The sequence below is a fragment of the Caballeronia sp. LjRoot31 genome (genome assembly GCF_964253885.1).
GTDB lineage: Bacteria > Pseudomonadota > Gammaproteobacteria > Burkholderiales > Burkholderiaceae > Caballeronia.
The window spans coordinates 1378697-1493717 of the sequence record NZ_CAXURX020000003.1 but is presented as its reverse complement, the minus strand read 5'-3'; the positions used below and the strand labels follow the sequence as shown (position 1 = coordinate 1493717).

At 59.9% G+C, this 115021-nt stretch carries 102 protein-coding genes and 2 pseudogenes (2 of these 104 cut by a window edge); 31 read left to right on the top strand and 73 right to left on the bottom strand.

Annotated features, from left to right (window positions below):
* On the top strand, positions 1 to 2176 hold the 3' portion of the coding sequence (locus ACSQ8V_RS35390) for an AAA family ATPase (RefSeq protein ID WP_436208919.1). 1001 nt of this gene lie to the left of the window's left edge; only the last 2176 of its 3177 coding nucleotides appear in the window; its start codon lies beyond the left edge, outside the window; its stop codon occupies positions 2174 to 2176.
* A gap of 712 nt (positions 2177 to 2888) precedes the next feature.
* On the opposite strand, the gene ACSQ8V_RS35385 is transcribed toward ACSQ8V_RS35390, so the two are convergent.
* The 11 genes from ACSQ8V_RS35385 to ACSQ8V_RS35335 all read right to left on the bottom strand — a co-directional run bounded on the left by ACSQ8V_RS35385 (position 2889) and on the right by ACSQ8V_RS35335 (position 11443).
* Entirely contained in the window at positions 2889 to 3404 is a 516-nt protein-coding gene (locus tag ACSQ8V_RS35385) for an SRPBCC family protein (protein WP_436208918.1), read from the bottom strand.
* Positions 3405 to 3632: 228 nt separating this feature from the next.
* On the bottom strand, positions 3633 to 4109 hold the full coding sequence (locus tag ACSQ8V_RS35380; RefSeq protein WP_436208917.1) for a cupin domain-containing protein: 477 nt from the start codon (positions 4107 to 4109) through the stop codon (positions 3633 to 3635).
* A gap of 200 nt (positions 4110 to 4309) precedes the next feature.
* Positions 4310 to 5137, bottom strand: a complete 828-nt coding sequence (locus ACSQ8V_RS35375; RefSeq protein ID WP_436208916.1) for a class I SAM-dependent methyltransferase — start codon at positions 5135 to 5137, stop codon at positions 4310 to 4312.
* A gap of 253 nt (positions 5138 to 5390) precedes the next feature.
* Entirely contained in the window at positions 5391 to 6422 is a 1032-nt protein-coding gene (alc, locus tag ACSQ8V_RS35370; RefSeq protein ID WP_436208915.1) for an allantoicase, read from the bottom strand.
* Between the two features lie 40 nt (positions 6423 to 6462).
* Complete coding sequence (locus ACSQ8V_RS35365) at positions 6463 to 7131, bottom strand: DUF1989 domain-containing protein (RefSeq protein WP_148223132.1); 669 nt, start codon at positions 7129 to 7131, stop codon at positions 6463 to 6465.
* Between the two features lie 2 nt (positions 7132 to 7133).
* Entirely contained in the window at positions 7134 to 7931 is a 798-nt protein-coding gene (locus tag ACSQ8V_RS35360; RefSeq protein WP_213762723.1) for an amino acid ABC transporter ATP-binding protein, read from the bottom strand.
* A gap of 5 nt (positions 7932 to 7936) precedes the next feature.
* Complete coding sequence (locus ACSQ8V_RS35355; RefSeq protein ID WP_213762724.1) at positions 7937 to 8611, bottom strand: amino acid ABC transporter permease; 675 nt, start codon at positions 8609 to 8611, stop codon at positions 7937 to 7939.
* Positions 8608 to 9291: an amino acid ABC transporter permease gene (locus ACSQ8V_RS35350; protein ID WP_436208914.1), complete on the bottom strand. Its 684-nt coding sequence runs from the start codon at positions 9289 to 9291 to the stop codon at positions 8608 to 8610. The genes ACSQ8V_RS35355 and ACSQ8V_RS35350 overlap by 4 nt, the downstream gene beginning before the upstream one ends.
* A gap of 18 nt (positions 9292 to 9309) precedes the next feature.
* The gene (locus tag ACSQ8V_RS35345) at positions 9310 to 9945 is read right to left on the bottom strand and encodes an urea carboxylase-associated family protein (protein ID WP_436208913.1); all 636 of its coding nucleotides are present in this window, start codon (positions 9943 to 9945) and stop codon (positions 9310 to 9312) included.
* 12 nt (positions 9946 to 9957) lie between these two features.
* Complete coding sequence (locus ACSQ8V_RS35340) at positions 9958 to 10575, bottom strand: DUF1989 domain-containing protein (protein ID WP_213762727.1); 618 nt, start codon at positions 10573 to 10575, stop codon at positions 9958 to 9960.
* 19 nt (positions 10576 to 10594) lie between these two features.
* Positions 10595 to 11443: a transporter substrate-binding domain-containing protein gene (locus ACSQ8V_RS35335; RefSeq protein WP_011494413.1), complete on the bottom strand. Its 849-nt coding sequence runs from the start codon at positions 11441 to 11443 to the stop codon at positions 10595 to 10597.
* A 280-nt stretch (positions 11444 to 11723) separates the two neighbouring features.
* On the opposite strand from ACSQ8V_RS35335, the gene ACSQ8V_RS35330 reads away from it, so the two are divergent.
* From ACSQ8V_RS35330 to ACSQ8V_RS35315, 4 genes are all read left to right on the top strand, one after another.
* Positions 11724 to 12608: a MurR/RpiR family transcriptional regulator gene (locus tag ACSQ8V_RS35330; protein WP_213762728.1), complete on the top strand. Its 885-nt coding sequence runs from the start codon at positions 11724 to 11726 to the stop codon at positions 12606 to 12608.
* Positions 12609 to 13023: 415 nt separating this feature from the next.
* On the top strand, positions 13024 to 13398 hold the full coding sequence (locus ACSQ8V_RS35325) for a BlaI/MecI/CopY family transcriptional regulator (protein WP_047895418.1): 375 nt from the start codon (positions 13024 to 13026) through the stop codon (positions 13396 to 13398).
* Positions 13398 to 14963: a M56 family metallopeptidase gene (locus ACSQ8V_RS35320; RefSeq protein WP_213762729.1), complete on the top strand. Its 1566-nt coding sequence runs from the start codon at positions 13398 to 13400 to the stop codon at positions 14961 to 14963. The genes ACSQ8V_RS35325 and ACSQ8V_RS35320 overlap by 1 nt, the downstream gene beginning before the upstream one ends.
* Before the next feature lie 278 nt (positions 14964 to 15241).
* Positions 15242 to 16990 (top strand): serine hydrolase, encoded by a 1749-nt coding sequence (locus tag ACSQ8V_RS35315; protein ID WP_436208912.1) that lies wholly within the window; start codon positions 15242 to 15244, stop codon positions 16988 to 16990.
* 235 nt (positions 16991 to 17225) lie between these two features.
* On the opposite strand, the gene ACSQ8V_RS35310 is transcribed toward ACSQ8V_RS35315, so the two are convergent.
* Positions 17226 to 17963, bottom strand: a complete 738-nt coding sequence (locus ACSQ8V_RS35310) for a peptidase E (RefSeq protein ID WP_213762731.1) — start codon at positions 17961 to 17963, stop codon at positions 17226 to 17228.
* Between the two features lie 97 nt (positions 17964 to 18060).
* Entirely contained in the window at positions 18061 to 18630 is a 570-nt protein-coding gene (locus ACSQ8V_RS35305; protein ID WP_436208911.1) for a GNAT family N-acetyltransferase, read from the bottom strand.
* Positions 18631 to 18896: 266 nt separating this feature from the next.
* Between ACSQ8V_RS35305 and ACSQ8V_RS35300 the strand changes: the two genes are divergently transcribed.
* On the top strand, positions 18897 to 19295 hold the full coding sequence (locus tag ACSQ8V_RS35300; protein ID WP_436209253.1) for a VOC family protein: 399 nt from the start codon (positions 18897 to 18899) through the stop codon (positions 19293 to 19295).
* Between the two features lie 383 nt (positions 19296 to 19678).
* Here ACSQ8V_RS35300 and ACSQ8V_RS35295 read toward each other — a convergent pair whose 3' ends face one another.
* The 13 genes from ACSQ8V_RS35295 to flgB form a co-directional block, all read right to left on the bottom strand.
* A complete protein-coding gene (locus ACSQ8V_RS35295) occupies positions 19679 to 20833 on the bottom strand; it encodes an FAD-dependent oxidoreductase (protein WP_436208910.1) in 1155 nt (384 codons plus the stop codon).
* 488 nt (positions 20834 to 21321) lie between these two features.
* Positions 21322 to 22368 (bottom strand): hypothetical protein, encoded by a 1047-nt coding sequence (locus ACSQ8V_RS35290; RefSeq protein WP_436208909.1) that lies wholly within the window; start codon positions 22366 to 22368, stop codon positions 21322 to 21324.
* A 13-nt stretch (positions 22369 to 22381) separates the two neighbouring features.
* Complete coding sequence (flgL, locus tag ACSQ8V_RS35285) at positions 22382 to 23293, bottom strand: flagellar hook-associated protein FlgL (protein ID WP_436186316.1); 912 nt, start codon at positions 23291 to 23293, stop codon at positions 22382 to 22384.
* 11 nt (positions 23294 to 23304) lie between these two features.
* Positions 23305 to 24648 (bottom strand): flagellar hook-associated protein FlgK, encoded by a 1344-nt coding sequence (gene flgK, locus ACSQ8V_RS35280; RefSeq protein ID WP_436208908.1) that lies wholly within the window; start codon positions 24646 to 24648, stop codon positions 23305 to 23307.
* 90 nt (positions 24649 to 24738) lie between these two features.
* Complete coding sequence (locus ACSQ8V_RS35275; RefSeq protein WP_213762737.1) at positions 24739 to 25089, bottom strand: hypothetical protein; 351 nt, start codon at positions 25087 to 25089, stop codon at positions 24739 to 24741.
* 10 nt (positions 25090 to 25099) lie between these two features.
* A complete protein-coding gene (locus ACSQ8V_RS35270) occupies positions 25100 to 26185 on the bottom strand; it encodes a flagellar basal body P-ring protein FlgI (RefSeq protein WP_276572807.1) in 1086 nt (361 codons plus the stop codon).
* A gap of 36 nt (positions 26186 to 26221) precedes the next feature.
* Complete coding sequence (flgH, locus tag ACSQ8V_RS35265; protein WP_436208907.1) at positions 26222 to 26893, bottom strand: flagellar basal body L-ring protein FlgH; 672 nt, start codon at positions 26891 to 26893, stop codon at positions 26222 to 26224.
* Positions 26893 to 27678 (bottom strand): flagellar basal-body rod protein FlgG, encoded by a 786-nt coding sequence (gene flgG / locus ACSQ8V_RS35260; RefSeq protein WP_436208906.1) that lies wholly within the window; start codon positions 27676 to 27678, stop codon positions 26893 to 26895. The genes flgH and flgG overlap by 1 nt, the downstream gene beginning before the upstream one ends.
* A 35-nt stretch (positions 27679 to 27713) precedes the next feature.
* Positions 27714 to 28439 (bottom strand): flagellar basal body rod protein FlgF, encoded by a 726-nt coding sequence (locus tag ACSQ8V_RS35255; RefSeq protein ID WP_436208905.1) that lies wholly within the window; start codon positions 28437 to 28439, stop codon positions 27714 to 27716.
* Positions 28440 to 28444: 5 nt separating this feature from the next.
* Positions 28445 to 29620 (bottom strand): flagellar hook protein FlgE, encoded by a 1176-nt coding sequence (locus ACSQ8V_RS35250; RefSeq protein ID WP_436208904.1) that lies wholly within the window; start codon positions 29618 to 29620, stop codon positions 28445 to 28447.
* The gene (locus ACSQ8V_RS35245) at positions 29617 to 30345 is read right to left on the bottom strand and encodes a flagellar hook capping FlgD N-terminal domain-containing protein (RefSeq protein ID WP_436208903.1); all 729 of its coding nucleotides are present in this window, start codon (positions 30343 to 30345) and stop codon (positions 29617 to 29619) included. Before ACSQ8V_RS35245 ends, ACSQ8V_RS35250 begins: the two co-directional genes overlap by 4 nt.
* Before the next feature lie 14 nt (positions 30346 to 30359).
* Positions 30360 to 30758, bottom strand: coding sequence for a flagellar basal body rod protein FlgC (gene flgC / locus ACSQ8V_RS35240; RefSeq protein WP_213762744.1), 399 nt, complete (start codon positions 30756 to 30758; stop codon positions 30360 to 30362).
* A 5-nt stretch (positions 30759 to 30763) separates the two neighbouring features.
* Positions 30764 to 31132: a flagellar basal body rod protein FlgB gene (flgB, locus tag ACSQ8V_RS35235; protein WP_436208902.1), complete on the bottom strand. Its 369-nt coding sequence runs from the start codon at positions 31130 to 31132 to the stop codon at positions 30764 to 30766.
* 226 nt (positions 31133 to 31358) lie between these two features.
* Between flgB and flgA the strand changes: the two genes are divergently transcribed.
* Entirely contained in the window at positions 31359 to 32081 is a 723-nt protein-coding gene (gene flgA, locus ACSQ8V_RS35230) for a flagellar basal body P-ring formation chaperone FlgA (RefSeq protein ID WP_436208901.1), read from the top strand.
* Positions 32082 to 32234: 153 nt separating this feature from the next.
* On the opposite strand, the gene ACSQ8V_RS35225 is transcribed toward flgA, so the two are convergent.
* From ACSQ8V_RS35225 to ACSQ8V_RS35145, 17 genes are all read right to left on the bottom strand, one after another.
* A complete protein-coding gene (locus ACSQ8V_RS35225; protein WP_436208900.1) occupies positions 32235 to 33044 on the bottom strand; it encodes a glucosaminidase domain-containing protein in 810 nt (269 codons plus the stop codon).
* Positions 33031 to 33456: a hypothetical protein gene (locus tag ACSQ8V_RS35220; protein ID WP_436208899.1), complete on the bottom strand. Its 426-nt coding sequence runs from the start codon at positions 33454 to 33456 to the stop codon at positions 33031 to 33033. The genes ACSQ8V_RS35225 and ACSQ8V_RS35220 overlap by 14 nt, the downstream gene beginning before the upstream one ends.
* Positions 33453 to 33731, bottom strand: a complete 279-nt coding sequence (gene flgM, locus ACSQ8V_RS35215) for a flagellar biosynthesis anti-sigma factor FlgM (protein ID WP_436208898.1) — start codon at positions 33729 to 33731, stop codon at positions 33453 to 33455. The genes ACSQ8V_RS35220 and flgM overlap by 4 nt, the downstream gene beginning before the upstream one ends.
* 80 nt (positions 33732 to 33811) lie before the next feature.
* Positions 33812 to 34864, bottom strand: a complete 1053-nt coding sequence (locus tag ACSQ8V_RS35210; protein WP_436208897.1) for a flagellar motor protein MotB — start codon at positions 34862 to 34864, stop codon at positions 33812 to 33814.
* Positions 34861 to 35733 (bottom strand): flagellar motor stator protein MotA, encoded by an 873-nt coding sequence (motA, locus tag ACSQ8V_RS35205; protein WP_436186304.1) that lies wholly within the window; start codon positions 35731 to 35733, stop codon positions 34861 to 34863. Before motA ends, ACSQ8V_RS35210 begins: the two co-directional genes overlap by 4 nt.
* 26 nt (positions 35734 to 35759) lie before the next feature.
* Positions 35760 to 36482 carry a FliA/WhiG family RNA polymerase sigma factor gene (locus ACSQ8V_RS35200; RefSeq protein WP_436208896.1) on the bottom strand — a complete coding sequence of 241 codons (723 nt, stop codon included), beginning with the start codon at positions 36480 to 36482 and terminating at the stop codon, positions 35760 to 35762.
* A 5-nt stretch (positions 36483 to 36487) separates the two neighbouring features.
* On the bottom strand, positions 36488 to 36994 hold the full coding sequence (locus tag ACSQ8V_RS35195; RefSeq protein WP_436208895.1) for a flagellar basal body-associated FliL family protein: 507 nt from the start codon (positions 36992 to 36994) through the stop codon (positions 36488 to 36490).
* Positions 36960 to 38087 carry a flagellar hook-length control protein FliK gene (locus ACSQ8V_RS35190; protein WP_436208894.1) on the bottom strand — a complete coding sequence of 376 codons (1128 nt, stop codon included), beginning with the start codon at positions 38085 to 38087 and terminating at the stop codon, positions 36960 to 36962. Before ACSQ8V_RS35190 ends, ACSQ8V_RS35195 begins: the two co-directional genes overlap by 35 nt.
* Entirely contained in the window at positions 38084 to 38395 is a 312-nt protein-coding gene (locus ACSQ8V_RS35185; RefSeq protein ID WP_436186300.1) for a hypothetical protein, read from the bottom strand. The genes ACSQ8V_RS35190 and ACSQ8V_RS35185 overlap by 4 nt, the downstream gene beginning before the upstream one ends.
* Before the next feature lie 5 nt (positions 38396 to 38400).
* Positions 38401 to 38787 (bottom strand): flagellar export chaperone FliS, encoded by a 387-nt coding sequence (fliS, locus tag ACSQ8V_RS35180; RefSeq protein ID WP_436208893.1) that lies wholly within the window; start codon positions 38785 to 38787, stop codon positions 38401 to 38403.
* Between the two features lie 2 nt (positions 38788 to 38789).
* Complete coding sequence (fliD, locus tag ACSQ8V_RS35175) at positions 38790 to 40151, bottom strand: flagellar filament capping protein FliD (RefSeq protein WP_436186298.1); 1362 nt, start codon at positions 40149 to 40151, stop codon at positions 38790 to 38792.
* The gene (locus tag ACSQ8V_RS35170; protein ID WP_436186297.1) at positions 40148 to 40627 is read right to left on the bottom strand and encodes a flagellar export protein FliJ; all 480 of its coding nucleotides are present in this window, start codon (positions 40625 to 40627) and stop codon (positions 40148 to 40150) included. The genes fliD and ACSQ8V_RS35170 overlap by 4 nt, the downstream gene beginning before the upstream one ends.
* A complete protein-coding gene (gene fliI, locus ACSQ8V_RS35165) occupies positions 40624 to 41931 on the bottom strand; it encodes a flagellar protein export ATPase FliI (protein ID WP_436208892.1) in 1308 nt (435 codons plus the stop codon). Before fliI ends, ACSQ8V_RS35170 begins: the two co-directional genes overlap by 4 nt.
* Positions 41924 to 42616 (bottom strand): FliH/SctL family protein, encoded by a 693-nt coding sequence (locus tag ACSQ8V_RS35160; RefSeq protein WP_436208891.1) that lies wholly within the window; start codon positions 42614 to 42616, stop codon positions 41924 to 41926. The genes fliI and ACSQ8V_RS35160 overlap by 8 nt, the downstream gene beginning before the upstream one ends.
* A complete protein-coding gene (locus ACSQ8V_RS35155; RefSeq protein WP_213762761.1) occupies positions 42616 to 43647 on the bottom strand; it encodes a FliG C-terminal domain-containing protein in 1032 nt (343 codons plus the stop codon). Before ACSQ8V_RS35155 ends, ACSQ8V_RS35160 begins: the two co-directional genes overlap by 1 nt.
* The gene (gene fliF / locus ACSQ8V_RS35150) at positions 43631 to 45271 is read right to left on the bottom strand and encodes a flagellar basal-body MS-ring/collar protein FliF (protein WP_436208890.1); all 1641 of its coding nucleotides are present in this window, start codon (positions 45269 to 45271) and stop codon (positions 43631 to 43633) included. Before fliF ends, ACSQ8V_RS35155 begins: the two co-directional genes overlap by 17 nt.
* 13 nt (positions 45272 to 45284) lie before the next feature.
* On the bottom strand, positions 45285 to 45590 hold the full coding sequence (locus ACSQ8V_RS35145; protein WP_213762762.1) for a flagellar hook-basal body complex protein FliE: 306 nt from the start codon (positions 45588 to 45590) through the stop codon (positions 45285 to 45287).
* 280 nt (positions 45591 to 45870) lie between these two features.
* Between ACSQ8V_RS35145 and ACSQ8V_RS35140 the strand changes: the two genes are divergently transcribed.
* Together ACSQ8V_RS35140 and ACSQ8V_RS35135 are read left to right on the top strand one after the other, a co-directional pair.
* On the top strand, positions 45871 to 47175 hold the full coding sequence (locus ACSQ8V_RS35140; protein WP_213762763.1) for an MFS family transporter: 1305 nt from the start codon (positions 45871 to 45873) through the stop codon (positions 47173 to 47175).
* A gap of 144 nt (positions 47176 to 47319) precedes the next feature.
* On the top strand, positions 47320 to 48873 hold the full coding sequence (locus ACSQ8V_RS35135) for a methyl-accepting chemotaxis protein (RefSeq protein ID WP_436208889.1): 1554 nt from the start codon (positions 47320 to 47322) through the stop codon (positions 48871 to 48873).
* A gap of 742 nt (positions 48874 to 49615) precedes the next feature.
* On the opposite strand, the gene ACSQ8V_RS35130 is transcribed toward ACSQ8V_RS35135, so the two are convergent.
* From ACSQ8V_RS35130 to ACSQ8V_RS35115, 4 genes are all read right to left on the bottom strand, one after another.
* Entirely contained in the window at positions 49616 to 51607 is a 1992-nt protein-coding gene (locus ACSQ8V_RS35130; protein ID WP_436208888.1) for a gamma-glutamyltransferase family protein, read from the bottom strand.
* Positions 51608 to 52006: 399 nt separating this feature from the next.
* On the bottom strand, positions 52007 to 53353 hold the full coding sequence (locus ACSQ8V_RS35125) for an MFS transporter (protein ID WP_213762766.1): 1347 nt from the start codon (positions 53351 to 53353) through the stop codon (positions 52007 to 52009).
* A 60-nt stretch (positions 53354 to 53413) separates the two neighbouring features.
* Positions 53414 to 54496 (bottom strand): Gfo/Idh/MocA family protein, encoded by a 1083-nt coding sequence (locus ACSQ8V_RS35120; RefSeq protein WP_436208887.1) that lies wholly within the window; start codon positions 54494 to 54496, stop codon positions 53414 to 53416.
* A gap of 166 nt (positions 54497 to 54662) precedes the next feature.
* Complete coding sequence (locus ACSQ8V_RS35115) at positions 54663 to 55223, bottom strand: gluconokinase (RefSeq protein ID WP_436208886.1); 561 nt, start codon at positions 55221 to 55223, stop codon at positions 54663 to 54665.
* 159 nt (positions 55224 to 55382) lie between these two features.
* Between ACSQ8V_RS35115 and ACSQ8V_RS35110 the strand changes: the two genes are divergently transcribed.
* Positions 55383 to 56411, top strand: coding sequence for a LacI family DNA-binding transcriptional regulator (locus tag ACSQ8V_RS35110; RefSeq protein ID WP_213762769.1), 1029 nt, complete (start codon positions 55383 to 55385; stop codon positions 56409 to 56411).
* Between the two features lie 318 nt (positions 56412 to 56729).
* On the opposite strand, the gene ACSQ8V_RS35105 is transcribed toward ACSQ8V_RS35110, so the two are convergent.
* Positions 56730 to 57560, bottom strand: a complete 831-nt coding sequence (locus ACSQ8V_RS35105; protein WP_436208885.1) for a hypothetical protein — start codon at positions 57558 to 57560, stop codon at positions 56730 to 56732.
* A 1379-nt stretch (positions 57561 to 58939) separates the two neighbouring features.
* Here ACSQ8V_RS35105 and ACSQ8V_RS35100 point away from each other — a divergent pair.
* Complete coding sequence (locus ACSQ8V_RS35100) at positions 58940 to 59200, top strand: hypothetical protein (protein WP_436186288.1); 261 nt, start codon at positions 58940 to 58942, stop codon at positions 59198 to 59200.
* A gap of 25 nt (positions 59201 to 59225) precedes the next feature.
* Here ACSQ8V_RS35100 and ACSQ8V_RS35095 read toward each other — a convergent pair.
* The 9 genes and pseudogenes from ACSQ8V_RS35095 to ACSQ8V_RS35055 all read right to left on the bottom strand — a co-directional run.
* Positions 59226 to 59427 (bottom strand): annotated as a pseudogene (locus ACSQ8V_RS35095) (hypothetical protein); the annotation flags it as partial.
* A 763-nt stretch (positions 59428 to 60190) separates the two neighbouring features.
* Complete coding sequence (locus tag ACSQ8V_RS35090; RefSeq protein WP_436208884.1) at positions 60191 to 62197, bottom strand: family 2A encapsulin nanocompartment cargo protein cysteine desulfurase; 2007 nt, start codon at positions 62195 to 62197, stop codon at positions 60191 to 60193.
* Complete coding sequence (locus tag ACSQ8V_RS35085) at positions 62172 to 63104, bottom strand: family 2A encapsulin nanocompartment shell protein (RefSeq protein WP_436208883.1); 933 nt, start codon at positions 63102 to 63104, stop codon at positions 62172 to 62174. Before ACSQ8V_RS35085 ends, ACSQ8V_RS35090 begins: the two co-directional genes overlap by 26 nt.
* Positions 63105 to 63218: 114 nt before the next feature.
* Positions 63219 to 63449, bottom strand: a complete 231-nt coding sequence (locus ACSQ8V_RS35080) for a helix-turn-helix domain-containing protein (protein ID WP_213762773.1) — start codon at positions 63447 to 63449, stop codon at positions 63219 to 63221.
* The gene (epsC, locus tag ACSQ8V_RS35075) at positions 63446 to 64375 is read right to left on the bottom strand and encodes a serine O-acetyltransferase EpsC (RefSeq protein ID WP_436186286.1); all 930 of its coding nucleotides are present in this window, start codon (positions 64373 to 64375) and stop codon (positions 63446 to 63448) included. The genes ACSQ8V_RS35080 and epsC overlap by 4 nt, the downstream gene beginning before the upstream one ends.
* 38 nt (positions 64376 to 64413) lie before the next feature.
* A complete protein-coding gene (locus ACSQ8V_RS35070; RefSeq protein ID WP_436208882.1) occupies positions 64414 to 64890 on the bottom strand; it encodes a rhodanese-like domain-containing protein in 477 nt (158 codons plus the stop codon).
* A gap of 251 nt (positions 64891 to 65141) precedes the next feature.
* Complete coding sequence (locus ACSQ8V_RS35065; protein ID WP_436186284.1) at positions 65142 to 65879, bottom strand: amino acid ABC transporter permease; 738 nt, start codon at positions 65877 to 65879, stop codon at positions 65142 to 65144.
* Entirely contained in the window at positions 65876 to 66601 is a 726-nt protein-coding gene (locus ACSQ8V_RS35060; RefSeq protein WP_436208881.1) for an amino acid ABC transporter permease, read from the bottom strand. The genes ACSQ8V_RS35065 and ACSQ8V_RS35060 overlap by 4 nt, the downstream gene beginning before the upstream one ends.
* Before the next feature lie 94 nt (positions 66602 to 66695).
* The gene (locus tag ACSQ8V_RS35055) at positions 66696 to 67514 is read right to left on the bottom strand and encodes an ABC transporter substrate-binding protein (protein ID WP_436208880.1); all 819 of its coding nucleotides are present in this window, start codon (positions 67512 to 67514) and stop codon (positions 66696 to 66698) included.
* Between the two features lie 361 nt (positions 67515 to 67875).
* On the opposite strand from ACSQ8V_RS35055, the gene ACSQ8V_RS35050 reads away from it, so the two are divergent.
* The 6 genes from ACSQ8V_RS35050 to ACSQ8V_RS35025 all read left to right on the top strand — a co-directional run bounded on the left by ACSQ8V_RS35050 (position 67876) and on the right by ACSQ8V_RS35025 (position 73386).
* Positions 67876 to 68169, top strand: coding sequence for a co-chaperone GroES (locus tag ACSQ8V_RS35050; RefSeq protein WP_213762779.1), 294 nt, complete (start codon positions 67876 to 67878; stop codon positions 68167 to 68169).
* 13 nt (positions 68170 to 68182) lie between these two features.
* The gene (groL, locus tag ACSQ8V_RS35045; RefSeq protein ID WP_436208879.1) at positions 68183 to 69823 is read left to right on the top strand and encodes a chaperonin GroEL; all 1641 of its coding nucleotides are present in this window, start codon (positions 68183 to 68185) and stop codon (positions 69821 to 69823) included.
* 203 nt (positions 69824 to 70026) lie between these two features.
* Positions 70027 to 70974: a D-isomer specific 2-hydroxyacid dehydrogenase family protein gene (locus tag ACSQ8V_RS35040; protein WP_213762781.1), complete on the top strand. Its 948-nt coding sequence runs from the start codon at positions 70027 to 70029 to the stop codon at positions 70972 to 70974.
* Between the two features lie 160 nt (positions 70975 to 71134).
* Positions 71135 to 71914 carry an amino acid ABC transporter substrate-binding protein gene (locus ACSQ8V_RS35035; protein ID WP_213762782.1) on the top strand — a complete coding sequence of 260 codons (780 nt, stop codon included), beginning with the start codon at positions 71135 to 71137 and terminating at the stop codon, positions 71912 to 71914.
* Between the two features lie 45 nt (positions 71915 to 71959).
* The gene (locus ACSQ8V_RS35030; protein ID WP_213762783.1) at positions 71960 to 72637 is read left to right on the top strand and encodes an amino acid ABC transporter permease; all 678 of its coding nucleotides are present in this window, start codon (positions 71960 to 71962) and stop codon (positions 72635 to 72637) included.
* Complete coding sequence (locus ACSQ8V_RS35025; RefSeq protein WP_436186484.1) at positions 72637 to 73386, top strand: amino acid ABC transporter ATP-binding protein; 750 nt, start codon at positions 72637 to 72639, stop codon at positions 73384 to 73386. The genes ACSQ8V_RS35030 and ACSQ8V_RS35025 overlap by 1 nt, the downstream gene beginning before the upstream one ends.
* Before the next feature lie 691 nt (positions 73387 to 74077).
* Here the strand turns inward: ACSQ8V_RS35025 and ACSQ8V_RS35020 are convergent.
* From ACSQ8V_RS35020 to ACSQ8V_RS35005, 4 genes are all read right to left on the bottom strand, one after another.
* A complete protein-coding gene (locus tag ACSQ8V_RS35020; RefSeq protein WP_436208878.1) occupies positions 74078 to 74647 on the bottom strand; it encodes a phasin family protein in 570 nt (189 codons plus the stop codon).
* A 251-nt stretch (positions 74648 to 74898) separates the two neighbouring features.
* Positions 74899 to 76692, bottom strand: coding sequence for a SulP family inorganic anion transporter (locus ACSQ8V_RS35015; RefSeq protein ID WP_436208877.1), 1794 nt, complete (start codon positions 76690 to 76692; stop codon positions 74899 to 74901).
* 8 nt (positions 76693 to 76700) lie between these two features.
* Positions 76701 to 77774, bottom strand: coding sequence for a sulfate ABC transporter substrate-binding protein (locus ACSQ8V_RS35010; RefSeq protein WP_436208876.1), 1074 nt, complete (start codon positions 77772 to 77774; stop codon positions 76701 to 76703).
* Between the two features lie 141 nt (positions 77775 to 77915).
* On the bottom strand, positions 77916 to 78296 hold the full coding sequence (locus tag ACSQ8V_RS35005) for a hypothetical protein (protein WP_213762787.1): 381 nt from the start codon (positions 78294 to 78296) through the stop codon (positions 77916 to 77918).
* Between the two features lie 488 nt (positions 78297 to 78784).
* Between ACSQ8V_RS35005 and ACSQ8V_RS35000 the strand changes: the two genes are divergently transcribed.
* Complete coding sequence (locus ACSQ8V_RS35000) at positions 78785 to 79741, top strand: sulfonate ABC transporter substrate-binding protein (protein WP_436208875.1); 957 nt, start codon at positions 78785 to 78787, stop codon at positions 79739 to 79741.
* 178 nt (positions 79742 to 79919) lie between these two features.
* On the opposite strand, the gene ACSQ8V_RS34995 is transcribed toward ACSQ8V_RS35000, so the two are convergent.
* The gene (locus ACSQ8V_RS34995; RefSeq protein ID WP_213762789.1) at positions 79920 to 80345 is read right to left on the bottom strand and encodes a GFA family protein; all 426 of its coding nucleotides are present in this window, start codon (positions 80343 to 80345) and stop codon (positions 79920 to 79922) included.
* Between the two features lie 363 nt (positions 80346 to 80708).
* On the opposite strand from ACSQ8V_RS34995, the gene ACSQ8V_RS34990 reads away from it, so the two are divergent.
* From ACSQ8V_RS34990 to ACSQ8V_RS34980, 3 genes and pseudogenes are all read left to right on the top strand, one after another.
* A complete protein-coding gene (locus tag ACSQ8V_RS34990) occupies positions 80709 to 80933 on the top strand; it encodes a hypothetical protein (protein ID WP_436186275.1) in 225 nt (74 codons plus the stop codon).
* A 58-nt stretch (positions 80934 to 80991) separates the two neighbouring features.
* On the top strand, positions 80992 to 81282 hold the full coding sequence (locus tag ACSQ8V_RS34985; RefSeq protein WP_255631210.1) for a hypothetical protein: 291 nt from the start codon (positions 80992 to 80994) through the stop codon (positions 81280 to 81282).
* Between the two features lie 74 nt (positions 81283 to 81356).
* Positions 81357 to 81511 (top strand): annotated as a pseudogene (locus ACSQ8V_RS34980) (aldo/keto reductase); the annotation flags it as partial.
* Between the two features lie 170 nt (positions 81512 to 81681).
* Here ACSQ8V_RS34980 and ACSQ8V_RS34975 read toward each other — a convergent pair.
* The 5 genes from ACSQ8V_RS34975 to ACSQ8V_RS34955 all read right to left on the bottom strand — a co-directional run bounded on the left by ACSQ8V_RS34975 (position 81682) and on the right by ACSQ8V_RS34955 (position 89260).
* A complete protein-coding gene (locus tag ACSQ8V_RS34975) occupies positions 81682 to 83655 on the bottom strand; it encodes a beta-galactosidase (RefSeq protein ID WP_436208874.1) in 1974 nt (657 codons plus the stop codon).
* Positions 83656 to 84901: 1246 nt separating this feature from the next.
* On the bottom strand, positions 84902 to 85753 hold the full coding sequence (locus ACSQ8V_RS34970) for a carbohydrate ABC transporter permease (RefSeq protein WP_436208873.1): 852 nt from the start codon (positions 85751 to 85753) through the stop codon (positions 84902 to 84904).
* A gap of 18 nt (positions 85754 to 85771) precedes the next feature.
* The gene (locus ACSQ8V_RS34965; RefSeq protein ID WP_436208872.1) at positions 85772 to 86677 is read right to left on the bottom strand and encodes a carbohydrate ABC transporter permease; all 906 of its coding nucleotides are present in this window, start codon (positions 86675 to 86677) and stop codon (positions 85772 to 85774) included.
* Positions 86678 to 86750: 73 nt separating this feature from the next.
* Positions 86751 to 88004 carry an ABC transporter substrate-binding protein gene (locus ACSQ8V_RS34960; RefSeq protein ID WP_213762794.1) on the bottom strand — a complete coding sequence of 418 codons (1254 nt, stop codon included), beginning with the start codon at positions 88002 to 88004 and terminating at the stop codon, positions 86751 to 86753.
* 116 nt (positions 88005 to 88120) lie between these two features.
* On the bottom strand, positions 88121 to 89260 hold the full coding sequence (locus ACSQ8V_RS34955; protein ID WP_436208871.1) for an ABC transporter ATP-binding protein: 1140 nt from the start codon (positions 89258 to 89260) through the stop codon (positions 88121 to 88123).
* A gap of 210 nt (positions 89261 to 89470) precedes the next feature.
* On the opposite strand from ACSQ8V_RS34955, the gene ACSQ8V_RS34950 reads away from it, so the two are divergent.
* From ACSQ8V_RS34950 to ACSQ8V_RS34930, 5 genes are all read left to right on the top strand, one after another.
* Positions 89471 to 90493, top strand: a complete 1023-nt coding sequence (locus tag ACSQ8V_RS34950; protein WP_436208870.1) for a LacI family DNA-binding transcriptional regulator — start codon at positions 89471 to 89473, stop codon at positions 90491 to 90493.
* A gap of 669 nt (positions 90494 to 91162) precedes the next feature.
* Positions 91163 to 92434, top strand: coding sequence for an efflux RND transporter periplasmic adaptor subunit (locus tag ACSQ8V_RS34945; RefSeq protein WP_436209252.1), 1272 nt, complete (start codon positions 91163 to 91165; stop codon positions 92432 to 92434).
* 19 nt (positions 92435 to 92453) lie between these two features.
* Positions 92454 to 95591, top strand: a complete 3138-nt coding sequence (locus ACSQ8V_RS34940) for an efflux RND transporter permease subunit (protein ID WP_213762797.1) — start codon at positions 92454 to 92456, stop codon at positions 95589 to 95591.
* Positions 95588 to 98935: an efflux RND transporter permease subunit gene (locus ACSQ8V_RS34935; RefSeq protein ID WP_436208869.1), complete on the top strand. Its 3348-nt coding sequence runs from the start codon at positions 95588 to 95590 to the stop codon at positions 98933 to 98935. Before ACSQ8V_RS34940 ends, ACSQ8V_RS34935 begins: the two co-directional genes overlap by 4 nt.
* Positions 98932 to 100440 (top strand): efflux transporter outer membrane subunit, encoded by a 1509-nt coding sequence (locus ACSQ8V_RS34930; RefSeq protein WP_436208868.1) that lies wholly within the window; start codon positions 98932 to 98934, stop codon positions 100438 to 100440. Before ACSQ8V_RS34935 ends, ACSQ8V_RS34930 begins: the two co-directional genes overlap by 4 nt.
* Positions 100441 to 100481: 41 nt before the next feature.
* On the opposite strand, the gene ACSQ8V_RS34925 is transcribed toward ACSQ8V_RS34930, so the two are convergent.
* The 3 genes from ACSQ8V_RS34925 to ACSQ8V_RS34915 form a co-directional block, all read right to left on the bottom strand.
* Entirely contained in the window at positions 100482 to 101873 is a 1392-nt protein-coding gene (locus ACSQ8V_RS34925; protein ID WP_436208867.1) for an MFS transporter, read from the bottom strand.
* An 89-nt stretch (positions 101874 to 101962) separates the two neighbouring features.
* Entirely contained in the window at positions 101963 to 104167 is a 2205-nt protein-coding gene (locus tag ACSQ8V_RS34920; RefSeq protein WP_436208866.1) for an acetate--CoA ligase family protein, read from the bottom strand.
* Positions 104164 to 105399, bottom strand: a complete 1236-nt coding sequence (locus tag ACSQ8V_RS34915) for an acyl-CoA dehydrogenase family protein (protein ID WP_436208865.1) — start codon at positions 105397 to 105399, stop codon at positions 104164 to 104166. The genes ACSQ8V_RS34920 and ACSQ8V_RS34915 overlap by 4 nt, the downstream gene beginning before the upstream one ends.
* A 140-nt stretch (positions 105400 to 105539) precedes the next feature.
* Here ACSQ8V_RS34915 and ACSQ8V_RS34910 point away from each other — a divergent pair, with 140 nt between their 5' ends.
* Both ACSQ8V_RS34910 and ACSQ8V_RS34905 read left to right on the top strand, forming a co-directional pair.
* Complete coding sequence (locus ACSQ8V_RS34910; protein WP_436208864.1) at positions 105540 to 106388, top strand: IclR family transcriptional regulator; 849 nt, start codon at positions 105540 to 105542, stop codon at positions 106386 to 106388.
* Between the two features lie 240 nt (positions 106389 to 106628).
* Positions 106629 to 107261: a LysE family translocator gene (locus tag ACSQ8V_RS34905; protein WP_436208863.1), complete on the top strand. Its 633-nt coding sequence runs from the start codon at positions 106629 to 106631 to the stop codon at positions 107259 to 107261.
* 121 nt (positions 107262 to 107382) lie between these two features.
* Here the strand turns inward: ACSQ8V_RS34905 and ACSQ8V_RS34900 are convergent, their stop codons facing one another.
* The 3 genes from ACSQ8V_RS34900 to ACSQ8V_RS34890 all read right to left on the bottom strand — a co-directional run bounded on the left by ACSQ8V_RS34900 (position 107383) and on the right by ACSQ8V_RS34890 (position 112368).
* Positions 107383 to 108477: a PepSY-associated TM helix domain-containing protein gene (locus ACSQ8V_RS34900; RefSeq protein WP_436208862.1), complete on the bottom strand. Its 1095-nt coding sequence runs from the start codon at positions 108475 to 108477 to the stop codon at positions 107383 to 107385.
* Between the two features lie 35 nt (positions 108478 to 108512).
* Positions 108513 to 110660, bottom strand: coding sequence for a TonB-dependent receptor family protein (locus ACSQ8V_RS34895; protein WP_436208861.1), 2148 nt, complete (start codon positions 110658 to 110660; stop codon positions 108513 to 108515).
* A gap of 442 nt (positions 110661 to 111102) precedes the next feature.
* Positions 111103 to 112368, bottom strand: a complete 1266-nt coding sequence (locus tag ACSQ8V_RS34890; RefSeq protein WP_436208860.1) for an MFS transporter — start codon at positions 112366 to 112368, stop codon at positions 111103 to 111105.
* Positions 112369 to 112515: 147 nt separating this feature from the next.
* Between ACSQ8V_RS34890 and ACSQ8V_RS34885 the strand changes: the two genes are divergently transcribed.
* The 3 genes from ACSQ8V_RS34885 to ACSQ8V_RS34875 form a co-directional block, all read left to right on the top strand.
* Positions 112516 to 113424, top strand: coding sequence for a LysR family transcriptional regulator (locus tag ACSQ8V_RS34885; RefSeq protein WP_436208859.1), 909 nt, complete (start codon positions 112516 to 112518; stop codon positions 113422 to 113424).
* The gene (locus tag ACSQ8V_RS34880; protein WP_436208858.1) at positions 113421 to 114617 is read left to right on the top strand and encodes a YbfB/YjiJ family MFS transporter; all 1197 of its coding nucleotides are present in this window, start codon (positions 113421 to 113423) and stop codon (positions 114615 to 114617) included. Before ACSQ8V_RS34885 ends, ACSQ8V_RS34880 begins: the two co-directional genes overlap by 4 nt.
* A 93-nt stretch (positions 114618 to 114710) precedes the next feature.
* Positions 114711 to 115021, top strand: the 5' portion of a protein-coding gene (locus ACSQ8V_RS34875; RefSeq protein ID WP_436208857.1) for a DUF1697 domain-containing protein. The gene runs 199 nt beyond the window's last position; 311 of the gene's 510 nt are visible here — the first part of the coding sequence; it begins with the start codon at positions 114711 to 114713; the stop codon falls past the right edge of the window.

Here is a 115021-nt window from a genome sequence, read left to right as displayed (position 1 = left end):
TCAGATACCCGAATTTCTCGAAATCGAAAGGAAATCGACGACAGCGCACGGCTTGCTTCGCACGCTACAGGACAACCTGATTGCAACACAAGCCGAAATCTCCAGCTTTGAGCAAAGAGCCGTCGAGTGTCGCCGCCTGCTGGCCGAGGTGGATTCCGCTGCGAATACACTGGGCCAGCTGCAACAGGGCGCTGAATCGATTTTTCAGCAGCTAGATGCGGCCACCGAACTAAAGGCATCCAAAGAGGCAAATGCAGCGAGGGCGAATCTTCGCGTGCAACTACTGACAACGAAGATCGAGAACCACAAAGAAGAGTTGAAGAAAGTTGAGGCGATCGAAGTCAGCGAGGTTACGATCGACAGCGCCGACGTATCCGCTCTCGTTCGGGAGAACTTTGCACTGGTCCCGCTCAAAGCAGCATTGCTCGAAAAACAAGCAAAGTTAATTGCTCTACAAGGGGCTACCCGTGCATTGGACCAAGTTCAAAGCCAAGCCAGTCAATTCTCCACGTTGATTGCATTAGGCACAGAACTCGCCACGAAGGCACATTCCGAACAATGCCCGTTGTGCTCTCATCAACACGAATCACATACTGCGTTGATTGATCGCATTCTAAAAAATCCCGCGCTAACCGAGTATGAGGCCGAGGCGGTACGTTCAAAAAATACGGCTCAACGTGAATTCGACTTCAGGTCGGAAAAGCTGATTTCACTCCTCGACGAGTGGAGATCTGTTAGAAACAAGGTAATTCTTGCAGTCCGCGAAACAATCTTAACTGACGAAGCAAGCTTGCGCTCTGCGTTGGCAACTGCACAGCAGCTTGAGCTCCAAATCCCCAACGTTGACGAAAGCATCAAGAAGCTCCGATCGAGCGTTCTTGATCGCTCTAAAGATCAACTTGCTGAACACATCAATACACAGCTCACTCTCCTCACCTCTCGTCGGCAGGCGGAGCTCAAGGATCTGGAGAATTGCGCGACCGAAATCGAGAAGCGACAGCAAAAAACGAAAACCGACTCACAAACCATCGAGCAATTGCGCGCTGAGCTGAGACTTGCTGCGGATACCGAGACGTATCGTAATGTTATGGCCTTCGGATCAGCAAACGCTATTTCCCCCGCAGAACTCCCACCATTTGTTGCATCAGTAAAGAACGAACGCGAGCGAGAACTTCTCGAAGCGCGCACTGCTCTTAACGAGTCGGCTAACGAACTTTTGATGATCGACAGAGACTCACCGACCCTTGCTCAGTTAACACGACAGTCGATCGACGACGCTGAGTTACGAGGACGTGCTTCCATTGCGGGCGCCGATGCGACATTGATGAGCTTCGCATCCAATGTGCGACGGCGGATCTCAGCATATGACGAGAAATGGAGCGTGGCCGATATCACGGCGAATATCGCCGCCTTCATGTCTCAGGCCCAAGATCGTGTATCCGCACTGATACTTCGATCGGGCACATACTCCTTACTCGGAGACCAGCTCAACAATGCTCTGCCGTTTATGCAATCGATCTCTGCGAAGAAAGAGCTCGATCGGATCGTCGCAGAAATTCTTCAACAAGAAGCGCTGCTCTCGGAGCTTGATAGCGAGTATGCAGGGACGATCGAACGACTCCAAGGACGGGTTCGCGGATTCTTTTATACGGATCTGATCAACGCCATCTATCGTAAAATCGATCCACACCCCGACTTCAAACAAGTGCTGTTCGACTGCGAATTTTCGGAATCGGACCGTCCTCGGCTAAACGTTCTGGTTGCCGATGACGAAGGCGAGGCGATTGCTCCTAGCCTTTACTTTAGCGCGGCCCAAGTCAACATTCTAAGTCTGAGCATCTTCTTGGCGCGGGCCTTACATGTAAAGCAAGCCGACGGGAGCGATGTTCAATGCATATTCATTGACGATCCGATTCATTCTATGGATTCGATTAATGTCCTGTCGACGATCGATCTTCTGCGCTCGATTTCGAAAAATTTTGATCGGCAGATAATACTGTCAACGCACGACAGAAATTTTTTCGACTTGCTGAAGAAGAAGATTCCCGAGCAGCAGTACGCTTCGAAGTTCATCGAACTCGAAACTTTTGGGAGAGTTCGGCGCTTACAAGATGCACAGGATATGGTCGACCCAACAACCGACGGTGTTCAGCCAGACGTGCCGACGGATATCTGAGGCGGCAACTCTGATCCGCCTTGCAAGCGGATAGTATCAGCAACATCGTTCCGTGCGAGATCGCGGACTGTAAGTTTATGTCATGTGGATCAGAAAGTTTTCTGCGAAGATGCTTGCGTATTCATCGTGAACATTCGGAATTCAATCGGGACTAGCTCTGCAGTCGTTTTGAATCGGTCTTCTTCGCGCGGTAGGACTCGGGCAGAGTTGGGGGCCGTCCGCTTATCAGAAATTGTCTTGCTGTTGAGGGGGTGAGGGTTGGCAGCACGCGTTCGCTGATCTCGAGCCCCGACATTGGGGCCATCAATGTGAGAACGGCAGGAGACTGACCTACAGCGGCCTCATGGATGTCATCACCTGAACGTCGGCAAGGGCCGGCGACGCGTCGGTGAGGACCGTGAGTCGATGGCCGTTGCACATTGTCAAGAGACGCTCGGTGAATCGAAAGTCGAGCGGCCGTAGAGGGTCGCAAGTACGCATTCGCTTGCGGTGAGACCTGTCATTCACATCCGCCGACATGCGAATGACAGGAAAGTGATCCGTAGCCGCCTGACGAACGCCGATACTCGAATGACGGCAAAGGCCGATGACCGAGCGTTCGTCCTTTACGATTGGATGGCCGGTTACGGGGCGGAGCCGACGCTTGAACGTCCGAGCGACGACGCACGTGAACGGCGGTTTGTGGCCTGTCAGAGACCCCTGCCTTAACCGCTCAGGGTGCTTTCGCTTCCACGCGCTGCTTAACCGCGTTATTCATCGCCTTAAAGTTCCGCTGAGTTTCCTCGATTACGTCTTCCGTCAACCGGCCGACGAGCAATCCTGAGAAAAACTCTGTCTGTTCAAGACGCGTTCCGTCTGCCACTGCTGTGAGGTGGATGCAATGCGTACCGTCGAAGATGCCGGGAATCCATACACTGCCACGCCAGCAGAGGTCTTGTTCCGGATGAACGAGCAAAACAGTCGGCTTGAATACCATCGAATCGGGTCCAGTGCCTAGCGTAATGCGGATTGTTGCTCCTACCCTGAAGTCGCCGTCAACCCGAGTAATGAACGGATTCCAATTACGATATGCGGCGCTGTTCGATACGACTTTCCAGACATCAGAAGGCGGTCGGTTGATAAGAACGTCAGCATCCGCGCTGCTGTCTTTGTGCAGAAAAAAAAGGGCGCCAATTACGACGACGACACTAACAACCATGCCTTTTAGCAGCAATCTCCGTACGCCCATATTCGCCCCGTAGTCGGTTGCAAGTGCATCGCCCTATTCTTGAACACGCAGATCATCGACGATCTACCCAACGATGTCGAACGTCCGAAGGCGGCCGAACGCGGGCCGACGAAAACCGGCTGGAGAGATTTATCTACTAAGGCTCGCGCGCCGCTCCGAACCATCATTCAGTGGCTTTTTTGGCTGCGACCTAAATTGCGAAGTTACGCGACTCCACTTCGCACCGGCCTAAGCTGGACCTTCAAACTTAACATCGCCAAAATCGACGAGCGCTTCCTCCGAGCCGTTCATATATAGACGCTTTTTCTTTCTCGGGTAGTCGCAAACATCCTGCTCCAGATTTGTTCTCGCGGAAAGCATGACCAATGGCTCATCGCCCGTATTTATTATCGTGTGGGCTGCACCACTTTTGGGGAATCCGAGAAAATCCCCGCCACCAACGACGTAACGCACCTCTTCAATAATTGCTTCGCCACGGCCTGAGAGAATATAAAAACATTGCTCCTCGTACAAGTGACGATGGTATTCGGCATACTCGCGGCCCGGCATCACGGTCATCAGATGAAAGCCAAGGTTGCTGAGACCAGTGGCTCCTCCAAGCGATTTCGCGAAACGAATCGCGTCCGGATTCAGCAGGTGCGGTCTGGACTTACCTTCCATTTGGGAAATATCATCAGCCTTCAGAAGGTTTGGTGGCTTACTCATGGATTTCCTTGGCTAAGAAAGGTGTTCGCGCCCACCACGGCTAGCGGCTTAACATATCCCGCGGACCATAACGTTCCATTGATTGGCCGTACGACACGACAAAATAGCTCTGCGGCTTTTCCCTTCGTTGAATGTGCGAATAATTCCCACGGGGATTGTCAGCGATCTAGGCTCTGATGTCGACCGGCTGTAACTGGCCGTTAGGCAGCACTAGCCTGGATAAGACGCAGGCCCCATCCCGTCTTTAACGTTCCGTCTTCGCGTTGCATGGGCGCAAACGCCGACAATAGTTCGCTCTTGAACTGTGCGCGCGCTGTTTCCGACATCCTGTCTGCATCGTAAGTGTCCAGCATGTCCAACCATAACTGCTCGGGCGTAGGCGTCCAGTCAACTTCGATGTCTTCGAAGACGACATTAACGAAACCATGCTGGAGTAGTTCGCTCCAACCGGTTTCGCTGCGTGTGCGCGCGTCACCGAGTGGCAGGTGTGTCAGGTTCGCCTTCGCAATCGGCCTGAATATGTCTAAAAAGACTTCACCAACTTCCCCGGTCAGAAAGGCCCGCCCGACGACAGCGGAAAGACTACCGCCTTCACGCAATACCCGACGAATTTCACGGATGACTTGCTCTATGTCGTCCATCAACATCAAAGCCATGTGCGACAGAACGTAGTCGACCGAGCCAGTATCAAGCGACAACTCTTGTGCGCGCTCATTGATTAAGCGAACATCCTGCGGCAGCACCGCCCGGGCAGCGCTCAACTCGCCGTCGCTCATGTCGAGGCCGATCAACTTCGTTCCTGCGTTGCCCCTGTCGTTCAGAATTTGCAGCAGTGGTCCATCACCGCATGCCAGATCGAGCACGGTGCGCGACATCCCATCATTCGGCACCCGCTCTGCCAGCGCATGATAGGAAGACGGGTATTCTGCATGCGTGGATCGCGCAGGGTGGTTGCCATAGGCCCGGCGCGTTGCTCCTGCCCGGCGTCGATGAAAATCTTTTAAATAGATTTCTGCTTGGGATGTCATTCTTGCGTTACCCGATTGTTCAATTCTTGGTTCTACGCCTGGACTCTGGATCGTCCCTCTCGTGAGGAATTGTCGACGAAGCAGATCACGATGTCGACTGGCCGTTTCTGGCCGGACCCTGGCTGACGGCAATCGGCGCTATTCGACCCATTGCCGTCGCTCAGACTGGGATTTGGGCCAAAGACCGCTTTGGAAGAAAGCGGCCACTCGATCGCTAAGCATGAGTCGTGAGTTGTCTCGAGTAGATTGCGGATTAATGGGGGTGAAGGCTTGCTTTGGATAAGGTCGAGGACCGACCCATCAGCCTCAGCCGCGAAACGCCACCATCCGGCAATATATTGAAGCGCACATGTGTAACAGGCATGCTTTGGGTCGACACAAAGGTATGAACTCTGTCCATCTCCAGCTTTTGCTCGCCGAGCAACACCGGCCAGAACATCGATTGCGTAATCAGGGACTCGTCCGTTCCGGCTCTGACGAACGCGCCTTGTAGCGAGCATCGGTCTGCAAAATTCCCCTTGAAATGCGCCGTGTCGACGCTGATCTGACTAATTTCGCCGGGCGTCGCCAATTCGATGATGCACCAGTCGCAGCCTGGTTCGCGGCGTCGGCGGGTTTCCCAGCCTTCGCCCATGTTGGCGGCACGCGTCGGCAACAGCAGGTTCGATGCCGACCCGTAATGCTGATTGTTCGCGGCGACGATTCGCGCACCGTTCATGGCGGACGCGAGATCGAGTCCGACGCCTGGCGACAAGTCCCGGTGAGGCTGGCCGTACACGCGCAAGCGGGCAACACCGCCATCCGGATAGATGTTCAGGCGCACGTGTGTATAGATGTCGCGAGTGGCTGCATCGATCGCACGATAGTGATGCGCGTTGCCGTTCAGCGCGGTCGCCGCCAGCACCTCAGTCCATGGCGCATGGGCGGGCGGAATATCGTCGTCGCAACGGCAAGCATCGATAGACGCGGCCGGCGGAAAGTTGCCGGTGAAATGACTGGTGTCGATATCGACGCCCATCAGTTCCCCTGCCACGCTTAACTTGACGATACAAAAATCGTAGCCCGCCACGCGCTTGCGGCGCGATTCCCAACCGTCCATCCATTTACCGTTGTCGTCGTATTTGCCGGCGATGAAAACGGCCGGATTGGGATCGAGCATGCGCGCCATCGGCGCAAAGAAGTCGTCGCTGGTGAGCACGGCCTCGGCACCGAGGCGCGGGTCCGCGAGGTTGATGCCGGTGCGCGTAAAGGCAGGGGCGCCGGGATCGAGAGTGAGTAGAGCCATGTATCGTTGAGCCAGATGATCGGTTGATGAACGGGGACGCTCAGGCGAGCGGAACCCACGAGTGCGTGCCCTGCAGATCCGACTCGAAATCGTCGAGCACGACAATGTCCACAGGCTTCGGCGTGTTGTCGCCCTGCCCCTGGATCTTGACAATGTCCTGCGGGCAGGCTGAGAACGCGACGAAACAATCCATTTCCGCACGCAATGTGATGAACTCGCCGGGCTTCGTCACCGTGGGTAACGTATGCAGTGTGATGCCATCGGGCTGCACGCGGATGTTCATGAAGATGTTGAACGACGCAAGATTTTGGCGAGGCGGTGTGACGCCGAGTTCGAACATGCCTTCGAACATGTTGTCGCAACAGTTGCGATGATAGCCACGCACGCCCAGGAGTTCGTAGCGCTTGCGATCGCAGGCCGCCATAAAAGTGTCGTGGACACCCGGCGTTGTATCCTCGACGACAGTCAGCACCGGATGACGCTGATTGGTCACGAAGCTGTCGCCGACCACCGGGTTGAGCCGCTGGTTCCACACTCGCGTGGTTTCCATGCACATGTATTCGTTCAGGTCGTACGCATTCCAGGCCCAGCAATCCACCACCTGGGTACCATGCGTATTGATGACGCGTACGGCTTCGCCTGCTTTCAGCCGGACGGCTTTGCCGTGGCCGGCGGGAACAGTCGACGTGGGTTGATTCGTGTAGCTCATGATCATTTGGTTTCCGGGTTGAAGCGGTAAAGGAATTGCTGGAGACGGGGCGACGATGGCGTATCCAGCACCGTTTTGGGCGGCCCCTGTTCGACGATGCGTCCGCCGTCCATGAAGATCACGTGGTCGGCAACATCGCGGGCGAAGCCGATCTCGTGCGTGACGACAATCATCGTCGTGTCCTTTGCGGCGAGACCTCGCATTACGCCGAGCACTTCCCCGACCAGTTCCGGATCGAGCGCGCTGGTCGGCTCGTCGAAGAGGATCACTTCCGGCGTCATCGCCAGCGTGCGTGCGATGCCCACACGTTGCTGCTGTCCGCCCGACAGGTTCGCGGGCATCGCCGTGTGCTTGCCGCTCAAACCAACCTGGCGCAGCGCCTCTACCGCAAGATCGCTCGCGGCAAGGCGGCTCATCCGCTTGACCGACAAAAGGCCCTCCATCACGTTTTCGAGCACTGTCATGTGCGGCCACAAGTTGAAGCTCTGAAACACCATTCCTATCCGGCTGCGCTGCGTGCGTATTTCGCGGTCGGGCCGCGGGCTGATCGAGCCGTTCGCATTTTCGCGCATGCCAATACGCTCGTCGCCGATCCAGATCGCCCCATCATCGGGCGGAGAAAGCCAGTTGAGGCAGCGCAACAGAGTCGATTTGCCGGACCCGGAAGGGCCGAGTACGCAGACCGTTTCGCCGCGCGCGACGCTCAGGTCGACGCCGTCGAGAATGCGATTCTGACCAAACGACTTGACGATGGCGCTGGCCTTCAGTGCAACGGGCGTCGTGTTGCCGGACGGGTTCATGTAATTCACCGGGGCGAAGCGACCCGTTGGGCGCGGCCAAGACGGCGCTCCCAATGACGGGTCGACAGATGGATAACAGACGTCGCGGCCCAGTAGACCAGTGCGACGACGAAATAGACTTCCAGTGGCGCGTAAGTCTCAGACACGACGGCCTTCGCGGCAAACATGAACTCGTGCACCGAGATCATGGAGAGCAGCGCTGAATCCTTGACCAGACCGATCGACAGGCCGGTCAGCGTGGGTAGCAACAGCGGCATCGCTTGTGGGGCGATGATGCGTCGCGCGATTCGCGCCGGCGACATGCCTATGGCCACACCCGCTTCGATCGTGCCCGCAGGCACGGCAGCGATGGCCGCCTGAATCACCTCGGCGACGTACGGGCCGTAGTAGATCGCGAGCGTCACGGTGCCGATCAGCGGAGCCGGCAGCAGCACGCCGAACTCCGGCAGCACGAAGAACGTCACATATAGCAATACGAGCAAAGGCAAACCGAGCGTCAAGGCGGTGTAGCCGCGAATCAGCGCGACCAGCCACACTGCGCCGCGACGTTGACCGATGGTCAACAACACGCCGAGTACGCCCGACATGACCGCGCCAGCCGCACAGAGCCAGATCGTGCCCCCCAGCCCTTGCACGAGTTCGGGCCAGTAGCCCGACAGAACCCCGAGGTCGAACGTCATCGATTGCCTCCGGTTGCGATGCGTGGAGCATGTGCTTCGCGCGGCTTGCGCTGCACACGTCGTGCGGCGTAGATGACCGGCAGCGCGACTGCCAGGTAGCCGACGCTGACCAACAGCATCACTTGCGTCGATGTATAGGTGCGAGCGATCACGATCTGCCCCGCATACGTCAGTTCGGTGACGGCCACGACCGACGCGAGCGGCGTGGTCTTCAGCAGAATCGTGAATTCGTTGATGAGCGCGGGCAGGCTCGCTTTGAGCATCTGCGGCAACGCAATACGCAGCGCAATACGGATTGGCGACATGCCGAGCGCGATCGCGGCTTCATACTGACCGGTCGTCACGACCCGCAAGTTGCCGCGCAGGATTTCCGCCGTGTAGGCGCCGCTGTTCAGGCCCAGAGTTAGCGCTGCCGCGAGCATCGGCCGACCGCCCAGCCCAATCAACGGTAGTGTGAAGAACAGCATGAACAGTTGCACGAGCGCCGGCGTGCCTCGCATGAAACTGATGTAGAGGCGCGCAAGCCAGCGTAACGGCGCACAACGCGTCAGTTGCAGCGCCAATGCGAGATGGCCGAACACGACGCTGCCGATCGCGCCGAGCAGCGTCAGTTCCACGGTCAGCAACCAGCCGTCGATTAAGGTCGGCAGGCTGTGGATCACTTGTGGGTCGAAGCCCATTGCGGCATTTTCCCGGAATCAGAGTTCGTCGAGTTCTTCTGCGGTCGACAGTTCGAGCGCACCGGGAGTGTCGTTTCCCGCAATGCCTGTGCAACACGCCGACACGATGAATACCATGTCCGTGACGACGCGGCAGGCGATGAAATCGCCAGCCCGTGTGCTGTTCGGCAGCGGTTCGATACAGCCATCGCGATGCAGTGCGACGTGCATGAACAGGTTGATCGGATCGGGGATTTTCGGCGGCTTGAGGCCGAGCGTGGCAATCACCGCGCCAACCGATTCGACGCAACCGGTTTGGCCGGCGTAACCGTGTTCGGCGAGATAGGCGGTCGTGGAGGCAGGCAGCAACAAGTCGTGCTTGCCGCTCGTGTCCTTGCCGAGGACCATCAGCGCGCGGCGACGGTTGCTGACGATTCGCATGCCTGCCTGCAACACATAGGAATTGCTGAAAACGCGTGTGTGATGAACCGACATATAGACGTCGTCGTTAATCCGGCTGAAGGCGAACATCGAGGCAACGGCACCGGGTTGCCTGGCCTCGATGCGAAGAATCTGGCCGGCTTTAACTTCGATGGCGCGGCTTTCGCCGGCTGGCACGGCGATGATTTGCGGCGGCAGCGCAGCGCGCGCGGGCGGTTCTTTGAGAAGCAGCATGATTGAGTCCGTTCAGGCGGCGACGAATGTCGCGGGCAGGATGGAAATGGCGATGTCGGTGACCTTCAGGCCATTGCCGGGAATGATGTCCTGCGGACACGATGACACTGCGCACACCAGGTCTTCGAGCACATCAAAGGTGATGTAGTCGCCCGCCTTGCTGGTGGGGTCGGTGACCTGCATCCGGCAGTCGGCGGTGACCGGACCGTTCTGGAACAGATTGAACGGCTCGGGCACATCGAACGACGACAGTCCGTACAGCGCGAGACCCACGTGCATGTTGTCGAGGCAGTTGCGATGCCCGATCACGTTGAAGTCGACCGTAAAGCGCGTGTCGTCGCACGCGGGCACATTGGCGTCGTGAACGCCGACGGTGTCCTCGACGACCCGCAACAGCGGCCGTCCCAACGACGAATACAGCGCGTCGCCGACATTGAAAAACAACGTGCGAAGCTGTCGGCGCGTATGTGTCGGCGACAGCTTCTCCGTATGGTTCGAGGCGACGAGTGCCACGAAGTCGGCGGCTTGCTGCCCTTCGACATCGATGATCGTCAATCGTTGGCCGGCCTTCACTTCGAAAGTGCGGCCGTGCCCTGCCTTGACGGTGAGAGTCTGAACTGGATCTGTCATTTGATTCGGCATGCTGGCGTTACTGCTGGGGAATGAAGTCGGACGTCGGCGTATCGAAGCTCACGCCGAGGCTGGCTTTTTGCAGGCGGGCGAGTTCGCCGGATTTCTTCATCGCGATGATCTCGTCGCTGATCGCCTTGTTCAGACGCGTGTCGTCCGGCCGAGTCGCCAGCGCGATCCATTGCGACGGGCCGAGTTCACCGGTCGACTTGAGTTTGCTCGGGTTCTGCTTGATCACGCCGGCCAGCACGGTGATATCGTCGAACACGAAATCGGCGCGGCGCGTCAGCAAGGCGGCGACCGTCTGGTCCACGCTATCCACGCTGATCAGCGTGATCGGCGCGAGGCCCTTGGCCTTCAGCGTTTCGTTGAACTGTTTGAGAATCTGCTCGGGCGCGCTGGCGCTCTTGACCGCCGCGGTCAGGCCGGCCAGCGATTCAATCGTGGCTTTCGCCGGGATCTTCTTGAAATCGGCGCGGACGAGTGCGCCGTTGACGGTCTTGCTGGTCGGGACCACGTATGCGAGACGCTTCGCACGTTCAGCAGTCACGTTCAATGCCGACCCTTCGATATCGAACGAATGCGCGAGCAGGCCGGGGATGATGCCGCTGAACGCGAGACGCTGATATTCGATCTTCACGCCCAGGTGCTTCGCAACAGCCGCGAGAATCGCGGGATCGAAGCCGACAATGTTGTTGTTTGCATCGGTGTACTCGTATGGCGCGAATGTTGGATCGATGCCGACTGTCATCGTGCCGCGGCTCTTGATGTCGTCGAGCGTATCGGCGCTGGCGGCGACGGTGTTGATCAACGCGGCGAACGGCAACAACGCGGCAAGGGCAAGGCTGGAGAAGCGGCGCTTCGACATCTTTGAAAACTCCCGTAGACAGGTGGACGATGCAAGACGTAATGCATGATCCGTACCAGTGAAGACAGTGAAACGCGTGTTTCAGGAATTTAAATCGGAAAACACGTGTTTCTAAATGGCCTTGAGAGAAACAATCATTTCACGTTCGTGCCCGCAGACCTATAATGAAGCCCATACCACACGGCGCCGCCCTGCACTCGTGCCGTGCAGGCAAGTCTACGTGCACGCTTGCGGTGCCGAAACCGCACCACGATGCGTAACTCCCTATCCATCAGCCCAAATGCCAACCGCTCAAACAAAAAAAGAGAAGCGACCGCCAGCGTCTATCGAAAGCCGGATTGCGGAGTGTTACGACGAACTGTCTGAAATCGATCAACGGCTTGCGGACGTGATTCTGAGTGCGCCGGGGCAACTGGCGATGCAAACCGCCACTGAACTTGCGTCCAGCGCGCAAGTGTCGAAGGCAACCGCCACGCGGTTTTTTCAGAAGCTGGGGTATGCGTCTTACGACGACGCCCGCGCGATTGCGCGCGCGGCACAGGTCGGCGGTTCGCCGCTGTATCTGCAAAACAGGGGCCGTAAAACGGCGGGGTCGAAACTCGACGATGTGATCCAGGCGCATCTGCAACACGAAGTCGAAAACATGGCGAACACCTATCGTTCGCTCGATACGCAAGTGCTGAGCGAAGTGGTCGACGCCATCGCGCAGGCGCAGCGGGTGGCGATCATTGGCTATCGGCATAGCCATACCGTCGCCACGATGATTCGGCGAGAGCTGATTCAGGTCCGTTCGGACGTGATGTTGCTGCCCGCGCCCGGCGACACGATCGGCGAATATCTAGCCGACCTGAACGCGAAGGATCTCGCGATCGTCATCGGCTTGCGCCGCCGTGTGCCTGCGGTGGGACTGGCGACGGCCGCGCTGGCCGACGCCGGCGTGCCGGTTGTGTATATGTCGGATGTGATTGCAGGCAAACCCGCGCGACTGGCGCGCTGGGTGATCCGCTGTCACACGGACGGCCTGATGCTGTTCGACAGCAAGGCCGGTATGACTGCGGTGGTCAATCTAATCTGCTCGCTGGTCGCGGAGCGGCTGCTCGATCGCAGCAACAGCCATTTGCAGCGCGTCGAAGTACTGCACGACAGCTTGCGTGAACTGGAGTGAACCCGGCTTCAGCAGAAATTGACACCGTGTATTACAAAATTGTCGCGATCGATGTACTTGATTATCTCTTTCCAAGATTGCTTTGTTTCAGAATTGAATTCGCCAATGACCGCTTCTAAGTAAATGAGCAGTCGTCCAAATTCGTTGGAAATTCTTCGTTCGACTGTCTGCTTTGTCTGGCCGGACCCTGGCTGACGGCGATCGGCGCTGTCCGACCCACTCCGATCGTTCGACTTTCTCGATAGCTGACCTCGACATGGTGTACGGACCGGATCCAACGCGTCGCCCAAAATTATCCCGTTGCGCTAGGTCGAATGACTTCGAGGCATTGCTGAAGTATGTCAACTACATTTATAGTTGACATACAAAAATGGCGTGCTAGCATCTACTAAACCTTTAGTAGACGGAGGTACTTTTGGAGATCATCCTTACCGACCGCGAGGCCGACGTCATGCAGATATTGTGGGAGCTGGGACCTTCGATAGTCGCAGACGTCCGTGTTGCTCTCCACGATGAGCTTGCCTACACAACCGTGCTCACGATTCTTCGCACGCTTGAAACCAAAGGTTACGTTTCGCATACCGAGGAAGGCCGTGGTCATCGGTACTTCTCTACAGTGAAGCAGCAGGCTGCTCGGAAAAGCGCGCTGCGCCATTTGACAAGCAAGCTTTTCAAGGGATCGACTGAGCTTTTATTCGCACAACTGGTCTCTGAAAGGAACTTGAAACCGGACCAGATTCGTCGCATGCGAGAGTTGCTGGACAAACACTCCGACGAGGAGAACTCTTGATGCTGACATGGATGGCGTATGCGATCTTGGTGTCATTGGTTCTTTCTATAGCCGCTCTTTGCGCCGAGCACTTAGCCCGCCGACGTAGGGCTGCAAGCCGGTGGTATTGGTTGATTGCAATCATTACTTCGTTGTTGATCCCGACTGCCATGTCGTCGATATCAATCAAAGTACCCCAAGTCTTCAGCCCCACGGTTTCGCAGAAGGTAGTCGCTCTCAGGCAGGTCACGTCCGCACATTTGTCTCCACTCACCTGGATCGACGTTACGATTGCTCCGTCCAGGCTGGAAACAATGGATGCAGTACTTAAGCGCGGATGGTGTGTCGCATCGCTTGCTTTGTCGTTTCTCCTTTTTGTAAGCGCGTTAAACCTGCATTCCAGAAAAAGAAAATGGGAGACAAGTACGGTCGCGGGAACGGCGGTTTATATTTCTGAAAACGTTGGACCGGCAGTCGTCGGCCTTATCCGACCGCGCATCGTTGTTCCCACGTGGCTGACACACTCATCCCTCGCCCAGCAGTCAGCGGTTATCTCACATGAAAAGTCACACATTGCGGCAGGCGACCCGCAACTACTGGCAATGTGCTTGTGCCTGATCGTGCTTATGCCGTGGAATCTCCCGATCTGGTGGCAGTTAAGACGGCTTCGATGTGCCATCGAGATTGACTGCGACGCACGAGTACTGAAGGGAGGGCAAGATTTCACGACCTACGGTGAGACTCTCATCGCCGTCGGCGAGCGCCAGTCGCGTTATATCGGGTCTGTCGCAGGTATGTCGGAATCGCGATCATTCCTGGAAAGACGGCTGCGCATCATGACTCACAAAGCTGTTAAGCCCAGATTTATAACCGCCGCCTTTCTCGTATGCAGTTCAACCGCGCTCGTAGTTTTTGCAGCGCAAGTGAGCCCACCTGACATGACCCAGCCATCGGACGACCACCAATACATCCATCTCGCCCCTGACATCGTTGATCGCTTCGTTGGAACCTATAAGGCAAACGAATTCTCGGTGCTGAGGGTTACGCGGGATGGCGACCGTATCTTGACCACGTTCACCGGTGAAAGAACGATCGAGAATTTTCCGGAAAGTGCGACACAGATCTACGCTCCATCCGTCAAAGGCACGATCAACTTCGACGTGGACCAGCAAGGCCATGTGACGAGGGCGGTTCTACATCAATTTGGAAACACGCTCGACATGCAACCTATCGATCCGGCGAGCGCACAGCAGATCGAAGCCTTTGTCGCTGACAAGATCAAAACCCAGACGGCTACGCCGGGCAGCGAAGCGGCCCTTAGGAGCTTGATCGGAGGGCTTGTCGCCGGGAACCCCAACTATGCGGAACTGAGCCCGGCACTGGCGAATGCGACGCGTGAGCAGCTTCCTCGCTTGAGAGAATCGCTAAATCGACTAGGCACACTGCAAACTCTGACGTTTATAGGTGTCGGCGGAAAAGGCTGGGACGTCTACCAGGCTCGCTTTGAACATGGATTCACGATCTGGCGGTTAGCCTTACTTAGCAACGGGATCATAGACGGAGCATTGGTGACTTCAGGTCCTTAAGGCGATACGAAAGGCCCGCAATTCAGTGCGACCCTTTTCGAAATTTCTGACACTAAAGCTGAACTTCGCCCCATCGTCTTAAATCGGCCAGGCCGGCCGTGGTCATGGGTTGGCGAGCGAAGCATCCATCCCGGGGCGAATCTATCGCTGCCGATCGCACCCGATTGACCCGGTCCAGTTCTGCCGCTGAGAGCGGTCACACTAACATCAGCGATAGTCGCGCGTTTTCACGAGAAGCTCTGGATCTACACGGATTCATTCTATTGAAAGGAAGTTCGATGCTGAACGATCCAAGCAAGATAGGTTTGGGCGATGTCGATGCGTACGCCGAAACACTTGTGCGCGACTGGCACGCACCGGGGGTCGGCGTAAGCATTGTCAGAAACGATGAGGTATTGCTAGCGCGGGGCTACGGCCATCGCGACGCTGCGAATGCGCTGCCGTTTACCGCCTCGACGCTGTTTCCGATTGCGTCGAACACGAAACTGTTCACCGCGATCGCCGCAGGGTTGCTGGTCGAACGTGGAGTGCTTACCTTCGATGAGCCGATTCGCAATGCAGTTCCCAGTCTGCTATTTTACGATCAATCACTCGACGCCGCTGTCACGTTACGCGACATGCTCGGGCACAAAACCGGCGTGCCTCGCTATGACATGATCTGGTACGGATCGGACTATTCGACAAAGGACCTCTTTGAGCGTGTCCGGTTCATGAAGCCGATCGCTCCGCTGCGATCGCGAATCATCTACAACAACATGATGTACGAGGCGGTTGGCCACATCATCGAGTTGATAAGCGGAAAGCCGTGGCATCAGTTCGTCAAGGATGAGATTTTGACGCCGCTTGGGATGCACCGGACCTTGTTCACGTACGGGGAAGCTAAAGCAGATCACCAAGGGGACTACGCGATACCTTTCTCCGAACGACGCGAAAGCGATGAATTTTGGCAAGTACCTGCTCCGAAAGACGATGAATGCAGTCCAGCGGGCAGCATTGTCGCGAGCCTGGGTGACATCGCACGGTGGTCGATCATGCTGATGAACGACGGCCTGATCGACGGCAAGCAACTCATCCCTGCGAGTGTTCTAAACGCGACGCTCGCTCCCGGCTTGCCGTGGCCAAACGAAATGAACGATGTTCTAGGCTTCGAGTGCGATCTCAATGGCATTTATGGCATGGGGAGGATGACAGCGGTGTTTCGCGGGCATCTATTGACAAGCCATGGCGGTGCCTTGCGCGCGTTCCATTCGCAGGTGTCATATTTGCCGAAAGAGAAGATCGGCATCTCCGTATTCGTGATCGGCGACCATTGCGCAGCGCTCAGCAATGCGATCGGTTTTGACCTCTATAATCGCGCGCTTGGTCTCGACGCGACCGACTGGACGGCGCGCCTGTACGAGTTTGGCGTAAAGGAGAAGAACACGATGCGCAAGGCGCGGGAACGCTCGGTGCCGCGAGGAGTTCCAGATACGCGCCCATCACACGACTTGGGAGATTATGTCGGCTCATACGAGCACCCTGCATACGGACAGTTGCATATCACGACTGACGGCACACAACTTCGATTCGGTTTTCGCCATATCAACCAGCCCCTGAATCACTTCCATTACGACCGTTTCGACACCCCAGTTGACGAGGCAGACGGCGCATGGTCGGTTTTATTCCTTACTAGCGCCCTGGGCGACATCGATCGTGCGGCGATGCGTCTTGATGAGGCCGAGGCCGTGTTTGTTCGTCGGCCGATACGTCCTGATGCGGAGTTGCTTGCAAAACTAGTCGGTACCTATGAGACACCTTTCGGCGTAAAGATCGGCATCAAATTAAGTCGTAACGGCGACATCTTGTTATGCAGTCCGGGCGAACCTGCAAACGTACTCGAAACATTTGTAGGCATGCAATTTCGCAGCAGCGCGTTTCCCGACATCACGTTCGAATTTGTCCTTGAGGAGGGTCGCGTGATAGCGCTTCGTCACTGGGATTCGCATGCGGAAATTGAATGGAAGCGTACTAACAATGCTGTACCCTGACGCTTTAAACATGTTGCATGTTCCGCTACACCAAAATTTATTCTGAAGGACTTGTTGCTGAGAGATAGGCGAAGGATTGCAAAGGTCGTTTGCTGACGGTTCGCAACATCGGTCTGACTGTTCGCTCCTGGCCGCTGTCTGCCTGACGCGATCGGAGGCACCCCACCCTGAAAATCGCTTCACGCTATCCAAAGCCAGAAATCTAGTTCGTGGGTTTGGCACACTGGCCGATGCATCATGGGCCCGTGATGTCGCGCAATTGAACAGCGGCTAGCGGCGTCTCAAGAATTTCATCGTCAATCTTCTCGACTCGATAAGCAGTCGAACCGGGTGCCCAAGAAACCACCTTCTCGATCTCGCGATCCGCAAAAAGAACAGCAGCGCGATCGTCGATAGCCACGGTCCGCGGCATCCTTCCAAGGCGCATTTCCGACAGAAAATTAACGCGTCGCTCTGGAATATTGATGTTGCTGTAATGGGCTGCGCAAGCTCCTGGAATCAGGCCCAAACCGCGCTGCAAACCATAATTCCCCTGTTCAAACGGCCCACCTAAGCCCGTCTCAAACCAACACATGGCGCCTGCGCTCATACCGGCGAGGAGAATACCTTGGTCCCACGCTTCGGAAAGAGTGCTATCCAACCTCCACTCGCGCCAAACCGCCAGCGCCGACCGGAGATGTCCACCACCAACGAATATTGCGTCTTGACTCAAAAGCCGATGCTTATAGTCAGTGTAGGGAATTACGTTGGAACCCCATCCGTTGAAGAACGAGAGATTTGACGTTTCGAAGCCTAGCGCTCCATAGGCGGCATGGAACTTGTCGATTTGTGCGGCGTTATCTCCGCTAGGAGTTGGAATAAAACAGATTCGCGGGCGGGACTTTCCCAACAACTCTTGTATATAGGCGTCGATGGGTGACGGCTCCTTTTCAGTCGTAAATCCGCCGCCGCCAATTGCAAGAATCCGTCGCATTTATCCTCACTTCCTATGGAAAGGTGCTCGCATTCTTGACGATCTACGAGCCAAAGTCGATTGGCGGTTTTTGGCCGAACCGAGTCCGACAGGTTCCTCAGTCGTCTAGCTCAATGCGGTAGCGAAGAGACACAGCGAGCCCATAGGCCGCCGTCTTTTTGAAGCGCTCCATCAAGACACCATTGCAGGCTGCGATAACCCTTTGCGAGGCTATGTTTTCGGGATCAACTGTTAACTCGACATAGGGCAAACCCTGTCGCTTCGCTTCGCCCAGCATCAAATTGAGCGCCTGCCGTGCGTAGCCGTGGCCTCTCTTCCACGGCACGACCGAGAAACCGATATGTCCGAGTACATACGGCGGCAGTTCGGCGGTTCCGGCCTGCCAACGAAATCCGATCGCGCCGCAAACTTCGCCGTCCCAAACCCATCGGACAACGCTTGGCAGGCGGGCGACAGTCGAGCCATCAGGCAAAGGAATCGGGCCGCCCGATGCGGTCGGGTCATCCAGACCGTCGACAAACGCCTCCGCGTTCACTTCGATAGCGTGCAATTGTTCGCGTGCAGCGACCTCTTTACGAACGTTGTCAGGTGACCAACCCGCCTCAAGGGCAGAAATGTAGCTCGGCAGCAATGCAGTCGTAGGTCTCAATAGTTCAATTGCGTGCATTTTTTGTTCGGTGCGTGTAGGGAGCAATGATTGTCAACAGTTTAAGCGGCGCCGTTGAATGTCTCAAAATGGCCGGTTAGCGCCTCACGCAACCAGCATATGCGGCCCGAACTTCACAAAGCCGCAACCAGCAGTACACGACCCGAAGCGGTCCCATGAGTAGACAGAAAGCAGTCGTTCAATGCGTGGGGCAAATGATTGAGGTCAGGAGGAACTGATGCAATCATGATGCTCGGGAGCACCGCTCGCCTTCGGGAAAAATGGAAATGATTTCACACGTTTTTGTGGGCGTTACCGACTTTGATCGTGCCTTCAGGTTTTACTCGGCAGTTATGGAAGATCTGCGGCTCGAGTTGAAGTTCTGCGAGAGAGACAGACCATGGGCAGGCTGGACGGCAGCGTCCGCACCCCGTCCGCTGTTCCTGATAGGCCGGCCATACGACGGCAATCCGGCTCATTGTGGAAACGGCCAGATGATCGCGCTGCTAGCCCCTGATCGTGGAGCAGTTGCTAATGCGCACGCCAGCGCTCTGACGACTGGGGGCTCATGTGAAGGGGCACCTGGCCTGAGACCCCAATATCACTCTCACTACTACGGTGCATACTTTCGAGACCCTGACGGAAACAAGATTTGCGTTTGTTGTCACGACCCGGTGTCGGCGTAGCAAGGACACTCGATTCCTAAACACTCATTTCGTCAGCTGGCGTCACGCCGCTGCCCGCAACAATGGCTCACTGTTGCACGTCGACTGATTGTGGGCAATCCCGAAGGGCCGATGTGGCCGGACCCGGAAGTACGCGGTCGACCCGACTAGCACGGGACTTGATCGAATGCCGAACTTCCCTGGCCGACCCACTGCGGCCTTCCGCAGGGGTGGGGTTGACCGCCGGAAACCGGACGTTCAGTCCCATTGCCGACTGGTGTTACTGCCGACTTGTCACGGGTTTCGCTGAAGTGCAGATCTTGGCCCGATCCACCAAAGAAGCGAATTCAACCAAGGATGAGTTGCACAACTCCTTTATGCCGGACCAGCCGCCCGGCATGCGGCTAGCGTGCAGAGAACATCTCCACCACGCTTTGAGGAGCGCCGTTGCCGAAGAAGCACCGATGATTCTGAGCCGTCTGACCAGCGAAGGTGGCGCTGCGAGGAAAGAGCGCCCGTTCATACGTTGCCAGCGCAGACTCTATGTCGCCAGGATGGTCGCGCAGCGCTTGGCCGAGTTCGGCGCCATCAAAAATAGCGAGATTGGCTCCCTCGCCCGCGAACGGCGACATCAGATGAGCAGCATCGCCCACGAGAGTAACGCCGGAAACGCGTTCCCAACGGTGGTCGACCGGCAGGGCATGAATGGGCCTCACGACGGGCGCAGTGTCGCTATCGGTGATCAATGCCCGGAGTTGGGTGGCCCAACCCTCGAACTCATTTGCGAGGTGTTTCAATGCGGTCGCGGGCTGACTGAAGTCGATGGCGCCGATCCACGCTTCAGACCTGTTCAACGCGACGTAGGTGTGCAGCGTGCCGTTCGCGTAACGGTGCGCCAGAATGCCTTTGCCCGGCTCGACCGCCATCAGCGTGCCGCTGCCGATTGCCTTCGCGCTGGCTGCGTGTCGGATATCGCCGTCAAAGAGACTGATCTCCACGAAGGTCGTGCCGATGTACGCTGGCTTTGCAGTAGAAACAAGCGGACGAACTCTTGACCAGGCTCCGTCGGCCCCAACCAGCAGATCTGTTGTCGTCGAGCCGTCGGCAAATACCAGGTGGTGCTGCCCGTCGGCGAGGCGGTTCGCCTGTGCGAGCTTGCAGCCCCACCGGATGGCGTCTGCAGGCAGGGACTCGATCAAGAGACGACGCAGCGCGCCCCGGTCGACCTCAGGCTTGGTTGTACTACCCGAGCCGGGCTTGTCGAGCAGGACGTCGCCGTGCCTGTTGACGACACGCTTGGCATCTTCGCCTGGGAGTGCGAGGCCGAGGAACTCCTCGTGCAGACCAGCGGCCTTCAGCCCAATCTGGCCGTTGTATTCGTGGATGTCCAGCAAGCCGCCCTGCGCTCGCGCATCGGGCGATGCTTCGGCTTCGTAGATTGTCGCGGGGATGCCGTTGACGTGCAGGACACGTGCCAGCGTCAATCCGCCAAGTCCGGCGCCGATGATGGCGATGCGGGGATGAATCGAAGGATACAAGGAGTCGAGGTGGCTTTTCATGGCGCGTTCCGGTAACTACGAACATGCGCACGGGCGCGCGAGAGTTCATAGGAAGTCCGACATATGTCGGGGGAAACGCTGGCCAACCTTGCTCGAAGAAGCTTGGGTGACGTGTACGCGGCTATCCGATAGCGAAGCTCAAAAGCAAAACAATCAGACGGCCGTTTTTCGCGGTATTCGAGCACGAATTGTCGCACGGGCTGTCGCCCCGGGCAATTCATGCGTCGTTAGGAACTGCGTTCCGGCCAACGGAACCACATGGCATTCATGTATGCAGTTCCGACCGACGTGAAGAGGATGCCTGCCGGAAAGCGGCCGCTGGCGAATGGCCGCTCGTGGCCTTCCACAACCAACGCAACCCAAGCCAATCTCGCCTCCGGCGAGTCTAATAAATTCGCGTCACAAATCCGATAAATCCAAGTTATTGATCATTCAAGAAGCGCAGTCTAACGAATTCGGAATCCCCAGCCTATCAAGGCAGGGACCACCTACCCCGCCTTCAACAGCGCCACCACGCCCTGGCGGGTCACGCGCCGTAACGCGGCACCAATCGCCGAGAACATCTGGAAATCGCCGCTACGCGCAAGCATTGAGCTGAACGCCGGCACAGCCTCCCGCGCGGCCATGTCTGCCCGGGCCCCGTCCCGAATCGCATCGCTGGCGTTGTCGAACACCTCCCGTACCGCAGCGTGGGCTGCCGTAACCTGATCGAGTGCCTGCACCACACGGCGCAGCGTCGCGCGCTGCGCCATCGGGTCGGCGACGCTCCACTTCCGCGGCTCGACGGCGCCCGCCAACGCTTCGGCAACGGCTCTGCTGGGCTGCCCCCCCGGAAAGCGGCTACCGCCGCCCCGGATCATCAAATGGTCGCGCAAGCCGGGCCAATTGTCTTCGGCTGTCGAGAACACCAGCGCGCCGCCTTTATCGAGCGATGCGCGAATGCCGGCTGGCGCAAGCGTGCGATCCAGTTGGTAGACCGTGGTGGCCGTGTCGTGACGGCCGGCGCTGATCGCCAGAGACACCGGCGGCTTGCCTGATCCGTTGGGATAAAAGCTCAGCGTTTCCGCGTTTTCGGTCTGCAGCAGCGAGCGCAGCTCGAACCCGCGAATCCGGAAAAACTGGGGCGCCGCGCCGTCCTCGTGAAAGGCGAGGTCGCTTCCCAGCGTGCCGCCCGTCGCGGCATGCCGCCCACTCCAATGCGCGTTAACGCGATTCAAGCCGTGGTCGACTTCCATGCGGCTCGCCGGCCGGCCTGCCAGATTGCTAGCCAAGGCCCCCTTCAGGTCGAGCAACTGCTGCCCGGCTTTATCGAGGAACGCCAGTGAACGTTGGGAGCCGGTGACCTGCTGGTTCAGGCGCGTCTGACTAACCGCGAATGCGATCCGCGAGGCACTTGCAACGTTGGACGAAGGCGCGGGCCCGGACGCGGTCTTTGCGCCCAGGTGCGCGATCGCTGAGGTAGCGCTTACGCCGCCGCTTCCGACGGGCGCGCGTTCGCCCCGCACGATACTTGCCGAAGCGCCTTGCACATTCATATCGCGCCCCGCGTCACAGCAAGTCGAACAGCGACAATTGCGTCACCCGCTCGTACACTTTGTAGGTGCCCTGAATCGATGTCATATAGCCGTTGAGCGCTTCCATCGCCTCGGCGAAATCGACCTGCCCGACGATATACGTCGCCTCATCATTGGAAACAAGCATCGCCGCGTGGTTCTCGTCCAGCAGGGACAACGTGTTCTGCGCGCTCCCGAGGCCCGAGATCTTCGCGCTGATCGACCCAATGCCCTCGTCCAGATCATCGAGACTTGCAACCAGGACGGCGCGCGTCGCAGGGTCGTTTGCATCAACATTCGGATTACTGATTACTGTCACCGCTTCGTCGATCCGGTTCAGCAACCCGGCGAGATTTTCCACGCTGACATTGCCCGCCTGAGTCACGCCGTTGCCGATTACGACTTGCTGCTGAGCGGTGTTGCCGTCAAAGCGGTAGCGCGATCCCACCGGCGCTGCCGGATCGTAGACCATCGCCGGCGTCTCGGTGCGCGTGCCGGCGAACAGATAATGGCCGGCACTATCCCGGGCGTTAGCCGACTGAAAAAGATTGTCCTTCAACGTGCGCAGCGGACCCGCCATCGCGTTGAGATCGCTGGGGCTGTTACTACCGTCAGCGGCCCGGAGCATCAGATCGTGTCCTTCCATGACGTCTTTCAGCATGCCGTCCAGATGAATTTCATTCTGCTGCAGGCGGATCGACAGCGCACCGATGTTGCCGCGGTACTGCGACAGCATCGAACTGTCGCGTTCGAGCAGCGCGAGCCGCACAGTGCCGATAGGGTCGTCCGATGGCCGCAGAATCCGGTTGCCGCTTGAGGTTTGCGCCATCAGGTCCGCGATCTTTGAATTCGACGCGCGTAGCGTCGAGAGCATGTTGATGCCGAAATGATTGCTTGCAATACGCATGGCTGCTCCTCTTAAAACATCGCCAGCGTGGCATCGAACAGTTCGTTCGCCACCGCGATGACCTTCATGTTGGCCTGATACATCTGCAGATACTCGGAGATGTTCACGGCCTCCTCGTCCATGTTCACGCCGCTCACCGATAACCAGGCATCCTCAGCGTAATCGCGAATGCTGGTGGCCGTGCCCAGCAGCGCCTCGTTCTGCTGGCTGGCGGAACCTACTTTGCCGATCAGCACCGTGAGGGCATCGCCTATCGACACCTCGCCAATGCCCGGTAACGTGATGTTGTCGCGGCGCAAGCCGATCAGCTTCAGCAGGTTGTCGCTGTTGCCAGGCTCGTCGGGATTGCCCGAGAAACCAAGGTCTTGCTGAGTGAGGCCCGCGCGCACGTTGAGCAGGCCCGTAGCCGGATCGAAATCGAACAATGCGTGGCCGGGCTGGCCGTTCATGCCGTAGCCGGCCGCCAGCGTGCCGTTAAAGCGCGTGGCGATTTCGCCCGCGAGGGTCTTGATAGACGCCATCTGCGGAAGCAGCGTCGTGTCGACGAAGCTCGCAATTGCGCCCAGCTCGCCCCCAAGCGTGCCGCCGGTCAGCGGATAGGCCGTGCCGGCCAACTTGAGCGAGAACGAAAACGTCCCGTCGGCATGATTTTGCACGCTCATTGTGCCGACCTGCGACCCCGCGACCAGCGGCGGCCCACCGGCGATCGACACGTCGACCGCGCCGCTCGGCTGTTGCAAGGTGCGAATTTCGACGAGCCCGGCGAGCGCGTCGATTGCGCTATCGCGCTGGTCGATCAGCTCGGACGGCACGCTGCCGCTTGCATACCCGTCGCCGATCTTCTGGTTCAGATCGGCGATGGTTCTGGATAGCCCGTTGACCTGGTCCACTGCCGCCACGCCATGCTGCCGCGCGGCGCCAAGCTGGCCGGAAAGCCTCTGCTGCAGGTTGTTAAAGCCCTTGGCCAACGCATCCGCCGACGACAGGAACTGCTGGCGCAGCGGCCCCGAGGTCGGGTCGGTGCTGACCTCCTGGAGTGCATTGAAGAACGCATCGAGCCCGGCCTTGACGCTGCCGTCTCCCATGTCCATCACATTTTCCAGCTGGCTGAAATACGACGACGCGGTCTTATATTGTCCCAACGGCCCGTTCGCGGCCCACATCTGCTGCGTCTTGTAGTTGTCCGAAAAACGGAGCAGCGACTGCACGCCGACACCGCCCGTCGAATGCGCTGCCAGCAGCACGCCCTGGCGGGAATACCCGGGCGTTTTCAGGTTGGCGGTATTGCGGCCTGCCATGTTCAACGCCGCCTGCGCAGCGAGCGTGCCGGACAGGCCAATGTGGATGAGGCTCATGTGCGTCTCGTCAGGTTAGGAAATCCAGGGGGAACGGGTATGCGGGGTATGCCGGATGTGTCTTTGCGCGGGCGCGGCGTGCAACGCCGGTCAGCGCCCGGTCGGCGTTTGACCGCTGGCAGGCAGCATCTGCGCGACGATGCAGTCGGCAATGCCGAACGCTCGCTGGTTGGCAAGCGAGTCGGCCACCAGCAGATTCGCGTGATCAAGCATGCCGGCGCTGGCCTCATCCTTGGGCGAATCGTCGTTCGCGTTGATCTGTGCCGTTGCCTTGCGCATCTCGTTCAACATCTGCGCGATGAACATGCCCTCGAAGCGCACAGCAGCGTCCGTGACCTTTGCACGGTAGGCAGGATCGTCCACCTGCGAAGCAGGTTCGCCGGGCCGGGCGGCCGGTGCTTCACGTGCCGTCAGCGGGTGGTTGAATGGGATATCAAGCATGCGTGCTTCCTCAGATCACTACGAGTTCGCCGGACAACGCGCCGGCTTCAGCCAGGGCCTGCAGGATCGCCATCAGGTCGTCGGGGGTCGCGCCGGTGCTGTTGATCGTGTCGACGATCGCCTGGAGGCTCGCACCGGCCGGCCACTGGAACGCTCGTCCACCGGGCTCCGAAACGCTCAGCTGGCTGACCGGCGCGGCAACCGTCGTGCCGCCCGCCAACGGATTCGGCTGGCTGACCGCCGTGCCTTCCGAAATCGTCACCCTCAACGCGCCATGCGAGACGACCGCCGGCTTCACGGTCACCCCCTGACTGATAACGACCGTGCCGGTCCGCGAGTTAAATACGATGCGCGGGGTATCGCTGCCCTGCTCGACCTTGATGCCGATCAGCCTCGCGACAAAAGCCACGCGGCTCGTCGGCTCGTCTGGCGCGGCCACCTGCACCGAGGTTGCGTCGAGCGTGGTTGCAATGGGCCGATTGAAATTGCGGTTGATGGCGTCTACGATATTGGTCGCCGTCTGGAAATTGGGCCGCTTCAGGTTCAGGTGAACGGACGGTGTCGCGTCGAGACCGGTGCTGATCTCCTGTTCAATGGTCGCGCCGCCCGGAATGCGCCCACTGGTCGGCGTATTGATGGTGATACTCGAGCCACTGCGCCCCTGTGCCGCGAGGCCGGGAATCACCAGGTTGCCTTGCGCCAGCGCGTAGGTTTCGCCATCGGCCGCAAGCAGCGGCGTCATCAGCAGCGTGCCGCCGCGCAGACTCTTTGCATCGCCAAGCGACGAAACTGTCACGTCGATCGTCTGTCCCTTGCGGTAGCCCGATGGGAAAGTCGCGCTGACCATCACCGCTGCGACATTGCGGGCGCGCATAGTGGTGCCATCGGGTAAGCGCACGCCGAACTGCTTGAGCAGGTTCGTGACAGACTGACCCGTATATTTCGCCTGAGTCCCGTCGCCGCTGCCGTTCAGGCCAACGACGATACCGTAGCCAACCAGCGAATTCTCGCGCACGCCGTCGACGTTCACCAGGTTGCCCACGACCTGCGCATGGACGAGCCCGGCAAGACACGCGAGCCACATTCCCAGCAGCATGCCGATCAGTCGGTTCGGTTTCATCGGCAACTCCTGTCAGAAGGGGAACCAGGGACTGTTGAAGAACCGCGTCAGCCAGCCCGGCTCGTTCGCATCCGCGAGCGAACCCTTGCTTGAGTACTGAATGCGCGCATTCGCCACGCGTTGCGACGACACGCGGTTGTCCGTGCCAATATCCGCCGCGCGCACGTAGCCCGACAGTCGCACGGTTTCCTCGCCCTGGTTCAGCATCAGTTTCTTGTCGCCGCGCACCTGCAACAAGCCATTCGGCAGCACGTTCTGCACGATCACCGTGAGCGAGCCGCGCAGCGCGTTCTGCTGCGAACTCGCGCCCGAGCCGCTGAAATCGCGCTTGCCGCCCAGTTCGGCATCGATCGGCACTTCCGCTCCCCATACGCGCGGCTTCGTGACCACGGCGCTGCTGCTCTTGCCAATACTGGTATCGCTCTTCTTGCTGGCCTGCGTCGCTTCCTGCAGTTCCACGGTCAACACATCGCCGACGCGAAAAGCCCGGCTATCGGACGTCAATGACCATTGGGAGCCTCGCACGAACACGCCGCCGCCCTCGCCCTTGCGGACATTGAACGCCATGTCCGGCATGTCTTCCGGCTCGGCGGCGGATGTGCCCACACCAATCGCCGCACAGCCGCCAAGGCCCAGCACGCTTAATACCAGTGCGGCGCAAGCACCCATGCGCGCCACGGTCATCAGCGAGCCGCCTGCGCCAGTTGCTGCATCATGTTGTCCGCGGCACTCAACACTTTGGTATTCATTTCGTAGGTACGCTGTGCCGCGATCATCTCGACCATCTCTTCAACAGCCGTGACGTTCGAGCCTTCCAGCGCGCCCTGCTTGATCTTGCCTAGCGAATCGACGCCCGGATCGCCCTCAGTCGGCGCACCACTGGCGGCTGTCTCCAGGTAGAGGTTGTCTCCCTGGGCGAGCAGGCCCGCAGGGTTGACGAAGCCGGCGAGTTGCAGCCGGCCAACCTCGGTGCCGGCGGCCGACCCGGCGGTCGTCACCGAGACCACGCCGTTGTCGCCTATCGTGATGCCCGTTGCTTCTTTCGGAATCGTGATGGCCGGCAGGATCGGCAGGCCCTGCATGGTCACGAGACGGCCTTCGTCGTTCGGGCGCAACTGGCCGGCCCGCGTGTAGCCGGTCTCGCCGCTGGCCATCTCGACCTGCAGGAAGCCGTTACCAATGATCGCAAGGTCGAGCGGTTGGCCGGTCGTCTGCAACGCGCCGTCGGTAAAGACCTTCTGCGTGCCGACGAGGCGCGTGCCGTTGCCCATCTGGGCGCCGGCGGCGTTGGCGGTGTCGTTCATCTGTCCGCCGGGTTGCTGCTCGGTGCGATAAAAAAGATCCTCGAACACGACACGGTCGCGCTTGTAGCCGACCGTGTTGACGTTCGCGAGATTGTTGGCGATGGCCTGCAATCGGGCATCCTGCGCCTGAATACCGGACTTGCTGATCCACATGGCGTAATTCATGACCGTGTCCTTGCCTTTGCTGTCCTGCGAGAGGGTTATGAGCGAATGAGACGATTGCCGGCGTCCGCCATCTCGTCGGCGACCTTGAAGAGCCGCATCTGAATTTCAAACGACCGGGTCAGCGACATCGTCTGCATCATTTCTTCGACCGCAGACACGTTGCTGCTTTCCAGATGCGCGCCCAGCACCAGCACGCTGTCGTCCTGCTCGAAACTCGTGCCCGAGCGCGACACGATCAGGCCTGCTTCGTTCTTGATGAGATCGGTAGGATCGGGATTGACGAGCATCAGCCGGTCAACCGTCTGCGTCTCGTTACTCCCTTCGGGAACGATCGAGATCGCGCCGTCCTGGCCAACCGTGACGCCATGGTTTGGCGGCAGCATGATCGGACCGCCTTCGCCCAGCACCGCGCGCGCGCCCAGCATCAACGCGCCGTCGCCGGTCACCGTGAAGCTGCCTGCGCGGGTGTACGCCGGCCCGTCGCCGCTCTCGACGGCGAAGTATCCCGCGCCCTGGATGGCGACGTCGAGTGGCCGGCCCGTCTCGGTCAGCTTGCCGGGCGTACTGTCGAGCCCGCCGCTGCCCAGCGTCGCAAGGTGGCGCGAATCGTAGCCGTAACCGTCCACCGCCATGCTCTCCGATGTCGCCACGTCCGCGCGAAAGCCGCCGGTGTTCGTGTTGGCAAGGTTGTTCGCACGCACCTGCAATCCGCGCAGCGCGCGGTCCGCGCCGCTCATTGCCGTATAGATGAAAGCGTCCATGGTGCTTACAACGCCTGCATCAGCGTGCGCATCATTTCGTTTTCGGCGGTGATCACCTTCGAGTTCGCCTGATAGTTCTGCTGCGCAGCCATCAGGTTCACGAGCTCCGACGTCATATCCACATTCGACTGTTCGAGCGCGCCTACTGCGAGCTTGCCGGCCATGCTGCTGCCAGCGGTGAAATAGAGCGGATCGCCCGTTGCAGGAGAGGCTTGCCAGGCTGATCCTGAGACGGCGACCAGGCCGCTCTCATTAGGAAACGTCGCTATCGCGAGCTTGCCTGCGCTCGCCTTCTCACCGTTGCTGTATTGCACGATGATCGAGCCGTTCTCGTCAAGCGACAGACCCGTCACGTTGCCCGCGGCATAGCCAGTGGACGTGTTCCTGGTGGTGGTCATTTCGCCGGCGAACATCGTGGTGTCGGTGTAGTTGAGCGAGAGCTTCATGGGCGAGGCTCCGCCGGGCGTGCCGAGATCGAGGGCAACGTTACCGGCCGGCGCGATCAGCTTGCCGTCGGTATCGAAACTCAGCGTCGTCGCTGCGCCGACCTCGTTGCCGTCCATCGTGTATTGGACGCTCACCTCGTTGCCCGGGCCTTTTATGTAGTACTGCGTCAGAGTGTGCTTGCGTCCAAGCGAATCGTAGGCAGTCGAGACCGACAACCCGTTGTACGACAGGGGCTGGTCCTTGTCGAACTGCGTCACCGAGGGCACGCTCCAGTCGGCCGACAGGTTGCCCGCATACCGCAGCGAATCGCTCGCCTTGGCCCCGATCGCACTGGTCGGCACAATCAGGTCGCCCGCTATTGCGTTCCCATTGGCCGGAAAGCCCTGGACCTTGCGGCCAAGCGTATCGATGACGAAACCCTCCTTATCCGTGTCGAAAATGCCGACCCGGGAAAACAGCGTCGAGCCATCTATGTCGCGACTCACGAAGAAGCCGCGGCCCTGGATCGCGGCATCCATGCCGCGTTCGGTGCGGAGCATGTTGCCCCCGTGATCCATTGACTGCGACACCGAACCGACCTGCACGCCGCCCGCCTGGGTACCTATGTATGCAGCGGTGAAATTGGCCCGGCTCGACTTGTAACCGTATGTGGCTGTATTCGCTAAGTTGTTGCTGATCGAGTTCAACTGCTTGTTGACGGCGTTGATGCCCGAGAGTGCGATATTGAAGCTCATGCCTGTTGCTCCTTTCGAGAAATTGCCGACCCGGCGTTACTTTCCGCGCGCCCGAGAAAGCGCGTGATAGTGCCGGTCCCGGTCTCGCCGATACCAGCCACATTCAACATGACGATGCCGTCCTCGCCAAGGCGAACGCTCTGCAGCGTGCCCATGACTTCAATGCGAGGCTTCTCGTTCGTGTCCGTCACCACGCGCATCGTGTAGTGGCCGGGCGGCAGGCCCAGCTTTTCCGGATCGATCTCGAAGCCGACTTCGCCCGCGGCCTGAGCGCCAAGGGGGATCTGATGTTCTGCACCGTCGGGGCCGGTCAACACGAGTTGCGCATCGGCGGCGGCATGACCGAGCATGAAGCCGCCTTTGACAGGCGTGCCGGCCATCTCGATCGAATCGCTTGCGACCATCACGGTCGAGCCCACCTGCGAGCCCAGCGTTACCACCAGCATGCCTTCCTGCGACGCCGCGTTGGCGGCGGAAAAACTTGCCAGCGTCTGCATCGCTTCAACCTGGCTCATTTGCGCGAACTGGGTGACGAACTGGCTTGCCTCCATGGGTGCGAGCGGGTCCTGGTTCTGGATCTGCGCGACCAGCAGTGTGGTGAACATATTCGACAGTGAACCTGACTCGCCTGAAGCTTGTTTTGCAGCCTGGTCCGCAGGTGCATTGGCAGCCGGCGGCGAACCACCGGCGCCTTGTGCGTTGTTGCGTGCAAGACCTGTGTCCATATAGCTCTGCATAATCAGCCCTCACCCAGTTTCAGCAGATCCTGCTGCATGCCCTTCACACGGGCGAGCACTTCAGCGTTCGTCGAGAACGCCCGCGACGCGGCCATCATGTCGGTCATCTCCTCAACCGGGCTGACATTCGAATAGAACACCATGCCCTGTTCATCGGCCATTGGATTGCCGGGTTCATAACGCTTGTCCAGCGGATCGTTCATGGTCACTACATCGAGCACCTGGACACGCGCGCCGCCCTCTCCCAAAATCGATGCAAAGACCGGTTTGCGCGCGCGGTAGGCGGTCTCTTCACTGCCTGCGCTGCCCGCATTCGCCAGGTTGCTTGCCACTGTGTTCAGCCGCACCGTTTGTGCGGCCATCGCCGAACCGGCGATCTGTGAAATGTCCTTGAAGCTCATGGTGGTTAGCTATTTCCGTTGATCGCGGCGGCGAGGCCCTTGAACTTGATGTTCAGGAAGGTGATGCTCGTCTGGAAGTCGACCGTGTTCTGCGAGAACGCAGCCTGTTCGATGCCCAGTTCAACTGTGTTGCCATCTTGTGACGGACGGCTGGGGACCCTATACAGCGAGTCGCTGTCCGCAAAGCGCGGCGGAGCGGCATCCCCCGGCGTATCGAGCTCTCGCTGCAGCGCCGCGCGAAAATCGATGTCGCGGGCCTGATAGTGCGGAGTGCTTTCGTTGGCGAGATTCGCTGCGAGAATGCCGGTGCGCTCCGCCCGTAGTTTCAGCGCGGCCGGATGAACGCCCAACGCCTGTTCCAGATTCAGTCCCATCGTGCGGTTCCTTTTCCATGAGGCCGTGGTGACGCGGTGCGGCACGGCGGCAGCCTATAGACAAAACAGGTGCGAGCGTAACGGGCCTGTTTGCGGATCGCCACAAATCTTAAAGGATCCTAAATGGGCAAAAAATACATCCAGCATTGCGCAACGCGCCTCTATCGTTTGTCGCTGCGCATTCCTATAATGCGATCCACTCCAACTCGCTGCGATGCCGACATCAATGTCTCTCTACCGTGTTCCTGGCGGCTTCAAATTGCTGCTTGCCATCATCGCTTGCGGGTCGGCTCATGCCGCTCCGTCCCTGGAGCAACAGGTGACACAGGCGTCACGCGCATGGCTTGATGGTTTCGTGCAAAAGCAGCAACTGCGGGACGCTCGCATCGACGTCACGGTCCTGCCGGCCCGAGGGCCCGCGCTCGTTTGTACGGAACCATTCGACATCACGCCCGCAGACACCGCGCAGTTAAAACGAATGCGCTTTGCAGCCCGTTGTCCCGGCAGTGCGCGTACCGCGCTGTTCGTCGTACGCGCCGATGTGCAAGCCAGGGTGTTGGTCGCAAGCGCTGCGATACCGGCGGGCAAAGTGATCGACAGAGCGGACGTGCTGCTGGCGGAGCGCGACATTGCCGCGACCCCGGACGCTATCCACAATGCCGATGACATCGCGGGCCGCGCAAGCCGTCGCCCGCTGCGCGCCGGGCAGGTCGTACAGTCACGCTTCCTGCGCGGTGCGCAAACGCTCAAGCGAGGTCAACCGGTACGAATCGTCGCTCGCAACCAGCAGATCGAAGTCACCGCTGCCGGCGTAGCCATGCAGAACGGCGGAGAAAACGACGTGATCCAGGTGCGCAACGTCGCGACGGGCAAGATCATTTCCGCACGCGTGACCGACGCGAGCACGGTGACGCCGGTTGCTTCTGCTTCAAGCGTGGCCGAAGAGTAAATAGCGCCGGCACGGCTCGCCCGCTGCCTGGGACAACGCTGCTTGAGTCCCCCGCTCGACGCCAGATATTGTCGCTACGGACCGCCCAAAAGCGTCAGGCGCTTTTTCGGCGTAGCCTCAGGTCCCGGCCGCTTGCTGTCAATCGACGCACACTCAACGGAGCGCGCCACTACCCGAGATGACACCCGTCGTGTCGAGCGCCGTTCGTTGCGGCCGTGTACGGTTCATCGACTGAATCTGGTTCGCCACACCCGCCAGCTTTTCGGCGTAGGCGGCATCCGTCGCATAACCGCCGCGAGACAACGCGCGGCCGAACGCGCCTGCGTCGTCCCCGGCATTCAGTGCGGCCTCGTAGCGCGGGTTGTCCTGCAATAGCCGCGTGTAGTCGCGAAACGCGCTGCCGTAATCCTGATACGAACGGAAGCGGTCGGTGATTTTCATATCGGCTCCGTTCAGATATTCCGTCGTCGATGCATCGACGGTCGCGCCTTTCCAGCCCGCGCCCGCCTTGATGCCGAACAGATTGTGCGTCGTAGTCCCCTCTGGCGTCTTGAGCGGCCGTTGGCCCCAGCCGGATTCGAGCGCGGCGTGTGCGGCGATCACGTTCGGTGAAGTGCCGAGCGCTTTGGCGGCCTGCTCCAACCAAGGCGCGATCTCATCGACAAAGGCCTGGCGGGTTGTATCGAGCGTTGCCGTCGAGGAGGCGGCCACGGGGCTCGTGCGCGCCATCACTTGCGCGTCGCTGAACGCCGCAAGATGCTGCGTCAGTTGCGCTGCTGCCCAGCCCGATTGCGCCGCTGATCTCGTCGAGCCGAATCCCTGTTCGATGGTATTGACGATGTCCGCCCGCGCCGCGCCGATGGCCGACGCGAAACCACCGCCGGCCGCTGGTTTTGGAAGCAGCAGCGCTACGTCGTCAAAGCCTGCGCCAAGCCGGCTTCCCGTGAATTCAGCCGGGAACATAGGTATGTTTCTCGCCGTGCAGCAGTCTTTGCATCATTTCGAATTGGGACGCCAGCAGATTGCCGTTGCGAACCGCCTGTGCCTTGCAGTGCTTGACCGCTGCCTTCCATTCCTCCCGGCACACATCGAGCGTTGCACGCTGCGCGGTAGCGGCCGTCGTGACCGGAGTCCGTCCAGTCTGTTGGTAAGCAATACTCAGCGGTTTCTGGCCGGCGCCGCTGCGAGCACGCCGGCGCGCGTCCAGCAATCCAACCTCATACGCGATCTGTTCGGCCGTCCGCTTCAATGCATCGGCGTCGAGACGCAAGGCCGCTGCGAACTGGACGTCGAACATCTGCGCGAGCCGCCGGTAGGTATGCAGGTCCGCGTTGAAGTCGTCAAGAAGCTGCGTGAGCGCCGCCGAAATGCTCATTGCGGACCTCCGTGATACCGCGCGATTCGTGCTGCGAGACTGCTGGCATCGAAGACGATCGTTCCATCGAGCAACGCCGCTTTGATGTCGGCCACCCGCTCGCTGTCCACGTCGGGCAGCTTCTGCATCTCGGCATGACTCAGCCTGAGCGTCGTGGCGTCGCCGGCGGGTCGAACGGCGGATGCGGAGCGCGGCACTATGGCCGGCCCTTCGGCGATCTGCGCGCCGGGTGCTTCGTTGATGGCGGGTAAGCCCGCGCCGTTTGTAATTCGCATAGTCAGATGTTCCGCTTGCAGACGGCATAAAAATGGACAAATACTCTTGGGCAATTCCACAAGACGGCCGTCGAGGCCATTCAGTTAAACGTCCCTGATGAAATTTCATGCGTCATCCGATCGCGCAGCGCGTCGTTTTCCGGCAGCGCGTCGTTTTCCGGTGTCTGCTCGGACCAGACCGCATCCACACCGTCAATCAGCGGCACGACCGTTTGCGGCATGCCGAACATCTGCTCAATCATGCGCGCGCGCCGCGCCGTCAAAACCAGCAGTTCGATCCGGCGATTGACGGCCCCGCGCGGATCGTCCGGGTTCAATGGTGCGCGCTCGGCCATGCCGACCACCTGCAGCACGTTGCCGGCGGCCAGACCGCCTTGCAGCAGGCTGCCGCGCGCGGCCATGGCACGCTCACTCGACAGATGCCAGTTCGAGCGCGCCCCGTAACCCTGTTCGCGATACGGCACGGCGTCCGTGTGACCCACGATGAGAACCGGGTTGCCGACCCTCGCCAGCAGCGCGCCGATCCGCTGCAGCAATGCATCGAATTTCCTGTCGGGTACGGCGCTGCCCAGTACGAAGAGTCCCTGGCTATCGGTGTCGTGCAGCATCACGCGCAAGCCTGCCGGCGTCATCACCATCCGCAGGTTACCCAGCAGATTCGCCTCGATACCCAGCCTCTCCAGCCGCTCAGCGACCGCGCGCAGTTCGGCCTCGCTCTCACCACGCGGCGTTGGTTCAGCCTCTTGCGTGCCGCTCTCGCTCGCCACGGCATCTGGTTCATCGTCGGCGATCACTTCCTCCTGCGCGGCGAGCTGATGCGGCTCGAGCACGCTCATCGGCGCCTGCGGACTGCCGTTACCGTCAGCCACGCTGCCTGAACCCGAATCCAGGACGCTGCCGCGCGAGCTGGCGCTTTTTCCTTTAGCGGTCTCGTGCTCCTTCGTGGAGAGTACCCATAGCACGAGAAAAAGGCACATCAACGCCAGACAGAAGTCGGCAAACGCAACCTTCCATGTGCCGCCATGGTCATCGTCATGCTGGCGCTGCGAGACCCGCTTGACGATCGTTTCTTCCTTGTGCCGCGCCGGCCTCGCCAGCACCGGCCGATCCGGCCGATCCGGGACGCTGCTCACGTGCGCGCTCCGTCGAGCTCGTTGATCCAGGATTCGAGCTGGGCGAAGCTCGGCTTGCTGACCAACTGCACGAGCCGGCGGCCGCTGTCGATTGCCAGCAGCGGCGGCTTGCCGCCCGCAAATGAAACCAGCACGACCTTCACGCACTCCAGTTCGGAGATCTCGGTCTTGACGACCTGCTTGATCACGTTACTCAGCGGATCGAGCACGCCGTAACAAAAGAATATGCCGAGGAAGGTGCCCACCATTGCCGCCGCGACCCGCTCGGCGATCTCGCCGGCCGTCGCGCCGTCGGACACGATGCTCATCGCGATCACGACACCAAGCACAGCCACCACGATGCCGAACCCGGGCATTGCGTCGGAAATCTTGCGCAGCGACTTCGAGGGCTGTTCGAGATCGTCGTGAATGGATTCAAGTTCCTGCTCCAGCACGCCTTCGAGTTCGTGCGCGCTGATCCTGCCCATCGCCATCAGCCGAAAGTTGTCCACGATGAACGCCAGCAGCCTCGGAGACGCGACGACCAGCGGGTAGCGCTGAAACAGCTCGCTTTCGTGCGGTGCTTCGACGTGCACGTCGAGCGCCTTCAGATCGCGGCCGACCTGCAGCAATTCATACATCAGCAGCAGCAGTTGCCGCTGGAATTCCTTGTGGGTTTTCGCCTTCCCGGACGTCATCACCTTCCGGATCTGGCTGCCCAGTTCCACCAGCACGTGGCGGGGGTTGCCGACCACCATTGCACCGACTGCCGCACCGACGATGATCACCAGCTCGGTCGGTTGCCACAACATGGAGAAATCCCCGCCCATGAACATGAAGCCGCCTAGCACGCAAGCCAGCACCACGAAAATGCCAAATATCTGTTGCACAGTCGTTTTCCTTTGCGCGAGACGCGTCAGTCCTGATTCATATGCGCTTTCATCTTGTTGAGCGCACTCTTGTTTATCTGACACACCCTTGCGGCCGTCAGACCCAGCGTTGCCGCGATCTCGGCGTGACCCAGATCGAATTCGTAGTACAGCTGAATCACTTGTTGCTCACGCGCGTCCAGTGCGAGCAGCGCCTGCGTGAGGCTCCAGCGGTTGAGAGCCTGCACCTCCGGGCCCGGCTGTTCGTCGAGCCGTTCGCCCATCTCCGCGAACATCGCATCGAAGCTCGCGAAGGCTTCTGCGCCATCATCCTGCACATGTTGTTCGTATTCCTGCTCTCCGATGTCCAGCGCGGCGCAGACTTCCGCCCGGGTCGGTTCACGCCCCAGCTCGCGGCGCAACGCCCGTTCCGCGGCACGCAACCTATGCGCCCCTTGACGCGCGCCGCGTGGCCGCCAATCCTGGCGCCGCAGTTCGTCGAGAATCGCGCCACGCACCCTTACCTGAGCGAAATGGCGGAACTCGTCATCGGGCTCGCCGTATCGGCGCAGCGCCTCGAGCAACCCAATCAGGCCAATCTGCTCGAGATCTTCGCGATCGATCGCGCCGCCCGCGTGCGAACTGAGGTTGCGCACCACGCGTTTGACGAGCGGCACGTACTGGAACATCCAGCGCTGTTCGGCTGCGCCGTCGGAGGCATGAGCTGTCCGCTGCACACTGGCGTATTCGGTGCGGTTCTGAACGTTCATGACAGTCACTCGAGCATCAACTTGCCGATCAGCACGTCGGAGAACGGTATGTTCGCGGGCGAGCCATAAGCCGTCGCGTAGGCGCTCATCAGCACGGCGGCGTAATCATCGACCGTCAGGCGGCGGGCATCCTCCAGCGTGTATTTGGACAACGCCCGATAGGCCACACTGCGCAGCATCGGCAATTGCTCGTGGATCTCCTTCTGGCTCCCGGAGCTCGTCACGCTGAACACCAGATCCATCGACAGATAGCGCGAACGCGTTGCCCCCACCGGGTTGCGCAACATGACGATGAGCTTGTCGAGCGTCACGTAGCGATAATCAGCCGCGTTCGGCCGCTTCTCTTTTTCGCTCTCGCGCGTTTCGCCGGCGAACGGCCAGACGCCATGGGAGCGGGCCAGCATCAGGCCACCGGCGGCAGACAGGGTCAGCACTGACGCCGCCACTAACAGGAGGTATCGTTTCTTCATGGAGAGATCAATGGCCCAGTTGCGTCGCATGATGAGCGGCAAGTTCGAATGCCGTGTCGGTGAGGTCCCCCTGGGCCAGGCCGCGTCCGGGTCTGTGTTCTCGCTGCGCGTGCGGGTCCTGGCCGTCACGCTGTTGACGCCCTTCGCCGCCGTGTTCGCCCGCGCGCGTGGCCGAGACATGCACCACCACGTCGGTGAACTGGCGATTGGCCAGATCCTGGCGCAGACCGTCGGTGATGGCCTGTAACTGCCGCACGACATCGCTGTTCGTGGCCGACAGGTAAATCTGGATGACTCCCGCCTCATGACGCAGTTCAATCCGCACGTTGCCGGACATCAATGGATCGAGCCGGATCACCGCGCGCTGCACGCCTTGCTCCGCATGCAGGCTGATGCGCTCGCCCAGCAGCGCCACGAGCTTCTGCTGCGGATCGACAGACGCGGGTTGCAACGGCTTCAGCGGCGCGTCGCTTTCGAACGGCGTCGGTGATGACGACATCGCCGCTAGCGCAAGCTCACCCGCTGCCGGTTGCTGCAGTGCCCGAGTGGCTGACATTGGGCGCGGCTCCTGCAACGCCGTGGCACCCGATGCCGCGCGTGCCGCTTGCTGGACCACTGCGGCGCTGACGGCCGCACCCTGACCCGCCATCTCAGGCGCCTCGATTGCCTTGTCGGCAGGTGCCATACGCAGCGTCAGGGCCGTCGCGAACGGCGTACGCAGGGGTTCGGCCTGCGGCTGCGGGGCTACTGTCCGAGACATGGCCGGCGTGTCCAGGACGAGGGATGCGGGCATCACTTGGTCCGCCCCATTCACAAGCGGCATGCCGATATCAGGCTCGGTCGCAGAGGCCTCAGCGGGCGCCACTGGTAGCAGCAACAACGGTTGCGCAATCAGGTGCAGCGACGCATGCGACGCATCCGAAACGATCGCGCCGATGTCAGCAAACAGCGCGCCGGTTCCGTCCGGCGCATCGCCAAGGTCGTTACCGTCCATCGTGAACAGGACGTCCTGCGGGTCTGTGCCGCTGCCCAGCCCGGATGCGCCGCGTGCCGGGTAGCCAGTGACCGGACGCGCACTGCCGGGATGGGACCCCGTCCGCGCGATCAGTGCGCTCATTACGTCAGGCATGCTCATAAAGGCGTGCTCCCGTCGTCGCTGTCGCGCAAGTAGGCGTCCCATCCGGTGCGGTGTTCGCTGAGACCGGTCATCTGCCTTGCGAGGCGCTCCAGCTCGGCGTTCAGAACCGCCATCGCCGCGCGGTGGGTAGGCTTCACGAGCGCGAGTGCATCGCGCTCCGTTTCGCTCAAGGTCCGCTTTGCGGACAAGTCGCTCACCACCTCACGGAGTTCACTATTGAGCGTCGTCAGCACAGTCCAGTCGCGCTCCAGCGAGGCCTCTCTCAAACGTACGGCGAGTTCCAGCAGATGTTCGGTTCGGTCCATGTGTTTTATCCGTGGCGCTGTTCGACGCCTTGCCAGGCATCGTGCAGGGTGGTCACCAGACCCACGACCTCATCGATCATCGCCGGCTCCAGTGTGCAGCCGGCCTCATTCAGACGCCACGCGCAGTAGTCGTAGAGCTGCGCGAGATTCGTCACGACGTCGCCGCCGGATTCGGAATCGAGCGCGCTTTTAAGACCGGTCAGGATACCTATGCATTTGTTTATGCTCTTGCCTTTTGCTTCGTATCGCCTGTTCTCCATGTGCGAACGCGCGCGGGCCATTTCGTCCAGCAATCCGTCCATCAATACGATGACCAGTTGCACCGGCGACGCACTCGCGGTGCGCGCGTCGAGACTGGCCGAGTGGTAGCTGGCGTAGCCGGTCAGATCCATGATTACTTCCTCCCACTGAACACGGGCAAGTCATCGAGCATCGCGAGCGTCTGCTCCATCTGGGTGTTCAGGCTCTGAACCCTCGTGAACTGCGCAAGATATTGTTCGTAGATCCGGCCGTACTTGATATCAAGCGAAGAACTCCTGCTATCAATTGATTTCTGAACGGACTGAACAGAGTCCTGACGTTTTTTGATCTGGCCATCGGTGCTGGACAGCCAGCTTTTCAGGTACTTGTCCATGCGCCCGCTCAAGGCCATGTCGGAGCCGCTGAACATCGCTTCCAGGCCTGCTGGATTCTTGGCGAGCATCGCTTCGAGCTTGGTTTTGTCAACCGACAGCCTGCCGTTTCGATCGGCACTTACACCGTAGGTGAGCAAGCTCGCGCCGTCGACACTCTGTCGCATCATCGTGTCCAACTGCTGCTTCAGCGCGCGAATACCGGCATCGCCTGAAAACGGCCCGGCCGTCGCGCCGTTGCCACCGCTAGCGGTCAGATCGCCCAGCACTTTGGTCAGCGTGTTGTATGCATCGACGAATTGCTGCACGTTGTCCGCGGTCGCGGCGTTGTCCATCACCACGGTCAGCACGATGGGGTTATCACCGTCGCGCATTGCCTGTTTAAACGTAACGCTCACACCGTCAACGCCTGTAAACGTATTGTTTGCCTGCACGACGCGCGTACCCTGATCCCGGCCGCCCAGATAGAAAATCGCATCGCGCGCAGCACTCAGCTCCCTCGTCTGATCGAGGGCGCCTTTCAGATCCGCATCGCCTATCTGGGTGGTATCGAGCGTGATTCGCCCTGCCTCACCCGTTTGCCCCGATGTCATCACCAGTTGCTGTTCGCCGTTGACGCTCACGACCGACGCGCTCACCTTGCCATCGTTGCCGACAGCCTGGTTGATCGCACGCGCCAGTGCGGCGGGCGTCACGTTGCCGTCGGTGTCGACGTTGGCGGCGGACAGGTCGACGTCGAACGCAGCTCCATCGCCAAGCTGTACCGTCAGCGTGCCGGCACCGGCCGCGGCCACCGGCCGCAGGCCGCTGAACGACACCTGGTGCGCCGATGCGATCTGTTCGACGAAGAACGTATAACTGCCCGGCTGCGCCTTCGCGCCGACTGTCGCGCCACCAACCGCCGGATCGGATAAAGAGGCGGAGTATTTGACGACGCCCGCGCCGGAAGAAGGCAGCTTGCCCAGCGCGGTCTGAAAGCTCTGGAGTGCTGATTGCAACTTGGTCAATGCATCTCTCGCGCTGGTCGCGTCAGCCCTCTGCATCTTGATGAGGCTGCGCGCCGAAGCGAGACGCATGTCGGCGAGCGCCTGGGCGTTTTCAACAGGAGTGTTCGGATTGATCATGGTGACCCTTCGTTTGAACGAATCGAATAAATGCTGTCGGCTTCGCGGCGTGCCCGGTACCAGGCCTGCGTCGCCAGTTGATCCTGCCGCTTCTGGCCGCGCTTCTCATCAGCGAGCCGGATTGCATGACGCTTGCTGCACAGGGTGCGCTCGAGTGCCTCGTGTTTCAGCGAAGCCCTCATCAATGCGCGTTGACTCACTTCCATGTCAGCTTCATGCCGGGTCAGATCGCTGAGGTGCGTGTGAATCATCTCGACCAGCGACGATTTGAAATCGGCGCAATTGATGGACAGCGCAAGGTTCGCCATTCCGCTCTGGCCGAGGCCAGTCACCATGTCCTGCACGCGCTCCAGGCTCCTGCGATAGCGCTCGCGCAGCGCCTCCTTGCTCGCCTGCTCGACCTTCAGGCGATCGCGTTCCCGCGCGCGCAGTTCGACGAGGCGAGCCAGGCTCACAACGGTACGTTCGCCGTTCATGCGAGCAGCGCCTCGAGTTGTGAAATCGCGTCGGCAAACGATGCTTCCTCGCCGACGCCCTGCTGCAGATACTGTTCGATCCGGGGATAGAGATGCACGGCCCGATCCGTCAGCGGATCGGCGCCCGCGACATAGCCGCCGAGCGGAATCAGGTCGCGGACCTGCGCGTGCCGGTTGATCATCTCCTTGAGCGTGCGCGCTGCGGCGAGCTGCCCTTCGGAGGCCACCAGCGCCATGCAGCGGCTCACGGAGCGCGCGACATCGATCGCCGGGTAATGACCCTGCTCAGCAAGCGCGCGAGAGAGCATGATGTGGCCGTCGAGAATCGCCCGCGCCGTATCGACGACCGGGTCCTGCTCGTCGTCACCCTCCGCGAGTACCGTGTAAATCGCGCTCATGCTGCCGCCGCCCTCACCGTTGCCGGCGCCTTCGACAAGTTGTGGCAACAAGCCAAATACGGATGGCGGATAGCCCCGTGTCGCGGGCGGCTCGCCGAGCGCCAGCGCTACCTCGCGCTGTGCCATGGCGTAGCGCGTCAGCGAATCGACCAGCAGCAATACGTTCTCGCCAGCGTCACGAAAATGCGCCGCGATCGAGTGACAAAGTTCAGTGGCCATCAGCCGCATCAGCGGGGACTCGTCGGCGGGCGCGACGACGACAATTGCTTTCTTCAGCCCATCCGGACCAAGCGCATGATCGATAAATTCGCGCACCTCACGGCCGCGCTCGCCGATCAATCCCACGACCACCACGCTGGCCTCGGTCTGCCGGGTGATCATGCCGAGCAGCACGCTCTTTCCGACGCCGCTGCCGGCGAACAAGCCGACGCGCTGGCCCCGGCCCAGGGTGAGCGCACCGTTGATGGCGCGCACCCCCACGTCGAGAATGCCGCGCACGGGCTGGCGTTTCATCGGATTGACGCGCGGAGGGCGCAGTTCAAGCGGCACTTCGCCGGCAAGCGGCCCGCGTCCATCGATCGGTTCGCCGAGGCCATCGATAATGCGGCCGCGCCAGGCCGGGCCGATCAGGATGGGCTTTTCGTCGGCTTCGGCTATCACGCGCGCACCCGAGGTCAGCCCGGTCTGCTTGCGCAGCGGCATCAGGTACGACACGTCCCCGCGAAAGCCCACGACGCGTGCATTGAGCCAGTCCCCCGAGGTGGTTTCGATACGCGTGCGCTGGCCGGTTTCGAATGCATAGCCGGTGGCTTCCAGCAACATCCCCGACACACCGCTCAGGCGGCCGATAGGTCTCGCGACCGGAACATCGAGATCGAGATCGAGGTCGATGGCGGCGTTACGCATTGTCGACAGCCTCGCCGTTCGGATGCGGTGTTATGTCTCGCGGAGGCGCTGACGACTGGAGATGCGCACTGATCCGTTCGATACACAACGCAAGGCGCTGGCTACAACCCGCATCCATTTCGCGGTCCCCCGCCTTCACGCGGCATTCACCAGGTTCGAGGCGGGCATCGGGCGTCAGGCGCCAAACGGCGGCCCGCTCGGGCGCGACAGCCAGAATGCGCTGATACTCACCGGGATTCAGGCGAACCTCCACGTTCGCGGGTACGGCGGGTACTTTAGGCATCTCGGCCAGGGCTTCGCTGACGAACTCGAGCAACAATTCGGGCCGATGCACCAGCTCGTTACGAATCACTTGCCGCGCGACCTTTTCAACCAGCCCCGCAATCTCGTCACGCATTTCGCTGCGGTAAGCTTCCTGCAGCGAATCAAAACCCGAGATCATCGCGTCAAGCGGCTCGGTCAGTGCATCGAGCGCACGCTTCGCTTCAAGCCGTGCCTCTTCCTTGCTCTCGGCATAGCCCGCCGCCTGGCCCTCGCGAAAGCCCTCTTCGCCCGCTATCTGCAACGCTGCCTCCGACGGGGCGCTGTCGAACAACGGCAGCACGGCCGCAGCGGTGTCCGCAGGGTCGTGAGTACCCAGGCGGTGTGCGAGCGAAGGGAAGACATAACGGCGGTACTGCTGCATCACATCACGTCCTCGGCGACGAGTTGCAACTCGATCTCGCCGGCGTCAGCCAGTTCGCGCACCTGCTCCATGATCTCGCGCCGGGCCTGCTCGACGCGGCTCACCGGCGTTGGGCTGACGCGGCGCCGCATGTCTTCGAAGGCCTGCACCTGGCGCCGCGGCATCGACCGCAACAGCGTCTCAACCAGCCTGGCGTCTGCGCCCTTGAGCGCAAGCCCCCATTGCTCAAGCGGCACCTGCTCCATGATCGTGGCAATCGCCGTGTCGCTTTGCTGCGCAAGAATCGAGAAGTCGTACATATGGTTTTCGACTTCGGACACGACGTCCGGATCGCGCGCGCGCAACAGTTCGACCATGCGAGCGCGATCGCCCGGCATCCGGGTCATGATGTCAGCGGCTTGCCGCACACCTTCGACAGTCGTGCTCTGGATGCCCAGATTCGCGATGCACAGATCAACCACGACTTCGAGATCGCGCAGCAGTTCATAGTCGATTTCCTTCAGGCGCGCGATCTGCAGCAACACCAGTTCCCGGCGCTCGTCGGGCAGCGCCTGAATCACCTGGCTCGATTGTTCAGGCGGCAGGAACGCGAGAAAGATGGCTTGCATCTGGACATGCTCATGCGAGATGCGCTCCGCGAGCCACTGCGGCTGCGCCCATTGCAAGCGGGCCATCCGTGGGCCGATTGCATCGCCATAGATGCTGTTAAGAACACTGCCGGCAATCACGCCACCAAGCGCCTTTTCAAGCGAGTGCTGCAGGAACGAGCGCGAGGCGCCTCGCACGCTGCTTTGCGCGCGGTAGGCATCGAAGAACGTCTGGATCGTGTCCTGCACCGCGTCCGCCTTGACACCGGTCATGCGTGACATGACCCGCGTGACGTCGAGCAATTCGTCGCGTGACAGACAGCGCAACACGGCCGCCGCCGGCTCCTCGCCCATGCTCAACAGTACGATCGCCGCTCGTTCGACGGACGTCATCTCCGGCGAGCGCAGCGACGCGCTCACGCCCGTGCTAATCGGATTGTCCATCTTTGCGTATCCAGGGTTTGATGACTTCGGCGACCCGTTCCGGGTCCTGGCCAACCATGGCTCTCAGGTGCTCGACGAGTACGTCGACGTCTGAACCTATGGGTGGCAGCTTGATTTCTGTGAGTAGCGGCAGTGCCACGGAAGAACGTGTGCCGGCCATCGCCGTCACGTCGTCCGGTGCGGGCAGCGCAGGCACCATCGCCTCGTCTGCAGCCCGGCGCGGCGGATCCTGTTGCTTGGCGACCCATTGCCGCAAAATCCTGATCAGTGGACGCAGAACCAGCAGGAAGGCCAACAGGGCAAGCAACGCATAGCCGGCATACGATCCGATCGTCACGAGGTTGTCGCGTTCGCGCCACCACGGCACCTCCTCAACCGGCGGTGCGGGCTGGAAACTCAACCCGGAGACCAGAAGCTGATCGCCTCGTTCGCTATCAATACCAAGCCCGTTGCGCAAAATGCTTTCGATGTTGGCAAGCTGGTCGCGGGTCCACGTTTTACCGCCTGCCGGCGCAATGGCATCGTTCAAGACGACAGCCACGCTCATGCGCTTTATGACCGTCGGCGCACGCCTGGTCTGCACGACGCTGCGGTCGTACGCGTATTGACGCGTCGTCGCGTTTCTCTGCGAGCGTGGCCCTTCACCGGCGTCGCTTGCCGGCCTTGCCACGGCCGGACGGTTCGACAGCGATCCCGGCACACCCAGTGCCGGCGCTCCAACGTCGTCCTCCTTACGCGTCGCTTCCTGCGTCACCTTGGGCGCTTCGCCATATTGCTCGCGGGTTTCTTCGACGCGATCGCGATTGAGTTCGACCGCAACGCTTGCCCTGAAATTTCCATCGCCCAAGGCTGGCGCCAAAAGCGTCTGGATGTTGCGCAACGCGTCGTCGCGCATGCGTGCGCCGACTTCCTGCTCCGCTGGCGAGCCGCCGCCCTGATCCGATGCCGACAGGTAATGCCCTGCCTGATCCACCACCGCCACGCGCGCCGGGTCGAGATTGGCGACACTGCCGGCGACCATAGCTACGATGGCCGAGACCTGCTCGGCCGAAAGCTTACGGCCCGGTTTGAGTCTCAGCACGACCGACGCTGAACTCTTGTCGCCGTCGCCGAGAATGAACGATGACGATTTCGCGATGGACAGGTGGACGCGCGCCGACTCCACGGGCTCCAGCGTCACAATGCTTTGCGTAAGCTCGCCCTCAAGCCCCCGCCGGAACCGAATGTCCTGCACGAACTGGTTCACGCCGAGAGGATCGCTTTTGTCGGCCTGCTCAAGGCCGGCAGGCAGCCTCGCTATCACGCCTTTGGCCGCGAGCAGCATGCGCACTCGCCCCAGCATGTCTTCGGGCACCAGCACCTGGCCGCTGTTCGGATGAATGCGATACGCAATCTTCTCCTCGTCGAGGACCGACATCATGTCAGCAGCCGGGACCGTTTCGCGCGCACCGAACAACGGCTTGTAACGGGAGTCCTGGTACTGCAGGAACATCATCGCGAGCGCGGTCAACCCGATCGTCAGCAGGACGAGGGGCAGCAGCTTCGTGACAGACGTGGAAGCAGGCAGTGCGAGTCTTCCCTTCGAGAAAAGCCCGGTAGCACGGGACTTGATGGTGTCGAGCACAGATCAGGTCTCGTCAGATTGGCATCTTGATGACATCGTCGAACGCTCCCATCAGCTTGTTGCGAACCTGGATCAACATCGAGAACGACAGGCTGGCCTGCTGACTGGCCAGCATGGCGCCGATCAGGTCATCGCTCTGCCCGCTGTCGACGGCAGCCGCTTTTTGTTGAGCCGCGTGTTGCTGGCCATCCGCGTGTTCGAACGCGCTCTTCATCGTGTGGGCGAACCCCGCCTCTGTTCCCGTCAGGTCGTCCCCTGCAGCGTCGCTCGGCTTCGTGTCGACGGCGTCAATGCTCGGGATGGAAAGGTCAATCTTCATGTGGGCTCCCGAAGTTGAATCTGATGCACGAGCGAATTCTGTAGGTCACCGCGCCCACCCGCGATAAACCTCAAAGGAAGCTTAAAAGCGGGCCCTTTGTGACAAAGACATGTCCGAGTGAATATTACGAAGATTACATATTTAACGCCGGGACGCTATGATGTCGCCGCCCGATCGGCACACCGGCGCCAGCCGGGTTCTGCATTGTTCGGCGCGCAAGCAACGCAGCGATTCGACTATTCGATATCAATGAACAAAGGCCTGAAAGGACAGATAGAAAATGACGGACCTAACTGACGCCCAAGCGGTGTCCAAGCAAGACACGCGCAGACGCATATTCGCCATCGTGGGGGCCTCCTCGGGCAACCTTGTCGAGTGGTTCGACTTCTACGTGTACTCGTTTTGTGCGCTGTATTTCGCACCGGCGTTCTTCCCGAGCGGCGACTCGACCACCCAGTTGCTGAACACCGCCGGCGTGTTCGCGGCGGGGTTTCTGATGAGGCCCATCGGCGGATGGTTCTTCGGCCGGCTCGCTGACAAGCACGGGCGTAAAACCTCAATGCTGGTCTCCGTCCTCATGATGTGCGGCGGCTCGCTTGTGATTGCCGTACTCCCCACGTACGCGCAGATTGGCGCCGCTGCGCCGGCGTTGCTGCTCGTCGCACGGCTCTTCCAGGGGCTGTCGGTTGGCGGCGAATACGGAACCAGTGCGACCTACATGAGTGAAGTCGCCGTCAAGGGCAGGCGCGGGTTTTACGCGTCGTTCCAGTACGTCACGCTCATCGGCGGACAGCTCTGCGCGCTGCTCGTGCTGATCATCCTGCAGCAGACACTATCGGTTGAGGAACTGAAGGCATGGGGTTGGCGCATTCCGTTTGTTGTCGGCGCCGCCGCGGCACTCATCGCGCTGTATTTGCGCAAGTCGCTCGACGAAACGACAACGGCCGAAAGCCGCCGGCAGAAGGAAGCAGGCACGCTGCGCGGACTGTGGAAACACCGGAAAGCGTTTCTGACGGTAGTGGGTTTTACCGCAGGCGGCTCGCTGATTTTCTACACGTTCACCACTTACATGCAGAAGTACCTGGTGAACACGGCGGGCATGCATGCGAAGACCGCGAGCAGTGTCATGACCGGCGCCCTGTTCGTGTACATGTGCATGCAACCGCTGTTCGGCGCGCTCTCTGACAAGATTGGCCGGCGCAAGTCGATGCTGCTGTTCGGGTTCTTTGCGACCATCGGGACCGTGCCCCTGCTGCACACGCTCAAGGATGTCACGAGTCCCTTCATGGCGTTCGTACTGGTGACGATCGCGCTGGCGATCGTCAGCTTTTATACGTCTATCAGCGGGCTCATCAAGGCCGAAATGTTCCCGCCTGAAGTGCGCGCGCTCGGCGTGGGACTGTCCTATGCAGTGGGCAATGCGGCTTTCGGCGGCACGGCGGAATACGTCGCGCTATGGATGAAGCAGGCCGGCAATGAGTCGCTGTTCTACTGGTACGTCACGGCCCTTTGCGCGATCTCTCTGCTGGTGTCGTTCAGCATGCGCGATTCCTCGAAAGAAGGCTATTTGCGTCACGAGCCTTGAGGCAATTGCCAGACCTGTGAATGGAGTGCTGCGCGGCGGCGAAACCCGCTGCCGCGCAGTGTTCTTAAAGTGTCCTTAAGTCTTACAAAAACCTGTCGTTAACAGATTGTCGATACGACGTCCTCTTAACTCTCAGGCTTCGCCATGACTTTCAAAGACATCCCCATCCGCCGCGGCCTGGTCGCCATCCTCGTACTCTTCGGCGCCCTCATTCTCTGCATTGGTCTCGTGGCGGTAAAGTCACTGCAACGGCACGTCGACATCTCTGACAGGATGATCACGGTCGACCAGGCAACCATCTATCTCAAGGATACCTACCTCAATAACCTGAAGGCGCGCAGCGCACTTGCGCGAGCGTATATCGCCATTACCGCCGGCTCGGAAGGCAGAGAAGGCGCCACTACCGCTGCCACCGGCTTCTACGCCACAGCGCGAAAATCCTTCGACTCCTTTTCTGCGATTCCAAAGGAGACCGACGCCGAACGCGCAGCCGCCCAGGTTCTCGAACAGACGTTCAAGGCGCATACCAGCGTTTTCGATGACGTTTTTGTGGCCGTCAAGGCCGGTGAAGTTGAGCGTTACGTGACGTTGAACGAGGGACCCATGACCTCCACAAGCGTCGCGTTTGGCAAGGCAGCCGACGAGTTCTTCAAGGTGCAGGACGCGGCTCTGTCCGAATTGAAGGAGGAACGAAAACGTAGCGAAACGCAAATGCTCACGATCACGGGCAGCCTTGTCGCCCTCGCGGGAATCTTGATCGGGCTGGTCTATTGGGCACTTGTCCGCGTCGTCGTTCGCCCCCTTCAGGATGCAGTGTCGGCCGTTGGCCGTGTCGCAGGAGGAGATCTGGCTGCGCCCTTGCCTGCGCCGTCGCGCAACGAGATCGGCGCGCTATTCCTGGCGCTGGGCAATATGCAGAAAAGCCTGACCGGTATCGTCAAGGGCGTTCGCGGTGGGACAGACTCAATCGTGACCGGCGTGCGTGAGCTTTCCGCCGGCAATAGCGACCTTTCGTCACGAACAGAGGAGCAGGCTGCATCGCTTGAAGAAACAGCCGCCAGCATGGAGCAATTGACCGCGACCGTTCGACAAAACACCGAGAGCGCACTGCAGGCAAGCACGCTCGCAGCTCAGGCATCGAACACGGCACACGAGGGCGGCGTTGCTGTCAGGCAGGTCATCGAGACGATGCAGACCATCGCGGATAGTTCTTCCGAGATTGTGAATATCATCAGCGTCATCGAGGGCATTGCCTTCCAGACGAACATCCTCGCGCTCAACGCCGCTGTTGAAGCCGCGCGTGCCGGCGAAGAGGGCCGGGGTTTTGCTGTTGTTGCGAGCGAGGTCCGCAGCCTTGCGCAACGCAGCGCTTCCGCCGCGAAGGAAATCAAGCAACTGATTGAAGGCGCATCCGAGCGCATCTCGACCGGCAGCGCGCAGGTCGACCGCACCGGCAAGACAATGGAAGATGTCGTCAAGTCGGTCAAGCGGGTCACGGACATCATGGGCGAGATTGCTTCCGCCTCCGCCGAACAGACGGTAGGCATCGAGCAGGTCAGCACGGCGATATCGCAGATGGATCAGGTCACGCAACAAAACGCGGCGCTGGTCGAGCAGGCCGCTGCCGCCACGCATTCGCTCGAGGGACGGGCTCAGGAACTGGCTGAGTCGGTTTCTGCGTTCCAACTGGCCCGGTAAGCGTAGAACTCCGCTCTGGACGCGCGGTGGTGGGTTGCGATCCTGCGTCCGCCATTACGGGGGACGATGTCGTCTCCAAGCCGCGGCGTAGGGCGCAATAATTTCGTCAATCCAGAATCCCTGTCGGGATAGGAAATCGTCCTTTGCAGTGACAGCGTTATTTCCACTCCCAAGGAAATAACGCTGTCACTTCGCGTCGCCGGGCGCGATGGTGTTTGTACGTTTATAGTTGCTTGGTTCAAAGTGGAAAGTTCCGCGAAGGCATGCGGTTTCCAGTCAGCGGAAGGCAGCGAAGTCGAGGCGGAGGAGTCGACTTCAGGCCAATTGTGGTGAAGAACGATAATTTTATAATTATTTCGTTATCCTCTGGTTAGCCAAAACATTAGCGCGTGGCCGTTGTCGCGCAGGTATGACTTCGACCTTCAACGGACTGGCTACCAGGCGCCACCTAACCTAAGCGTCAGTTTCCCAAGGCTACCCGATATTTCACAGCGAACGAGCAACCGTCAAAGAAGGTATTGAGCGCGGTTCCAAGCAACACGGCCACGCCGCCTGGTTTAGAAAAGCCGGTTAGCGCAAGCTTCCGGCTTTTATTTTCCCGGGCGAATTCAGCCCCCTTCCCTCTTAACGATCGTTTGAACGGGTAGTCGTTCGCGCGTACAGATAGCGTACGCGCGAACCCCATCCGCAGACAGGCAGCGGGCCGATCTTGACCGCCGGCGCCGCTGCGCGAGAACACTCATCAACGGGCGAAAGTATCTCCCAGCACGACGCCCTCGCGGCGTGGATCTGTGCCGCCCTGCAGGACGCTCGACTGATTGGCCCCTGTACGAAGGATCGTATTGACGCCGCTCGCCTGAGCCGCTGTAGAGACGGTGTGGCCCAATGCGGCAAGACCGGTGAGCAACGGATCGTTCGCACCGCCGTTCGAACTGTTGATGTTGGGATGCTCGCCACCGACTGTCGTGACCGGACTGTTGCTCGCGCCAAAGTCGACCAGATTCGCTGATTGCTGAGCGTCCAGTCCCCAGTCAAGCACGCCGACGACCGTCTTGACGACGTACTGCGGAATCGTCCCGCCGCCGGGCGAGCCGGTCGCCATCACGAAGTCGCCTTTCGAGCCATCGGCAGCGATCTTGAACACGAGCGTAGGCGCCATCGAACTGCGCGGTCTCTTGCCAGGCTCCACGCGGTTTGCGACGGGAGCGCCGGCGGTGTCGGTCGGGTTCGCGGAAAAATCCGTGAGCTGGTTGTTCAGCAGGAAGCCGTTTGTCATGTGAAACGATCCCATGCTCGACTCAACCGTGGTGGTGGCAGTCACCACGTTGCCGCTGGCATCCACGATGGTGAACTGATTCGTGCCGTGCTCGATAAGCGTCTTGTCCACGCCGAGAGAGACCGGACCGAAATTGCCTGCCGTAGCGGTGCCCATGCTCTTGTTGAGGTTGATCAACGCCGCCCGGCTCTGCAGATACGGTTTGTTAAGCAACGTGTTCCACGTGCCGCCCGGCGGCGGGACGAAATCGGTATCGGCCACGTACTTGTCGCGGTCGGCATACGCCAGCCGCTCGGCTTCGGTAATCAGATGGACACCTTGAACGGTGGGCTTGCCACCTTCGAGATCGATTGCCGTGGGTTTTTGCTGTTGCAGATTGAAGTTCTCGAGGATGCCCAATGCGGACGCCACCGCGATGCCGCCGGACGACGGCGGCGGCATGCCGCAAATCCAGTAGCTTCGATAGGTCGTGCAAATAGGATTGCGCTGTTTCGCCTGATAGTTCGCGAGATCGGCGAGCGTCGTTTTTCCGGGCGTGATCTTCGAACCGTCGGCACCGGTCGTTGTCGCGATCTTCGCCACGATGTCCTGTGCGATCTGGCCTGAATACAGCGCGTTCGCGCCGTTGCTCGCCATGGCCTTCAGCGTACTGGCGTAAGCGGGATTTTTCAGCACCGTGCCGAGTGCCTTCGGTGACCCGTCCGCGTTAAGAAAGTAAGCAGCGGCCTCGGGGTCGCGGCTCAGGCTGCTTGCATTCGAAGCAATTGCGCCGGCAAGCCGTCCACCGATCGGAAACCCATTGGACGCGAGCGAGATTGCATCGCCGAACAGGTCCTTCCACGCAAGCTTGCCGTGATCCCGCTGCAGCGCCTCGATGAGACGGGGCACGCCGATCGTTCCAATTGAGCGGCCGCTTGCGCGCGCGCTTGGCTGCGGCGCGGAATGGTCGCTGGCGTCATCAACGTAGCGAAGATAGTTTTCTGTCGCCGCGCCCGGTGCTGACTCGCGTCCGTCGTACGCCTGCACTGTCCTGTTCGATGCATCGTAATACAGCAGCACCCCGCCTGATCCAAGCCCCGTTGCTTCGGGAACGGTCAGCCCCAGCACCGCCTGCACAGCAACCGCCGCGTCGGCCGCGGTTCCCCCATTCTTGAGCACGGTGCAGCCCGCCGCGCTCGCATACGCATTCGACGTGGTGACCATATAGGTCTTCGCGTACACAGGCTTCAAGCCCGTGCGATAACCCGAGGCTGCTTCCGGGAGCGATGGGTCACCCGGGAGATTGGAGCCAATGACGACACTCGACCCGTTACTGTCCACCGCGAGACAACTCGCGTTCTGAGTGGGCGTTGGGGTCGAGGCCGACTGGCCGTTTTCCGAATCACCGCCGCAGGAAACCAGCAGAAGCGTGGCGGCGGATATTGCTGCCACGAGTGTGAGGTAAGGGTTGCTTTTCATCGTGCTTTTACAAGTCCTTTTATCGTCGAACTTTTAATGATCAGGAGCAGAGGCTAAAGCGGTCCGTCGACATGAGCGCGCGTCGTCGCAGTATTTAAACAGCGGCGCAGCGTTGCTGTCGTGCGGTCCGACATTGCATCACAAGGGGCCGTCTGGATGCGGTAGAAGGCCGGCCTTCAACAAGCCGACGAAATACTATCCGAAACATTACTAAAATGTTACGGAAAAATATTGTCCGACTGTTTTTAGCTAGTTTTGTATAGCCGGCCAGTCCGCTGCGCATGACTTGAGACAAACTTGTACCTGAAACGACAGAGGCCCCGTTCAGAACGGGGCCTCTTACGACTACTGTGCTTTTTGCAGCGATCAAACCTGCCGCGAACTTAAGCTGACAACGGTTTATCGAGCGGGTTGAAGTCCTTCGTTCTCAGACTTCGTTTCCGGCGGTGGCACGATCACTTCAATCTTGCCGACCAGGAAGATGTACGAAAGAATCCCGAGGATAGCGACAACCGACACGTACCACATTGCATAGTGGAAGTTGTTCGTGCGCTGCAAGATCAAGCCGAATATGATCGGCGTGGTAATCCCTGACAGATTGCCGCACAGGTTCAGGAAACCACCCATCGTTCCAATGAAGTTACGCGGAATGACGTCCGTAAATACCACCCAGCCGATATTGGCCACGTTGTTACCGAAGAAAGCCAGCGAGAGAATCGCAATAGCAATAACCGGATCGCTTTCGAAGAAGTTGACGAGGAAGATTAGCGAGGTCAGCGCCAGGCCGAGAATAACCGGGGTTTTGCGCGCAAACGTGACTGACTTTCCTTTCTTCAACAGCATGTCGCTCAGGAAACCGCCGGTCAGCATGCCGACCATGGCCATCATGAACGGAATCGATGCGCCGATACCGGCTTTAGCCAGACTTAGATTCAACGCCTTTTCAAGGTAGACGATAAACCACGTCATGAAAAACATCAGCGTGGAGTTATACGCAAACTGGGTAATAAACAAGCCCCAGATGGTTTTCTTCTTGAGGAAGTAGAGAATGTCGCTGGCCTTGACTTTGGTGCTGATCGAAGATTGGTCTTTCGAGCCATAACCGCCGCCGGCCTTAATCAGGTCAAGTTCAGCCGCGTTGGCCGTTTTGCTGTCTTTCGGATCGCGATAAACGATCAGCCAGTAAATACCGAAAATAACCCCGACACCCCCTGTCGAATAAAACACCACTTCCCAGCCATATTTGTCGGTCAGGAACGTGAGAACCGGGGTGAATACCGCAAGACCAATATATTGCGAACTGATGTAGATCGAAGTAGCACGCGCACGCTCATTCTTCGGGAACCAGCTTGCAATGATCTTGGTATTGGAAAGGAACGAAGGCGCCTCTGCCAAGCCGATCAATGCCCGGCAGATAATCAGCATGGCAAACGATGCACCAAGACTCGTGAAGATCACGTGCGAAGAAAAACCCATTGCGAAGGTACAGGCGCTCCACACAACAATCGCAGTACCGTAAAGAATTCTTGAACCGATTCTATCGAGCAAGTATCCGACTGGAATCTGGCTGGCAGCATACGTCCACGTAAATGCCGAGAACAGCAGGCCCAGTTGCGAGGGCGAAAGACCGAATTCCCCTTGAATCTTGCTCCCTGCAATAGACAGGTTCGCCCGGTCCATATAGTTAATTGCTGTCACCACGAACAGCAGAAATACTATGAAAAATCTTGACCTCGTTGCTTTCATGCTTGGACCTTGAAGGTATGGTAATTAGTTCTGTTTCTATAAACGCCGCAGGATCTGTTTTTATTTGAGCGGAAATTTAATGACCTTATTTTCTTCGGCGCTGCGATAGATTGCCGTGAACAATTCCACGGCACGGCGACCGTCGAGTCCACTGACTAAAGGTTGGATGCCATTACTCACGGCGCTCAGGAAGTCGGCTATTTGCAGTTCATGATAAAAATTCATGGAATCCACCGACGCGAAGCGCTCCGCGTCCTGCTTTTTCCATGTGTCAAGATTCCCTTCCTCGCCGCTTATCGTCCAGATATCGTTATAAGGCGGTTCGGTGATGGACGAGACGCCGGCAATGAACATGGCCCCGCCGTCTGTTTGCACGCCGGCCGAAGCCCCATTATTTCCATGGACATGGACTTTCCCGTACAAGGCAGGATTTTGCGCGTTGCTGACCAGAATATTGGCGATTGCGCCGCTCTTGAATTTCACCAACGCTGCCGCCGTATCTTCAACTTCAATATACGGGTGATTGACGTTTTTCCAGACGCCGTACACCTCATCTACTTCGCCCATGTACCAAAGCAGCAAATCCAGTTGATGCGGGGCCTGATTAACCAGCACGCCTCCGCCTTCGCCTTCCCACGTTCCGCGCCACGGATCGCTTTCATAATATTTCTGGTCACGCCAGCCGAGCATGGTGACACTGGCGATGGCGGGCAGGCCGAGCTTGCCTGCATCGATGGCGGATTTAATTCGCATGCACGGCTCATAAAAACGGCGCTGGCAGACTACGCCGACCGTGCGCTTGTTTTCTTCCGCACATGACAGGATCGCGTCGCAGTCTTCAAGCGACGAAGCCAATGGCTTTTCGATCAGCACATGGCAACCCTTCTTCAACGCGGCGATCGCCACCGAAGCGTGCTGCGGATGAGGGGTGCAAATGCAGACTACGTCCACCGAAGCCGAATCGATCATCGCTTCTATGTTGTCAAAGGCCAATACACCGTATTGGTCGGCGAAAGCCTTGGCCTTGCCCAGATTGGTGCTGCATACGGCGACGAATTCAGACCCTTCAAGATTCGCCAACGCTTTGGCATGGAAGTGACCGACTTTCCCGCAACCAATAACCGCAGTTCTGAGTTTTTTCATAGAGTTCTGGATCTGAAACGCCGCCAAGAAACGAGCCAGCGCTTCGCAATCGTTAATTAGATGTTGCTTCCAAGTCGTCGACTTATATATCAAATCGGCTTACTTCTCCCGAGACGCGAATCGGATCGGGCGCGTTAATCAATGCGCTAAAGCCGAACTTGATTCGTCACGGGTTCAATGTTTCAGGTAGCGCTATCTCTGTTGTTTCCTTGAGATTTGCAGTCCGAAACCATTTCGCTGCCGCCCGGCAAACGTCCGTAACCGGCAAAGTCGCATCGGCGCTAAAAGTTTGCGGCTCGCCAACCGGCGACTCCAGATCGGCAAACTGACTGTCAACCAGCGTAGCTGGCATGTAATGACCGCCGCGCGCAGCTACCCGTTCGGCGGCGACATCGCGCGGCAGGCTGAGGAAGACAAAGCCGAGTCCGGGGACGGCCCGCCGCAGGCGCTCGCGATACTTGCGTTTGAGTGCTGAGCAAGCCAGGACGGGGCGTTGATTCGCCGCGACTGCGCGAACCAGCTCCGCTGCGAGCTGGTCGAGCCAGCCTGCGCGGTCGTCATCGCCAAGCGGTATGCCGGCGCGCATCTTGGTAACATTGGCCTCCGGATGGAACGCATCGCCTTCAATCAGGAAACCGTCGATTTCCGCTGCAAGCCCCGCCGCCACGCTGCTTTTACCGCAACCGGCCACACCCATTACCACCACTGCCGACATTGATTCGTTCATTCCAGCCTCATACCACTCAAAGATAGCGCTATCTCAACTATTCGCAAAAAACGGCCGGTCGCGGCCGATCTACCCACTGTTTATAACCTTTACAGCAGGGATGCTCACTGCACTTTCAGGTTTGTGCAACGCTACAGGTAGCGCTATCCTAGACAAATTATGACAAATACGACACACAGGAAAACCCGGAGTACGGGTCGGCCGACGCTGGAACAAGTGGCGCAGCGTGCCGGCGTCAGCACGATTACGGCATCGCGCGCGTTGCGCGGTGTGAATACCGTCGCGCCTGACCTTGTGCAGCGAGTCAAGGACGCGGCGCAAGAATTGGGATACGTGACCAACGCGGCAGCGCGAGCGCTCGCGTCGTCGCGTAGCGACGCCGTCGCGGTGCTGGTGCCATCGCTGTCGAATCTGGTTTTCGTCGATGTCCTCGATTCGATCCACAGCGTGCTGAGACCACAGGGCTTTGAAATCCTGATCGGCAACTCGCATTACGCGCGTGACGCCGAGGAGGATCTGGTGCGCCATTACCTCGCCTCGCCGCCGAGCGGGATGATCGTGGCCGGATCCGACCGCACGGAAGCGGCCCGGCGCATGATCGATGCGAGCGGCGTGCCGTGTGTTCATATCATGGAAATGTCGCGCGGCCCCGGCGTACATTGCGTCGGCTTTGCACAGACCGGTGCCGGGCAGGCGGCAGCCGAGCACCTGCTTGCGCGCGGCCGCAGGCGCAACGCGTTTGTCGCAGCGCAGCTCGACCCCCGGATCATGCAACGTGGCGACGGTTTTCGCCGCGCCTTGCAGGAAGCGGGACTGTATGACCCGGCGCTCGAATTTTTATCGCCAGCGCCTTCTTCCGTAGGATTAGGCTGCGATCTGTTCGCGCAGATTCTGGAGCGGCGTCCGGATGTCGATGGCATCTTTTTCGGCAATGACGACCTTGCCCACGGCGCGCTGCTGGAAGCGTTGCGCCGGGGGGTATCGGTGCCCAGCGACATTGCAATGGTCGGGTTCAACGACTTGCCCGGATCGGCACATTCGTTCCCCCGCCTGACCACGATCCGTACGCCTCGCGCTGAAGTCGGCCGGCGCGCGGCGCAGATGCTGCTCGCCATGATTCGCGGAGAGCCGGTGCGCGAGCCAGTGATCGATCTCGGCTTCGAACTTGTAGTGCGCGAGAGTTCCTGAGTCGATACGCTGCGCAAAGCGCGTGCATTTGCTTATGCAACGCGTTGCCGACGCCCTCACCGATGACCGCATTGATTCCGTCACTTCGAAATCCTGGTGCCGCAGGGCGTGGCGTCTTTGAGTTGACAATTTTAATTTGTACTGCAAACGAAGCGTCGTTATCAAAAGTTTTTTGAAGCTCCCGTTCGAGCACCTCTCAGCCACGAGAACGATCACCGCGCAGTCACCTTCAACACTCAAAGAAGCAGCCGACGTTATGGCCCCGCGCCTTACCCTCTAAACTACCAACAACGTTCTTCAGGCGCGACGACCCAAATCCTAAGACGTCTTGACTTTCGATACCACGAAGACGATACCGCCGGTATTGTCGGCTTTCACCGTCGCTCCATAAAGCGTGGTGGTGGTCGAGTCGTACAGCCCCATGCCGAGCATATTCAGCGAATTATATGTACAGGTGGTCGCGGCAAACGTGATGTTCAGATCGTATGCATTGTTCGTCAGATGAGGCGCGATCGTTCCGGAAAAAAAGCAACCGCTGGCACTGGCGCCAGTTACCGCACCCGTTGGAAGAACACTCATAGTAAGGTCCTCAGTACCGCCAGCCGTGGTCCCCACCGTGCCGGTATAAATGCCGGCCACGGTCGTTAAAGCGGGCGTAGCAGAAGACAGTGCGCTGTCATACGTCGAACTGAACGTGGTCGCGATACCGTCGCCATTATGCGTAATGGTTCCGCTCATCGATGCTGCCGTGACATAACTGGCAGACAACGTGCTGGCTGCAACGCCTGTGCTCAAACCTGTGGTTTGCACCTGGTAATCCAACGCTGTCGACGAACTGAAGCTTCCCCCCTTCCCGCTGCCGGTACCAATGACTACGCCACCAACCGGATTAGTTGTAGTAGTCGTGGTTGCTGCTGTCGTGCCGCTCGCTGGAACCACCGTAGTTGTAGGCAGGCCGCTATAAAAATAGTAGTAGGTGCCGTTGGTCAGCACCATCGACTCGATCACCCGCGAATCGCTGGTAGTCCCGTTGTAAATACCGACAAAGCTGTCAGGCGGTGCCGGAGTCGAGCTGGAACTATTTCCCCCTCCGCCACACGCGGTCAGAATGGACGTGAGCAGCACCGGTAGGGCCAACCGTTTGATCATATTAGTGCTCTTAGAATAATGAATCGCCGAATAGTATTCGCCGATACGGCTTCCCCAATCGGGGCTGCCTAGGGATCGTCTGCAAACAATGCAGATTTACGTGCATATAGTGAAAAGGGGTATGCGCGCGAGCCGCTTACCTGCTGCGGGCTCACGGCCATCACATTCACAACAGACTTGCCTTTGTCCAGTTCGACGCTCCGGCGGCCTGCATTCAGCGATGCGATTCCTGTTTGAACAGGATAGTGCGGACGGGGTTTTGCGATTCCGGGAGAAGGCCTCGTGATTCGAAGGTGATTACAAGATATTTCCGTTAGCCGCCTCCAGGTAAGTCAGGAGGTCAGCCTTCGCGTCGAGACCTTTTCCGCAACCGCATGTGGCGTCAGCGTGTAGTGGTCGTCTCTACGCATCTGATAGTTCGTAGCCAATCATTCGATGCATTTTCAATCGGGCTCATATACGCCCGTATGACTGGGGAGGAGCATCGCCTAGTCGTTTCCCCTTAGCGAAGCAGCGCCGGCCCCTTGCCGGATGCGTCGCGCGCTATACGGCCGTATAACGGGATTACTCCATCGAGGCATCAGGCAACCCCACCGTAGAATAGATTCTCCCCTCTGCCCTAACTAACCTACAGTCATCGCGATCAGCACACCTCCGATGACTTCGGGAAAGTTCCCCCGATACCTTCGTCCTCATCTCCTGTGCAGAACCGCGACCCAGTAGCAGGCCCTTCTCGTGCCCGCAAATTACTGCGCCTAACCGTGTTTCCTTTAATCGTCGCACCCTTTCAAAGGAATTAACCGTGTCGCCTGTTCTGCATACCTGGCTCTTCATCGGCGCCAACGCCTACGTTGAATTCACATTTGTCTCATGGCTGAACAGGAGCGTCTACCGGCGTACGGTCGACTACTCCGTGGTTTGCCTCCAGTAGGCCCGCGTGCTGTCACCCCGCGGTTGCGCAATCACAGCCTCGACTCTTACTGACAAGAGGAAGAGCAAGACGATGTTGAACGATAACCCCCGCCATGCACCCATCGAACTTTCATCCGCGACAAATATTTCGTATTCTTCCCCTGCGGTCAAGAGCACGGTTCCCTCAAGGTCCTGGCGCCCTCTCGCCGCCTCTGCGGGTATGGGGAGAGTTGGCCGGTACAGGCCGGCACGCCATGAAGCGACGCCGATCGACCCGGACCCCTGGCGTCGCACACTCGCCGCGCTCCAGCAGTTCAATGCTGCGCGTGGCGAGTTCTCTCATGAGCTCATGTACTCGAGATTACGTGCGCGGCCGAACATGGCCCGCGCGCAAGTGCCTACGTTCGCCGTGAACGTCCTTGCCATGTAATCAAACTTCGTGAAAAAGCAACGTCCCGAGGTGAGCCATGAATCCAGTCATCGAGAACGACATTCTTCACGTGAGCCGCATCATGCGTGCGTCCATTTTTCAATGTGCACCCCATGTGATGCGGCCTGATTACTGGCATGCCCGGCTGTCGTTGTTGCTGGAAGAGCCAGGGTTGCTTGAGATGCAACGATGCACCGTCATGGGGTTGCTCAGGGAGCTCGCAGATATCGAAGGGCATCTTGCGGCCGCCCGCACCGGAACAGCGGATGCGGGACTGCTCGCGGTAGCCCAACGATAACCGGCAGGCGACCTGACCAACGGTGTTGCTTAGCGAACTCGCGAATGCCCGCGAGCACGCTGGCGAGTCCAACCGTGTCGGCATACATCATCGGACCGCCGCGATAGCGCGGAAAGCCATCACCCGTGCAATAAAGTCACATCGACATCAAGAGGGCGCAAAGCCATGCGATGACGCACGACCTGCGCGCCTTCGCTAATTATGGCAGCCATATAGTGCCGGATAATATGAGGATTCGACCGCGATCGTGGGCTTTCATATCACGACGGCCCCGCCCCGCAAGATGATGTTGGTATGATTCCTCGACCGATCGAGGTGGTCTGCAAGATCTTGAACCAAATAGCGGAGGCCGATCCGGGACATTCGCCGGCACTGCACGTCCTGATCACGCGAACGAAATGAAAGCCCTGGAATTTTTACGACAAGCAGTTTTGCTTTGTGCTGACCTTTGAGCTGACCCAAGATGGCAATCGATATCACCGGCCGGACGTTTGGCAGGCTTACCGCTGTAGCACGCGAGGATGGTTCTCGCTGGCTTTTCAAGTGCGCATGCGGCGTCGAAAAGGTACTCAACGCTCAAAGCGTCAAGTACCGCAAGACTTTATCGTGCGGCTGCTTGCGTCAGATTGAAATAGCAGCCGGCCATCGCTTTGGCCAACTCACTGCCTCTCACTACGTGAATCACGGCAAGAACGGTGCACGCTGGTTTTTCCAGTGCGACTGCGGGTCCGGGAAGATCTTTGCGTCCAGTTACGTACGAAGCGGCCTCCGAACGTCGTGTGGATGCCGCGGGCGGGCTGCCAAGGTCGTCCGCGTGGAACAACCGGGCGCGGAAGTCTGGCCGTTCCCAAAGTGGCCCAGGGAGCGTGGCGGATAAGCGGCTCTCAAGAGATAATCCCCCTGCAGTAACACATAGGGACCGTGACCGGGTGATGCCATCTTGTCAGCGCGCGGCCTCGTTGACCGCACGCTGCCTTACTCGTTTACAGCCTACCGCCGCGACGAAAGCCGGCGCACGACGGACACAAGCCTGTCGACCTCATCGCAGGTGTTGTAAAAAGCTAGCGACGGCCGCACGGTCGCCTCCACGCCAAAACGCCGGAGAATTGGTTGGGCGCAATGATGACCTGAACGCACGGCAATCCCTTCTTCGTTCAACGCCTGCCCGACCTCTTCCGTCTCATAGCCTTTCAGCACGAACGACAATACGCTGGCTTTATTCTTCGCTGTACCGATCAAACGCACGCCTGGGACCGGCTGCAATACGCTCGTCGCGTAGGCCAACAGATCGTGTTCGTAGCGCCCGATATTCTCGATACCCACACGCGTCACGTAATCGATCGCAGCCCCAAGGCCTACCGCATCGGCAATGTTGCCCGTGCCCGCCTCGAAGCGATTTGGCGGCGCCTGGAACACAGTCCGCTCGAACGTCACGTCCGCGATCATGTTGCCGCCGCCCTGCCATGGCGGCATGTCTTCAAGCAGATCGCGTTTGCCATAGACCACGCCGATACCGGTCGGGCCGAACAGCTTGTGACCCGAAAACACGAAGAAATCAGCATCGATTTCCTGCACGTTCACCCGCATGTGCGAGACCGATTGCGCGCCGTCAACCAGCGCCCGAGCGCCTGCACGATGCGCCATTGCAACAATCTCCTGCACCGGCACAACGGTACCCAATGCGTTCGATACCTGCGTCACCGAGACGATCTTCGTGCGGCTGTTGAGCAGCTTCTGATACTCGTCGAGACGGACCTGACCGGAGTCGTCGACAGGAATCACGCGCAGCGTCGCGCCCTTTTGTGCGGCGAGTTGCTGCCACGGCACGATGTTGGCGTGATGCTCCAGATGCGACACGATGATCTCGTCGCCCTCGCCAACATTTTGCACGCCCCAGGTCTTCGCAATCAGGTTGATGCCTTCCGTCGTGCCCCGCACGAAGATGATTTCTTCCGCCGAAGCGGCGCCAATGAAGCGCCTCACCGTATCGCGCGCCCCTTCGTATGCATCGGTTGCACGTCCTGCCAAGGCATGCGCGGCACGGTGAATGTTCGAGTTCTCGTGCGCGTAGAAATACGACAGGCGGTCGATAACCGATTGAGGTTTGTGCGTGGTCGCGGCGTTGTCGAACCAGACGAGCTGACGTCCGTTCACGCGCTCTTGCAGAATCGGGAAGTCGCGACGAATAGCGTTGACATCAAATGGCGGATGCGCCGAACCGGTCTGCGGTAAATGCTCATTCGAATGCGGCGCACGCGCGTTGTCGAGAAAATAGAACGCGCCGGCACGATCAGGCTCGCCACCGGCCGCCCCCGCCCGCTCACGGCTGTTGAACGGAAGCAAGTCATCGATAGACGGCAGACCGAACGATTCAGCCGTCGGTACATCATGACCAGGCAACGGCAGTTCGCGGTTCGCGCCGGACGATGCGCCCGCGTCCCGCAAGAAATAGAACGGCGACGCCGCCGGTTGATCTCGTTGCGCACCATCGGGCACGCCGATGCCAAGCGCAGCGCCGCCGAAGCGCGGTTCCAGCGCCGGCGCGGCGCTCGTCACAGAGTCAGGTACGTTGTTTTGCGAAACGGCATGCGGCGCCAGCGCCGGCACGCGATTGCCCAACGACAAAACGTGTGTGGGCGCCGACGGAAGCAGGTTGGCACCCGGCGCCTTGCCCTGTGGAAGGCTCAGGCCCGGCACGCCCGTCCCTGCACCACCCGGCCCCGCCAACGGCGACCCCGGAGGCGCCGGATTGCTCGCGGAAGCGAGCACAGGCGCAGCCACCGGCAACCCTGCCGAGAGCGACTCACCACTGCCACTGCCAAGGCTCGCCAGCGCGGGCGTAGCACTACCAGCACTGCCCGGTAACGCCGTAAAGAACGCCGTTGCAAGACGCGACAACGTGGCCACGTCCGGCAAGCCCGCAGGTGCCGCGCCCTGTGGAACATCGGACAGCGAAGCGCCGCTCACTGGCTTACTTGTAGGTGTCAGGATAGTCATGGTACTTGGCGATCTCCACGTCATCCAGAACCGCCAGTGCGTCCGGCGAGTGCACTGCGAGCGAGCAATACAGCGAAATCAGGTACGAGGCAATCGCGTGGTTGTTGATCCCCATGAAGCGCACCGAAAGCCCTGGCCCTTGCTCGCCTGCCACACCCGGCTGGAACAGGCCAACCACGCCTTGCCGCTTGTCGCCTACGCGCAGCAACAGGATCTTGGTCTTGCCGTCGGCAACAGGAACCTTGTCCGACGGGATCAACGGAATGCCACGCCACGTGAGGAACTGGGAACCGAACAGGCTCACGGTGGGCGGCGGCACACCGCGACGCGTGCACTCGCGCCCGAACGCTGCGATGGCGAGCGGATGCGTCAGGAAAAACGCGGGCTCTTTCCAGACGCGCGTCAGCAGTTCATCGAGATCATCAGGGGTCGGCGCGCCGGTCAGCGGAAACACGCGCTGTTCTTCAGCAACATTCGCCAGCAGACCGTAATCCGGGTTATTGATGAGCTGGCTTTCCTGCAATTCCTTGATCGTTTCGATCGTCAGGCGCAGTTGTTCCTTGATCTGATCATGCGGACTACTATATAGATCCGACACACGAGTCTGCACGTCGAGGACCGTGCTGACCGCGTTGAGAAAATACTCGCGCGGGTTTTCATCGTAGGGAACGAAGGTCCGGGGCAGTTCGCTTTCGTCTTCACGTTGCGTGCAGGCCGCCTTTACTTCGTCGGGATTCTTGACCTGGTTCAAGCGGTAGATACCGGCTTCGACAGGCACCCACTGCAACAAGTGCGTGAGCCATCGCGGCGTGATGGTCGATAGCTGGGGAACGGTCTTGGTGGCATTGGCTAGTTGCCGTGCTGCGTTATCGCCGAGCGCCGTCTGGCCGCCCACAGTTGCCGTCATGTGTAGCTCCGAAGTCTATAGAAGAAAAACGGGAATGCTTATCAGGAGACGTCATTATCAAGACGACGGACCCGGTCATTCAACATGCTATAGACGGCATTTCGGAAAAAATGATCACCCTGGCCCGGTCACCGGCTCGGGTTGTAGTAACTTCGCCATGGGAACGTCCAGCGCGCGGGCGAGCTTGTGCACCGTGATGATGGATGCCGTCACGCGGCCGCGTTCGATCTCGCCAATATAAGAGCGGTTCAGGCCGGCGTGTTCGGCAAGCTGCTCCTGCGACCAGGCCTGCGCCTCACGTAAAAGCCTGACGGCTGCACCGAAGTTGCGGACGACTTCGGTCATGACACGGTCGCTGCAACGCGCGGCTGCACGCCGTCATTGCGCGAGATGGCCTGCGTGACGTTCGCGCCCGGTGCAACGTCGTGCGTAAGCCATACGTTGCCGCCGATCACCGCTCCCCGGCCGAGCGTGACGCGGCCGAGAATCGTGGCGCCCGCATAGATCACGACTTCATCTTCCACTATCGGATGCCGCGCCAGTCCTTTCTCCAGATGCCCTTCTGCATCGCGGGGAAAACGTTTCGCGCCGAGCGTGACGGCCTGATACACACGCACGCGATCGCCAATGACAGTGGTCTCGCCAATCACCACGCCCGTCCCATGATCGATGAAAAATCCTTTGCCTATCTGAGCGCCCGGATGGATGTCGATGCCGGTTGCGCCATGCGCCAGTTCAGCCACAATGCGCGCAAGCAGGCGAAGGTCGAGCTTGTATAACTCGTGCGCCAGCCGGTGATGAATCATGGCGAGAATGCCGGGGTAGCAAAGCAGCACCTCGTCCACACTGCCCGCGGCCGGATCGCCGTGATAGGCGGCAAGCACGTCGCTATCAAGGAGCGTGCGGATCTCGGGAAGCCTGGCCGCGAACGCACGAACCGCAACGCCGGCACGTGTAGCGATGTTTTCATCGTCACGCGACAGATGACGATCGCGGTATTGCAACTCCAGTTGCGCCTGGGCGAATAGGCCATGCAAGGCTGAATCGAGTGCATGACCCACGTAGAAATTCTCGCTTTCCTGACGAAGGTCGTGCGGTCCAAGCCGCATCGGAAAAAGCACGCCCTTCAATGTGTCCACAATATCCGCCAGCGCCTCGCGCGCCGGCAGTTCGCGTCCGCCCGGTTCGAGCGAACGCTTCTGCACTTCACGCCATTGCTGGCGCACCGTCTGAAGCGATTGGACGATGTCGTCGATGTCAAATGCGGCCACAGTCGGAGATCCTTCGGCGTCAAGCCATTAGAGGTTGATCAATCCTGAATCCACGGCAAACCCTGAAAGCGCCAGCCATCCTCCACGCCTCGCCGCTGTTGCGAATCCAGCCGCCCTTCGAAACCTTCAAGGACATTGAACACTTGCGTAAAGCCTGCTTTGGTCGCCGCTTCCGCGGCAAGCGCTGAACGATTGCCGCTGCGGCAGAGCAGCAACACGACTGCGTCCTTGCCGGTCTTGGCTTCCAGCTCCCGGACAAAGCGCGGGTTGCGGGTAAGCGATGTGCCTGTCGCCCAGGCCACGTGGATACTGCCAGGCACGTAACCCACGAACTTGCGTTCTTCGGCCGTTCTGACATCCACAAGCACCGCCGAACCCGACTCGATCAGAGCAAACGCGTCGCGAGGTGAAACGCCTCCCGCGTAAGGCAACTGGTTTGTTGCCGCTGCGGCCCGCGCCGCATCCAATGCCGCATGAGATTCGTGAATTACACCTTCTTCCAATTCAACTGCCATGACGTCTCCTTGTACTGTCACTTGAAAACTCATCGAGGCCAAAGGGTTGTCATAGGAAATGCAACCGTCTATAGCCATCAATTGACACTATGAAAGAGGCCGCTCAGAAGCAGAACCAATAAAAACGTATTTCTAAAGAAGGCTTCGCCACATCGGTAATCATTGGAGGAAAAATGATCGTTCCAAGTACGTGCGGCTTCCGCGTAATTATTGAAAGAAAACGAGGCCGGAGCGAAGGCCGAGGGTTTGCCTCAATCCGGAGACGGGACGACAGCCGCCGGGGGCGCCGTCACGCGCAGCTCAGCACTCGGCGCGCGTCCCAGCAACAGGCGAGTCGCCAACGCATCGAGTGATGTGCACAGAATCAGATAGACAAGTCCCACGAACAGGAAGATCTGCACCGGATAAATCATGAGCCGGCTATTGACCTGGTTGGCGAGAAACGCGAGTTCCGGCACGCCGACGATGTATGCCAGCGATGTATCCTTGACGAGCGACACCCATTGGTTAATGAACGACGGCGCCATGATGCGGATGGCCTGCGGCAGCAGTACGTGACGCATCGCTTGCCAGCGCGTCAGCCCCAGCGACAGCGCCGCTTGGCGCTGTCCGCGCCCCACTGCTTCGATACCCGCATGAACCGAATGCGACAGGTAGGCGCCGCCGATCAGCGATAGCGCAGCCACGACCGTCGCCAAACCCGGCACGTTGATATGAAGCACAACCGGCAGCAGGAAGAAGGTCCAGAAAATCAGCATCAGCACGGGTATGGCGCGAAAGAACCCGATTCCCGCGAGCAGGATCAGGTGGATCACCCCACGCGTCATGGCAAGCCCGATGCCTCCTGCCAGCCCGAGGATGGCGGACGACACGGCGGAGATAGAGGCCATGACCAGCGTCAACGCAGCGCCGCCCAACGGACCATCGGGAAACGTGCCGACGAGCAAGTACGGCAGATTGGACAGGATGGCGGAAAAGGCGTCGTTCATCGGCGCACCGCCGCTCGCGAACCGCTGCGCTGGACTACCACGAGTGCAACTTCCAGCATCGCGATGGTCAGTATGTACAGCAAGGTTGCCATGCCAAATGCCTGAAACGTCTTGAAGGTTTCGGTATCCACCTGACGCGACGAATACGAGAGTTCCGCCAGCCCGATCGCCATGGTCAACGACGAGTTCTTGACGATATTCATGTACTGACCGAACAACGGCGGCGTCGCGATCCGCACCGCTTGCGGCAAGATCACGTGAACAAATGCGGCTAACGGCGTGAGTCCAAGGGCGGCTGCCGCGTTGTGTTGACCCACTGGAACACCCGATAATCCCGAGCGGAATTCCTCGCCAATGAAGGTGGTCGAATAACAGGTCAACCCGATCCAGCCGGCCACGAATTCAAACGATGGCCAATGCAACTTGAACACGCCGAGATCCACCGCATGTTGCGTGTTCAACCAGGTCATTGTCGCTTCGGGCAAAAGCGTCGCCACGCCGAAATACCAGAACAGCAATTGCACGATCAGCGGTGAGTTGCGAAATACCAATACATAGAGCGCGGCGGCACGACGCATGGGCGCCGCGCGCGAAGTGCGCGCAAGGGCAAGCAAGCAGCCACATAACGTCGCCGTGACCATCACCGAGACCGACAATCCCAGCGTCATACCGAAGCCCTGGAGCAGCCAGATCAGGTACTTCGGGGCAAGCCATCCGTTCATTGGAATCATTCAGCTAAACACGAATGGAAAATTGAAATGCCAAGCCCGGTTCGACCGTGAACAGTCGAACCGGGCTTGGCCGAACACGCAGCGATCAGCTCTTCTGCGGGTCGCCGATCTTGAACAAACGCGGCAACGGCGCACGGCTTTTCGGCCCGAACCACTGGTCGTAGATGTGGCTCGCGGTGCCGTTTGCTTCGAGGCCCGTCAGCGTGTCATTGACGAAACCCAGCAGCCGCGGCTCGCCCTTCGGGACACCCACGCCCTCATAGTCGTTCGATATGGTGAAAGCCGGGATCTCGTACTTGTCGCGGTCCGGCACGTTGGCGAGCAAGCCGACGAGTTTCGGGCCATCCTGCGTGATTGCCTGGACATTACCCGTTCGCAACGCAGCGAATGCAAAAGGTGTGTCGTCGTAAGCTACGATCGTTGCCCGCGGAAACTGGGCACGAACCTGTTGCTCGTTGGTCGTGCCTTTATCCGCGCCAATGCGCAGGTCGTTCAGTTGATCCGGCGACTTCAGCGTGCCCTTCTTCGCGATGAACTGCGTACCCGACGCGAAGTACGGCGTGCTGAAGTCGACTTCCTTCTTACGTTCGTCGGTGATAGTGAAGTTCGCGAAAACGAGATCCACTTTCTTCGATGTTAGAAATGCAATGCGGTTGGCCGGATTGGTCGGCTGGATTTCAAGCTTGACGCCGAGTTTGTCAGCGACCGCTTTCGCGTAGTCCACGTCAAGTCCGACTATCTTGTTGGTCTTCGGATCGACGAAGCCGAAGGGCGGATTGCTGTCAAAAGTTGCCACGCGAAGTACGCCGGCCTTCTTGATATCGTCGAGGCGATCAGCATGCGCCAGGCTCGACATGATCAGCAGCGACCCCATGAAAGCTGCGGTGAAAAGTTTGATTTTCATTATGTGTTGGTCTGCGCAGTTATAGATAGAGCGAGCACGCACGCGTGCATCACAGCCGGAATGTAGCAGCGAACCGGGCTGTAACGAACCATCGATTCGTGTTGTGCTAAGCGTCAGACGGAATAATCAATACAGGGACAGCTTGAGAGCGTCACAAGCCGTCACAAGCCGCGCCGATGGTCAAGACGTGTCGCGTGACAGGCGTGATGTGTGCTCACGAAGCGCGGCGGCCAAATGCTAAACGCCGATAACGTTTCATGTATTCGTTATTGGATCGCGCCACGACAGATTCCTATACTCGATTCCCGTTAGCACCCGCCTGTGAAGAGTGCTACTCATTCACCATAACGGAAATCCAACCATGAGCCTACGTCCGCTCCACGACCGCGTGATCATCAAGCGCCTTGACCAGGAAACAAAAACCGCATCGGGTATCGTGATTCCCGAAAGCGCCGCCGAAAAACCGGACCAGGGCGAAGTCATTGCCGTCGGCCCCGGTAAGCGTGATAGCGATGGCAAGCGCATCGAGCCTGACCTGAAAGTCGGCGAGCGCGTGCTCTTCGGAAAATACTCGGGCCAGCAGGTCAAGGTCGACGGCAACGAACTGCTCGTGCTGCGCGAAGAAGACATTGTCGCCGTGGTCACCCAACAATAACGGAGCTTCAGAAATGGCAGCCAAAGAAATTGTCTTTAGCGACAACGCACGATCGAAGCTGGTCGAAGGCGTCAACATCCTCGCCAATGCAGTGAAGGTAACGCTTGGGCCCAAAGGCCGTAATGTAGTGCTGGAACGCAGCTTCGGCTCACCGGTCGTGACGAAAGACGGCGTGTCGGTCGCGAAGGAAATCGAGCTGGCCGACAAGCTGCAAAATATCGGCGCGCAACTGGTGAAGGAAGTCGCCTCGCGCACCAGCGACGACGCCGGCGACGGCACCACGACTGCTACCGTGCTGGCACAGGCGATCGTGCGCGAAGGGCTGAAATACGTGGCGGCGGGTCTCAATCCGCTGGACCTGAAGCGCGGCATCGACAAGGCCGTGATTGCCGCTGTCGAAGAACTGAAAAAGATCAGCAAGCCCACCACGACCAGCAAGGAAATCGCCCAGGTCGCGACCATCTCGGCGAACGGCGAGGAATCGATCGGCCAGCGGATCGCAGAAGCGATCGATCGTGTCGGCAAGGAAGGCGTGATCACGGTCGAGGACGGCAAGTCGCTCGACGATGAACTCGATGTGGTTGAAGGACTGCAATTCGATCGCGGCTACCTGTCGCCCTATTTCATCAACGATCAGGATAAACAGGTCGCCGTTCTCGACGATCCATTTGTTCTGCTGCACGACAAGAAGGTATCGAATATCCGCGATCTGCTGCCGGTGCTGGAACTGGTCGCGAAGGCGGGACGGCCGTTGCTGATCATCGCTGAAGATGTCGAGGGCGAGGCTCTTGCGACGCTCGTGGTCAACAACATCCGTGGCATTCTTAAAACGGTGGCGGTTAAGGCGCCGGGCTTTGGCGACCGCCGCAAGGCATTGCTCGAAGACATCGCCATCCTGACCGGCGGCCAGGTGATCGCGGAAGAAACCGGCCTTTCGCTGGAAAAGGCGACGTTGGCAGAACTGGGCCAGGCCAAGCGCATTGAAGTGGGCAAGGAAAACACTATCGTGATCGACGGCGCCGGGGACACGAAGAATATCCAGGCGCGCGTCAAGCAGATCCGCGTGCAGATCGAAGAGGCGAGTTCCGACTACGATCGCGAAAAGCTGCAGGAGCGTGTCGCGAAACTGGCCGGCGGCGTAGCGGTGATCAAGGTGGGCGGGGCAACCGAGATCGAGGTCAAGGAGAAGAAGGACCGTGTTGACGACGCACTGCACGCGACGCGTGCGGCAGTCGAGGAAGGCATTGTGCCGGGTGGCGGCGTCGCGTTGATCCGCGTCAAGCAGGCAATCAGCGGCCTGAAGGGCGCCAACGCAGACCAGGATGCCGGCGTGAAGATCGTGCTGCGCGCATTGGAAGAACCATTGCGCCAGATCGTCACGAATGCGGGCGAAGAAGCAAGCGTGGTCGTCGCGAGGGTCGCCGAGGGTACGGGCAACTTTGGCTACAACGCGCAGACCGGTGAATACGGCGATCTGGTCGAATCGGGCGTGCTCGATCCGACCAAGGTCACGCGCACTGCGCTGCAAAACGCGGCATCGATTGCGGGCTTGCTGCTCACGACCGATGCAACGGTAACCGAAGCGCCGAAAAACGCGGCCCCTGCTGTGCCTAGGGGCGGACCGGGTGCGGGCGGACCGGGCTTCGATTTCTGAGGCTTTCCCATCGCTTTTCCATTGCTTTTCCATTGATAAGCACGTCGGCGCTTACAGGTTCAGACGCTCCGACGTGCCTTCCAGATTCACTACACAGCGCTTTCCCCGGTTCTCCGCTTTCGCAATCTTCTCTTCATGTAGTCCTTATCAATCCTTCCGCTCTCCATGCGCGAGTGTGCCGTCACTTCCCGTTCTGAAAACCCATGGTCACAATAGCCAGCCAGCTCGCCGAACCGTTCAACGATGCAGTGCGGGCACTACTGCCTGATGTTCGCGTAGTAGGTATACCGCGAGGAGTGCCGGCCGAACTGCCCGATGAGGCGTCGATCCTGATCGCCGCGCCGATCATCATACGGGGTGCACGGGCGCCGGAGCATGCCCCCGCCGGGTGGCCATTCGGGCTGCGCTGGGTGCAACTCGGTTCATCGGGGATCGACTTTTATCCGCGCTGGTTCTTCGAGGGTCTGTCAGTTACCACTGCACGCGGCACCTCTTCAACAGCGATTGCCGAATTCGCGTTGGCGGCAATCTTTGCCCACGCGAAACACCTGCCGGACATATGGATTCACGACGCCCGGCAATGGGCGTTGACGCCACTCGCAACAGTGCAAGGCAGCACGGTTGGCATATTCGGTTTTGGTTCGATTGGCCAGGCACTTGCGCAGAAAGCGCTCGCGCTCGGCGCTCGGGTCATTGCAGTGCGGCGTCAAAGTTCTACCGCGCCGGACCTGCCGGGCGTCACGCTTGTTCCCGATATCGGCGCACTCGTGCAAGAAGCCGACCATCTCGTACTCGCGGCGCCGGCTACGGCAGCAACCCGCCATATCGTCAATCGGGAGTTACTTGCACGGGCGAAGCCGGGACTGCACGTCATCAATGTCGCGCGCGGTTCGCTGATCGACAACGAGGCGTTGCTTGAGGCCCTTGCCGACGGTCGTATTGATGCGGCATCGCTCGATGTGACCGAGCCTGAGCCGCTGCCGGCTGGGCATCCGTTCTATACACATCCGCGCATTCACCTCTCGCCACACACGTCAGCGATCGGCCCACACAATGCTGCCGAGCTAGCCCGCAAGTTCGCGCGCAATTTCAGCGCCTTTACTCACGGTGCGTCGCTGGAAGATCTTGTCGATATCCATCGGGGCTACTAGACAAACGATCCATGCCGCCTTTATTCGATCCAGGCATAACCTTCGACGTCAATATGCTTTGTGGAACCAAACACCCCTTGTTACAGTCCCGCCGAAGGCTTTCGGCTTCGCTCATTGAACCCGAAATAGCAATTAATAAACCCCTGAGGAGTCACCCATCATGAAAATTTTCCAAATCTTGCTGCTTGCCGGCATCGTTCAGTTGACTGCTATATCAACTGCCTTCGCAGCCGACGATCTGGCAAGCATCAAGAGCGCCGGTGTCATCAAGATCGGCACCGAAGGGACTTACGCGCCCTTCACCTACCATGATGCGTCGGGACAGCTGACAGGCTTCGACGTGGAAATCGGCCAGGCCATTGCAAAGCGCATAGGCGTTAAACCGGAATTTGTTGAAGGCAAGTGGGACGGTCTGATTGCCGGGCTCGATGCAAACCGCTACGACGCCGTCATCAACGAGGTTGCAATCACCGACGCCCGCAAGGCCAAGTACGATTTCTCGCAGCCCTATATTGCATCCCATGCAGCGCTGATCGTACGCTCGGATAACACGACAATCAAAAACTTCGATGATCTGAAAGGCAAGAAGTCAGCCAATACCCTGACCAGCAACTTCGGCAAGATCGCCAAGGATCACGGCGCAGACGTGGTGGGTGTGCAGGGCTTCAACGAATCAATTGATCTGCTGACGTCTGGCCGCGTTGATGCGACAGTGAACGACAGTCTCTCCTTCCTCGACTTCAAGAAACATAAGCCGGACGCGAAAGTGAAGATCGCAGCAATCGACAATTCGGCTGACAGCGAGTATTCCGGGGTCATCATCCAGAAGGGCAATCCGCAGCTTCTGGCCGCCATCGATAAAGCGCTTTCCGAGATTAAAGCAGACGGTACCTACAAGCAAATCTCGGAGAAATACTTCGGTAAGGACGTATCGAAGTAGCATTGCGGTCAGCATTTCCCATACCCATTTTTAGAGGTCCGAAATATGCCAGCCTGGCTCCACTTGATGGTTGAGTCCCTCTGGCCACTCCTGTATGCAGGACTCGTGTTCACGGTGCCGCTCACCATCGCGTCGTTTGCACTCGGCTTGACACTGGCATTTGCAGTCGCACTCGTGCGACTGTTCGGACCGCGTTGGGCTGTCAAGATTGCACAGTTTTACGTATGGCTGATCCGGGGCTCACCGCTGCTGGTGCAACTCTTCGTGATTTTCTACGGCCTGCCCAACGTCGGCATCGTGCTGGACCCGCTCACCGCGGCAATTATCGGCTTCTCGTTGAACGTGGGCGCCTACAACTCGGAAGTGATCCGGGGCGTAGTCGAATCGATTCCCAACGGACAATGGGAAGCCGCGTATTCCATGGGCATGACGCGCTCACAAGCACTGCGGCGGACAATCTTGCCGCAGGCTGCACGCGTCGCCCTGCCCGCATTGGCGAATTCGTTCATTGCGCTTATCAAGGACACGTCGCTTGCTGCAGTGCTCACCGTACCCGAGATCTTCCAGGCGGCTCAGCGGATTGCTTCGGTAACTTATGAACCGCTTATCTTGTATACGGAAGCGGCACTGATCTATCTGGTGTTTAGTTCCGTGTTGTCCTCGGCCCAGGTTCAACTCGAAAGAAGACTTGGCCAACATGCACTCTTCAAGAGAGGTCAATGATGATTGCCCTCGATAAAATCCAGAAATCTTTCGGCACGCATCAAGTGCTCAAGTCGGTCGACCTCACCCTCGCGCAGGGTACGGTCACGGCACTGATCGGGCAATCGGGCAGCGGCAAGAGCACGCTCCTGCGTTGCGTGAACCTGCTTGAAGTTCCCGAAGCCGGATCCCTCACGCTGGGGGACGAACGAATCGAATTCAGCAGCTCAGAGAAACCGTCTCGCGATTCGGTCCTCAGAATACGCCGCAAGACCGGAATGGTGTTCCAGAGCTTTCAGTTATTCCCGCACCGGACGGTGATACAGAACGTGATGGAGGGTCTGGTCACCGTGCAGCGATGGGACAAGGAGCGTGCGCGGGCACGAGCAGGCGCGCTGCTGGAGAAGGTAGGTATCTCGCAGAAGGCCGATGCCTGGCCTGCCACGCTCTCCGGTGGGCAACAGCAGCGGGTAGCAATTGCACGAGCGCTGGCGCCCTCGCCGGATATTCTTCTATGCGATGAACCGACCTCTGCGCTCGATCCAGGACTCGCGGCCGAAGTGATCGACGTGTTGAGCCAACTCGCGAAAGAAGGAATGACGATGCTGTTTGCTACGCATGATTTACGTCTGGCCGCGTCGATTGCTCGCGAGGTTGTTTTTCTCAGCGCTGGCAGCGTGATCGAATCGGGCTTGGCAGATGACATCTTCAATCGGCCGAAGAAGCCGGAAACTGCGAGTTTCGTTTCGGTTCTCAACCGGCAAATGTGATTGCGGGGACGCCCGCTGTGAGTCGTGGTGGGGGTTTTTTGGTTGCGTCGTGGTTGGGGGTCTATCTGGGGGGTGCTGGGGTTAGCGGTCGGGGGCGATGTCGGGGTGGTCGGTTCTGGGTTAGCGGTCGGGGTTAGTGCCGGGTTGCTGCTTTCAGCGTTAGCGGTCTGCGAGAGTCGGATTTTCTCTTTATCACTATTAGCCACTGTGCGTGGCGGCACGTCATTTCTTTGTCCAAAGCGACAAAGAAACGAAGCAAAGAAAACGCTTTAACCGCTCTACCCTAAGTGTCCACAGCGTGCAGTTTTCATTCATAGGTGCCCCAAAAGCACGGTGCTCGCCAGAGCCACGGATGTGTGAAACCCTCCTTCTCCGAACACGGATACCCACACGCTTCGCCACCAGTGATTGAACCTGCCCAAGGGACACCCCGCGCTATCCGCGGACAACCTCCCTCCAAATTTGGACGCGCCTCGGACCTTGTGGCCAATCGATAGCGCGACGTATACCGCATAGTGCGGTCGCCCGGTTGCAACTGAGAACGTGCAGGGATTCTTATGGATTTGGGCCGTTCAGGCTTCATCGGAAACAGCCGACAGCGACGAGCATGGCAAGCAGTCAGCCCTTCGCAACCGACCGGCACGAACGTCCGGTCGGTACGGCACAGCGCGGTACGCCGTGGGTTGCCGCGTCAGGCGACCTTGGCGGCTCGCGACGCGGGCGCGGCGGTGTCCTTCGCGGCCTTCGACGCGGCTGTCGTCGCTGCGTCGAAACTGCTTTCGGCAATTTCGACGGCCTGCTTCGTTGCCTTGTGGACCGTGTCGTACGTGGTATTGGCAGCGGTGATCGTCGACTTCAGCAAGGCCACGGCAGTTTCCGAGCCGGCCGGCGCGTTCTTTGTAAGATCGTCGATAAAGGTCTGCGCGCTCTGGCTGTATTCGGCAAGCTGCGCTTCGGCGACCTTGAGGAATTCAGCCTGAGTGCCCGTCAGAATCTCATACACGTGACGGCTATATGCCTGGGCCTTTTCGGTGGCCGGCTGGGTCAGGCCGTTTTGAAGCTTGAGCAAATCCTGCGGGTCTTTCCCGGACAGCGTCTTCTGCGCGGTTTCCTGCGTTTCCGCAAATATTGACTTCGCGGCCTGCAAGTTCAGGAGGGTCAGCTTTTCGACGCCTTCGAACACCTTGTTTGTCAGGCTGAAGAATGTGTCGACATGGCTTTTTTGCACTACGGCGAACTGTTCCGGAGAAAACTGGGTCATCTCTATGCTCCTGGGTAGACAGACACTGACGGGCACTGGCGGCTAATTCGAAACATGATGCGAGCGTGGTGCGTCGCAACATGAAGCCCATTCTTCGTGCCACGAGTAAGGATGTCAAATGACATATTCGTGATAGCAAATATGGCGAGCGACCCTGACTCAAGCAGTGCGACGGCTAAGACCCATGACGATCGTACAGCGCCAGCTCGTGCCGCCTTTAGGTGGGAGAGATATCTCATCTCCGATACGATTCAGACCAGGTAATACAGGCGATCATCCTCTTGTACGGGAGTCTGCTCTACGCCATGCTGCGCGCAATGGGCACACGTATTCGCATCGGCAATCAGGCTGTATGCGTAACGCACTGCACGCAGCGTCGCCGAATAGCGCTCGTCCTCTTCAGGGAAGAAACGCTCCGGCGGATACCATTCGGAGAACTTCAGGTTGACGAGCGCTGCCAACAGCTCAGGGCGCAGTCCCGCAAGCAAAATAATCCGGCCGTTGTTTTGACTTTCGCGCAGAAAATGCTCTAGCTTTTCTATACATACCACGTCTGGATTACGCACCCGCTTGAGCCGCAGGACGACGTGATGGATCCCGCGAGCCTCGACTTGCGCATTGATCGTTTCGAAGTGACGATCCAGCTCCAGTGCAGCGCCGAAGAACAACTCGCCTTCCAGGTCATACACCGCGACAGACGTACATTCCGGGTCGCCCGGCAATCGTTCTCGCACCACCCGCTCCGGACTAACGAACAATTCAGTCGCTTTCAATTTGGCCGCGCGCGGCACGAACAGCACAATGGACACAGCTACACCAACGAGAATGGCGAACTCGACGCCAATCACAAGCGCCGACAATGCCGTAATCAACACAAGCCCCGCGTCGTAACGAGACGCTCGAAGTGCATAGCGGATCCGTTCGAAGTCAATCAGCCGGAACGCCGTAACAAGCAAAAGACCCGCCAGGGACGCCTTGGGAATGTAGCGTGTCAACGGAGCCAGAAGCAGCACTGCCGCAGCGACGATCACCGCCGTGATCACGCCAGAGAACCGTGTGGCTGCACCCGCCTGGTAATTGATGGCAGAACGCGAAAGGGAACCCGAGCCCGGCAAACACCGGAAAAAGCCGCCCACCAGGTTGGCGAGTCCTTCAGCCATGCACTGGCGGTTATAGTCCAGCGGCTGACCGCTCCGATGCGCAATCGATTTGGCAATCGAGAGCGCCTCGAGTAAGCCAAGGAACGCGATTGCAACCGCCGACGACGAGAGCTGCCCAAGCCAGGACCACTTGATCTCAGGGATATGCGGCTCGGGCAGGCTGGCCTTCAACGCACCGATCACCGAAATCGCCGTCTTGCCTCCTGCCCCTGGCGTCGACCATCCCAGGGCATAAGCAGAAAGGCTCATCACAAGCAGCACCAGGAACATATCGAATTGCGGCAGCTTGTAGCGACGCGCGGCTTGGCGCAGCGAGAGTGCAAGAGCAACGGTGACAGCACTGATCGCGAGGGCTTTAAGGTTCACTGGATCGCCGTGAACAACGGTCAGCCACAAGCGGTAAAGCACGTGCTGATGGCCAGACCCTTTCTCACGCACGCCAAGCGCATTGCCGATCTGCCCGACTGCCAGAAGCACGGCCGCGCCCGCCATGAAACCCAGGATCACGGATTCGGAAATGTACCGCGTGAGGTCGCCTAGACGGAACACCGCTATCGCTATTTGAATAATGCCGACCATCACGCCGAGCAGGAACATGGCTTCGTAGATGTCAGCGCTTGCATTCGGATCCAGGAACGCGAGCGCGCTGAATACCACGAGGGAAATGGCGCTGGTCGGTCCATTGATCAGGTGCGACGACGATCCGAAGATTGACGCAACAAGCGTCACTACCACGGCAGAGTACAAGCCAAAACGCGGATCGACGCCGGCAATCAGCGCATACGCCATGCCTTGCGGCAAGGATATAGCGGCAACTGTCAGGCCTGCCACCAGATCACGGCGACCCTTTTGCGTTGTGTAGTTGAATTGACTTATCAGTTTCATGCTGAGTTTCATGCCCCACCCTTCTGGATTGCGACGGCGGCGTTTTCGTCAGCCGACGTGCCGGCAGGGCCGATAACCATATCGAGGATCCCGTTCTCATCGAAGAACTTGTGATTGGCGTCGTCCCAACTTTTAGCTATGTCGGTCACATTGAAAAGCTTGATAGGCCTTAACCGGTTAGCGTATTTGCCGGCAATCGCCGCGTTGAAGGGCCGATACCCCGCTTGCGCCACGATCTCCTGCGCAGAATCAGTGAAGAGGTAGTCGAGATAGGCTCGTGCGTAGCGCTCGCTGTGGTGCCGGGCGACGTTCCGGTCAACCCACGCAACGTAGGGCTCGGCAAGAATGCTGACCGGCGGGTAGACAATCTCGAGTTCGCCCGGCGTGTCGGCAAGCTCGCGTATTGCTTCGTTTTCCCAGGTAAGTTGAACGTCCCCCACCTTCTCGACAACGAAGGTCGTCGCCGCGCCGCGAGCACCGCTGTCGAGGCGCGTGGTGTGGCGGTACAGGGCCGCGAGATAGGCTTGGGCGGCAGCATCGGAACCGCCCCGCGTCGTCGTGGCGCCCCACGCAGCCAGCGCACTGAGCTTCCCGTTGCCTGACGTTCGCGGGTCCGGTGTAATTACCTCGACGCCGGGTTTCACCAGATCGGGCCAATCATGAATGCCTCTCGGATTGCCGCGACGAACCACGAAAACAATGGTCGAGTAGTAGGGCTGGGAATGATGCGGCAGGCGGTCTTGCCAACCATCGGCAATCAGGCCGCGCTTGCGAAGAGCGTCTATATCGGTAAACAGACCTAGCGTCACCACGTCCGCGTCTTGTTGACCGTCAATGACAGAACGCGCTTGCCGCGAAGAGCCTCCATGCGATTGTTTCACCTGCAGGCGAACGCCATTTTCACGCTGATAGTTGGCGACGAACTGCTGATCGAGTCGAACGTATAGCTCGCGGGTCGGATCGTACGAAACATTCAGTATCTGGCGATCGACGTCGCCCTGGACATTTTTGACACCGATCAGCGTGACCGCAACCGCGACGGCCACTACCGCGCCAACGCTCAACCAGGGGATGCGCTTCATGGGTGGCTCTCAAAGCGGTGAAAGTACGTCGCCACGCAAAACGGAAAATCGTGGGCACCAGGGCACATTCGGCAAAGGCAAAGAACGACTGCTATGGTGGATATCGACCGGCATTTTGGGCAGATATACGCAAGCGCCCCATCAGCGCGCCGGTCCGGGTTCGCTATGCGTCAAGAGGCTCAGCGATGTCCATCCAGCCCCGCGAGCCGGACAAAATACCGGCACGAGCACACTGCCGGTGTTGCCATCCTGGCTTACGCTGTCGGCGTCGTCTATATAGGTGCAATCGTCCCCGGCCTTGAGACTGAAGGAAACAGTGCGGTCATCGGCAGCCCGATAAACCGCGTAGTCAGGTGCTCTGGCGTCATTCGAAATAACGACGTGGCGTGCAGCGGCAAAACTGGTCTCTCTTGTCGATTGAGTCTTCCAGCTTGCCTCGACGCAAACCAGAAAAATGGCAATGCCAACCACCCAAAGTGATGTCCGCGACAGGCTCTCGGGAGACGGCGATACGTGGGACATCGGACAGCGCTCCAGACCAAGTTTGCTTCAAAGCAACGCCCGGCAGCCTGGGATGCCGCCTTGCAAGACGGAAAGCCGCGGGGCACTGGCGGATTAACCCCGGGTCGGTAGCGCAGGGCATTCTCATGATGATTGTGGCAAAACACACTGCCTGCCAAGACTATGAGAGCAAGGCGCAAAAAGCAGAAATAATTTAATTTCATTTGAAATTCACAAAGTGGCGCGGATCGATAACCGGTAGCGCCGCTGCCCGGGAATGGCCGAGGAACTAGCGCGATCAAAAGGGCCATATGCATATTTCAATTGCATCGTTGTGGTTGCCGGCGCTGCGTTCTATCGTTGCGCGAAATCTGACTTGGCTCATTTCGGCGAATCCCGCCGCTGCGTCTGTGTGAAGCATGCGATACGACACAACGTGCGTATCGCACATCGCTCCTCGCCTTAGCCGTGCGCCGCCTCGATGAGCGACCACTACGGGACGCTTGGCAATGAATAACTCGAAACAACGAGGACGCAGGACTTTTATCGCTGCGCTTGGCGCAACCATGGCAGGCGTTGCACTGCCTTCGTGGGCCACATACCAGCCAGACCAGTTCAGAATCGGTTACCAAAAGGCGGCCAGTACGCTGGTGCTCCTGAAAGCGCATGGCGCGCTCGAGAAACGACTCGCGCCGCTTGGTGTCAAGGTGTCCTGGAACGAGTTTCCCGCGGGTCCGCAATTGCTTGAAGGGTTGAATGTAGGGGCGATCGACTTCAGCTATGTTGGAGAGGCGCCGCCGGTATTTGCCCAGGCTGCGGGCGCGGATTTTGTCTATACCGCGTACGAGCTTCCCACGCCGCACGCCGAAGGGGTAGTCGTCGTGCAAGACTCTCCGATCAAAAGCGTCGCTGATCTCAAGGGCAAAAAGATCGCGTTCAACAAGGGCTCGGACGTCCACTGGTTCATCGTTGCGCTGCTGCGCAAGAACGGTCTCGACTTTCCGGATATCCAGCCTGTCTATCTGGCGCCGGCCGACGCCCGCGCTGCGCTGGAACAGCACGCGGTTGACGCCTGGGCCATCTGGGATCCGTTTCTTGCCGCCGTGGAAGGACAAAGCAACGCGCGTCTCATTGCAGACGCACAAGGCGTAGCCAGCCATCACCAGTTCTTTTTAAGTCAGCGCGAGTTCGCACAAAAGCGCAAGGATGTGATTGCAATCGCTCTGGAAGAACTGGGCAAGGAAGGACAATGGGTGAAGCAGAATTTCCCCGCCGCCGCGGCTCAGCTTGCGCCCATTCAGGGCCTCGATGCCGCGATCATAGAGTCAGGCTTGCGCCACTATGCTCACGTGTACAAACCGATAGATGACAATGTGCTTGCCGAACAGCAACGGATCGCCGATACCTTCTACGAACTGAAGCTGATTCCCCGCAAGATTGTTACGAAGGAAGCGGTTCTGGCTTAGGCCGGCGCGCGGCATACAGGACGCACGCCAAAGCCTTCAACGTAACTCACGTAACTCTAAGCCCGGTGCCTCCAACGCATCGCGCAATCGCACTGAGCGGCTTCAATCATCGACATGAAGAGCGTGCACGCGTTCGCAGCGTGCACTCGCGCCGCATGAACCCGCACCGTACGCCGTATTAGCCGAATTCATCGTACTGCGGTAATTGGTCGGTTATGGAATACCACGGCGCCTTGGACCCCACAAAAATGTGTGCGCTTGGGCGAATAGCCGGAGTGTCGCTGAGCGTTCCTAAAGTGACGTGAACGAACTCGCCCTCACGAACCACCGAAAACATAAGGCTTCCGCAGATCTTGCAATGGACATCGTGAGCCGCGTTCTCGTCACCGAAAATCAACAGGTCGGCTTGCCCTTGCGTTATGCCTAACTTGTTACGCTCGATCCCCGCGAATGACTTGAACGCTGAACCGGTTGCGCGCCTGCAGTTCGAACAGTGGCAGTTCAACGCATAGACGAACTCGTCCTTCACTGCATAGTGGACTGCGCCGCAAAGGCATCTGCCTGCAAGCAACGAATTCACGTTTGTCTCTATGAAAGAATTCATGCTGACGAACTGAATATCAAAGTTCTGATTGGCTGGATCGCATCAACTTTCGCTCACACTGGAAAATGTTAGCGCCGGCAGTCATTTTAGTGCCTTTTCCGCGATGTTTATCGAGAGCTCGCTCATCCGGCCCGCTGCAGCGCACGCCTGTTGTCATGGCCACCGCGTCGGACATGCTACGCAGTGGTCACCGCGTCTGGCTTACGTTCCAACAACGACTGGAAGGCCGACGAAAGGGCTCAACAAGAGAGCATCCACGCCTGCAGGCGATCCGGCGTACGGAGGGCCCCACCGGCAACTGTTCGCCGTCACCGGGCAGCGCACGGCCGTGCCGGCGCGAAAGATCCGGCCAAGGCGCGCAACATGAAGAACGTTGAGCTGACGCTGCGAGTAATCGGGATCGGAGAGAAGCCGGTGTTTCAATGGAGAATGAAAGCGCCGGTCGATAGTAAACAATCGCGTTCTGCCAGCACGAGCCCGAGGCGTTCTGCTCATGGCACGCTGCCTGTGACACAATCATTCCGTGTCGGCAAGCTCATCGCTTTCTTACGATTGGTATTATCTGCCGCCATGACAGGTTTCAATTGAAAATCCCGAATGCAACGCGTCTTTTTGCGCATTCGGCCGCCCCTCACCTCGCTGCGCCATGCCAGAAAATAAACAGAAATCTGAACCCGATACTCCGTCGAACCCGGAGCGGATCAGCGCCGCCCCGCGAAAGCGGCGGCGCTGGCAACCGTCGAATGCGCTCCGCAGCAGCCTGATGGTGCTAGTCGGTTTTGTCTCCTTCGTTATTGTCTCGGGCATTGTTCTATACAAACCGATCATGTACGGCGACATGATCGAGAACTTCGGGATAGTCATGATGCTGACCGTTCCGGTGATTGCGGCCGTCGCGTTCCGCGTGGGTCTCGATTCCTGGCTGGATGCGGAGTAACCCGAGTCGGCAAGTCCCCTCGCTCAGGCCGGTTCGTCCATTTCCATCCGACACCGAATCGGGCGCATGCGCTTACCGAAGCGCAATGGGACAGCTACGGCGAAGCACTGAAGTTGCACTCCGCCCCGAGGACGAAACGCTTGTCGATGGCCTTGTCGCACCGGGGCACGCGTCGACACCGGGCTACACCGATCCCGGGTACCCGGCCAAAGGGCGACGAGCCGCTTGAAGTCAATGCACTGATCCGCGTCACGCTCGAAGCGGCGGCCAACCCGTCAAGACCTGCTCAACGAGTTCGCGATTCGCGACGCGTATTTGTTGCGTCCGCGACGGCCTGCGGACGTCGTTGCGCTGCCCCCCTTTCGGAACGCGTTCAGCGACGTCACGTCAATCGCCAGCTTAGTTGGTCTGCGCGTCCTTCCACGCGCAGACATCGCCGGTTGTGAGCTGCCGCTGCCCGAGCACAAACGTCGCATTGAGCGATGCGGGAGCTTGCACTTGCTGTTCGCCGAAGTTGAACGCGAAAGTCAGATCGCCTCGGCGACGAACGCGCAAGCCGTCGGCCAGCAGTTGAGTCTTAATGCCGGCCTCTTTCGCCACCCGCTCCAGCACCGCGCGATGCAATTCATGCGACAGCCACGCCGCCACATATCGGACCCTTCCGTGACTCAGCACGGTCGGCCATGTGTCGTCGAACTGCGCATCGACACGCGTGTCGCCGTTGGCGCGAACATGCTCGCGCCAATGCGTTGCAACACCGTGTGTATCACCGAAAGAAAGTGCGGGCGTGAGCGTCGGGCGCAGCGTCTCGACTTCCAGCACCTGCATCGGCAATACTTTTTGCAACGCGCCGGGTGGCAAGCCGGAAGGAATCGTGAATTCGGCTGTCTTCGAACCGCTCCTCGGACCGAATATCCATTGCGCAGAACTCTTCTCTATCTGTCCGACGAGCGTTTCGTCGATTACAGCAATGCTTGGAACGACCACCAACCGGTATGGCGATAGATCAGCCTTACTTGAAACAATATCGACGTCCAGGCCGAGTTCACGCAGTGCCTCGTAGTAGTCGAACACCAACATCTGGTAGTCGAAAGTTTTGCCGTGACGCTGAATCTCGAACATCCATTGCGTCTCATAGTCGAACACAATCGCGGTGCTCGCACGCGTCGGTGCGCCGAGTTCCGACAGTGCCGCCGATGCCGCAATTTCGCGGGCCGCCTGCTGCACTTCGAGACCGCCCGGCGACAGTTCGTTATTCGGCAGGTTGAGTCCCGAATGCATCTGTTCCTGCGCAAACGGGCACTGACGCCAACGGAAATACGACACCAGTTCCGCGCCGTGCGCGAACGCCTCATAAGCCCACAGCCTGACCATACCTTTGGCCGGCACCGGATTCCACGACGCCCAGTTCACCGGTCCCGCCTGCTGCTCCATCACCCAGAATCGTCCACCGCCTATCGCCCGATAACGGTCGTGGTCGAACGCGGAGACATCGGGATGCGCGGTCCGTGCGTAACGCGCTTTCTGCTCTTCAGGCAGCGCGATCGACTCAGTGCGTGCGATCGGATAGCTATCCCATGCAGCCACGTCGATCGCGTTGTCTTCAGCGAAACGGTAATGATCGAAGGTCGTGAAAAAGCCCATGAAGTTATGCAGCAAATCGGCATTGGGCGCGTGCTGCCGCAGCACCTCGATCTGCTCGCGATGAAAACTCGCTACCTCGTCGGACATGAAGCGACGGAAGTCGAGCAGATGGATTGGATTGGCATCGGTCGGCGTCAGGTTCGGCAAACCGATTGCATCGAACGACGGATACTCCATGCTCCAGAACACATTGCCCCACGCTTCGTTGAGCGCATTCACGCTCTCGTAGCGAAGCTTCAACCACGCGTGAAAGCGCTTCAGTGCGGCGGGGGAATAGCTGGGTACTGTGTCGTGACATCCGAGTTCGTTATCGGTCTGCCAGGCGATAATGGAGGGATGCCGCCCATAGCGCTCGGCCATTGCGGTGACAAAACGCACGCACTCACGCCGATATATCTCGCTGGAAATATCGTAGTGACGACGCGAGCCGAAGTTCCAGCGCACGCCATCCGCACGCACTGGCAACACCTCTGGATGCGCGTCGATCAGCCACTTGGGCGGTGATGCGGTCGGTGTACCCAGCACGAGTTTCAGCCCTGCAGCCGCTAGAGTCTCGATGGCTTCGTCGAGCCACGCCCACGCGAATTCTCCGGCGCGCGGCTCCATCCGGCTCCATGCGAATTCCGCAATCCGCACATGCGTGATGCCGAGTTCGGCCATACGTGTTGCATCGTCGGCCCACATTGAACGGGGCCATTGTTCCGGGTAATAACACACACCAAGTTGCATGGAAGGTCTCGTTAAGAGGTTGATGAGAAATTGGTTTTCGTTCGCACTTGAGTTGGAGGGGCGGTGTTGGTGGTTGGGGGTTATGTTGGGGTGGGCGGGGTGGGCGGTTCTGGGGTTAGTGGTCGGGGTTGATGCCGGGGTGGTCGGTTCTGGGGTTAGTGGTCGGGGTCAGTGCCGGGTTGCTAGGTTCTGGGGTTAGTGGTCGGGGTCTATGCCGGGTTGCTGCTTTCAGTGTTAGTGGTCTGCGAGAGTCGGATTTTCTCTTTATCACTATTAGCCACTGTGCGTGGCGGCACGTCATTTCTTTGTCCAAAGCGACAAAGAAACGAAGCAAAGAAAGCGCTTTCAACCACGCTACCCTAAGTGTCCACAGCGTGCAGTTTTGATTCATAGGTGCCCCAAAAGCACGGTGCTCGCCAGAGCCACCGATGTGTGAACCCCTCCTTCTCCGAACACCGATACCCACACGCTTCGCCACCAGTGATTGAACCTGCCCAAGGAGCACCCCGCGCTATCCGCGGACAACCTCCCTCCAAATTTGTCTGCACGCCGAACCTCGTAGCCAACCCGCCAAGTAACAAGGCCCCAACAATGCGTAAGGCCGTAACCGACGAAAATAGCGGTGCAGGCCGCGTAGCCAACTCACCAAAGACTGAGGCAATAAATACGCGTCACGTCGAGCTGTTACGGATCAAGCTGTGACCTACGAAATAAGGGGAATCGATCAAGCAGCCAACCCACAAAAAAACGAAGCATGCAGAACGCGTGAGGCCGTACCGGTCCCTTCGCCACACGTGCTTGCCCGAGAGCGTACGGGGCGAAGCGTGTTCGTGTCAGGATTCGCGAGAAGGAGGGGTTCAAACATCCGTGGTTCTGGCGAGCACCGTGCTTTTGGGGCACCTATGAATGAAAACTGCACGCTGTGGACACTTAGGGTAGAGCGGTTAAAGCGCTTTCTTTGCTTCGTTTCTTTGTCGCTTTGGACAAAGAAATGACGTGCCGCCACGCACAGTGGCTAATAGTGATAAAGAGAAAATCCAACTCTTGCAGACCACTAACGCCGAAAGCACCAACCCAGCACTGACCCCGACCGCGAACCCCAGAACCGACCACCCCAGCATAGACCCCGACCAACCCCAGAACCTGACACCTCAGCATCACCCCCAACCACTAACCAACAATCGACCACCAAGCGCCGCCGAACCAATTCCGTAACCCCCTAAGCGTCAGCGATCACAAGCTCAACTCACCCCTTACTAGCCCCAAAAGTCAGCCCAGCAACGAAATGCTTTTGCATCGCAAAAAACATCAGCACCGACGGTAATGCGGCCAGCACCGACCCAGCGGCAACCAGGTTCCACGCAGTCGTCCACTGCCCCTTGAGCGCAGCGACGCCCACGGTGATTGGCGCGGCCTCATCGCCTTGCGTAAGGCATAGCGCCCAGAAATAGTCGTTCCAGACAAACGTGAACACAAGAATGCCAAGCGCGGCGAGCGCAGGCCGGATCAGCGGCAGCACAATGCGCAGGTAGATGGTCCATTCGCTCGCCCCCTCCACGCGCGCCGCCTCGATCAACTCGAACGGCAACTGCTTGATGAAATTACGCAGGAACAGCGTGCAAAAACCGGTCTGAAACGACACATGAAAAATCACCAGCGCCCACACGGTATTGAACAGCCCTACTTTCAACGCCATGTCGCGTACCGGAATCATCAGGATCTGGATAGGTACGAAGTTGCCGGCGACGAACGCGAACAACACGGCGGTATTACCCGGGAACTTGTAGATAGCCAAAGCAAAACCCGCCATCGAAGCCAGCACGATCGCACCGATCACCGACGGCACCGTGATCAGCACGCTATTGGCGAAGTAATGCAGCATCGGCGTTTGCGTAAGCGCCGTGCCGTAGTTTTCAATCAACGCGAAATGCTTCGGCCAGCCCCAATAATCGCCTTGCGACAACTCCTCCGAAGAACGTATGGACGTGACGAGCACGGCGAGCATAGGCAGCAGCCATATCAGAAGCGCGATTGGCAACGAGGCTTTGTACAGCCTGCGGTTAAGCGGTTTCCAGCGTTCGACAGGAAGCGGATACATGACACGTAACTCCTGGAATCAGCGTTCTTCGCGCAGCATGCGGCGCAGATGGAACACGATATAGACGAGCATGATGGCGAACAGCACGACTGCAATCGCCGCGGAATACCCTTCGCGGTAATACTTGATCGCCTGGTCGTACATGTAATAGGCGAGCACGGTGGAACTGTCGAACGGCCCTCCGCCGCTCATCACGGCAATCAGGTCGAAGCTGCGCAGCGCACCGATCACAGTGAGCACCACGGCCATGAAGGTAGCGGGCCGCAATTGCGGAAGGATCACATGCCATAGCAGCGCTACGCCCTTCGCGCCTTCCATGCGCGCCGCCTCGACCACTTCCGGATTGATGGCCGTCAGACCCGTCAAGTACAGCACCATGCAGAACGGCGTCTGCGGCCACAGCGCGGCGAAGATGATACCGAGCGTCACCGTGTGCGGATCGCCAAGTACAGGAATGCCGTGGCCGACAATCAAACGCAACAAGCCAAAGCCCGGGTCATAAAACCAGCTGAACACGAGACCCACCACCACGCCTGACAGCACGAACGGCGCGAAGAACAGTGACTTCACAATGCGCATGCCACGAACATGCTGGTTCAGATACAACGCGAACAGCAGACCGAACGGCGGCGCAAGCAGGAACAGCGCGAGCCAGATCAGGTTGTTCTTGAGCGCCGTGTAGAACGTGTCCGAGTGGAACAGTTCGATGTAGTTATCGAAGCCGGCGAATGTCTTCGGCGTCATCCCGTCCCAGTTATAAAAACTGAGGGAAATGCTGCTGATGATCGGATACACCACGCACAGGCAAAACAACGCACAGCCCGGCAGCAGGAAGAAAAACGCGGCGCGGTGCTGATGACGGCGTGTAGTAGAGACGTGCCGGCGCCGAGCCGCAGGTATGCGACGCGCTACGGAATCAGACATGATCGGGCCTCGTCAGGGATCGTTGACGAGCGCCAGCGGTTGATACAACCTGCAACCGCTGGCGCCGCCGGGCTTATTTCTTGTAGATGCGCTTGCGGGTCGCTTCAAGGCGAGCGAGCACGGCGTCGAGTTGCGACGGATCGCTATAGAACTGCTGCATCGCCTTCATCCCTTCGTCGGCCATTTCCTTCGTCATGTCGCGATCGTAGAACTGCGCAATGCCGCCCTTCGTATTCGCGAGCGTCTGGAAACCGACCTTCGAAATTTCGTCTTCAGGTTCAGCAGCCTGACTGTTCGACGGCAGTTGCCCCCAGCCCTTGGCGAGATCGGCGTTGATCTGTGGCTGCTCCATGAAGGCCAGCAGCCTGTGGGCATCAGCCTTGTTTTTTGCCTTCGCCGGAATCAGCAGGACATTGACTGGCCCGTCTTCGGCCGTCGGGACGTTCGCGTCGATCACCGGGAAACGGAAGAAGCCCGTTTGCGGACGAATGGAAGCCGGAATGCTCGCCGAGAAGAACGTGCCCATCAGCATCATTGAAGCCTTGCCGTTCGCGAGAAAAGGCGCGATGGAATCGAGATCGTAGGACAACGCATTATCGATGAAGTAATGGTCGTCGATCAGCGTTTTCCACGCGGCATAGACCTTTTTAACGCGCGGATCGGTGTACGGAATTTCGCCTGCCATCAATTGCTGATGAAACGCGTTGCCATTGATGCGCAGGTCGAGATAGTCGAACCATGCGGCAAGCGTCCAGCTATCGCGCGCGGCAACGGCGATCGGCGCAACACCGCTTGCCTTCAGCTTCTTGCAGGCATCGAGAAATTCATCCCAGGTTTTCGGCTCGCCCTTGATGCCCGCCTTCTCGAACAGATCTTTCCGATAGAAGAAGCCGTAAGCGTCGTAGCCGAGCGGCGCCGCGTATTGCTTGCCCTTGTACGTGGACGCTTCCTTCACCGACGCGTATTGCTGCGACCAGCCGTTCTTGCTCCAGTCCGGCGACAAGTCTTCCAGCAGGCCACGTTCTGCGTAATACGCCATGCGCTCACCGTCGTGCCACGAGACAACGTCGGGCGGATCGGTGGCGAGCCAGCCGCCCATCTGGACCTTGTACGCCTCTTCGGTAACATAGGTCACCTTGAGGTCGACGTCGGGGTTAGCTTGTTTGAACTTGTCGAACGCGTCCTGCCAGGTCGAACGCTGGTTACCGCGCGCCGATACGTTGACAGTCAGTGTGGCGGCGTCGGCCACGGCGCAGCCGAGTAAGCCTGCCACCAGCGCGGCCGCCACTGATGCATGAGCCAGACTGCGAAGGCGATGAGCAATCATCTTTGTCTCCTTGACTACCTTGTTGGCTGACAGCGATTAACTGCCAGACGATGTACCCGCTCTGTGGCGGAATTGGGGTTTGAATCCATGCTTCTGTGCGCTCGCGCACCCGTGCTCTAAGCCGCGGCTCGTTCAGGCTCGACCATGCTGCGCCGAAACGCAAGTCCATCCGCGTCGAACAGATGGCACGCCGAAGCCGGAACGTGAATGCGAATGCGCTCGCCCGGACCGATCGATGTATCGCCAGGCGCCTTCGCGACAAGCGTGCCGCCCGCGTGATCCGCGTGAATGTAGCTGTGCTCGCCTAGCTCCTCCGAGAGCACGGCGACGCACTGAATGGACTGCTCGCTGCCATCGAGCCGCAGATGTTCGGGGCGCACGCCGAGCGTGACCGGCTGGCCGCGCTGCAGTTGCTTTGCATCGACATGGACAACTAAGCATTCGCCGCTTTGCGCGAGCGTGACCGTCACCATGCCCGCACCGATCGAGTCGACCACGGCATCGATGAAATTCATTCTCGGTGAGCCGATGAAACCCGCCACGAAGCGCGACTTCGGATGGTGATACAGATCAAGCGGCGCACCGGTCTGCGCGATGCTGCCGAACCTCTGCGCGTCCGCGCCTGCGTGCAACAGCACGATCCTGTCGGCGAGCGTCATCGCCTCGACCTGATCGTGGGTGACATAGACCACGCTCGCGTCTGCAAAGCGCTGGTGCAGCCGGGCGATTTCCACGCGGGTCTGGCCGCGCAGTGCGGCGTCCAGGTTCGACAGGGGTTCATCGAACAGGAACACGCCGGGTTCACGCACGATGGCCCGGCCAATCGCTACACGCTGCCGCTGACCACCGGAAAGTGCTTTGGGAAACCGGTCGAGGTAGCTGTCCAGTTGCAGGATGCGCGCGGCTTCACGCACCTTCCGCTCAATCACGTCCTTGGGCTGCTTCGCGAGTTTCAGGCCGAACGCCATGTTGTCGAACACGGTCATGTGCGGAAACAGCGCGTAGCTCTGGAACACCATCGCGACGCCGCGCGCCGCAGCAGGAACATCGTTCACGAGACGCCCGCCAATATGCAGCTCGCCTTCGCTCAGGTCTTCCAGACCCGCGATCATTCTCAGCAAGGTGGACTTGCCGCAACCCGACGGCCCCAGGAAAACGCAAAACTCATGCTGCGCGATGTCCAGGTTCACACGCCGGATCACCGGCGGATGATCACCGTACGACTTCTCGACGTTCTCAAGACGGATCGTTGCCATGCCATCTCTCCAATTTAACCGCTTAAATTTTTGAGAAAAATAGACGGCAGGGCCTTGTGCAGCGGTTATTTAACCGCTTAAATTCAGGTACGATGGAAAAAGTCATGATGCGTGTCTCGGTTGTGTTTTCCGTTTTCCAGAAAGTTATCAACGTCGCCAACCGCTTGCAACATTTGAATCGCATTCCCTGAATGTGGGATAACTAGATAAATGGTCACTCTGTCCGAAGTTGCGAAGCGCGCGCATGTCACTGCGGCAACCGTGTCCAACGTGCTGCGCAATCGCGAAAAAGTCCGCCCGGAAACGGCCGACCGCGTGCTGAAGGCGATTGCTGATCTTGGCTATCGGCCGAACCTGAACGCGCGCGCGTTGGCCGAAGGCCGTTCGTCGACCTTGGCCTTGATGCTCTCCAATATCTCGAACCCGTTCTATCCCGAGTTCGTGCTCGCGGCCGAGCGCGCGGCCCGCAAGGCAGGCCACTTCCTGATGGTGTGCAATACCGACGACGACGCCGAAATTGGCCGCGCCTATCTGAATCAGATCGCGGGAACGCTGGCGGATGGCGTACTCGTGATGAACACGGACATTGCCATCAACGACCTGTGCGCGTCGGCCATGCACAGCGCGCCGATCCTGCTGGCCATGTGGGAGCATCCCGAGACGCCGCCCGCCCTGCCCTGCATAGCAGTGAATTTTGCCCAGGCGGGCGCGCTGGCCGCCGGGCATCTGCTCGAACTCGGCCACCGTGAGATCGGCCTGCTGATCGGCGACGGTTGCGGCGGCTTGCAGGATGCTCGTTCCAACGGGTTTCGCGCCGCCATGCGCGAGGCCGGGATTGAAGCAGACGCCGCGGCCGTGCTGCAGATCCGCGATTCCATAGACGCGGGTTATGCCGCCTGCATGCAGTTGATGGCGAACCGGCCGCACCTCACCGCCATTTTCGCGACCAACGATCTGTTAGCGATAGGCGCGGCGCAGGCGTTGATCACGCTTGGCCGCAAGGTGCCGGATGACGTGTCGGTGATCGGCATTACGGACATCCAGCTCGCGCATCAGGTACATCCCGCTTTGACGACCGTCGCGATCCAGACCGCGGCCATTGCGGAGTTGTCTATTAATCGGCTTATCCAGCTCATTCAAGTGCCCGAAGTGCAACCGTCGATGGTCCTCGCTCCGCCGCCGAAACTGGTTGTACGTGCATCGACGGGTCCACGGCGACCGGAATCAACCTGAAGCATTCACGCATTAACGGGCGGCGTTGATATTCTTCATGCGATCATTTAGTTAGGAATGCACAAGCTATTTGTAATAGTAGCGTTATATCTTTCTATTTACTTTCATAAACCTAACAATAGTCGATAGCACCCCATATCGATGATATTTGCGGTACTTTCTTGAGAAAGTACGCCGTCGTATTACACGACGTTACTCACGCTCCTATCGTAACGATTCGGAATGCTTCGCCCCACACGATCGTTCAAAAACCTGCCTCCGGTTCGTTACACTGCGGTACGGTTTGATTCGTTCATTGGGCATCGTTGCATCCAACCCGTTGAACTTGTATGCACTCGTTTGATCACAAGGGGCTCCATCTTTTCGATACCACGCCGTGTCCGCTTACAGGCGAATGGAACCTGAAGAGCAGGCACAACGCGAATTCAAAAGTACGCCCCCGTCGTCGCCGGATCTCGGCCCAAGAGTTTCGCTGACGACCAAGAGAATAAGACCGCACGAATGCCCGGCTGACCCAGCGAGCTTTTTTGCGGACCATGACGGAGCTTCCGTCAACTCCGGCTGAGCCGGAAATGAAAGACATGTGGCACTCGCCGGGCTGGGTTCTTTATCGGACCACCCGGTTATCCAGGGCAGAGTTTGTTTTCGGAGGGCGTAGGTATGAGTGGTATGAGCGACACCGGTTCCACGCAGGTAAAGCGCCCGAGGCGCTGGCGTTTCGTGCTGTTGTTGGCAGTGCTGGTGCTGATAGGAGTCGTGGTCGTGCATTTGCTGCGGGCCAAGAAACCGCCGCGCGCGGCCGCACCGCAAGTGGTGACCGTCTCCACCGCGACGCTCGGGTCGATGCCGGAAGTCCTGAACGAACTGGGTACGGTGACGCCCACCGCCACCGTGACCGTGCTGCCTCAACTGAGCGGATACCTGACGTCGGTCGGCTATCGCGAAGGCCAGGACGTGCAGAAAGGGCAATTCCTCGCCCAGATCGATCCGCGCCAGTATGAGATCGACAAGCAGCAGGCCGAGGCAACACTCGCCAAGGACCGGGCTTCGCTCGCGCAGGCACGCGCCGATCTCGTCCGCTTCACGCAGTTGAACGAGCGCAAGTCCATTGCCGAGCAGACCTTTGCCGACCAGCAGTTCCTCGTGCAGCAGGACGAGGCCGCGGTGAAGGCCGACCTGGCCAACATTGCGCAATTCGACCTCGACCTGGCTTATTGCCATATCATCGCGCCGGTTTCCGGGCGCGTCGGCCTGCGCCTCGTCGATCCGGGCAACTACGTGACGGCTTCGTCGTCGCCGGGTATCGTGGTCATCACCACAATGAAACCCACCACCGTGCAATTCACGGTGCCGCAAGACTCGCTCGCAAGTGTGCTGCAGCGCATGAACGGAGGCGCGAGCCTGCCGGTCACCGCCTACAGCAGCGACAACTCGAAGGAGATCGCCACCGGCACGCTCTACGCGGTCAGCAACCAGATGGCGACGAGCACGGGCACGATAACCCTGCGGGCAACGTTCCCCAACGACGACGAGGCGCTGTTCCCGAGCGAGTTCGTCAACGTCAAGCTGCTCGTCGATACCTTGCAAAATGCCGTGCTGGTACCCACGCCGGCGGTGCAAACCGGCGCGCCGGGCGACTATGTCTACCTCGTGAACACCAACAATACCGTGTCCGTGCATAAGGTCACCCTCGGCCCAAGCGACGGCAAGAACACGGTCATTACGTCCGGACTTGCTGCGGGCAACATCGTGGTAACCGACGGCACCGACCGCTTGAGCGACGGCGCGAGTATCAAGGCGGCAGCAGCGCGGCCTGCATCGGGCGGCGCTGCTGCCGAAGCGCCGGCGTCCGGAGCGGGCGCGGCGGGCGGCGCTCAGGGTCAGCATAAGCACGCCCACGGTAGCGCCTCGGGCGCGGCTGCGGCCGACGCAGCCTCGTAGAAGCCGAACTCGTCCCCCGATGAATATCTCCCGCCTGTTTATTCTTAGACCGGTAGCCACGCTGCTGCTGATGATCGCCCTCGTATTAGTGGGCCTTGTCGCCGTGCGTGTCCTGCCGGTCTCCTCGCTGCCCAACGTCGACTATCCGACCATCCAGGTGCAGACCTTCTATCCGGGCGCGAGCCCGGACGTGATGGCCACCACGGTGACCGCGCCGCTCGAAGTGCAACTGGGCGAGATTCCCGGCTTGCAACAGATGACCTCGTACAGTTCGGACGGCGCCTCGGTCATCACGTTGCAGTTCGACCTGTCCCTGAACCTCGACGTCGCCCAGCAGAATGTCCAGCAGGCCATCAATGCGGCCAACAGCTTCCTGCCGACTGGCCTGCCCGGACCGCCGACCTATGCGAAGGTGAATCCGGCGGACCAGCCGATCCTGACGCTGGCGGTCACCTCGACGTCGATGTCGCTCACGCAGCTGGAAGACGCCGCCAATAACCGCCTCGGGACGAAGATTTCGGAAGTGTCGGGCGTGGGTGTCGTCACCACCAGCGGCGGCAATGTACCCGCCGTCCGCGTGGAAGCGGACCCGCACAAGCTAGCGGCCTATGGCCTGAATATCGACGACCTGCGCACGCTGCTCAGCTACGTCAACGTCAGCCAGCCGAAGGGCAACTTCGACGGCCCGGACCTCGACTACACCATCAACGGCAACGACCAGATCAGCGATCCGAAGGACTACCTGAACACGGTGATCGCTTATCAGAATGGCGCGCCCGTGTTCATGCGCGACGTCGCCAGCGTGACCTCGGCGCCCCAGGACGTCGAGCGCGGCGCCTGGTACAACGGCACGCCGGCCATCGTGCTGAACGTCCAGCGCCAGCCGGGGGCAAACGTGATTGCCACCGTCAACCAGATCATGAAGCAGTTGCCGCAGCTTGAATCAACGCTGCCGGCCGGCATGAAGGTCACGGTCGTCTCGGACAGCACGGGCGTGATCCGCTCGTCGGTATCCGACGCCGCGCTCGAACTCGGGCTGTCGATCGTGCTGGTGGTAGCGGTGATCTTCGTGTTCCTGCGTAATGTGCCGGCCACCATCATCCCGAGCATCTCGGTGCCGGTGTCGCTGATCGGCACGCTGGCCGTGATGTACCAGTTGAACTACTCCATCGACAACCTCTCGCTGATGGCGCTGATCATTGCCACCGGCTTCGTGGTGGACGACTCGATCGTGATGATCGAGAACATCGTGCGTTATCTGGAGGAAGGCAAGACGCCGCTTGAGGCCGCGCTCGAAGGCGCCGGGCAGATTGGCTTCACGATTCTCTCGCTGACCATCTCCCTGATTGCCGTGCTGATCCCGCTGCTCTTCATGGGCGGCGTGATCGGGCGTCTGTTCAGCGAATTCGCGGTGACGCTCGCGGTCACCATCGTGCTGTCTGCCGTGGTCTCGCTGACCGTGGTGCCCATGCTCTGCGCGCGTCTCTTGAAGGCCCAGGCGGAACGCCATCCGAGCCGCTTCGAGCGTATCAGCGAAGGCATCTTCGACAAGACGCTCGCCGGCTACGAACGGGGCCTGCGCTGGGTGCTGGATCATCAGGTGCTGACCCTGATGGTCGCGATCGGCACCGTCGTGCTGACCGCCGTCATGTACATCGTGATCCCGAAGGGCCTGTTCCCGGTGCAGGACGTCGGCGTGATCGAAGGGATCAGCGTGGCCGACAACTCGGTGTCCTACAAGGCGATGGTAGCGCGCCAGCGGGCGCTCGCCGATGCGATCCTGAAAGATCCGGACGTGGTCTCGCTCACCTCCTACGTGGGAATCGACGGCACCAACTCCACGCTTAACAACGGCCGTTTCCTGATCAACCTGCGCGACCACGACAAGCGTTCAGACACGGCGCAGGAGATCGCGCGGCGCCTGCAGGACGAAGTTGCCAATGTGTCCGGGATCAAGCTCTATGTGCAGCCGGAGCAGGACCTGACGCTTGACACAACGGTCTCGCCGAACCAGTACAGCTTCGTGCTGCGCGGACCGAACCAGCAGGCGTTCCAGAAGTATGTGCCGGAACTGATTGCGCGCATGAAGCAGATCCCATCGCTTGCCGATGTGCAAAGCGATATGAACTCCGACGGCTTGAGCGTGAATGTTGAAGTCAACCGGCAACTGGCCGCACGTTTCGGCATCACCCCGGCCACCGTCGACAACGCGCTCTACGACGCGCTGGGCCAGCGCATTGTCTCGACCATCTTCCAGCAGTCGGACCAGTACCGGGTGATCCTCGTCGCCAAGCCCGAGTCGCTGCCCAACGTGGAGTCGATCGGCAATATCTATCTGCCGAGCCAGACGAGCAGTACCGGCCAGGTGCCGCTCTCCGGGATCGCCAAGATCCAGATCGTCAAGTCGCCGCTGGTGATCAGCCATCTGGCGCAGTTCCCGTCCGTCACCATCTCGTTCAACCTCGCGAAGGATGCGTCGTTGAGCACGGCGGTCAGGGACGTCCACGCAGCCGAACGGGCGGTCAATCTGCCGCCGTCGATCACCTCCTCGCTGCAGGGTGCGGCGCAGGCGTTCGAGGACTCGTTATCGAGCGAGGTGTACCTGCTGATCGCCGCGCTGGTGGCGGTGTATATCGTGCTGGGCGTGCTCTATGAGAGCTTCATCCACCCGGTCACGATCCTTTCCACGCTGCCCTCCGCGGGGATCGGCGCGCTGCTCGCGTTGATGATCGCCGGCAGCGACCTCGACGTGATCGGCATCATCGGGATCGTGCTGCTGATCGGTATCGTCAAGAAGAACGCCATCATGATGGTGGACTTCGCGCTCGACGCCGAGCGCAACCATGGCAAGCCCCCGCGCGAGGCGATCTTCGAGGCGTCGCTGCTGCGCTTCAGGCCGATCCTGATGACGACGCTCGCAGCCATGCTCGGCGCCCTGCCCATGCTGCTCGGCAGCGGCACGGGTTCGGAGCTGCGCCGCCCGCTGGGTCTGGCGATCATCGGCGGACTGACCGTGAGCCAGGTGCTCACGCTCTTCACCACGCCGGTCATCTATCTGTTCTTCGACAGGATGGCGGAGCGCACGAGGCGCTGGCGTAATCGCAACAAACCTCAAGCGCCTGACATGCCGCCGGTTCCGGAGGAGGGTACGCCGTGAACATATCGGCGTTATTTATCCGGCGCCCGGTCGCGACCACGCTTCTGGCCATTGCGATCCTGATCTCCGGGGCCCTCGCCTATTTCCAGTTGCCTGTCGCGCCGCTGCCGAATATCGCTTTCCCGGTGATCGTGGTGCAGGCCCAGATGGCGGGCGCGAGCCCGAACATCATGGCCTCCACCGTGGCCGAACCGCTCGAGCGGCGGCTCGGCACGATTGCCGACGTGGAAGAACTGACCTCGATCAGCTATGTCGGCTCGTCCATGATCGTGGTCGAGTTCGGGCTGAACCGCGATATCAACGGCGCCGCCCGCGACGTCGAGGCGGCTATCCAGGCAGCGCGTGCAGACCTGCCGACCACCTTGCGCAGCAATCCGACCTATCGTCAGTACAACCCGGCGGATTCGCCCATCATGGTGCTCGCGCTGACCTCGGACACGCTCACCAAGGCGCAGCTCTATGACTCCGCGGATTCCGTGATCCAGCAGCAACTCTCGCAGGTGAACGGTGTCGGCCAGATCACGCTGGGCGGCGGCGCGTTGCCTTCGGTGCGTGTCGAGTTGCAGCCGGGCAAACTGAACAGCTACGGCCTCGGCCTCGAAGATGTGCGCGCGGCCATCAGCGCGGCCAACGCCAACAGCGCGAAGGGCCACCTCGACGAGGGTGACCAGCGCTATGTGATCTTGTCCAACGACCAGATCAACAAGGCGGCGCCTTACCGCGACCTGGTGGTCGCCTACCGCAACGGCGCGCCTGTGCTGCTGCGCGATGTCGCCCAGGTCAGGGACTCCAACGAAAATATCCGCAACGCCGGGCTCTATAACGGCAAGTCGGCAGTGCTGGTGATCGTCTATCCAATGCCCGGCAGTAATATCGTCAATACGGTCAGGCAGATCAGGAGCGTCCTGCCGGCAATCGAGGCGACACTGCCGAGCAGCGTCCACGTCAACGTGGCGGTCGACCGGTCGGAATCGGTCCGGGCGTCGGTGGGAGATACCGAGCGCACGCTGTTCATCGCCGTACTGCTGGTGGTCGGCGTGGTGTTTATCTTCCTGCAGTCGCCGCGCGCCACGCTGGTGCCGGCGGTGGCGTTGCCGCTGTCTATCGTCGGCACCTTCGGGCCGATGTACCTGCTCGGCTACAGCATCGACAACCTCTCGCTGATGGCGCTCACGATCGGCACCGGCTTCGTGGTGGACGATGCGGTCGTGGTGCTGGAAAACATCACGCGCCACCTCGAACTGGGCCTGAGTCCGGAAGAGGCTGCGCTGAAAGGCAGCGGGGAAGTAGGCTTCACGGTGATCTCGATGAGCCTCTCGCTGATCGCAGTGTTCCTGCCTATCCTGCTGATGCCGGGCATCGTCGGTCTGTTGTTCCATGAGCTCGCGGTGACGTTGTCCATCGCGATCCTGATCTCACTTGTGATCTCGCTCACGGTCACGCCGGCCATGTGCGCGTACGTGCTGAGCCGCGAGCACGCCGGCCATTCAAAGGCCCGCTGGGCGACCTGGGTCGAGGCGCTATTCGATCGTTTCAAGAACGCCTACTCGCGTTCGCTCACCGCCGTGCTGGACCATTCGCTGCTGGTGATCCTGTTGCTGATCGGCCTGCTGGTGGCGAACGTCTTCCTGTTCAAGCTGCTGCCCGCTACCTTCTTCCCGGAGCAGGACACGGGCATCCTGATCGGGCAGATCATCGCCGACCAGAGCATCTCCTTCCCGGCGATGGAAAAGAAGCTCGCCCAGTTGCAAGCGATCGTGCAGAAGGACCCGGCGGTCGCCTCGGTGGCCGGCTTTACCGGCGGCCGCGCGCTGAACACGGCGAACGTGTTTATTGAACTCAAGCCACTGGCCCAGCGGCATGTGACCGCGACCGAAGTGGTCAACCGCCTGCGGCCCAAGCTCAACGGAGTCTCCGGCGCGCGGCTTTTCCTGCAGGCGCAGCAGGATCTGCGAATCGGCGGGCGGCAGTCAGCTGCCGAATACCAGTACACGCTGACGAGCGATGATTCCGCCGCGCTGTTCGAGTGGACGCCCAAGCTCGTGACTGCGCTCAACAAGGATCGCAGCCAGCTGATCGACGTCAACTCGGACCTGCAGCAAAATGGTCTGCAGACCTACATCAATTTCAACCGCGCCACGGCGGCCCGCTATGGCTTCGCGCCGAACCAGATCGACAACGTGCTGTATGACGCGTTCGGCCAGCGGACGGTATCGACCATCTACAACGCGCTTAACCAGTACTTCGTGGTGATGGAGGTGGCGCCGCAGTACTGGCAATATCCGCAGACGCTCAAGCAGATTTTCATGAGCACGGCGGCCGGCAATCCGACCGGCTCAGAGCAGACGCAAATGCCGGGCGGCACGGTCACCGGCGTGACGGCCGCGAGCGCAGTCAGCACGGCTTCGAGCGCGTCGTCGAGCACCAACTCGCTGAACTCGAACGCGCAAGCCAATGCGACCAACAACAGCATCTCCAACAGCAAGGGCGGCAGTTCGAGCGGCAGCGCGGACAGCACTTCAGCCGAGACGATGGTGCCGTTGCCGGCGCTCGCCAGCTACGTCAACAACCATACGTCGACCCAGGTGAACCATCAGAGCGGGCTGGTCGCCGCAACGATCTCCTTCAACCTCCCCGCCGGCGGATCGCTCAGCAAGGCTCAAGAGGCGCTTGAGAACGCGGAACGCGAAATCGGCATGCCGGCCAGCGTCCACGGTGCGTTCGCTGGCGCGGCGCAAGCCTACGCACAATCAATGGGCACCATCCCGTTGCTGATCCTCGCTGCGCTAGGTGTGGTCTACATCGTCCTGGGGATACTCTATGAGAGTTCGATTCACCCGCTCACGATCTTGTCGACGCTGCCCTCGGCCGGTATCGGCGCCACCCTCGCCCTGCTGATTTTCGGCACGCCGTTCTCGGTGATCGCGTTGATCGGCATGATTCTTCTGATCGGTATCGTCAAGAAGAACGGCATCATGATGGTGGACGTGGCGATCCAGATGCAACGCAACGAAGGCATGGCGGCCAAGGAGGCGATTCATGCCGCCGCCGTCGTGCGTCTGCGGCCGATCATGATGACCACGTTCGCCGCCGTGCTCGGCGCGGTGCCGCTCGCGATCGGGATCGGCCAGGGCGCGTCGCTGCGCCAGCCGCTGGGTATCACCGTGATGGGCGGCCTGATCCTGAGCCAGGTCTTTACGCTGTACACCACACCGGTGATCTACCTGTACCTGGACCGGTTGCGCTTCAAGCTCGTCAAGTGGTCTTCCGGACTGCCGTGGAACCGGCAAGAGGAACAAATGGGGCCGCCGGAGCAATCGGGGCAAACGGATACGAAGGCATGAAGATGAAGATTCCCTGCAAACCACTGGCCGCTGCGGCGGCCCTCCTGCTCGGCGGCTGCATGGTCGGCCCGGACTATCACCGCCCGCAGGTCAGCGTCCCTGCGACCTTCCGCGAATTGCCTGGCTGGACCCAGGCCGAGCCAAACGCCGACGGGCCCAAGGGTGCGTGGTGGACCGGCTTCAACGATCCGCTGCTTGACCAGCTCGAACCGCTGGTGGTGGTCTCCAACCAGACCGTGGCCCAGGACTATGCCAACTATCAGGAGGCGCTCGCCGAGGTGAAGGTTGCACGCTCCGGCCTGTTCCCGACGATTGGCGTGACCGGCTCGGGCACCCGGCAGCGCAGCGGCACCGGTACGGCCGGCTCAAGCGCGAGCCGCAGTTTCGGCGGCATACAGCCGGTGAACAACTCGGCCTCGCTCGAGGGCAATGTCAGTTGGGCGCCCGACCTGTGGGGCTCGGTGCGACGCACGATTGAACAGAATGCCGCGACCGCGCAGGCCAGTGAAGCGACGCTCGCGAATGCGACGCTCTCGGAACAGATTGCGCTCGCGACCGCCGTGATCGAATTGCGTACCAGCGACGCCAATATCGACCTGCTGCAGCAAACGGTCAAAGCGTTCCAGCACTTCCTGGACGTGGTGTCCGACCAGGACAAGTTCGGCACCATTGCGCCTTCCGACGTAGTGACCGCGCGCACCCAGCTCGAAACCGCGCAGTCGAGCCTGATCGCGCTCGGCGTGTCGCGCGCCCAATCCGAGCATGCCATTGCGGTGCTGGTCGGCAAGAACCCCGAGGACCTGGTCATCCCGCACAGCACGGCAATGCCCACCTTGCCGGCGATTCCGGTTGGCGTTCCCTCAACCTTGCTGCAGCGCCGGCCTGATATCGCGACGGCCGAACGCCAGATGGCGTCCGAGAATGCCGCGATCGGAGTCGCGGTCGCGGCGTACTACCCGACGGTGTCGCTGTCCGCGCTGGACGGCTTCACGCAATCGCCATTGGGCGGCTTGCTGCACGTGGCCAATTACGTCTGGTCGCTGGGCGGCAGCGCCACTGAAACGATCTTCGACGGCGGCGAGCGCAGCGGCGAAGTCGCGGCGGCCAAGGCGGCCTATCAGTCAGCCGTCGCCAATTACCGCGGCACCGTGCTGACCGCGTTCGAAGATGTCGAGAATGACCTGTCCGGCTTGCGTATCCTGGCCGAGCAGTCCGACGCGCTGGATGCCGCCGTGCGCGATGCAACGCACGGTTCCGAGATTGCCTTCAACGAGTATCAGGCCGGCACGGTGGACTACACCACCGTGGCGACCAGCCTGGCGACCCAGTTGAGCAATCAGCAAACCGCGTTGAACGTGCAGGAGTCGCGGCTGCTCGATGCCGCCTCGCTGATCGGCGACCTGGGCGGCGGCTGGTCGGACAGCGCACTGCACGACCCGCGGCATCCGGTGGAAGCGGCAAGTGCGGCGAGCCCGGCAAGCGAGGCAACTCAGGCAACTCAATAGCGCGAAGGGACAGGCCATGCGGGGTTCATTGGCGACGCTTCCTACCGATGCGTATGTCCAAGGCCCGGTTGCGCCGGCGCATTGCTGCCGGGGGCCTGTCCCGTTGCGAGCGTCTTCCCCGGGGCGGGAAAGACAATCAACATCAACACGACTCCCGCCATCAATACGACTGCAAGGCCGATCAGCCCGAACTCCGCGCTTCCCGTCTGCATCTTGGTCCAGCCCACGAATGCCGGGCTCACGAAGCCGCCCGTGCCGCCGAGACTCGTGATCATCGCAATCCCGCCTGCCGCCGACGAGCGTGGCAGGAACGTATGCGGGATCGTCCAGAACACGACGAAGCAGCCATACGATGCCGCTGCCGCCAGTGCAAGCAGACAGACGCCGATCGTTACGTTATGGCCGGCTGCAGGCAGCAACGCAAAGGCAAGTGCCGTCACCGCGGCGCTGCCCGCCACATGCCAGCGGCGCTCCATCATCCGGTCGGAACTCGCCCCAACAACGTATGTCCCAATCGCCGCCGCGATGAACACGAGCGCCGACAGCAATCCGACATCGAGCACGTTGGCGACGCCCAGATCACGAATAATGGTCGGCGCCCAGAAGCCGATCGCATTGAACGGCATCATCACGGCGAAGTAGACGATCGCCGCGAGATAGACGCGCGGATTGGCGAGCGCGCCGCGCAGTCCGTCGAGATGACCCGAGTGCTTCGACGTTTCGTCGGCGAGGAGTTCGCGCGAGATCAACGCCTTCTCGCGGTCGCTGAGCCAGCGCACGTCCGCAGGTGAGTCGCCGAGAAAGAAGAACGCGAAGATGCCGAGCGTGACAGCGGGCACGCCTTCCAGAAGGAAGAGCCACTGCCAGCCGGGCAAGCCGCCCACCCCCGCCAGCCGCGTCATGATGAACCCCGACATCGGGCCACCAATGATCCCCGCCACGGCGGTGGCCATCATCAGGAATGCGATCACGCGCGCGCGCCGGGCGCCGGGAAACCAGCAGCCCAGATAGAAGATGATCCCCGGAAAGAAGCCCGCTTCGGTGACACCCAGCAGAAACCGCATGGCGTAGAACTGCGTCGGTGTACGAACGAACATCATCAGGCTCGACGCGACGCCCCACGCGAACATGATGCGCAAGAGCGTGCGGCGCGCGCCGACGCGTTGCATCCAGAGATTGCTCGGCACCTCGAAGAGCACGTAGCCGATAAAGAAAAGGCCGGCGCCCAGGCCGTACGTCGACTCTGAAAACCCGAGGTCATGCATGAACTGCAGCTTGGCGAAACTGATGTTCACACGGTCGATATAGCTGATCACGTAGCAGAGAAAAAGCAGCGGAATCAGCCGGAAAAACACCTTGCGATAGGTGCGCTCGACTTCGTCTGATGTAGTGTCACCCGAGGTCGCTGCGCCGGGTTGCGGTTGGTTATTCATGATGGTCTCGCGAAGAATGCGAACTGACTTGGACGTCGCGGTGTACCCGCGACGTCCGGTTTCAAAGCGGTCAGGCAAGCCCCGCGACACTATCCGTCGACGACAGCGTGAGCGTTTTTCTGAACCTCGTCCACAACCGTCTCGCGCTTCGGCAGGCAGCGCGCAAGGGCATCGCCCGCGCGCACGCCCTTGCCCGCAGGCAGGACGAAAAGCGGATTGATGTCGAACTCCTTCAGGCCCGGTTCGAGGTCGAGCGCCATAGCAGACATTGCAACAATAGCGTCCGCCAGCGCATCGATATCGCCCGGTGGTTTGCCGCGCGCACCGTTGAGTATTGCGACTACACGCAGTTCGCGAATCATCGCGTGCGCCTCGGCGTGCGAGACCGGCGCGAGGCGCCACGCCACATCCTTCAGCACCTCGGCGTAGATCCCGCCGAGTCCGCACATCACGGCTGGTCCGAACGATGGATCGTTCTCGATACCAACGATCATCTCCACCGCATCGCGGATCTCTTCCTGCACGAGCACACCGTCGATCCTCGCGCCGGGAACATGGCGCCGCGCGTTTGCGACGATTTCATCGAACGCGTCCGCGAGCATCGCCTCATCGCGAATGCCGACGCGCACCGCGCCCGCTTCGGTCTTGTGCGGGATGTCGGGCGACTGGACCTTGATGACAAGCGGAAAGCCGATCGAGCGCGCGATCGACCGCGCTTCGTCGCGGTTGATCGCGATCGCACCCTTGGGTGTATCGATGCCATAGTGCGCGAGGAGCGTCTGCGCCGCGTGTTCCGTCAGATTACCCGAGCTCTCGGCGAGCAACGCGTGCGCTTGCCTGACATGACGACGCAAAGACGCCGGTGCGAGTCGTGCTGCCTCCCGGGCGCGGCGTGCTTGTGCATAGTTTGAGAGCACCGCGAACGCGCGCCCGCAGCGCACGGGCGTTGCATAGAGTGGTACGCCGCTCTGCTCGATCACGTCGTACGCTTCGCTCGCCATATCGCGGCGCGCATTCCAGGCGAGCATCATCGGCTTGTCGGTCGAACGGTAGACACGCTGAATCGCTTCGGCCATCGCGAGCGCAACCTCGCCGCTCGCAGCCGCCGCCATGATCGCGATCGAATCGATGCCGGGATCGTCGGCGATGATCTGCAAGGCATCGGCAAATATCTTCGGCTCGGCAAGGATGCCCGCGGTCAGGTCGACGGGATTATTCAGTGATGCGAACGATGGCACGATAGGCTCGAGCGCGGCAAGAGTCCGCGGCGACAGCGGCGGAAGCGTCATGCCCCGTTCGCTGCATGCATCGGTGATCAGGATGCCGGCGCCGCCCGAGAGCGTGACGACGGCGATCCGGTTACCGCCCGGAAGGCGTTTCGCCTCGAACGCCTTCGCGTAGTCGCCGAGATCGGCCACGTCGGTGACTTCGATCACGCCCGTCTGACGGAACGCGGTGCGATACAGCGTCGAGGCGCCGCCGAGATTCGCCGTGTGCGAAGCGGCCGCCTTGGCGCCATCGGTGGTATTGCCGACCTTCCACGCGAGCAGCGGTTTGCCGGCATCGAGCGCGCGGGTCGCGACTTCGACAAGCCGCCGCGCATCCTTCAACCCTTCGATATACGTAGCAATCAGCGACGTTTTCGTATCGTCGATGCAGGCGTCGACGAGGTCGAGCAAGCTCACGTCGGCTTCGTTGCCGGTCGTAATGAAATGCCGCAAGCCGATGCCGAGTTCGTCCGCCATGAGCAACAGCGCGCAGCCAAATCCGCCGCTCTGCGAAATCAGCGAGAGGCCGCCGGGCCGGTAATCGACGCCAAACGGCGCACCGAAACCCGCGTAAACACCGGTGTCCGTGCTGACGAGACCCTGGCAATTCGGGCCGATGATTCGAAGGCCAAAAGCCTTCGCAATCGACGTGCATTCACGTTGCAATGCAGCGCCCGCTTCTCCCGCCTCCGCGAAGCCCGAGCTGTAGACAATCGCGTAACGGATGCCCTTCTCCCCACACTGGCGCAACATGTCCGGCACACGCCGCGCGGCGACGAGGATCAGCGCGAGGTCGGGCGTGGCGGGCAGACTTTCGATGCTCGCGTAACATGCGACCCCTGCGATTTCAGCGTATTTGGGGTTCACCGGATACAGCGCGCCTTGATAGCCGTGCTGCATGAGATAGCGCATCGGCTGGCCGCTGATCGACTTAGGATCGTTCGACGCACCGATGATCGCGATCGACCCCGGACTGACCAGCCGTTCGATATCGAGCGCGCATGGTGACTTCGTGGCGGCACTCATGCGGCACGCGCAGCGGTCGTGCCGACGCTGTCCTTCGCCCGTGTTTCTTCAGCCAGTGCTTCTTTCGCCTGCGCCGCGCGCCGCAACGTAATCTTCGCGATGTTCAACTGATGGATCTGCGTGGTGCCTTCGTAGATGCGAAATGCGCGGACATCGCGATAGAACCGTTCCACTGCATTGTCCGCGAGATAACCGCGTCCGCCGAGCATCTGCACGGCCCGGTCCGCGACCCGCCCGCACATCTCGGAGGCGAACATCTTGCACATTGATGCTTCCAGCGCGACGTCCTCGCCGGCATCGCGTTTGCGCGCGGTGTCGAGAATCATCGAGCGGGCGGCGTAGATCTCCGTCTGGCATTCGGCTATCAGTGCCTGCACGAGTTGGAAGTCCGAGACCGGCCGGCCGAACTGCTCGCGAGTGGACGTATAAGCGACCGCTTCGTCGAGCATGCGGATAGCGGGACCCGTGCATAGTGCGGCGAGGTGGATGCGCTGCTTGTTCAGCACTTTCATTGTCGTGCGAAATCCCTGCCCTTCCTTTGCGCCGATCAGGTTCGCTGCCGGCACGCGGCACGCTTTGAAATGCACGTCGCCGACGGGAGAACCGGCCTGCCCCATCTTCTGATACGGCTCGCTTGTCGAGAGGCCGGGCGTACCGCGCTCGACCAGGAACGCGGAGATGCCGCCTGCGCCCGGGATTGACGGATCGGTACGGGCCATGACCGTGAAGAGGTCGGCAATGGGCGCATTCGTGATGAAACACTTGGCTCCGTCGAGTACATAGTGGTCGCCGTCGCGCCGAGAGGTTGTCTTTAGCGCGGTCGCGTCGGACCCGGCGTCGGGTTCGGTCAGCGCGAACGCGCCCGTCATCGCGCCCGATGCGAGGAGCGGCAGGTAACGCTGCTTTTGCTCGTCGGTACCGTCCGCGACGAGCGCCTCGGAGCCGATGCCCGTGTTCGTTCCGACGCGCGCTCGAAACGCCACCGACGCTTGTGAAAGCGCGAACGCACCGCGAACAAGTTGTTCAGTGGAAAGGCCCGCACCGCCGAAATCGCGTGGGATGCTCCAGCCAAAGTAGCCGAGGCCGCGCATTCGCTCGACGAGATCCGCGGGGACCTGATCCGCCTGCTCGATCTCGTTCTCGCGCGGAATCGCCTCTTCCCGCACGAAGCGCGCTACGTCGGCGAGTAATGCATCGAATTCGCCGTCGAATTCAAGTATTTGTCTGCTCATTGCTGTCTCCGTCATGTGTTCGGCTTATGGCTTCACTATCGAACTTTCCGAACTAAAAGGCGCTTGGTGTTCGACTATGCTGAACAGAGTTTGGATATGCGGAACACGGCGAGCAAAATGGGGGAATTGGAGGAGACGCCATGGGACGCACTAACATGCCGGACACGGCCACGATCGCGAGCGATTATCTGGAGTCGAAGGCGCGCTACGTGCCCGATGAATTCGACGGCGACCGGCAATTCGCCACTACGCTCGCACGCGGCCTAGACATACTGCATACCTTTACGCCGCGCGATTCCCAGCTCGGCAACGCTGAACTCGCCGCGCGCACCGGCATGAGCAAGGCCACGATTTCACGGTTCACGTACACGCTGACGAGGCTCGGCTACCTGCGCGTGAACCGGATGAACAACAAGTTTCAACTCGGGTCGGCCGTGCTATCGCTCGGCTATCCGCTGCTCGCGAGTCTCGCCGTGCGGCAGATCGCGCGATCCTCGATGAAGGAGCTGGCGGACCATATCCGCGGTTCGGTGTCGCTTGGCATGCGCGACCGGCTGAACGTGGTGTATCTGGAAAGCAGCCGCAGTAGCACGCCGCTTGGCTTACCCGCGGACATCGGTTTGAGCTATCCGATCGTTCGCACCGCGATGGGCCGCGCCCTTCTCGCGGCGTTGCCGAGTGAACGGCGCGAGGCGCTATTGAATGAGATCTCCGTCAAGACGCCCGACGAATGGAACACGTTCGGGAAACGCGTGCTGCAGAGCATCGATTATTTTCATGAGCGCGGCTTTTGCGTGTCGTACGGCGATCTGCGACGTGAAGTGCATGCCGTGGCCGTGCCGATGAGGCCAGCGGCCGATGGCGAGATCCTCGTGTTCAACTGCGGCGTGCCTTCTTATCTGCTCAAGGACGGACAGTTGGAACGAGACGTCGGGCCGCGGTTGTTGTCTATGGTGCGTAGCGTCGAAGGCGCGATGGGGATTTATTAGGAAGTAACGGTGCGGCGAGAAGGTTGGGTGTGGGCCAGTCCGTTGGTAGTTCCTGACACTGCGAAATGGCTTGTCCGCAATAAACCTCGATCCGGTAGCCCATCAGGGTCGACAACGTATGCAGCGTAATAGTTGGCACCGTAACTGATGCGCAATCCTGGCTTGCCGTTGTCGCGCCATAATCAATGGCATCATTCATCTACGGTTGTCCCCATCCAAAACGCTTCACCGAGCCCGCGAATGTCCTTTCATACCTGGTTTCTTTTCGCAATAGCGTATCTGGTCACCACTATTTCCCCGGGACCCAACGTCCTGCTCGTCATCCGCAACACGGTGCGATTCGGCGGCCGTGGCACGGCTGCGACCATCGCGGGGAATCTGCTGGCTCAGTTGGTCGTGGTAGTGTTGGTAGCGTTGGGTGTGGGCGCGGTGCTTGCAGCCATGCCGCCGTTGTTTCTCGCCATGAAGGTCATGGGAGCGGTTTATCTCATGGTCCTGGGCGTGAAGCAATTGAGAAGCGGGAAGCCCAAAGCAGCCGCATCCGTCAACGCACTGCCCACGCACTTTCTCGACAAGCGCAAGATTTTTCGGGAAGCGTTATTGGTTTCGGGAAGCAACCCCAAGACGCTGATCTTCCTTTCTGCGTTCATGCCGCAGTTCATCACGCATGACCAGCCGCTGCCGGCACAGTTCATCGTGATGTATCTGACCGTGGCTTGCACCGTGGCGCTGGTTCACACCGTCTACTCGTTCGGGGTGCGCCGGATTCATAACGGGCTTGGCACAAGCCGGTGGATTGAGGCCCTGAAGCGTTGCAGCGGCTTGGTCTTCTTCGGTCTGGGTATCAAGCTTTTAACGGCAAGGCAGGCCTGACAATCTGGTGCGGGTTGCAGGTACAGTTGGCCGGCTAGCCGCTATGGGAGAGGTAAACCGCCGTAGCGATAAAGCACGCGAACCACTAACACCGAAAGCAGCAACCCACCACCATCACCCGTCAACGCGTGCGCGCAACCCGGATTTTTCGTCGCCGCCACCATTGCCAGATACCTGTCACCGCAATAACGCCCAGCGACATACCGCCGATCGCAAGAACACCCTCAAGCAGCGGGCCACCAAGCTCGCCGGTATGCAACGGATAAATCACGGCAACCGCGCGCGCCCCCGGATCAAGCGCATTCCAGCGCCGGACCTCTAACACCTTGCCGGTGAACGGATCCAGCCAGACCGACGACAAGCCATTCGGATGGGGATCGTCGGGCAGTTTCAGGCGCACGCGCAGAGGTACGCCCGGTTTCGCCGGCAATTGAACGAGACCGATCATTGCATCGGGGAACTGCGCTTGTGCCTGCGCAACAAGTGTATCCAGTGGCAACATCGGGCGCGGTGATCGCGACGCAAGCGGCAATACCGGCGCGTGCATCGGCCGGACTCCGCTTAGCGTGCTGACAAAACCGCCAAGCGGGCGCCACGCCATGTAGGCGCCGGTCGCTACCGACAGCGCGATGACCAGGCCGATCGTCGCACCACCAACCCGATGCAGATCGTACAGCGCCCGGGACGTCCCTTTTCGCAACTCAACACGCAAGTTCGGACGTCCCGAACGCGGCCACCACAACACGAGACCCGACACGAGCAGCAGCAGGTAGCACAGCGCGACGAACGCAAGTAACGCCTTGCCGATGTCCCCGAGCCAGAGCGAACTGTGCAGCTTGAACAACACGTTGAAGAAGCCTTGCGTCTGTGCACGGCGTCCGAGTTCATCGCCGGTGAAGGGATCGATGTACACCGTACCGCTCCACTTACCCTTCACCATCATCCGCAGACTTTCGTCCGCTGTACGCGGCGGGCGAAACGAGAACGTCGCGCCGTCGCCAAACCGGGCAGCGAAACCTTGCCGGATCTGTTCGAGCGGCACGGTGGACACGTGCTCATGCGCACTCACCTTGAACAGGTCAGCGTGTAGCCGTTCGTCAACAGGCGCACCAATCATCAGCAGCGCGCCCGTGATACCCATGATCACGAGCACCCAGCCAAGCGAAAGCGCAAACCATCGGTGCGCCGTTAGCCAGAGCCTGCGAAGAGGAGGCATCCGTCCCGGTAGAACGTTAAGCACCAGAACAGACCTCAATAAACGAAATGGCCCTGCACGTAGACCATGCGCGGCGCGCCGACCATCCGTCCAGCGTTACCGTCGACATTGCGTGTGTAGTAGCGCTTGTCCGCGATATTGTTGACACCCACCGTGAGGTTGCTGCCCTTCCAGCCGGGGATCTTCCAGTCGGCCTGCATGTCCCACACCCGGAAACCCGGTATACGGCCGACGCGTCCATCAGGCGTTTCCGCGACGGTGTTCGCTGTATCGGAGTACTGAGCACTCTGGTGCGTGCTCGATACATTGAATGTCCACCCGTGCGTCGCATAGCGCAGACCCAGTGTATCGGTGAAGCGCGAGTAGAACGGCACGTCGAGGCCCGCCGTAGCGCCCGATTCCTGGATCGCTTTCGTGTACGTGAAATTCGCGTACGCGTCGAGACCGCGCAACACGCTGTCCTCGGCGAATGCGTATTCGATTGCGGTTTCCACGCCCTGGTGATGCGTCGCGCCGATGTTCTGGAACGTGGCCGGCGTGATGCCCGCGACCTGGATGATCTGGTTGTCGAAGCGCATGTTGAACGCGGTCAGTTCGGCATGAATCTGCCTGCTCGACCAGCGCGCGCCTACTTCATAAGTCTTCGCCAGTTCCGGCTGCAGCGGATTGGTCGCTGACTGCGAGTTCAACTGCAGATTCTGCACCGGACCAAACGACGTGCTGTAGTCGGTGAACAGCGTCAGCGCCGAATTCCACAGGTACGACAGGTTCACCGACGGCAGCGGCTTATTATTGTTTGTCTCGTAGGTCTGGTTGAGCGTGTCGTCGCGGCGTGTCGATTCAATGTGTTCGAAGCGCACACCCGGCGTGAGGCGCCAGCGTCCATAGGCGATACGGTCGTCGATATAAACCGCGTGCGCGTTGGTGGCGTTGTCGAAGCTGCTCGTCGGGCCGATCACGCCCGTTGCCAGCGTCTGGTTGTAGCTGTTGTCGTCACCGCGCTCGCGAATGTAGCGATACCCAACGGTCACATCGTTTTTAAGCGGCCCGAGCGAGAAGCGCTGCGTGAAGCGCGGTTCAATGCCGAGCGTATCGTAGTTGCGCGGCTGATATTGAAGCTGCGTACCCGTCGTATTGATGAGCGTGCTGCTGCGGTAGCTTTCGTTGTAGTACGCACGCACCTCGAATTCCTGCGTGGCCGACAGCGTATTCACATAGCCGATATCAACCGCTTTGCGCTCGCCATTCCAGTAGTCGGTCGGACGGGTATTCTGGAACGGGTCGGCGTTGTATTGCGCGACCGTCAGGCCGCCCGGCGTGCGTGACTTCACGTCGTAATACGAGAACTTGCCGTAGAACTCGGAGGTCGGCGTTAGCTCGTAGCGGAACTTGAGTGCGAGGTCGTTGACACGCTCGTCACTGCCCTCGCGCCAGTCGCGCCCGGTCATGCCCGAGTACAGCAGCGCGAGGCCGAGACCGTTGTCGAGCTGCGTGCCAAGGAACGTGCTGTACGTCGTGTTGCTGCCGCCGCCGCTGGTGTAGATGTTTTCGCGCACCGACGCGTCGGCGGTCAGGCCGGACTTATCGGGAATCTCGCGGGTCTTGAAGTTGATCACGCCGCCCACGTTCTGCGGGCCGTAGCGCACCGCGCCGCCGCTGCGGACCACGTCTATCGATTCGATATTGCCGAGGCTGATGGGCGCAAACGACAACTGCGGCTGGCCGTACGGTGCGACCGCGAGCGGGATGCCATCGAGCAGCACGGTCGAGCGCGGCGTGTAGCGGCCGGTCAAACCCCGGACGCCGACGTTCAGCGAAACGGCGCTGCCGGCTGTGCCGGAATTGTCCGTGGACTGCACGCCGGGAATGCGCCGCATCACGTCGCCAATACTCGTCGCGCCGCTCTGGTTGATCTCTTCCTTATCGACAACCGTTCGCGCGCCGGCGAAGGTCTTCACGCTGTTTTGCAGGCCGGTTCCGAGCCAGTCTCCCGAGACGACGATCGAGTCGAGCACGGTCGGGTTGCTATCGGTCGCGGTCGCGGCGGGACTTGGCGTTGCGGCTGCGGGGGCTTCCTGCGCGGATGCCCGATCGGGCTGGCTGAGAAAGGCTAGCGCGGCAACTGCCGCAAAACGGGTAAGCGTGCTGACCGTATCGACACTACGGCGTTCGGCAAAAACCATGATTCCAGATGTCCTTCATTGTGTTCGGCAGATGCGGTTTTGAGCGGCGTTTCCACGCGAGACGCGAGCGCAGCACAATCCCCACAGGAATTGTTACGAAATGTTTTGAAGAATGCGGGCGCAAGTATAAATACGAATCAATATCAATTGAAAGGTAAATTTGGGATTTCGTTTCAAAATTTGAGGAACTTGCGGTGAGATGCGAGGCGTGACGTGCGAATGCAGTCAGATATTGCGTGCGAAGCAAGGAGTAAGCTTTCTAAATAATTACGCCTTTGATCGGGGGGGACGTCCTTTCGCTTCGTGGTCTTGCAGCAAACGAAGCGTCCGGGGGCTCCTGATTGCCGGAACCCGTCGATGAACGCCCCTGCCTGACGGAGCCTATGCGGCCCTCTTCCACCCGTGAACAAAGTTCCCAGGCAAAAGGGACAGCGTCGGCAACTCAGCTCACAGGCCTGGCCGTCGCCCATCGATTCAACCCGGCACAAACCAGCAATAACGAAGCCGTCACAAAAAACACCGCCCGCAAACCAATGTGCGCGCCAATCAACCCGCCGATCAACGGGCCTATCACCTGCCCGCTGAACTGGGCGGACTGCAGATAGCCAAGCGTCTTGCCGGAATTGTGATCGGCAACCGCGTGCCGGATCTCTTTCGCTATCGATGGAAGCAGCCCCGCGAGCGTCATGCCCATTAAGCCGCGAAGAATGGCCAACTGCCACCATTGGTGAACAAACGCCTGCGGCACCAGTACCACGCTGGTCGCCACCAGACACCCGATGATGACCTTCGAGCTGCCGATGCGATCAGCCAGCGCGCCAAAACGCGCGGCAGTCAACATGCTGCCGAACGCCGATGCCGCCATGACGATCCCCGCCATGCGCGCGACATGGTCGCCTGGTACACCCAGTTGCCCGATATAAACAGTGATGATCGGCTCGATCGACATGTTGGCGAGCAACACCATCATTGCCGTTACCAGCAGCGCGAGGATCACCCGTTGGTTCATTGCCGGAGGCAAAGCAGCGCCAACATCGACACGCTTTTTCGCGTCGTTCGCACGATCGAAATCTTCGCGCACGAACACGACGGTCAGCAGCGCAGCCACGGCTATGATCGCGCCGCCAACGAAGAAGGTACCGCGGATACCGACGTATGTCGGCAGGAATCCGCCGACCAGCGGTCCCACGAGATTGCCCGCGAGCGCACCCGTCGACAGCACGCCCAATGCCCATCCAGCGCGCTCGCGTGGCGCCTGCGTGCCGACCATGACGATCGAGGCGGAGGCATAACCGCCGATCAACCCCGCGATCAGCCGCAGCACGACAAGCTCGGTCAGGTTATGCGCGAGGCCGATCAACGACATCACGATGGCCATGCCGACCGCCGCACGGATCAGCATGGGCTTGCGGCCATAACGGTCCGCCAGGCGTCCCCAAAGCGGCGCGGTAATCGCGGTGCCGAAGAACGTTGCGCCGAACGCGACACCCGACCACTGCACGACCGCCGCCGGAGAACTCACGCCCAACTGCTGCACGTACAGCGGCAGGAACGGCAGCAACATGCTGAGACTGAGCAGCGTTGTAAATGACCCGAATACGCAGACAAAAAGATTGCGCCGCCAATACGGCGCGTTGCGTTCGGCATAGCTCGGCTTCTGGACACGGCTGTCCGGCGGCATGAGGGAACTGGTTGCTTGCGGAGTCATGGGGGCCTCGATCGTCCTGTCAGGCATTGAGCGATGGCCGGGCGCATGTGCGTCGATCCGGATCACCATCGCAAAAGAAGTAGACTGCTTGCATATTATCTCAATTTGGGAATATGATGTTTACATCGTTCTCTAATTGAGATTTTCATGGACCACACCAGCCTCGACATTTTTCGCGTCGTCGCCGCTGAACTCAGCGTGACCCGCGCGGCCAAGCGGCTCGGCCGCGTGCAATCGAACGTGACCACGCGCATCCAGCAGCTCGAGGAGGAACTCGGGGTGGCGCTATTCCGGCGCGACGGCAACCGTCTTACGCTGAGCACGGAGGGCGAACGTTTTCTCGGCTACGCGAACCGCATGCTCGCTCTGGCCGATGAAGCGCGACAAGTGCTAAGCCCGCAAGCGCCCTCCGGCACGCTGAGAATTGGCAGCATGGAAAGCACGGCCGCGGCTCGTCTTCCGGGACCGCTTGCCGCCCTTCACGCCCAGTACCCCGACGTCCAGCTCAGGATTTCGACTGCGCCCTCGCGGCAATTGATCGAACAGGTTCGCAACGGTCTGCTCGATTGCGCGTTCGCTGCGCTGCCGCCATGCGGCGAGATGGCATCGGCTTTGGATCTCGAAGCAGCCGGGCTTCACGGCGAGCCGGTCTTTCGCGAGGAGATCCTGCTCGTGCTGCCGCCCGGACATGCCGCCGTCCGTCAGGGCGCAGATATCACCGTGCGTTCGCTTGCCGCGTTTGCACAAGGCTGCAGCTACCGCGTGCTCGCCGAGGAGTGGCTCGGCCAGGACAGATCGCCACTCGATATCCAGGAGGTCGGGTCCTATCACAGCATGCTTGCGTGCGTTGCGGCCGGCGGCTGCGTATCCCTTGTGCCGCGCAGCGTGCTCGATCTGCTGCGCGAACCGCCAGCGCTCCGCACTCATGCTGTGGCGAAGGTGGATACGTGGCTCGTCCATCGAAACGGATACGAAACGGCAGCATTCAACGCGCTGCGAGAAGCGCTCACGCCTTTCGTGTCGAAGCAGCTCGCAGCAAAAAGGAAATCATCATGAGCACGATTCGCCAGGCTTCGTCGGCTGCAGGCCAAGGCACCGCGGCGCTGATCGCCGCTCTTGTCATGGCGGTCGGAATGGGGTTCGGACGCTTTGCGTTCACGGGCATCTACCCGGTCATGGTCAGCGATGCCGTGCTCACCGTGCATCAAGGCACGCTCGCCGCATCGGCCAACTATGCAGGTTATCTGGCCGGTGCCCTGCTGACTGCCGCCGTGCATCCGCGACACTCGCGCAGGCTGTGCATGCTTGCGCTCGCGGGCATCGTGGTATGTCTCGGGGTGACGGCGCTGCTGAATGCGCCGTGGCTGATCATCGCGATGCGCGGCATCACGGGCGCCGTCAGCGCGGTCACCATGGTCGCGGCGTCTCTCTGGCTGCTGCAGCATCGCGGCCACACGAGCGGTGCGCCCTTGCTTTATGCGGGTGTCGGCATGGGCATTGTGCTGTCGTCGGAAATGTTGATCGCGGGACGTGCGTTCGACCTGCATAGCGCCGGGCTTTGGTGGGTGCTGGCAGCAGGCGCATTGATCCTCGCCGCAATTGCGCTGCCAGGTCTCGATGCACGCCCGGTTGAGACCGGAGGCACGCGTGCAACCTTACACGGACACGAGTCCTTCCCTGCGCTCGGTGCAGGACGGCTGATCGCGCTCTACGGACTGGCGGGCTTCGGCTATATCATCACCGCGACCTATCTGCCCTTCTTCGTCAGGAACGCAATTGGTTCAATCGATCCCATCCAGGTCTGGGCATTATTTGGCCTGGGCGCGGCTCCGTCGTGTTTCATCTGGCACGCAATCCATATGCGCGTTGGCACACGACGCGCGCTGTTCCTGAATCTCACGCTGCAAGCTGTTGGTGTCATCTTGCCGGTCGTGGCGCCGAACCCGGCCGGATACCTTGGCAGCGCATTGATCGTAGGCGGGACGTTCATGGGCACCACGACTATTGCGATGCTCGCGGCGCGTCGGGTTGCACACACCCTGCGTGTGAGCATTCTCGCTGTAATGACCGCATGCTTTGGCGTCGGGCAGATCGTGGGACCGCTTGTCGCCAATGCGATGTACGCACCGCATCATTCGTTCTCGGGGTCGTTGGAGACGGCGGCTGCGGCGCTGGCCGTGGCGGCGCTGCTTTGCATCCGTCTAGACCGGTCTGATCAGGAATCGGTCATTGTTCAGCACCAGCATTAGTGTGCTCGCCCGATATCTGCAAAACCGCGAGACCCGGTTTAGTCGGCTTACGGCACAGAGCCATGCAGATAGAAATGGCAATAGAATGCCTGGATGACTACTTACGCCGCTCTTTTGCGGGCCGTGAATGTTGGCGGCACCGGCAAACTTCCCATGTCCGAACTTCGCGCAATGTGCGCCTCCGTTGGTTTTTCCAATGTGCGCACGTATATCGCCAGCGGCAACGTTGTGTTCGAAAGCAAGCTTTCGGAAGTATCCGTGATAGCGAAACTGGAGCGTTGTCTTGAGACTTATGCCGGAAAGCCGGTAGGGATTTTGATCCGGACGGGCGCGGAACTGGCGGCGGTTCTTGCCAATAATCCCTTTAGTTCAGCGGCGCCGAATCGAACCGTCGCAATCTTTCT

Coding starts and splice junctions, on each gene's coding strand:
- ACSQ8V_RS35385 (WP_436208918.1), bottom strand. CDS start 3,404: ATGGGCGTACGGAGATTGCTGCTAAAAGGCATGGTTGTTAGTGTCGTC.
- ACSQ8V_RS35060 (WP_436208881.1), bottom strand. CDS start 66,601: ATGAACGGATGGCTTGCCCCGAAGTACCTGATCTGGCTGCTCCAGGGC.
- ACSQ8V_RS35340 (WP_213762727.1), bottom strand. CDS start 10,575: ATGACAGATCCAGTTCAGACTCTCACCGTCAAGGCAGGGCACGGCCGC.
- ACSQ8V_RS35360 (WP_213762723.1), bottom strand. CDS start 7,931: ATGAACCCGTCCGGCAACACGACGCCCGTTGCACTGAAGGCCAGCGCC.
- ACSQ8V_RS35020 (WP_436208878.1), bottom strand. CDS start 74,647: ATGACCCAGTTTTCTCCGGAACAGTTCGCCGTAGTGCAAAAAAGCCAT.
- ACSQ8V_RS35295 (WP_436208910.1), bottom strand. CDS start 20,833: ATGAAAAGCCACCTCGACTCCTTGTATCCTTCGATTCATCCCCGCATC.
- ACSQ8V_RS34985 (WP_255631210.1), top strand. CDS start 80,992: ATGCCAGAAAATAAACAGAAATCTGAACCCGATACTCCGTCGAACCCG.
- ACSQ8V_RS34885 (WP_436208859.1), top strand. CDS start 112,516: ATGGACCACACCAGCCTCGACATTTTTCGCGTCGTCGCCGCTGAACTC.
- ACSQ8V_RS35380 (WP_436208917.1), bottom strand. CDS start 4,109: ATGAGTAAGCCACCAAACCTTCTGAAGGCTGATGATATTTCCCAAATG.
- ACSQ8V_RS35070 (WP_436208882.1), bottom strand. CDS start 64,890: ATGGCAGTTGAATTGGAAGAAGGTGTAATTCACGAATCTCATGCGGCA.
- ACSQ8V_RS35080 (WP_213762773.1), bottom strand. CDS start 63,449: ATGACCGAAGTCGTCCGCAACTTCGGTGCAGCCGTCAGGCTTTTACGT.
- ACSQ8V_RS35140 (WP_213762763.1), top strand. CDS start 45,871: ATGACGGACCTAACTGACGCCCAAGCGGTGTCCAAGCAAGACACGCGC.
- ACSQ8V_RS35300 (WP_436209253.1), top strand. CDS start 18,897: ATGATTTCACACGTTTTTGTGGGCGTTACCGACTTTGATCGTGCCTTC.
- flgG (WP_436208906.1), bottom strand. CDS start 27,678: ATGAATTACGCCATGTGGATCAGCAAGTCCGGTATTCAGGCGCAGGAT.
- fliI (WP_436208892.1), bottom strand. CDS start 41,931: ATGCGTAACGCCGCCATCGACCTCGATCTCGATCTCGATGTTCCGGTC.
- ACSQ8V_RS34970 (WP_436208873.1), bottom strand. CDS start 85,753: ATGTATCCGCTTCCTGTCGAACGCTGGAAACCGCTTAACCGCAGGCTG.
- ACSQ8V_RS35155 (WP_213762761.1), bottom strand. CDS start 43,647: ATGGACAATCCGATTAGCACGGGCGTGAGCGCGTCGCTGCGCTCGCCG.
- ACSQ8V_RS35035 (WP_213762782.1), top strand. CDS start 71,135: ATGAAAATTTTCCAAATCTTGCTGCTTGCCGGCATCGTTCAGTTGACT.
- ACSQ8V_RS35245 (WP_436208903.1), bottom strand. CDS start 30,345: ATGGACACAGGTCTTGCACGCAACAACGCACAAGGCGCCGGTGGTTCG.
- ACSQ8V_RS35250 (WP_436208904.1), bottom strand. CDS start 29,620: ATGAGCTTCAATATCGCACTCTCGGGCATCAACGCCGTCAACAAGCAG.
- ACSQ8V_RS35320 (WP_213762729.1), top strand. CDS start 13,398: ATGCTGACATGGATGGCGTATGCGATCTTGGTGTCATTGGTTCTTTCT.
- flgL (WP_436186316.1), bottom strand. CDS start 23,293: ATGCGTATTGCAAGCAATCATTTCGGCATCAACATGCTCTCGACGCTA.
- ACSQ8V_RS35065 (WP_436186284.1), bottom strand. CDS start 65,879: ATGAACGACGCCTTTTCCGCCATCCTGTCCAATCTGCCGTACTTGCTC.
- ACSQ8V_RS35160 (WP_436208891.1), bottom strand. CDS start 42,616: ATGCAGCAGTACCGCCGTTATGTCTTCCCTTCGCTCGCACACCGCCTG.
- ACSQ8V_RS35115 (WP_436208886.1), bottom strand. CDS start 55,223: ATGAACGAATCAATGTCGGCAGTGGTGGTAATGGGTGTGGCCGGTTGC.
- ACSQ8V_RS34950 (WP_436208870.1), top strand. CDS start 89,471: ATGGTCACTCTGTCCGAAGTTGCGAAGCGCGCGCATGTCACTGCGGCA.
- ACSQ8V_RS35365 (WP_148223132.1), bottom strand. CDS start 7,131: ATGAGCTACACGAATCAACCCACGTCGACTGTTCCCGCCGGCCACGGC.
- ACSQ8V_RS35100 (WP_436186288.1), top strand. CDS start 58,940: ATGAATCCAGTCATCGAGAACGACATTCTTCACGTGAGCCGCATCATG.
- ACSQ8V_RS34890 (WP_436208860.1), bottom strand. CDS start 112,368: ATGACTCCGCAAGCAACCAGTTCCCTCATGCCGCCGGACAGCCGTGTC.
- ACSQ8V_RS34955 (WP_436208871.1), bottom strand. CDS start 89,260: ATGGCAACGATCCGTCTTGAGAACGTCGAGAAGTCGTACGGTGATCAT.
- ACSQ8V_RS34920 (WP_436208866.1), bottom strand. CDS start 104,167: ATGAGTGCCGCCACGAAGTCACCATGCGCGCTCGATATCGAACGGCTG.
- ACSQ8V_RS34965 (WP_436208872.1), bottom strand. CDS start 86,677: ATGTCTGATTCCGTAGCGCGTCGCATACCTGCGGCTCGGCGCCGGCAC.
- ACSQ8V_RS35315 (WP_436208912.1), top strand. CDS start 15,242: ATGCTGAACGATCCAAGCAAGATAGGTTTGGGCGATGTCGATGCGTAC.
- ACSQ8V_RS34940 (WP_213762797.1), top strand. CDS start 92,454: ATGAATATCTCCCGCCTGTTTATTCTTAGACCGGTAGCCACGCTGCTG.
- ACSQ8V_RS35255 (WP_436208905.1), bottom strand. CDS start 28,439: ATGGACGCTTTCATCTATACGGCAATGAGCGGCGCGGACCGCGCGCTG.
- ACSQ8V_RS35290 (WP_436208909.1), bottom strand. CDS start 22,368: ATGAATGTGCAAGGCGCTTCGGCAAGTATCGTGCGGGGCGAACGCGCG.
- ACSQ8V_RS34975 (WP_436208874.1), bottom strand. CDS start 83,655: ATGCAACTTGGTGTGTGTTATTACCCGGAACAATGGCCCCGTTCAATG.
- ACSQ8V_RS34915 (WP_436208865.1), bottom strand. CDS start 105,399: ATGAGCAGACAAATACTTGAATTCGACGGCGAATTCGATGCATTACTC.
- ACSQ8V_RS35135 (WP_436208889.1), top strand. CDS start 47,320: ATGACTTTCAAAGACATCCCCATCCGCCGCGGCCTGGTCGCCATCCTC.
- ACSQ8V_RS35200 (WP_436208896.1), bottom strand. CDS start 36,482: ATGAACGTTCAGAACCGCACCGAATACGCCAGTGTGCAGCGGACAGCT.
- ACSQ8V_RS35335 (WP_011494413.1), bottom strand. CDS start 11,443: ATGTCGAAGCGCCGCTTCTCCAGCCTTGCCCTTGCCGCGTTGTTGCCG.
- ACSQ8V_RS35085 (WP_436208883.1), bottom strand. CDS start 63,104: ATGACGGCAACTGTGGGCGGCCAGACGGCGCTCGGCGATAACGCAGCA.
- ACSQ8V_RS35190 (WP_436208894.1), bottom strand. CDS start 38,087: ATGAGCATGCCTGACGTAATGAGCGCACTGATCGCGCGGACGGGGTCC.
- ACSQ8V_RS35305 (WP_436208911.1), bottom strand. CDS start 18,630: ATGCACGCAATTGAACTATTGAGACCTACGACTGCATTGCTGCCGAGC.
- flgC (WP_213762744.1), bottom strand. CDS start 30,758: ATGAGCTTCAAGGACATTTCACAGATCGCCGGTTCGGCGATGGCCGCA.
- ACSQ8V_RS35090 (WP_436208884.1), bottom strand. CDS start 62,197: ATGACTATCCTGACACCTACAAGTAAGCCAGTGAGCGGCGCTTCGCTG.
- ACSQ8V_RS35170 (WP_436186297.1), bottom strand. CDS start 40,627: ATGAACGGCGAACGTACCGTTGTGAGCCTGGCTCGCCTCGTCGAACTG.
- fliS (WP_436208893.1), bottom strand. CDS start 38,787: ATGGATCTGACCGGCTACGCCAGCTACCACTCGGCCAGTCTCGACGCG.
- ACSQ8V_RS35270 (WP_276572807.1), bottom strand. CDS start 26,185: ATGCTGCTGGGAATGTGGCTCGCGTGTCTTGCCGGGCTCGTCCATGCG.
- ACSQ8V_RS35185 (WP_436186300.1), bottom strand. CDS start 38,395: ATGGACCGAACCGAACATCTGCTGGAACTCGCCGTACGTTTGAGAGAG.
- flgH (WP_436208907.1), bottom strand. CDS start 26,893: ATGACCGTGGCGCGCATGGGTGCTTGCGCCGCACTGGTATTAAGCGTG.
- ACSQ8V_RS35345 (WP_436208913.1), bottom strand. CDS start 9,945: ATGCTGCTTCTCAAAGAACCGCCCGCGCGCGCTGCGCTGCCGCCGCAA.
- ACSQ8V_RS35110 (WP_213762769.1), top strand. CDS start 55,383: ATGACAAATACGACACACAGGAAAACCCGGAGTACGGGTCGGCCGACG.
- ACSQ8V_RS35120 (WP_436208887.1), bottom strand. CDS start 54,496: ATGAAAAAACTCAGAACTGCGGTTATTGGTTGCGGGAAAGTCGGTCAC.
- ACSQ8V_RS35310 (WP_213762731.1), bottom strand. CDS start 17,963: ATGCGACGGATTCTTGCAATTGGCGGCGGCGGATTTACGACTGAAAAG.
- ACSQ8V_RS35355 (WP_213762724.1), bottom strand. CDS start 8,611: ATGACGTTCGACCTCGGGGTTCTGTCGGGCTACTGGCCCGAACTCGTG.
- ACSQ8V_RS34925 (WP_436208867.1), bottom strand. CDS start 101,873: ATGAATAACCAACCGCAACCCGGCGCAGCGACCTCGGGTGACACTACA.
- flgB (WP_436208902.1), bottom strand. CDS start 31,132: ATGGGACTGAATCTGGAACAGGCGTTGGGCGTTCATCCGGCCGCGCTG.
- ACSQ8V_RS34900 (WP_436208862.1), bottom strand. CDS start 108,477: ATGCCTCCTCTTCGCAGGCTCTGGCTAACGGCGCACCGATGGTTTGCG.
- ACSQ8V_RS34905 (WP_436208863.1), top strand. CDS start 106,629: ATGTCCTTTCATACCTGGTTTCTTTTCGCAATAGCGTATCTGGTCACC.
- ACSQ8V_RS35330 (WP_213762728.1), top strand. CDS start 11,724: ATGCCAACCGCTCAAACAAAAAAAGAGAAGCGACCGCCAGCGTCTATC.
- ACSQ8V_RS34895 (WP_436208861.1), bottom strand. CDS start 110,660: ATGGTTTTTGCCGAACGCCGTAGTGTCGATACGGTCAGCACGCTTACC.
- flgK (WP_436208908.1), bottom strand. CDS start 24,648: ATGAGCCTCATCCACATTGGCCTGTCCGGCACGCTCGCTGCGCAGGCG.
- flgM (WP_436208898.1), bottom strand. CDS start 33,731: ATGCGAATTACAAACGGCGCGGGCTTACCCGCCATCAACGAAGCACCC.
- ACSQ8V_RS35375 (WP_436208916.1), bottom strand. CDS start 5,137: ATGACATCCCAAGCAGAAATCTATTTAAAAGATTTTCATCGACGCCGG.
- ACSQ8V_RS34910 (WP_436208864.1), top strand. CDS start 105,540: ATGGGACGCACTAACATGCCGGACACGGCCACGATCGCGAGCGATTAT.
- ACSQ8V_RS34945 (WP_436209252.1), top strand. CDS start 91,163: ATGAGCGACACCGGTTCCACGCAGGTAAAGCGCCCGAGGCGCTGGCGT.
- ACSQ8V_RS35000 (WP_436208875.1), top strand. CDS start 78,785: ATGAATAACTCGAAACAACGAGGACGCAGGACTTTTATCGCTGCGCTT.
- ACSQ8V_RS35220 (WP_436208899.1), bottom strand. CDS start 33,456: ATGAGCATTTCGGCGGCGCTCACGCAGCTTCTTGACGACTTCAACGCG.
- ACSQ8V_RS35350 (WP_436208914.1), bottom strand. CDS start 9,291: ATGGGCTTCGACCCACAAGTGATCCACAGCCTGCCGACCTTAATCGAC.
- ACSQ8V_RS35105 (WP_436208885.1), bottom strand. CDS start 57,560: ATGATCAAACGGTTGGCCCTACCGGTGCTGCTCACGTCCATTCTGACC.
- ACSQ8V_RS35025 (WP_436186484.1), top strand. CDS start 72,637: ATGATTGCCCTCGATAAAATCCAGAAATCTTTCGGCACGCATCAAGTG.
- ACSQ8V_RS35125 (WP_213762766.1), bottom strand. CDS start 53,353: ATGAAAGCAACGAGGTCAAGATTTTTCATAGTATTTCTGCTGTTCGTG.
- ACSQ8V_RS35005 (WP_213762787.1), bottom strand. CDS start 78,296: ATGTCCCACGTATCGCCGTCTCCCGAGAGCCTGTCGCGGACATCACTT.
- alc (WP_436208915.1), bottom strand. CDS start 6,422: ATGGCTCTACTCACTCTCGATCCCGGCGCCCCTGCCTTTACGCGCACC.
- ACSQ8V_RS35225 (WP_436208900.1), bottom strand. CDS start 33,044: ATGTTCCCGGCTGAATTCACGGGAAGCCGGCTTGGCGCAGGCTTTGAC.
- flgA (WP_436208901.1), top strand. CDS start 31,359: ATGTCTCTCTACCGTGTTCCTGGCGGCTTCAAATTGCTGCTTGCCATC.
- ACSQ8V_RS35275 (WP_213762737.1), bottom strand. CDS start 25,089: ATGCTTGATATCCCATTCAACCACCCGCTGACGGCACGTGAAGCACCG.
- ACSQ8V_RS35055 (WP_436208880.1), bottom strand. CDS start 67,514: ATGAAAATCAAACTTTTCACCGCAGCTTTCATGGGGTCGCTGCTGATC.
- groL (WP_436208879.1), top strand. CDS start 68,183: ATGGCAGCCAAAGAAATTGTCTTTAGCGACAACGCACGATCGAAGCTG.
- ACSQ8V_RS34990 (WP_436186275.1), top strand. CDS start 80,709: ATGAAGAACGTTGAGCTGACGCTGCGAGTAATCGGGATCGGAGAGAAG.
- ACSQ8V_RS35040 (WP_213762781.1), top strand. CDS start 70,027: ATGGTCACAATAGCCAGCCAGCTCGCCGAACCGTTCAACGATGCAGTG.
- ACSQ8V_RS35015 (WP_436208877.1), bottom strand. CDS start 76,692: ATGAAACTGATAAGTCAATTCAACTACACAACGCAAAAGGGTCGCCGT.
- ACSQ8V_RS35130 (WP_436208888.1), bottom strand. CDS start 51,607: ATGAAAAGCAACCCTTACCTCACACTCGTGGCAGCAATATCCGCCGCC.
- ACSQ8V_RS34960 (WP_213762794.1), bottom strand. CDS start 88,004: ATGATTGCTCATCGCCTTCGCAGTCTGGCTCATGCATCAGTGGCGGCC.
- ACSQ8V_RS34880 (WP_436208858.1), top strand. CDS start 113,421: ATGAGCACGATTCGCCAGGCTTCGTCGGCTGCAGGCCAAGGCACCGCG.
- ACSQ8V_RS34930 (WP_436208868.1), top strand. CDS start 98,932: ATGAAGATGAAGATTCCCTGCAAACCACTGGCCGCTGCGGCGGCCCTC.
- ACSQ8V_RS35030 (WP_213762783.1), top strand. CDS start 71,960: ATGCCAGCCTGGCTCCACTTGATGGTTGAGTCCCTCTGGCCACTCCTG.
- ACSQ8V_RS35010 (WP_436208876.1), bottom strand. CDS start 77,774: ATGAAGCGCATCCCCTGGTTGAGCGTTGGCGCGGTAGTGGCCGTCGCG.
- ACSQ8V_RS35050 (WP_213762779.1), top strand. CDS start 67,876: ATGAGCCTACGTCCGCTCCACGACCGCGTGATCATCAAGCGCCTTGAC.
- fliD (WP_436186298.1), bottom strand. CDS start 40,151: ATGATCAATCCGAACACTCCTGTTGAAAACGCCCAGGCGCTCGCCGAC.
- ACSQ8V_RS34995 (WP_213762789.1), bottom strand. CDS start 80,345: ATGAATTCTTTCATAGAGACAAACGTGAATTCGTTGCTTGCAGGCAGA.
- ACSQ8V_RS35145 (WP_213762762.1), bottom strand. CDS start 45,590: ATGAAGATTGACCTTTCCATCCCGAGCATTGACGCCGTCGACACGAAG.